Source organism: Pseudomonas sp. PVC-5-1 (genome assembly GCF_057444345.1).
Window position 1 is genome coordinate 2,761,915 of the sequence record NZ_CM172024.1, and the last position, 109,687, is coordinate 2,871,601.

Sequence of the window (109,687 nt, forward strand, 5' to 3'; positions counted from 1 at the left end):
CGAGCCGATGTCGCTGCAGCGCTACCTGGCTGCCAGCGACGTGGCGCGGGTGATCCGCGAGTCGCCGTTGCAGCGCAAGGCGTTGGAGGACGCCAATGTCGCCGAGGCGCAAGTCCGCGAGGCCAAGGCTTCGCTGCTGCCGCAATTGAACCTGGAGGCCTCCGCGCTGCGCCGGGAGATCGGTGGTCGCCCGGAAAGCGACTCGGTGATGTCGCTGCGCTTTCGCATGGACACCTTCCAGGGGCTTTCCAACTTCCGTCGGCCGACGGCTGCGCAACAGCGCCTGGAGTCGGCGCAATGGACGGCCGATGCGATGCAGCGTGACATCCGCCGGCAGCTGCAGACGCTGTTCGACAACGGTGACACGCTGCGCTGGCGGGAACAGTCGCTGAGCCAGCAGGTGACGGAGTCGGAACAGGTCGGCGAGCTGTACCGCGAGCAGTTCGAGGTCGGCCGGCGCGACGTGATCGACTTGCTCAACGTGCAGCGCGAACGTTTCGAGGCCGAGCGACAATTGATCAATCTGCACATCGAGCGCAAGCGCATCGAGTACCGGGCGGCCGCGCAAGTCGGGCTGTTGGGGGCATTACTGGAGAATCGGTTGAATCATGGAAGTTGAACAATCCCCGGATAATGTCGTGACCCTGAACCACGACGACCCGCTGCGCCAGGGCCTGCTGCTGCTGTGCCGGCAACTGGGCCGGCCGCTGGGCGACGCCGAGCTGGTCGACGGCCTGGCGCTGGAGCACGGACGCCTGCCGCTGCGCCTGGTCGCCCGCGCCCTGCGTCGCGCCGACATCACTGCCAGGGTCGCGGAGCTGCCGTTGCGGCAGATGGACGCCTACCTGCTGCCGGCCCTGCTGTTGCTCGACGATGGCCGCAGCCTACTGCTGGTTGGCATCGAGGGTGAGCAGTACGAGGTGCTGGTGCCGCAGAGCGACGGCGGCCGTGAGTGCATGGCGCTGCCCGCTCTGGAGGCGCTTTACAGCGGCACGGCGGTGTTCGCCAAGTGCCGCTATCGCCCCGATGGGCGGGTGGGCGACTACGCCAGCGGCCTGCCGGAGCACTGGTTCTTCGGGCCGCTCAAGCGGCTCTGGCGCTCTTATGCGGAAGTCACGGCGGCGGCCCTGGTGGCCAACGTCCTGGCCGTCGCCTCAGCGCTGTTCGCCATGCAGGTTTACGACCGCGTGGTGCCCAACGCAGCCTTCGATACCCTGTGGATACTCGCCAGCGGCGTGGTCCTGGCAATCATCGTCGACGGGGTATTGCGGATCCTTCGCGGGCACCTGCTGAACGTACTTGGCAAGCGCCTGGACCTGCAATTGTCGAGCCTGCTGTTCTCACGTGTGCTGAGCACCCGGATCGCCGCCAAACCGGCGTCGATGGGGGCGTTCAGCACCCAGGTGCGTGAGTTCGAGTCGGTCCGCGAGTTCTTCACCTCGTCCAGTGCCGCGCTGATCAGCGACCTGCCGTTCGTGGTGATCTTCCTGTTGATCATCGCCGTGATCGGTGGCCATGTGGTCTGGGTTCCGCTGGTGGCCTGCGTGTTGATGCTGCTGCCGGGGTTGCTGACCCAGCGCCTGCTGGGGCACCTGTCGCGGCAGAACCTGCGCGAGGGGGCGATGAAGAACAGCGTGCTGCTGGAAGCCTTCGAACACCTGGAGACGGTCAAGGCCGCGCGTGCCGAAGGCCGCTGCCAACAGCAGTGGGAGACGCTCACCGGGGAACTGGCCGGTACTGCGATGAAGACCCATGCCCTGGCTTCGACCCTCAGCTACTCGGCCAGTATCGTCCAGCAGCTGTGCTATGTCGGGGTGGTGGTGTTCGGCGTCTACCGGATAAGCGACGGGGCGATGACCGTCGGTGCCCTGGTGGCTTGTTCGATCCTTGCCTCGCGGGCCATCGCACCCTTGTCCCAGGCTGCCGCCATCCTCGGCCGCTGGCAGCACACCAAGGTGGCCCTGGAGGGCCTCGACCAGTTGATGTCGGCCGAGCAGGAGCGTCCCGTCGGCAAGCGCTTCGTGCACCGCGAGCGGCTCCACGGGCATTACCGCCTCGAGGCGCTGCGCCTGGCCCACGGCGACAGCCCGCCGGTGGTCGACGTACAGGCGCTGAGCATCCAGGCCGGCGAGCGGGTGGCGCTGCTCGGCGGCAACGGTGCCGGCAAGTCGACCCTGCTGCGGCTGCTCAGTGGCCTGCTCGACGCGCAATCCGGCCGGCTGTTGCTGGACGACATCGCCCTGAGCCAGATCGACCCGGCCGACCGCCAGCGCGGCATCGGCTACTTGCCACAGGACGTGGCGCTGTTCCACGGCAGCCTACGCGAAAACCTCAACCTGGCGAACGCTGCGTTGGGCGACGAGGAATTGCTGGACGCCCTCGATGGCGTGGGGCTGGGCACTTTCGTACGCGCCCACCCGCTGGGCCTGGACATGCCGATCCAGGGCAACGCCAGCCTCTCCGGCGGCCAGCGTCAGGCGGTCGGGTTGGCCCGGGTACTGCTACAGGACCCGCCGATCCTGTTGCTCGACGAGCCGACCGCGGCCTTTGACCAAAACAGCGAGAAACAGGTTATCGACTACCTGCAGAAGTGGCTTGGCCGGCGCACCTTGATCATCACCACCCACAAGAAAAGCGTGCTGGCGCTGGTGGACCGTGCGGTGGTGCTGCGCAACGGCCAGGTGATCATGGACGGCCCGCTGAACCAGGTGGTGCTGGGCAACCAGGTGCAGGCGCCGCAGGTCGCCGAAGGAGCTGGCCATGGCAACTGAAAAAAATTCAGTAGTGTTGCGCCGGCAACTGGCCGACCCCTTGCTGGCGACCACTCACCCGGTCTATCGCCCGCTGCTCTGGACCCTGCTCGGCAGCGTCGTGCTGTTCGTCGCCTGGGCCGCCTGGGCAGAGCTCGATGAGGTGACGCGCGGTGACGGGCGCGTGGTGCCGTTCAGCCGCATCCAGAAGATCCAGAGCCTGGAAGGGGGCATTCTCGACCGTCTGCTGGTGCAGGAGGGCGACCTGGTAGAGGTTGGCCAGCCGCTGTTGCGCCTCGACGAGACGCGCTTTCTCACCAATTTCCAGGAGTCGGCCAACCAGGCCGGCGTGCTGCGGGCGGCCATCGCCCGGCTGGACGCCGAGGTGCTGGGCAAGGCGGCCATCGAATTTCCCCCGGATATCGACCCGCAGGGGCCGCTGGCGCGTTCCGAGCGGGAGCTGTTCAAGTCGCGGCGGGACAAGCTGCTCGAAGGTAGCCAGGCGATCCAGAGGCAGATCAGCCTGGCCCAGAGCCAGCTCGACCTGGTCCGCCCGCTGGTGGCCAAGCGTGCGGTGAGCCAGATGGAGGCGCTGCGGCTGAGCCAGGACATCGCTACCCTCAACGGCAAGCTGACCGAGCTGAAGAGTAGCTACTTCCAGGATGCCTATACCGAACGCTCACAGCGCAAGGCCGACCTCAGTGCCCTGGAGCCGATCGTCCAGCAGCGCCAGGATCAACTGCGCCGTACCGGGATCGTTTCGCCGGTGCGTGGGCGGGTGAACACCGTGCTGATCAACACCCGTGGCGGGGTGATCCAGCCCGGCGAAGCGATCATGGAAGTGATCCCGGTGGAGGACCGCCTGCTGGTCGAGGCCAGGATCAAGCCGCGCGACGTGGCCTTCCTGGTGCCGGGCATGCCGGCCAAGGTGAAGATCACTGCCTACGACTTCAGCATCTATGGCGACCTCAAGGGCACCCTGGAGCAGATCAGTGCCGACACCATCGAGGAGGACACGCCCCATGGCAAGGAGTCGTACTACCAGGTGCTGATCCGCACTGACGGCAGCCAGCTCAAGCGCGGCGAGGAGGTGCTGCCGATCATCCCCGGCATGGTTGCCGAGGTGGATATCCTCAGCGGCAAGCGCAGCGTGCTCAATTATTTGCTGCGCCCGCTGATCAAGGCCCGTCTGTACTGAGCTGGAGCGTCAGGGCATCAGTACGGATGCCAGCAGCTTGATTGCCGACGTGCGGTGATGGCCGGCACTGTAGGCCAGCACTATGTCGCGGCAGTACCTTGGTTCTTCGCTCAGAATCCGGGCGTTTGGCGATTGCTCCAGCAATGACGGCCATTGCGGTACCAAGGAAACGCCTTGCCCCAGCGACACCAGCAGGCTGATGGCCTCGAGCGCATCCAGGTCGCAAGCCACGCTTGGCGCGAGACCCAGATCGTCCAGATAGCGCTGGGTTATCAGGCCGCCCCAGGAATCGACGGCATATCGGATATAGGGCCCGGTGGCCAGCATTGCCTGCGCTTCAGCCCGGGAGGCTGTGGCAGGTGCCAACAAGCACAGCGGTTCGCTGCGCAACGTGAGCATTCTCAACGATTTTGCTGTCTTGAAGGGTGGCGTAACCAGAATTGCCGCATCCAGTTCCTGATTGATCAGCTTGTCATGGAGCAATTTGGAGTCACCGGGCGTGATGGTGAGCTTGAGGTTGGGCGCGGAGGATGACAACTGCTCCAGTGCTGCCGGTACAAGGCCGGTGAGTGCAGTTGATATGGCGCCAATGCGCAGTTCCCCGGTCAGCGTGTCGGTGTTCAGGTCATTCCTGAGCTGACTGGCATGTTCGACAATGCAACGTATACGTGGCATCAATACCAGCAGCTTGTCTGTCGGCCTGATCGCATGGGCCTGTCTATTGAAGAGTGCACAGCCCAAGTGTTTCTCCATATTGCGAATACGCAAACTTATTGCGGCGGCTGAAACATTTGCTTTCTTTGCCGCACCCGCAATGGAGCCGCATTCGACAACGGATATGAGGCTTTCCAGATTTTGAATGTCCATAAGTAATGCTTATGCTCAGGCCAAGTGTCAGTTGGTGTACATGGATGCCGGGCGGTGTGAGGATAGTGGCTCCGTTCGAGGAGTACCATCATGTTGACACCCTTTCATGTTGCTTATCATGTCAGCGATCTGGATGTGGCAAGAAAATTCTATAAAGAAGTTCTTGGTTGCGTCGAGGGACGTAGCACTGAGACCTGGGTAGACTTCGAGTTTTTTGGTCACCAAATATCTCTGCATGTGGGCAAGCCCTTTGAAACCAGCCGCACTGGCAAGGTCGGCCCGCACCTTGTATTGATGCCTCATATCGGAGTGATATTGCCTCTGGAGCGATGGCAGGCCTTGGCTAAGCGCCTTGAAATTCTGGGCGTGCAGTTCGAAATCCCGCCGGTTGTTCGTTTTGAGGGTGAGCCTGGCGAACAAAGGACAATGTTTTTCCTGGATCCCAGTGGTAACCCGATCGAGATCAAGGGGTTCAAGAACTTTCGTGCAATCTTTGCTTCCTAGTGTTTTATAAAAACAGAGATCAATCCCGTGAGAATAAAAATAAATCTAATCACGCAAATTGCAATTGGTCTGGCTGTCGGTATATGCGTTGGCCTGCTATTGAATCATTTTCCAGATTACAAGGGCTGGTGGATCGAGCAAGTGCTGCAACCGGCGGGTGATGCGTTCATAAAACTGATGAAAATGATCATCGTGCCGCTGGTGTTTTCCTGCATGGTGGTAGGCATAGCCGGCTCCGGCAAGCGCGCCCTGGGGCGGGTGGGAACAAAGAGCCTTGTCTATTTCTTTGCCGTGACCGGGGTCGCAATCATTTTCGGCTTGTTGGTCGGTAACGTGCTCCAGCCAGGCGCCGGTGCGGGGTTCGCCGTTACACCGGCGAGTGGGGCAGTGCCTCCTGTGCAAAATGCTTCGGCAGGGCTCGGCAAGGTACTGTTGGGCATCATTCCTGATAATGTAGTGGCGGCAATGGCGGAGGCTAAGCTGTTATCGGTACTGTTCTTCGCAATCTTGTTCGGGGTGGCACTGTCTACGCTGGATGAACCCAGGAAACAGCCGTTGGTTGCAGTGCTGCAGACGGTAGTGGATACCATGTTCAAGGTCACTCATATGGTCATGGCCTACTCACCGATCGGCATCTTTGCCCTGATAGCTGTCACGGTGTCGACCTTCGGGATTGATTCACTGCTGCCGTTGGCAAAACTGATAGCCATTACTTATGTTGCGGTACTGTTCTTTGCAATTGTCGTGCTGGGCCTTGTTGCCAGGGCTGTTGGCGAGAATATCTTCGAGATCATCAAGGCCTTCAAGGGTGAACTGATACTGGCGTTCAGCAGCGCGAGTTCTGCCACCGTCATGCCGCAATTGATGGCCAAGACCGAAGCACGGGGTGTACCGCGTACGATCACTTCGCTGGTGATCCCGTTGGGCTATTCATTCAACCTGGATGGCGCGTCGCTGTTTGCGGGCCTGGGTACGCTGTTTATCGCGCAGGCCTACAATATTGAACTGGCCTTGGCAGACCAGGTCATGCTGGTATTCATCATGGTATTGACGTCCAAAGGCGCTGCTGGAGTGCCCGGGTTCATGTTTGTCATTCTCACCGCAACCCTGACGGCGGCAGGTTTGCCTTTGGAAGGCGTGGCCTTGATTGCAGGGGTATATCGATTGATGGACATGCCCGTTACGGCATTGAACGTACTCGGCAATGCGCTGGCGCCGATCGTGGTCGCAAAATGGGAAAGCCGCGCTGGAACATTACCGGCTGATGTCGTGGTTATGGAGCAATCATCTCGATAGCAGATGGGCAGGCTCGTTCAGCCAGGCGTTTGGAACGGGAATTGCTGCATCCCTGAAAACCTGCTCATTTGGGGATACGGCCATGTTTCCAGAAGATCTGTACTTCATGTTTTTCTACGCCGTTGCCGTGTTGGCTCTCGATGTGGCAGCCATCATGCTCTATCGGAGTGCCAAGCCCTGACCCGGGTTTGGGGACTTCCACCCTGAACCGGGTTTTGGTCTACAGTGCTGGGACGTCTTCCGTGTAAGGAAACAGCTATGGCAAAGCGTCGATGGGCAGTTATCGCTACCTCGATTGCGCTGGCAGTGGGGCCGGCGCTCACTTATGCCGACCCGGGTAATGGTAAAGGGCAGGGCCACGGCAAGGACAAGGGGCAGCATGGTCAAGGTCACGGGGGCTCGTATGGTGGGCCGTCGATAAACCGTGGCGATGTGCTTGGCATTCTTGACGGGCACCGCAGCTACTGGAGCGCAGGGCCGGCGCTGCCCCCGGGCATTCAGAAGAACCTGGCCCGTGGCAAACCACTGCCGCCGGGTATCGCCAAGAAGCTGGATGGCAGGCTGCTGGGGCAGTTGCCTCATTACGATGGCTATGAATGGATGCAGGCGGGTGCGGACCTGATCCTGGTGGCAGTTGCTACGGGGATCATCTACGAGGTGTTGAACGGCGCACTGGATTGACGTCAGGCGCAGGTGTCAGCGAGCGCCGTCAATTGTAGGAGCGGCCTTGTGTCGCGATGGGCTGCAAAGCAGCCCCCGGCAGGCGACGCGGTGGTTGGCACCGGCTGCGCCGGTGTTCGCGGGTAAACCCGCTCCCACAGTTACAGCGCATGCTTTCGGCAGGTGGGGTCCTTGTGGGAGCGGGCATGCCCGCGAAGCAGGCGACGCGGTGGCAGGCACCGGCTACGCCGGTGTTCGCGGGCGCGCCCGCTCCCACAGGTATGGCGCATTCTTTCGGCTGATGGGGTCCCTGTGGGAGCGGGTTCACCCGCGAAGCAGGCGACGCGGTGGCTGATACCGGCTACGCCAGTGTTCTCGATAGCGCCCGTTCCTCCAAAATCAGGAGTTTTCCTGCACGTTCAGTACTGAACCCTTATCGTCCGTCGCCAGCAAGCCGCTGGAGTGCGTGCCTTCAGTTTGCAGTTCGGCGAGTGGCACATCTGTAGTACGGAAAATACTGCGACCTTGTTCACCAACCTTCAGAGAGATCAGTTTTCCATTCTGATAGAAGAATTGCATTCTGTTGGTGTTCTTTTGCATGGTTAGTGCTCCGAAGGCTATTGGCAGATGCACTTTCCCAGCCTTCACTCACCCAGGCCACTGGCAGAAATATCAGTTGCGGCCTGTGCGAGACTTTGGTTGATTGGTAAGCCATTACAACCCCCGATAGAATGCAGCGTATCCTTGATGGCTAATCGCAAATGTCTATGTTTCGTATCTTTCTCTTCGCCGTGCTGGTCACCGGTGTTGCCGGCTGCGCAACCCCTGGCAAACCCACTGCCAGCAAACTGACTCACAAATCGCCTCAGCAATACGCCGCTTGCGTACTACCCAAATGGCAAGCACTGGCGCCTCAAGCCACGCAGAAATCGATCGCCCACGGCTATCGGCTGACGGCACCCAGCCCCGTGGCATCCGATGATGTGCTGGACGTAGTCGATTCCCACGAGGGCAGCCGCGCGACCTTCTACAAGGGCAGCTTCCTGTCTGGCGACAAATTGCGCCAGGCAGCCAGGGAATGCCTGGACTGACTCAGTAACCCGATCCGCTAGAGCCGCCCATGCTGGGCAGGCGGGCCCTGCGCTGAGCATTGCTCCACTCGGCGCAGGTCATGAAAGCGGTATTGTCCACTTTGCCGGTGCCATCGAAACTTACGCTGTAGGGCTGCCGGTTGTCGGCCTTGGTCAGCATGTAGTCGAAACAGGTGCCGGGCACCACGGTGCGTTCGGTCTCGGCATCGGGCTTGCCGCCTACCTGCATGACTTGGTCTCTGCTCATGCCGTTGGTGACTTTCGCCACCAGCGGCTGGTCGTGGTACAGCGCGGAGTTGGACGAGCAAGCAGAAAGCGCTGCCAGTGCAAGGATCAGCGCTTGAAAGGGTTTGTTCATGGCAGTGCTCCGGTAGAGGACGCCGATGAAGGCAGGTGCTCCCAGCGCGAATGTGCGACCCCTGGCTCTGCGATCACACCATCAATCCGCTCGGCTTTTCATCATACGCCTGTACTGCCGCACCCGCAGTAGCGTGCAGCCTTGCTCCAGCAACAAGGCGCGCAAGGGCGACGCATGCGCCTTGGGCCGGCTGCCGGCCGCCAGGCGGCGCATCTGCAATTTCACCAGGGCCATGTAGGCCAGCGCGGCAAAGGCCTTGCGCTTCCAGCGAATGGGCTGCAGTTCGGCGGTTGCCGTCGGCTCGCCGTTCTGCCAGCGCCGGGGCAGGGCAGGCTCGACTGCCAACGCCGTGGCAATCCCCGCCATGGCCACACCGCTGGCCAGCACCTGCTCGACTACCGGCAACCGCCGGATACCGCCGGTGACCATCACCGGCATCTTCGCGATGGCGGCGATTTCCCGGGCAAACTCCAGGAAGTAGGCCTCGCGAGCCAGGGTGCGCCCATCGCGGGCATCACCCTGCATCGCCGGTGCCTCATAGCTGCCGCCCGACAGCTCCACCAGGTCCACCGGCAATTCATTCAGCCACAGCACTACCTGGCGCGCATCCGCCGGTTCGAAACCGCCGCGCTGGAAATCCGCCGAATTCAGTTTCACTGCCACGGCGAAACCGGGCGAAACCACTTCGCGCACGGCCTTGACCACCTCCAGCAGCAACCGCGCGCGATTTTCCAGGCTGCCACCCCAGCGATCCTGGCGCTGGTTGCTCAGTGGCGAAAGAAACTGGCTGAGCAGGTAACCGTGGGCAGCGTGGATCTGTACGCCACTGAAACCAGCTTCTTCAGCCAGCGCCGCAGTGCGGGCGAAGCGCTGGATCAACGCGCCGATCTCGGCTTCGTCCAGTGCCTTGGGCAAGGGGAACAGCTTGGACAAACCGCCCATGTCCAGAGCAATGGCCGAAGGCGCCACGGTGGGCTGGCCGAGGTTGGCCTGCATCTGCCGGCCCGGGTGGTTGATCTGCATCCAGAACTGCGCGCCGTGGGCGCGGCCGATGCGCGCCCAGTCGCGAAAACGTTGCAGTGGCTGGCTGGCATCGAGCATCACGCCACCCGGGCCGGTCATGGCGCCAGGGTCGACCATCACGTTACCGGTCAGCAACAGCCCGGCACCGCCCTCGGCCCAAGCCTGGTAAAGGCGCAGCAGCTGGTCGGAAGGGGTCTGGTCCGGGTTGGCCAGGTTTTCCTCCATCGCCGCCTTGGCGATGCGGTTGGGGATGACACTGCCATTGGGCAGGTGCAGGGGCTGGAACGGCGTCATGGCGATCTCCGCAAAGGGTTGCCACGCATCGGTTTTTGCGCGCGTGGGCTAGGTTCGGGAGAAGGCTAAGGTTAAAGTCAGCTTTAAGGTCAAGAGGGGAATGCTGCCGCAATGAAAATTGGTGAACTGGCGCGACGCACGGGGCTTAGTGCATCGCGTATCCGCTTTTACGAAGCCAGCGGACTGATTACTGCGCGGCGCCTGGGAAATGGTTATCGGGATTACCCGGAGCAGGTGGTGCGGGCGCTGGAGATCATCACCTGCGGCCAGCAGGCCGGGTTCAGCCTGGAAGAAATGCGCAAACTCACCGATGCCTCCGGGGCTGCGGCGGGTGGGCATGATCTATTGCTGGGCAGCCTCAAGCGCAAGGTGGCGGAGATCGAAGCGATGCAGCAGCGGCTGGCGCACAACCGCGCGCAGTTGCTGGCGGTTATTGCAGGCATGGAAGACAAGCCGCAGGGGATGGATTGCGAGGAGAATGCCCAGCGCCTGATTGCCGGTTGGCAGCAGGGCGAGGCCACGAACACGTAACCCCCTGTAGGAGCGGCCTTGTGTCGCGAAAGGGCCGCAAAGCGGCCCCGGCAATTTGAGTGTTGACGCTGAAATCTCGGGGGCGCTACGCACCCCTTTCGCGACACAAGGCCGCTCCCACAGGGATCGAGCAAGGCTATTGCTTGCGCAGTCAGCCTGCATCACCGCGCTTGTTCATCTGCTCGCACCGCACCTGCGCATCCGACCTGCTTGGATAGCTGGGCTTGAGCCGCTCCTTCGCTTGGTTGTCGTAAATGTCGAACCCCCCACAAACGGTAGCGGCGTAATAGCGGCTACCCACGCGGAACGACTCCTTTTCGATCGGCACAGCGGGAACGATAACGAATCTTGGTTGCATTTTTCGTGCCTCCCCAGGCAGAGACTTAAGTATTAGTCTGGCCATGGATAACCATCAAGGATACTCATGAATAAAACCTCGTTTTGTTGAACGGCAGGTCGACGCCCGTCCTGTCATCAAATGAAAACCCGCTGTCGTCCGATGCGAAGCACCCCGCACACCAAGGGCATACAGTCCAATTACCCAGAACTGACGCCATGCGTCCAGATCGATGATTGGAGAGACAAGCATGTCCAAAGTCGTACGTTTCCATCAGACCGGTGGCCCCGAGGTGCTGCGCTACGAGGACGCCGAGGTCGGCGAGCCCGGCCCGGGGCAGGTGCGCTTGCGCCAGGTGGCTGTGGGCCTGAACTACGCCGATACCTATTTCCGCAACGGCACCTACCCGATCCCGCTGCCCAACGGCATCGGCGTGGAAGCGGCCGGCGTGGTCGAGGCGCTGGGTGAGGGTGTGACCCAGGTGGCGGTCGGTGACCGGGTCACCTACACCGGTTTCCTCAACACCCTGGGCGCCTACTGCACCGAGCGCCTGATCCCCGCGGCCGCGCTGATCAAGCTGCCGGATACCATCGCCTTCGAAACCGCCGCCGCCATGACCATGCGCGGCCTGACCTCGGCCTATCTGCTGCGTCGGCTGCATGACTTCAAACCCGGCGACAGCGTGCTGCTGCATGCCGCTGCTGGCGGGGTCGGCCTGATCGTCGCGCAGTGGGCGCAGCTGCTGGGGCTTAACGTGATCGGCACGGTGTCCACCGAGGCCAAGGCCGAAGTGGCGCGCGCCCATGGCTGCAACCACGTCATCAACTACAGCGTCGAGGACGTTGCCACGCGCGTGCGTGAGCTGACCGACGGGGTGGGGGTGAACGTGGTGTTCGACAGCGTTGGCAAGAACACCTTCATGGGCTCGCTCGATTCGCTCAAGCGCCGCGGCCTGATGGTTTGCGTCGGCACGGCGTCAGGCACCATCCCGCCGTTCGACCCGCAGTTGCTGGCGATCAAGGGCTCGCTGCAGCTCACCCGCCCGGCACTGGCCGACTTCATCGCCGACCCGGCGGAAAAGGCTGACCTGGCCGGTGAGCTGTTCGATCACGTCGGCAGCGGGCGCATCCGTATCGAGATCAACCAGCACTACGCACTGCAGGATGCCGTCCAGGCCCACCGTGACCTGGAAGCGCGCAAGACCACCGGCTCGTCGATCTTCGTCATCTGAAGAGGGCAACAGCATGCACATCGAACAACTGACCTGCGCGATCGGTGCCGAGGTAAGTGGGGTCAACCTGGCCGACGCGATCCACGACGACGACCTGTTCGCCCAGCTTCGCGCGCAGTTGCTCCGGCACCGTGTGCTGTTCCTGCGCGACCAGCACTTCAGCCGCGCCGAACATGTAGCGTTCGCCCGCCGCTTCGGTGACCTGGAGGACCACCCGGTGGCCGGCAGCGACCCGGAGCATCCGGGCCTGGTACAGATCTACAAGCGCCCGGACCAGCCCAACGACCGCTATGAAAATGCCTGGCACACCGACGCCACCTGGCGCGAGGCCCCGCCGATGGGCTGTGTGCTGCGCTGCATCGAATGCCCGCCCGTGGGCGGCGACACGATGTGGGCGAACATGGTGCTGGCCTATGAAAACCTGCCAGGCGATGTGAAGGCCAAGATCGAAGGCCTGCGCGCCCGCCACAGCATCGAGGCGAGCTTTGGCGCCGCCATGCCGCTGGAAAAGCGCCTGGCGCTGAAGGCGCAGTTCCCCGATGCCGAGCACCCGGTGGTGCGCACCCACCCGGAAACCGGCGAGCAGGTGCTGTTCGTCAACGCCTTCACCACCCATTTCAGCAACTACCACACCCCGCAGCGGGTGCGCTTCGGCCAGGACGCCAACCCCGGCGCCAGCGACCTGCTGCGCTACCTCATCAGCCAGGCCTACCTGCCGGAGTACCAGGTGCGCTGGCGCTGGAAGCCCAACAGCGTGGCGATCTGGGACAACCGCAGCACACAGCATTACGCCGTCATGGACTACCCGCCGTGCCATCGCAAGATGGAGCGCGCCGGGATCAAGGGCAGCCCCACGTTCTGAGTTCGTCGCCGTCGCTGGCGGCAACCGCACAATAACAATAGCGAGGACTACAGCATGCAATTCTTCGACGATTCGTTGCACCCGGAAAACATGGAAAAGGTGGTGATCACCGTGGCCCCCTATGGCCCGGAGTGGATGCCCGAAGACTTCCCTGAAGACATTCCCCTGACCATGGACGAGCAGGTGCAGAAGGCTGTCGACTGCTACGAGGCAGGTGCCACCGTACTGCACCTGCACGTGCGCGAACTGGACGGCAAGGGCTCCAAGCGCCTGTCCAAGTTCAACGAGCTGATCGCCGGGGTGCGCGAAGCGGTGCCGGACATGATCATCCAGGTTGGCGGATCGATTTCCTTCGCCCCGGAAAGCGAGGGCGAGGCGGCCAAGTGGCTGTCGGACGACACCCGGCACATGCTCGCCGAGCTGACGCCGCGCCCCGACCAGGTGACCGTGGCCATCAACACCACGCAGATGAACATCATGGAGTTGCTGTACCCCGAGTACCTGGAAGGCACCTCGCTGGCCAGCCCGGCGATTCATGCCGCCTACAGCGAAATGACCGTGCCGGCCGGCCCGGCCTGGGTCCGCGAGCACCTGCGCCGCCTGCAGGCCAGCAACATCCAGCCGCATTTCCAGCTGACCGGCATGCATGCCCTGGAGACGCTCGAGCGCATCGTGCGTCGCGGTGACTACATGGGCCCGCTGAACCTGACCTGGATCGGCATCGGCGGCGGTTTCGACGGCCCCAACCCGTTCAACTTCTTCAACTTCATCCACCGCGCGCCGGACGGCTGCACCCTGACCGCCGAATCGTTGCTGAAGAACGTGCTGCCGTTCAACACCATGGCCCTGGCCATGGGCTTGCACCCACGCTGCGGTAACGAAGACACCATCATCGACCAGCATGGCAAGCGCTTCACCTCGGTGCAGCAGATCCAGCAGACCGTGCGTGTGGCCCATGAGCTGGGCCGCGAGATTGCCAGCGGCAAGGAAGCACGCGCCATCTACCGCATCGGGCAGCAGTACGACAGCATCGAGCAGACCCTCGAGGCCAACGGCATGGCGCCGAATCGCCAGCCGGGTGTGAAGGGCGTGCCGCAGCGCGGCTGATGCTGGTACGGCAGGCCTGGCCTCTTCGCGGGCATGCCCGCTCCCACAGGTGCGGCATTGGCCCAAAGGTCGACGCAGTCCCTGTGGGAGCGGGCGAGCCCGCGAAGAGGCCCGCAAAAGCAACATGAATGTTGGCTGTAGTCCATAACAACAAGAACAACCTCACGCCCCGCACCCAAGGAGGCAACATGGCCACCTATCTCGCCAGTGCCGAAGATTCCGGCACCGACACCGCCCACAGCGTCCCTCGGCGTTATGCCTGGGTGGTCTTCGCCCTGACCTTTGGCCTGTTGATCTCCGACTACATGTCGCGCCAGGTGCTCAATGCGGTTTTCCCGCTGCTCAAGGGCGAATGGGCATTGAGCGACAGCCAGCTCGGCCTGCTCAGCGGTATCGTCGCGCTGATGGTCGGCCTGCTGACCTTCCCGCTGTCGCTGCTGGCCGACCGCTTCGGCCGGGTGCGCAGCCTGGTGCTGATGGCAGTACTGTGGAGCCTGGCCACCCTCGGCTGCGCCCTGGCGGAAAACTACCCGCAAATGTTCGTCGCGCGGTTTCTGGTGGGGGTGGGCGAGGCTGCCTACGGCAGTGTCGGCATCGCCGTGGTGGTCGCCGTGTTCCCCCGCGATATGCGCTCGACCCTGGCCGGGACGTTCATGGCCGGTGGCATGTTCGGCTCGGTGCTGGGCATGGCCCTGGGCGGTGTACTGGCCCAGCACCTGGGCTGGCGCTGGGCATTCGCCGGCATGGCGCTGTTCGGCCTGGTGCTGGCGATGCTGTACCCGCTGATCGTCAAGGAGGCACGTATTGCGCCTCGATGCGCGCAGCACTTGCAAGGCAGGGCCGGCCGCCCGCTGCGCACCCTGTACAGCAGCCGTTCGGTCATCGCGGCCTACGTCGGCAGCGGGCTGCAGCTGTTCGTCGGCGGCACCGTGATCGTGTGGATGCCCAGCTACCTGAACCGCTATTACGCCATGGGCACCGACCGCGCCGGGGCGATTGCCGCAGTCATCGTGCTGTGCAGCGGTATCGGCATGATCCTCTGCGCCATGCTCTGCGACCGCCTCGGGCGGCAGCGCCCGGACCGCAAGATCAGCCTTGCCATCGCCTACTGCCTGGGCAGTTGCGCGCTGTTGTCCATCGCCTTCGCACTACCGGCCGGCACCGCCCAACTGGTACTGATCTGCCTGGGCATGATGATCGCCGCCGGCACCAACGGCCCGTCCAGTGCCATGGTCGCCAACCTCACCCACGCCTCGGTGCACGGCACCGCGTTTGCCACCCTGACCCTGGCCAACAACCTGTTGGGCCTGGCGACCGGGCCGCTGATCACCGGGCGCGTTTCCGACCTGATCGGCTTGCATGCCGCCTTCCAGCTGGTACCGCTGATGAGCATCGGCGCGGCGGCAGTGTTTTTCCTTGCCAAACGTCATTACCACCGCGACATGGAGCGTCTGCATGCACTGGCAGGCGACGCTGCCGCACCCCGGGAGTTGAAACCGTGAAACAGCTGTTGTCCGTCGAAGTGTTCTTCGATTTCGTCTGCCCCTGGTGCCTGATTGGCCAGCGACACCTGCAGGCCGCGCTCTTGCACTTGCAGCGCGAACAGCCGCAAGTGCAGGTACAACTGCAATGGCGAGGTGTGCAGTTGTTGCCTGGCTTGCCAGCCAGTGGCGTGCCGTTCCATGCCTTCTATCTGCAACGCCTGGGCAGCGAGGAAGCGGTACGTGAGCGCCAGGCCCAGGTGCGCGCCGCTGCCCGCGTGGTGGGCGAGGACATCGACTTCTCGCGTATTCGCCGCATGCCCAACACCGGCAATGCCCATCGGCTGCTGCAACGTGCTGCTCAGTTGCTCCAAGCAGGGCAACTGGAAGCCTTGCTGGCACAGCTGTTCATCGCCTATTTCCACCAGGGGCGCGACCTGGGGGATAGCCGCACCTTGCTCGACATCGCCCAATGTTGCGGGCTGGAAACCGTGCAGGTTGTCGACTGCCTGCGTGACGACGGCAGCCCGTTCCTCGATGGGGCAGGGCGCGCCGGCAGTGCAGTGCCTCGTTTTCGTTTCAATCAAGGGCCGCTCATTGCTGGTGCGCAGCCTGCCGAGGTGCTGTATGCGGCCATGACCGAAGCGCTGCAAGAGGTCGAGAGGGCATGACCCGGCGCATTGCATTGGCCCCCCATCAGGTGCCGGAACGTGACGGCCGTGTGCTGTTGGCCTGCGAAGGGCGCAGCGTGGCGCTGTTCAACGTTGCCGACTCGCTCTATGCCATTGACGACAGCTGCCCGCACCAGGGCGCGTCGTTGTGTGGCGGCCGGCTGGAAGGCCGTGTCATCCAGTGCTGCGCGCATGGCCTGCGCTTTGACCTGGCCAGCGGCTACCTGGTCAATTCCAGGGCCTTGAAGGTTGCCAGCTACCCGGTCGAGCAGCAGGGCGGGCAGGTTTACATCGTGTTTGACTGTGAGGAAGCGGGGCAATGAATACACTGGCACTTGGCGCTACCCATCAGCGTATCCGCACCCTCGCCCCGGGGGTGGTGGTCAGCCTTATCGTCGGTGCGGCCGCCAGTTTCCTCAGTGAGCATTACGCGGCGCCGGTCATGCTGTTTGCCTTGTTACTGGGGATGGCGCTGAACTTTCTCGCGGTCGATGGCCCCTGCAAAGCCGGTATCGAATTTACCGCCCGCACGGTACTGCGCCTGGGCGTGGCGTTACTTGGCATGCGCATCACCCTGGACCAGATCGCCAGCCTGGGCTGGAAGCCCGTGGCCCTGGTCGTGACCCTGGTGGTGGTGACCATCCTGGTTTCGGTGGTGGTGGCCAAGGCGCTGGGTTTTTCACGGCTGTTTGGCATGCTCACCGGCGGTGCCACGGCCATTTGCGGTGCCTCGGCGGCGCTGGCGCTGGCAGCTGCCTTGCCCCAGCACCCGCGCAAGGAGCATGCAACGCTGTTTACCGTGATCGGCGTGTCGGCGCTGTCGACCCTGGCGATGATCCTGTACCCGATGATTGCCCAGTGGCTGCACCTGTCCCCAGCCCAGGCTGGGGTGTTCCTCGGTGCGACCATCCACGACGTGGCGCAGGTGGTGGGCGCGGGCTACAGCATGTCTACCGAGACCGGCGACATCGCCACCGTGGTCAAGCTGATGCGGGTGGCCATGCTGTTGCCGGTCATTGTCTGCGCGGCCATGATCACCCGGCGCCAGGGCCTCGAAGCAGGCGGGCAGCGGCCGCCCTTGTTGCCATGGTTCGCGGTCGGCTTCCTGCTGCTGGCGTGCGTCAACAGCACAGGCTGGGTACCCGCCGCGGTGCAAGGCGGTATCAACGACCTGTCGCGCGGCTGCCTGGTGGTGGCGATCAGTGCCCTGGGCATGAAAACCCAACTCAAGGCGCTGGCCTCGGTCGGGGTGAAACCCATTGCGCTGATGGTGGGGGAGAGCGTGTTTCTTGTGCTTTTGGTGCTGGCGTTGATGCACTGGGGCCTCTAGAAAGTGACCGTAGGTGACAACACTCCGCGGCGCCTGCTTCGCGGGCATGCCCGCTCCCACAGGGCTCGCGCTGGGTCGAGGGTTTGTAACATACCTGTTCTGGCCTCATCGCCGGCAAGCCAGCTCCCACAGGGATAGCGCATGGCTTGAGGTCAATACGGTCGAGGTGGGAGCTGGCTTGCCGGCGATGGGCTGCATGGCAGCCCCAATGGGTCAGCCCGCTGTGCCCGCCAACTGGCCGGCGGCATGCCGAACTGGGCGATAAACCAGCGGGTGAACGAACTGGGCATCGAATAACCCAGCATGTCGGCGATACGCCCCAGCGAATAGCCGGGGTTTTCCAGGTAGCGCATCACCAGGTCACGGCGCACGCTGTTGATCAGGTCCTTGAAGGTCAACCCGCTTTCTTCCAGGCGCCGCTGCAGGGTGCGCACGTTCATGCCCTGGGTCTGTGCCACCTGTTCGATGGTGGCGCGGCCCATGGGCAGCAGCAGGTAGATGGTCTTGCGCAACTCCAGCTCCAGGGACGGCGTGCCGCCCGCCGGCAGGCTGTCCAGATAGCGCTGCGCCAGGCGCGCCATGGCCTCGTTGGCCTGCGGGCTGGCGCTGTCGAGGTCGGCGGCCGGGCAGACAATACCGTTGAACTCGCTGCCGAACACCAGCGTGCAGCCGAAAATGCGCCGGTGGGTGGCCAGGTCGGCGGGAGGCGCGTGGGTGAAGTTGGCGCTGATCGGGTGCCAATGCGCACCTAGCAGCGCCGCGCACAGGCGCATCATCACGCCGATCGCCAGCTCGGTGGCCTGGCGGCTGCAGGGCGCGCGTTCGTTGATCACCTCCTCACGGATGACCACGGTCTTGCCGGCTTCCTCGATATGAATGGCCAGGGCGTCATTGAGCAAGTGACGGTACTGCACGATCACCTGCAGCGCATCACGCAGGGTGCGTTGGTGGCTGAGCAGCAGGCTGATTTCGCCGAAGTCCGACAGTTGCCGCAACTCGGCCATGCGCAGGCCGAAGCTTTCGCAGCGGGTGGCGCTGGCGGAGGCTTCCAGCAAAGCGATGACGCTGGCAACCGGAATACGCCGATTGGGGTCTTCGAGCAACGCGGCGCTGAGGCCAACCTGTGCCAACAGCGCATGGGGATTGAGGCCCAGGTGGCGGGACACCTCAAGGTAATTGGTCAAGCTGGCGGCACGGACTAGGGCAGGCATCTTTGGTTGTTTTCCATGCGGTTTCTTGTTGTTGGGTATGCCGACATGCGTTTTGTGTTTTATAGCCTGCGTGTCATGAATTGAAAAGCAAAGCCCCGTCATGGCCATTGTCATCAAATGAAAAGCCCCTGACGCCCAATGTGAAGCACCCGGTGGGTGGGCTGTTTACTGTGAACCTCAAGAGCTACACCGCACACGAGGTTCACCGTGGAAAAACTGCAAACCACCGCCACCGTGCTGATCGTCCCCGGCCTGCGCGACCATGTTGCCGAACACTGGCAGACCCTGCTCGCAGGCCGCCTGGCCAAGGTGCGCAGCGTGCCGCCGCTGCAGGTCGACGGCCTGAGCTGCACAGCCCGGGTCGAGGCGATCCAGCGCGAGCTGGACCAGATCGAGGGTGAAGTGATTCTGGTGGCGCACAGCGCTGGCGTGCTGATGGTCGCCCACTGGGCGGCGCGCTACCGGCGGCCGATCAAGGGTGCATTGCTGGCGGCGCCGCCCGACCTGAACGCGCCATGGCCGGCCCACTACCCAAGCCCAGCCAGCCTGGCCGAGCACGGCTGGTCGCCATTGCCCCAGGCGCCGCTGCCGTTCCCCAGCATTGTCGCGGCCAGCAGCAACGACCACCTGGCCAGCTTTGCCGCAGCCAGCGCCCTGGCCCATGGCTGGGGTAGCGAACTGGTCGCACTGGGGGCCGTCGGCCACCTCAACCCGGCCTCCGGCTTCGGCCCCTGGCCGCAGGCCGAGGCCTTCATCCAGCGACTGGACCAGCCCAACCTGCAATAGCGCATGGACGCCCCAGCCACGCTCGCAAAAGACGGGCGGCGAAAAAAAACAATAACAATACGTGGAGCCATCGTAATGCCAGAACACCGCATTTACCGTGCTGTGAAACCACAGCGCTGCCTGCTTGCCTGCGCCATCGGCCTGCTCACGCTGCCCGCCGCCCAGGCGTTCGAAGTCGATACCGGTAATGAAAACTGGGCCGTGCGCTTCGACAACACCGTCAAGTACAACTACGGCGTACGCACCGAAAGCGCCGACAAGCGCATGCTGGGCACGCCCAACAGCAACGACGGTGACTACAACTTCCGCAAGGCCGGCACCAACATCACCAACCGGGTCGACCTGCTGACCGAACTGGATGTGGTCTACCAAGGCAACACCGGCTTCCGCGTCAGCACCGCCAGCTGGTACGACAAGGCCTATGACAACACCGGCTCCAACAGCAACCCGTTCGTCAACGGCAACGGTGACCAGTCCGGCATCAACCCCAGCCTCAATGGCCTGCCTGGCACTGGTGTGCCGCTGGGCAGCCCGCACCTGAGCAACTACGCCCAGCGTTACTACAGCGGCCCGTCCGGTGAAGTGCTGGATGCCTTCGTGTTCTTCAGCCGTGAAGTCGGCGAGGCCTCGCAGGTCAGCGCCAAGTTGGGCCAGCACAACCTGTTCTGGGGTGAAACCCTGCTCAACCCGGTGCACTCGTTGAGCTACGGCCAGTCGGGCCTGGACCTGGCCAAGCTGGCCGCCTCGCCGGGCACCGAGGCCAAGGAGCTGTTCGTGCCGCGCAACCAGCTGTCGACCTCGTTCCTGGTCAATTCCGAACTGACCCTGGGCGCCCAGTACTTCTTCGACTGGGACGCCGCCCGCCTGCCCGAAGCCGGTACCTACTATGGCGGCTCGGACGTGGTAGGCGAGGGCGCCCAAAGCTTCCTGCTCGGCCACACCGGCACCCCCGGGCTGATCCCGGTGCGCGGTGCGCTGACCACCATCCGCCGTGGCCATGACCTGAACCCGGGCAAGAGCGGCGACTGGGGCATCATGGCCAAGTGGTCGCCCGAGTGGCTGGGCGGCACTCTCGGTTTCTACTACCGCAAGACCTCCGAGATCCTCCCGCAGGCCTGGCTCGACGCGCGCGGCATGACCGTCGCCAACGGCCCGTTCGGCAACCCGCCGGGCAGCCGCCAAGGTGCAGTCGGCAACCTGTACAACTCGCTGCAAAGCACTACCTACCAGTTCGCCTACTCCGACGACATCGACATCTATGGCCTGAGCCTGTCCAAGGATGTGGGTGGCATCAGTGTCGGCAGCGACCTGAACATCCGCCACAACATGCCGCTGGCGAGCATCCCGGCAATCGTCAGCGCCCCCGGCCAGGGTGGCCTGGGCGGCGGCTTCGGCCTGCTGCCGGCACGCCTGCCCAGCAGCGGGGTGATCTACGACGTACCCAAGGATGGCGACGGCCTGAGCGCCACCGGCGACACCCTGCACTGGACCTTGAACGGCCTGATGACCATTGGCGATACGCCGCTGTTCGATTCGGCAACCCTGCTTGGCGAGCTGTTCTACAGCAACCTGCTCAAGCTCGATAGCCACAACGAGGCCTTGTACAAGGGCAAGAGCAGTTACCGCGGCATCGACAAGGCCACCCGCGACAACTGGGGCATCGCGGTCAACTTCACCCCCACCTGGTACCAGGTGCTGCCGGGCATGGACCTGAGCATGCCGCTGTCGGTCAACGTCGGCCTCGACGGCGTGTCGCCGGTGCAAGGCGGCGGCGCCGAGAACACTGGCAACTATGCGGTGGGTGTGAGCGCCGCGATCTACAACCAGTACTTCGTCGACCTCAAGTACGTCGACAGTTTCGGTGAGACCAAGGCCTGCAAGGACGGCCAGACCGACGGCAGCACCCCCAACGCCCTGGACGGCGAACAGGATTACACCTGCTACGGCGGCGGCTACGCCTCCTTCTCCGGCGGTGGTGCCACCACCGAGGACCGTGGCGCCCTTTACCTGACCGTCAAGACGACCTTCTGAGTCATGTTTCCTACAGCCTACACAGGAAGACAACCATCATGAATTTCGTACGTACCCTGCTGGCCTCGTGCCTGTCGCTGGCCGCCCTGAATGCTGCCCAGGCCGCCGTTTCCACTGACCAGGCCGCGCGCCTGGGCACCAGCCTGACCGCCATCGGCGCGGAAAAGGCCGGCAATGCCGATGGCTCCATCCCGGCCTACCAGGGCGGCCTGCTGACGCCGCCAGCCAGCTACCAGAGCGGCGCCAGCATGCGCCCCGACCCGTTCGCCAGCGACAAGCCGCTGCTGGTCATCGATGGCAAGAACGCCGAGCAGTACAAGGGCCAGCTGACTGCCACCACCCTGGAACTGCTCAAGCGCTACCCCAGCTACCGCGTCGATGTATACCCGACCCACCGTAGCGTGGCGCTGCCGCAAGCGGTACTGGACAACACCCGCAAGAACGCCACTGCCGCCAACAGCAAGGAGGGCGGCACGGCGGTGGACAACGTGCTGCCGGGTATCCCGTTCCCCATTCCGCAGAACGGCGCCGAGGCCATGTGGAACTTCCTGCTGCGCTATCAGGGCGTGAGCATGACTGCCAAGTACGACTCTTGGAACGTCGACGCTGCCGGCAAGCCATCGCTGTCGACCACCGGCCAGGCCAATATCAGCTACCCGATCTACGAGGACATGACCAAGCCGATCGGTGCCAAGGACACCTACTACCAGATGAAACTGGTGTACACCGGGCCCGCACGCCGTGCCGGCGAAGCGATGATGCTGCGTGATGCCGCCAACCCGCTGGTGCAGCCACGCAGCGCCTGGCAGTACCTGCCGGGCCAGCGCCGGGTCAAGCTGGCACCGAACCTCGCCTACGACACGCCCAACCCGGGCACTTCGGGTTCGGGTACCTACGATGACGTGTTCGTCTTCAACGGTGCGCTGGACCGCTACGACTGGACCCTGGTCGGCAAGCAGGAAATGTACGTGCCGTACAACACCTACCAGCTGACCTACAACACCGACGTCAAGCAGGTGATCACCCCCAATCACCTGGCGCCACAGTTCGTGCGTTGGGAGAAGCACCGGGTGTGGGTGGTGGAAGGCAAGCTCAAGGACGGTGCGCGCCATATCTATCACAAGCGCCGCTTCTACCTCGACGAAGACAGCTGGATCGCCCTGGCCTCGGACCAGTACGACGCCCGTGGCCAGCTGTACCGCGGCTCGTTCGCCTTCCTCACCCAGAGCTATGACAAGCAGACCCCGGACGCCACGCCGTTCATGATCTACGACCTGATCGGCGGCACCTATAACCTCAATGGCGTGGTCGGTGCCTACGGCGGCATCCGCTATATCGACCCACTGTCGAAAACCCAGTGGTCGCCCGAGTCGCTGGCCGGCAACGGCATTCGCTGAACGCACGGAGCAGAGGTGGCAATGTCTGTCTTCAAACGATGCAGCGTGGTAGTTCTGGCTTTGGCCGCGCTGCAGGGCGCGGCCCAGGCTGCGCCCTTCACCGATGTGCTGGACCTGCCCGCCAGGCCCAGCGCCCTGGTCGCCAGCAGCGCCTTGCGCGATGTCACCCTGGCCGGCCAGCGCCTGGTCGCGGTGGGCCCGCGAGGGCACATCCTGTACTCCGACGATCACGGCGCGCACTGGCAGCAGGCCCAGGTGCCGGTCAGCGCCGACCTGAATGCCGTGAGCTTCGCCACGCCCGAACAGGGCTGGGCGGTTGGCCACGATGGCGTGGTGCTGCACAGCCGCGATGGCGGCGTGCACTGGCAGAAGCAGCTGGATGGCCGGGCACTGGCCGAACAACTGCCCGGCACGGGTAGCGACAATGCCTTGCTCGACGTGTGGTTCAGCGATGCCCGCAATGGCTATGCGGTCGGCGTGTTCAACCTGCTGTTGCGCACCGTTGATGGCGGCGAGCACTGGCAGCCCTGGCTCGACCACAGCGACAACCCGCAAGGCCTGCACCTGACCAGCCTGGCCGCGGTGGGTGACGAGCTGTACATCACCGGCGAGCAAGGCCTGCTGCTGAAGCAGGACGGTGAGCGCTTCAGCCGTGTCGAGACACCCTACGCCGGCACACTGTTCGGTGCTGTCGGCAAGCCTGGCGTACTGCTGGTCTACGGCCTGCGTGGGCATGCCTACCGCAGCACCGATGGCGGCCGGCAGTGGCAACCGGTCAGCACGGGTGTGAACACCAGCCTCACCGCCGCCGGTGTCGACCGTGACGGCCAGCTATGGCTGGCCAGCCAGGCTGGCGACCTGCTGCTCAGCCGGGATGATGGCGCCAGCTTCAGCCCGGTGCCGCAAAGCGCCCGTGGCCCGGTGACCGCGCTCGCCACCGACACCGGCAACGGCCTGGTACTGGTCGGCGAGCGGGGCGTGCGCAACCAGCCCGGTAACCCCACGCTGCACCCATAACAAGAGAAGACCCTGATGGCCGCTACCCGCCAAGACACCCTGCCGGTAATCCGCAACCTCGACGATTTCGACCCACGCTCGGGCAATTGCCTGGAGCGCCTGGTGTTCAACCATCGCCTGCCGTTCCTGCTGTGCATGCTATTGGCGACCCTGGTGCTGGGCTACATGGCGCTGACCCGCCTGGAGCTGCGCCCCAGTTTCGACAAGATGCTGCCGCAGAGCCACCCCTACATCCAGAACTACCTGGAAAACCGCCCATCACTGCGTGGCCTGGGCAACGCGGTGCGGGTGGTGGTGGAGAACACCCAGGGCGACATCTTCGACCCGGGCTACCTGCAGACCCTGCGCCACATCAACGACGAGCTGTTCCTCAGCCAGGGCGTGGACCGGGCCTGGGTGAAATCGCTGTGGAGCCCGGCAGTGCGCTGGACCGAGGTGACCGAGGAGGGCTTCCAGGGTGGCCCGGTGATGCCCGACGGCTACCAGGGCGCTGCGGGTGACATCGAGCAGCTGCGGCAGAACATCGAGCGCGCCAACATTGTCGGCAGCCTGGTGGCGCGCGACTTCAAATCGAGCATGCTGGTCGTGCCGCTGCTCGACCAGGATTCGGCTACCGGCAAAGGCCTCGACTACCACGCCTTCTCGCAGAAGCTCGAACAACTGCGCAGCCAGTACCAGGCCAGCGGCCAGTACCGCATCCATGTGATCGGCTTCGCCAAGCTGATGGGCGACCTGATCGACGGGCTGATCCAGGTGATGGCGTTCTTCGCCCTGGCGGTGCTGACCAGCCTGCTGATCATCTACTGCTACACCCGTTGCGTGCGCAGCACCCTGCTGGTGGTGCTGTGTTCGCTGACTGCGGTGGTGTGGCAGCTGGGCATCGTCGCCTGGCTGGGCTACGCCATCGATCCTTATTCGATCCTGGTGCCATTCCTGATCTTTGCCATCGGCGTATCCCACGCGGCGCAGAAGATGAACGGCATCCTTCAGGACATCGGCCGTGGCACCCACCGTCAGGTGGCAGCGCGCTATACCTTCCGCCGCCTGTTCGTGGCCGGGGTGACTGCATTGCTGGCCGATGCGGTGGGCTTTGCCGTGCTGATGCTGATCGACATCCCGGTGATCCAGGACCTGGCCATCACCGCCAGCATCGGCGTGGCGGTGCTTATCTTCACCTCGCTGCTGCTGATGCCGGTGGCGCTGTCTTATGTTGGTGTTGGCCGCAAGGCTGCCGAGCGGGCCCTGCATATCGACGCCCGCGCAGCCCAGCACCGAGGTTTCGGCCGGCTGTGGGACCTGCTCGACCGCTTCACCGAACGCAAATGGGCCAGCGTCGCACTGCTGGTGGCGCTGGCCCTGGGCGCCCTTGGCATCTGGGGCAGCCTGCAACTGAAAATCGGCGACCTCGACAGCGGTGCCCCCGAACTGCGCGCCGACTCCCGCTACAACCTCGACAACGCCTACATCACCCAGCACTACGCGCTGTCCAGCGACACCTTCGCGGTCATGGTCAAGACCGCGCCGGAAGGCTGCCTGCAATACCAGACGCTGGTGCTTGCCGACCGCCTGGCCTGGGAGCTGCAGCAATTGCCGGGTGTGCAGACCACCGTGTCGCTGGCCAATGCCGTGCGCCAGATCACCGCTGGCACCTATGAAGGCAACCCGCGCCTGAACAGCCTGCAGCGCAACCAGGACGTGCTCAACTACGCCGCCCAGCAGGCTTCGGTCAACGCCCCCGAGTTGTTCAACAACGACTGCTCGCTGATGCCGGTAATCGCCTACCTCAAGGACCACCGTGCCGATACCCTGGCCCAGGTGGCCGCCGTGGCCGAGCGTTTTGCCCAGGCCAACAGCAGCGCCGAACAGCAGTTCCTGCTGGCCGCCGGCAGCGCCGGCATCGAGGCCGCCACCAACGTGGTGGTCCGCGAGGCCAACCACCGCATGCTGTTGCTGGTGTACCTGGCGGTCACGCTGTTCTGCCTGTTCACCTTCCGTAGCTGGCGCGCGACGCTGGTGGCGATCCTGCCGCTGATGCTCACCTCGGTGCTGTGCGAAGCGCTGATGGTAGCCATGGGCATTGGCGTCAAGGTCGCCACCTTGCCGGTGATCGCCCTGGGCGTAGGTATTGGCGTGGACTACGCGCTGTACCTGCTCAGCGTGCAACTGCACTACCAGCGCGCCGGGTTGAGCCTGGCCCAGGCCTACCAGAAAGCCGTGGCCTTCACCGGCCGGGTGGTCGGGCTGGTCGGCATTACCCTGGCGGCCGGTGTGGTCGGCTGGGCCTGGTCGCCGATCAAGTTCCAGGCCGACATGGGCCTGCTGCTGACCTTCATGTTCCTGTGGAACATGCTCGGTGCGCTGGTGTTGATCCCCGCGTTGTCGCATTTCCTCCTGCGTGGCCAGGCCGCCCCGGCGCCTGCCGAGGCCCCGGCCACGTCGCTTCCGCAAACCCAAGAAACCGAGTGTTCGCCTCATGTCTGATTACCTTCCGCCACTGCGCGACATGGATTTTCTGTTCAACGAAGTGTTCGACATCCCGGCCTGGTGGGCGCAAACGCCCGCGCTGGCCGAGCAGGTCGATGGCGACACAGCCCGGGCCGTGCTCGAACAGGCCGGCCGGCTGATTGCCGAGGTGGTGGCGCCGCTCAACCGCAGTGGCGACGAGCAGGGTTGCCGCTGGGAGGCGGGCCAGGTACACACCCCCGATGGCTTCGCAGATGCCTACCGGGCATTTGCCGCGGATGGCTGGGTGGGTGTGGCCGGTGCCCCGGAATATGGGGGCATGGGCATGCCGAAAGTGATCGGTGCCCAGCTCGAAGAAATGCTCAATGCCGCCAACCTGTCGTTCGGCCTGTACCCGATGCTGACCGCCGGGGCCTGCCTGGCGCTGCTCAACCATGCCAGCGAACCGTTGAAGGCGCTGTACCTGCCGCCCATGTACCAAGGGCGCTGGACCGGTTCGATGTGCCTGACCGAGCCGCACGCTGGCACCGACCTGGGCCTGATTCGCACCCGCGCCGAGCCGGTTGCCGATGGCCGCTACCGCATCAGCGGGACCAAGATCTTCATCACTGGCGGTGAGCAGGACCTGACCGAGAACATCATCCACCTGGTGCTGGCGCGGCTGCCGGATGCGCCCGCCGGGCCCAAGGGCATCTCGCTGTTCCTGGTGCCCAAGGTGCTGGTTGACGCCGACGGCGTGCTGGGCGAGGCCAATGCGGTGAGTTGCGGGTCGATCGAGCACAAGATGGGCATCAAGGCCTCGGCCACCTGCGTGATGAACTTCGACGGTGCAATCGGCTATCTGGTCGGCGAACCGAACAAGGGCCTCAACGCGATGTTCACCATGATGAACTACGAGCGCCTTGGTGTAGGAATCCAGGGCCTGGCCCTGGGCGAACGCTCCTACCAGGGCGCCATTGCCTATGCCCGTGATCGCCAGCAGGGCCGTGCGCCGACGGGTGCCGAAGCGCCGGGGCAAGCCGCTGACCCGATCGTCGTCCACCCGGATGTGCGGCGCATGCTGCTGACCATGAAAGCGCTGAACGAAGGCGGGCGGGCCTTCTCTACCTATGTGGCACTGCAGCTGGACCTGGCCAAATACAGCGAGGCCCCGGTCGCACGCGCCCAGGCCGAGGCCAAGGTGGCATTGCTCACGCCAGTGGCCAAGGCCTTCCTCACCGACATGGGACTGGAAACCACCGTGCACGGTCAGCAGGTGCTGGGCGGTCATGGCTATATCCGCGAATGGGGCCAGGAGCAGTTGATCCGCGACTGCCGCATCACCCAGATCTACGAAGGCACCAATGGCATCCAGGCCCTCGACCTGGTGGGGCGTAAACTGTTTGCCGATGGCGGCCAGGCCTATCGATGCGTGTCCGACGAAATTACTGCCTTTGTCGAGACGCTGCCCGCGGCGTGCGCCGAGTTCGGCGCGCCGCTGCTGGCTGCCGTGCGCAACCTCGACGAGCTGACCGCCTGGTTGCTCGATCGGGCCCAGGGCAACCCGCGTGAGCTGGGCGCGGCGGCGGTGGAGTACCTGCAGGTGTTTGGCTACACCTTCTACGCCTACCTGTGGGCACGCATGGCCGTGGTTTGCCAGTGTCACGCGGCTCCCGAGCCGTTCCACCTGAGCAAGCTGGGTACCGCGCGTTTCTACTTTGCCCGCCTGCTGCCACGCATTCATTCGCTGACCGCCAGTGTAAGGGCCGGTAGCGACAGCCTGTACCTGCTCGAGGCCGGGCAACTGTGAAGGCCGCCGACATGATCACCACTCGCATCATGCCTGCAGCAGAGCAGGCCTACGCCTATCCGCTGCTGATCAAGCGCCTGCTGCTGTCGGGCGTGCGCTACCAGCCCAACCAGGAAATCGTCTACGCCGACAAGCTGCGCTACACCTACACTACGCTGCTTGAACGCATTCAGCGGCTGGCCAATGTGCTGACCGCCGCCGGGGTCAAGCCTGGCGACACCGTGGCCTTGCTCGACTGGGACAGCCATCGGGCCCTTGAATGCTTCTTCGCCGTACCGATGCTGGGTGCGGTGCTGCACACGGTAAACGTACGGCTGTCCACCGAGCAGGTGCGCTACACCATGAACCATGCCGAGGACCGCCTGGTACTGGTGCATGACGACTTCCTGCCGTTGATGGCGCAACTGCGCGATGACTTGCCGACGGTCGAGGGTTTCATTCGCCTCGGCGAAGGCGGCCCGGCAACGCAAGATGTGCCGTTGCTGGGTGAGTACGAAGCGCTGCTGGCGGCTGCCGAGCCACAGTTCGACTTCGCCGATTTCGACGAGCACTCGCTGGCCACGCTGTTCTACACCAGCGGTACCACCGGCAACCCCAAGGGCGTGTACTTCAGCCACCGGCAACTGGTGCTGCATACCCTGGTCGAGCAGGGCACCCTGGCTGCCTGCGGCGAGGTGCCGCTGCTGCGCAGCGGCGACGTGTACATGCCCATTACGCCGATGTTCCATGTGCATGCCTGGGGCGTGCCCTATGTGGCCACGGCACTGGGCATCAAGCAGGTCTACCCGGGGCGCTACGAGCCCAACCGCCTAGTGCGCTTGTACCGTGACGAGGGCGTGACGTTCTCCCATTGCGTGCCCACGGTGCTGCAGATGATGCTCGACAGCGAGGAAGGGCGCCGCGCCGACCTGACCGGTTGGAAGATGCTGCTGGGCGGCAGCGCCCTGACCCTGGGCCTGGCGCAGCGTGCCAGCGAGCGCGGCATCAGCGTGCATTGTGGCTACGGCATGTCGGAAAGCTGCCCGCTGCTCAGCATCACCCACCTGAGCGCCGAGCTGCTGGCACTGCCCATGGCGCAACAGTTGCCGCTGCGTATCGATGCCGGCGTGCCGATTGCCCTGGTGGACCTGCGCATCGTCGACGCTGAAGGCATTGATGTGCCCCGCGACGGAGAAAGCCTGGGTGAAATCGTGGTGCGTGCACCGTGGCTGACCCAGGGCTATCTGCACGAACCGGAGCAGGGTGCCGCGTTGTGGCTGGGGGGCTGGATGCATACTGGCGACCTGGCCTGCATCGACCCTGCGGGTGTGGTGCGCATTCGTGACCGGATCAAGGATGTGATCAAGACCGGAGGCGAGTGGGTCAGCTCGGTGGCGCTGGAAAACCTGATCAGCCAGCACCCGGCTGTCGCTTCGGTGGCAGTGATCGGCATCCCGGACCCGCAGTGGGGTGAACAACCCTTGGCCTTGGTGGTCCGTTGTGACGGCATGCAATTCGACCAGGCGGCATTGGCAGGGCATCTGCAGCCGTTTGTCGACAGCGGGCACCTGAACAAATGGGCGATACCGCGGCAGTTGCGTTGCGTGGAGGAGATCCCCAAGACCAGCGTTGGCAAAATCGACAAGAAGCGGATTCGGCAGGCATTTCTCTGAATGCAGGCAGGGCCCGGCTGGTGGGGGCCCTGTGGGAGCGGGCATGCCCGCGAAGCAGGCGACGCCGTGGATGGCACCGGCTGCGCCGGTGTTCGCGGGCGCGCCCGCTCCCACAGGTATGGCGCATTCCTTCAGCTGGTGGGGTCCCTGTGGGAGCGGGCATGCCCGCGAAGCAGGCGACGCGGTGGATGGCACCGGCTGCGCCGGTGTTCGCGGGCGCGCCCGCTCCTACAGGTACGGCGCATTCCTTCAGCTGGTGGGGCCCCTGTGGGAGCGGGCATGCCCGCGAAGCAGGCGACGCGGAGGATGGCACCGGCTACGCCGGTGTTCGCGGGCGCGCCCGCTCCTACAGGTACGGCGCATTCCTTCAGCTGGTGGGGCCCCTGTGGGAGCGGGTTCACCCGCGAAGCAGGCGACGCGGTGGAGGGCACTCTGGACCGGGCAATATGCCGACGCCGATGTTCCGCTTGCGTGATTGCCTGAGCAAGAAAGCGGATGTAGGCAGAACTGGGGATGCGTACAGTAGGTTGATCGCAACCTGGCAGGAGCCTGCTTATGTCCAGCGCATTCACCTTCATGCAGTCGCCCGTCGGCACCTTGACCCTGGTAGCCCGTGGCGAGTGCCTGGCAGCCGTACTCTGGGAAGAGGAGCGGGAAAACCGCGTGCGCCTTGGCGCCCTGCACCGCGATGACCAGTGCCCGGTACTGCTGGAAACCGCCCGCCAGCTCGGCGAGTACTTTGCCGGCAAACGCCAGCGCTTCGAACTGGCGCTGGATTTTGCCGGCACCGAATTCCAGCGACAGGTGTGGGCCGCGCTGTTGGCGATACCGTTCGGTGAAACCCGCAGCTACAGCGACATCGCCCGGCAGATCGGCAACCCCAGCGCGGTGCGTGCGGTAGGCGCCGCCAATGGCCGCAACCCGATTTCGATCATCGCCCCGTGTCATCGGGTAATCGGTGCTTCTGGCAGCCTGACCGGCTTTGCCGGTGGCCTCGCGGCAAAGCAGTATCTGCTGGCGCTGGAAGGCCGGTAAAGCCTGGCACTGGACCTTTAGGTGTCAGCAGAACCAGCTGGCGGCCAGGCAGACCAGTAGGGCCAACGCCGAGCCGGCCATCAGGGTGTACTGCCGATGGGCCCGGCGCGCATGGGGCTTGACTGCACGCAGATACTCGCCGGGTGTCGGCGCATCAGGCCGGTGGCGCAAGCCCTCGGCTATATCGGCCAGTTGCCCATGGATGAGCAGCCCCGTCAGGTAATAGGTACAGGCGTAGCTCAGCAACGCCAGGAACAGATAGATCATGACGGGTGCGGGGCCAAGGGCACCGCCATGGCACTGGCGCTGGCGGTGTCCAGCACGATCAGCCCTTCGCTGTGGTCGTCCAGGCTGGCCAGCAAGCGCCCCTGGCTGTCCCACGCCGCCGAGCCGCCAGCGCCGATGAAGGTGTCGGCCGGCCCCACGCAGTTGGCCAGCAACACTGCCATGGCCAGCTCTCGAGCTACCTCGGAGTAGTGCAGGTAACCCTCGCGAATGCCCTTGGCAGTTTTCGCCACACTGACCAGATACAGGTCGGCGCCGTGTTCCCGCGCGGCTACCGCATGCGCCATGAACATCGATTCGTAGCAGATCGCAGGCGCTACCCGGTGCGCGCCCACCTGCAGCAGCAAGGCTTGATCGCCTGGGGTGAACCAGGGCAGTTCATCATCATGCAGGCGCCGCTTGGCATAGGCCTGGCGCGGTACACCGGGGCTGAGAATTGGCATGCCGATACGAATGCCATCAGGGGTCGGCAGTGGCAGGCCCGCTGCGACAGTGATACCAAACCGGTCGCAGGCTGCCTGCAGCGGGTCCAGCCGTGCCGAACTGACTGGCAGGGCGGCCTGGCGCGCGAGGGTTGGCTCATAGCCGGTCAGCGACAGTTCGGGAAATACCACCAGTTCGGCACCAAGGGCCGCGGCCTGTTCGATGCAGGCCAGGTGGCGTTCGAGGTTGGCTTGCACATCGCCCTTGAGCGATGCCAGTTGCACGGCGCACAACTTCATGAAAAACCCTTCCCTGGTACAGGTTGAAGGGCCGAGCATACTACCGGCACCAACGCCTGTACCAATGAAGGGATTTTCAGGATGCCGGGTGGACGGCGAAACGCTGGCGGAACCAGTCGTCGAGCATGGCCTTTTCGGCATACAGGCGGTCGCTGCTGCTCGTGACCCGGCCCGGGCGGCTGAGGTACATCTTGTCGCTGACCCTTTCCTGCGCCTGCTGGTCGGGTTTGCCCGGTTGGCTGAGGGTGTAGCTGAGGTCGATGGTCGGCCAGGTGATTTCGCGCATGAAGCGTACATCGTAGGCCTGGCTGTGCCAGGGCTCGAAACGCCCGGCCAGGTCGATGTCGCGAATGTCGATGACCAGTTGCTGGCCAGGTTGCAGGTAGCGTTGGCCAAGCTTCTGCAGGTACTGGGTCAGGGTTTTCATCACATAGGCGTCGGCGCCACGCTCGTACCCGTGGCTGTCAAGGCTGGCATCGCGGAATTTTTCCGGATGGTCGAAACGTACCTCGACCTGCGCGGCCGGGGCACCTTGTGCCATGCTGTCCAGTGACAGCGCAATGAGCACGGCACACGCGAGGGCGGTACGCATGATGCACCTCCGGGGCAGATTGTGTGTGCCTCCATTTTACCCCTGGCATGGCGGCACCAGCAGAGGAAGATTGTAATGGCACGGTTTCGGCGTCTGATTGCCAACCTGCGGGGGCGTGACCTGGCGGTGGGCGATATCCATGGTCACTTCCAGCGCCTGCAGCAATGCCTGGATGGGGTGGGGTTCGATCCGGCCGTGGACCGCCTGTTCAGCGTGGGGGACCTGGTCGACCGTGGCCCGGACAGCGAGGCGGCGCTGGATTGGCTGGCGCAGCCCTGGTTCCATGCCGTGCAGGGTAATCATGAGGCCCTGGCGATTACCCGCGTGCGCGGCGGGCGGCTCGATCTGGACATGTACCGCGCCGCCGGGGGTGGCTGGTTTCTGGACCTGCCGAGGGCTCGGCAGTTACGTTTCGTCGAGCGCTTCGAGCAGCTGCCGATCGCGATAGAGGTTGAAAGTGCGGCCGGCCTGGTAGGCCTGCTGCATGCCGACAGCCCGTACGCCGACTGGACGGTGTTGAGGACCTGGCTGGAACTGGATGACGACCCGCAGGTACGGGAGGTGTGCCAATGGTCGCGGCGGCGCCTGAAGGTAGGCGATACCGCGCCCGTGCAGGGCCTGCGTGCCTTGTTGGTGGGCCACACACCGGTGCTGGAGGCCAAGCTGCTTGGCAACGTCTGGCACCTGGACACTGGCGGCTGGGCCAGTGGCCATTTCACCTTGATGGACATGCGGACCCTGCAACTGGTCAGCCCCAGGCCAGGTGAAACAACAGTGCCGTAGCCAATAGCACCAGCATGGCCCCGGAGGCCCGTTCCAGCCAGGGCAGGCTGCGGGCGAAGCGCCGCAGCAATAGCGGGTTGCCGATGGCCACGGCAATCAGCAAGTCCCACAGCAGCACGATGCTGAACATCCACAGGGCACAGGTTGCCTTCCAGGCAATGCTGGCGTTGGCGACCAAGCTGACCAGGCTGGCATAGAACAGCGCATTCTTGGGGTTGAGGATGCCGGACAGGAACCCCATGCCCAATCCACGCCACCACCCTTGGGCGGTCTGCTTGCCAGCGACTGTGCCCAGGCTGGTTTGCCCGGCATGGCGCAGGAACAGGGTGCCGATGTACATCAGGTAGCCGGCGCCGGCCAGTTGCAGGGCGGTGAACAGCAGGCTGCCTTCTTGCAGCACCGACAAGCCGGTGAAAGCCATGGCGATGAACACGCCATTGGCCAGGGCGATACCCAGGCAGGCGCCGCTCGCGACGCGCCAGCCGGCGTTGACCGAAGTGCGTGCGACCAGGAAGAAGTCCGGGCCGGGAGAGAGCAGGGCGAGGAAGTGGGCAAGGGCGATGATCAGGAACTGTTGCATTGGGGTGTGGCTGCTCTGGCGGAAAAGCCTGACTCTGCCCCTCAGCGCAAATGCCGTATTGAACAATATTGCAGGCCCCTGTAGGAGCGGCCTTGTGTCGCGAAAGGGCTGCGCAGCAGCCCCGGCAATCTGTGCGGCGGAGCTGAAAACCTGGGGCCGCTTCGCGCCCCATCGCGACACAAGGCCGCTCCTACAGAGACCGCGCGGGCCTTCAGTCTCCCCGATACTGCCCCGGTGTCACCCCCACATGGGCCTTGAACACCCGCTGGAAATGGCTTTGGTCGGCAAAACCGAGCCGATAGGCCACCTCCGCCAGGGCCTGCCCTTCACCCAACAATTGCCGCCCACGGTTGACCCGGGCATTGAGCAGGTAGGCATGCGGCGTAAACCCGGTGGCCGCGCGAAATGCGCGAATCAACTGGTAGCGCCCAAGCCCGGCCTCCCGCGCGAGTACCGCCAGGCTCAACTGTGCCGGGTCCTGGCCTTCGATATGCGCAATCAGCCCACTCAACGCGGTCGCCCCCAGGGCCGGTGCCGGTGCCAGCGGCGCGTGCCTGGCAAAATCCAGGTCACCCAGAAAGGCAATCAGCGCGGCATCCTTCTCACTATTGCTGGCGCTGGAAAACAGCAAACTGTTCAGTTCGCAGAACTGCCGATATACCTCCGGCTCCTGGCAGATACGTGCCGGCTCGCCGGGCCCGGCACCATCCAGCCCGGACTCCAGGTGCAGCTGTGCCAGCCAGTCGGCATCCACATGCAGCATCTGGTAGCTCCACGCTTGCCCGGGTTCGGGGTTGCAGGCATGTACCCGGCGGGCCGGGACCAGCACCAGAGTGCCAGGCGTCAGGCGTTGCTGGCCGTTGCCGGCACCGGTGAAATGACTGTGGCCGGCATCCACCACACCGATGGAAAACGTTGGGTGGCTGTGTGGCTTGTAGCAGGCGCGGCTATGGCAGGCGCGGCGGCTTTCGACATGCGGCAGGGCCGGGTCGCGCCACAGCGCGGCATGGGAACGGGGCATCACAGGGTCCTCGATATGCCAGGCAGCTTATCAGGCGCCGTGCACCCATACAGTTTTTTCCACTGGCTGTAACTTGACCACCAGGCCAGCTACGCGCCGAAATAGGCGCCTGTTGCCAAAGGAAAACGATAATGGACCTTTCAAGCCTGCTGCTTTTCATCCCCGCCTGTTTCGCCCTGAACATGGCGCCGGGGCCGAACAACCTGCTGTCGCTGCATAATGCCAGCCGTTACGGCCTGCGTACGGCCTGCGTGGCCGGTGGCGGGCGCATCGTCGCCTTCAGCGGCATGATCGCCCTGGCGGCGATGGGCCTGGCAGTGGTGCTGCACACCAGCGAATACCTGTTCCTGGCCATCAAGTTGGCGGGGGCGGCCTACTTGTTCTATATCGCCTGGCAACTGTGGCGGGCACCGGTGGGCGAGGCCGCGGTTGCAGGTGATCAGCCGCACGGCACTTGGCGTCTGATACGCCAGGAGTTCTGGATGGCTGCTGGTAATCCGAAGGCTATCCTGATCTTCACCGCGTTCCTGCCGCAGTTCGTTTCGGTCGGCAGTACCACTCCGGTGAGCGAGCAGTTCCTTTGGTTGGGTGCGTTGTTCCTGTTGCTGGAATGGGCCGCCATCGCCATCTACGCCGGCCTGGGGGCGTACATGCAGCGCTGGTTCAGCCAGCCCGGCCCACGCCGGCTGTTCAACCGGGTCAGCGCCTCATTGCTGGGCTGCGCCGGCCTCGGGCTGCTGGCTGCGCGGCGCTAGAACTGCCAGCGCAGGCCCAGGTTCACGCCGCTGGCTTCCTGCTGGCGGCTGTCCAGGTTGGCGGTGTACTGCATGCCGCCATGCAGGCTCAGCGCTTCGTTGACCTGCGTTACCACGCCGCTTTCAAGTTGCACCGAGGTATAGCGGTAATCGGTCTTGATCTTGTCGACGCCATCGAAGGTCAAGGTATCGCGGCCACCGTCGCCGTGCCACAGGTTGACTTGCGCATAGGGTTGCAACAGGCGGTCGCTGCTGCCTTTGAAGGCCCCCTCGAGCCGAACCCCCAGTCGGCCGGTCAGCTCGGCCTGGGCGTCGTGGCTGATGTGGGAGACGCTATCGCTGGCGCTGTCGAGCGAGACTTTTTGCGCGATCACCTGAGCCTGCGGCTCCAGTACCCAGCGTTCGGACAGGGCGATGGGATAGCCGGATTCCAGTGATGCGGTCCAGGCGTGGCCGTCGATGTTCAGCTTGTCACCACGGTCCGAACGCGCCCGGCCATCCAGGTTGGTGTACTGCAGCACGGCGTCGAGGTAGCCACCTTGCGGTCCGACCAGCGTCCAGTAGGCGCCGACGCTGTCGCCATCAAGCTCCAGGTCACCGACGCTGCGGTTCTCCACGGCGAGGGCGAAGCCTTTGACGTCGGCGTCCAGACGGCTATGGCTGACGTAGATACCGATGTGCTGGCGATAACCGCTGTCGCCAACCTTGGCATACAGGTCCTGGCCCACCTTGAAGCCGTACAGGTCGCCATCCAGGCTCGGGCTGACCGTGCCGCTCCATTGCTGACGTAGCGCGCCGCCATAGGCCTGGCCCCAACTGGCAGGCAGGGCGCCGTCACCCTGCAGCAGCTGCTGGTCGCCCTGACGCTGGTGGAACGTGCCCAAGGCCAGGCGGGCGATGATCGCGGCGCCCCGTGGCGCTGCGGCGTACAGCGGGACTTCAGGCCGGTACAGCGGCAGGCTCTCGCCTTGGATCGGGGCAGGCAGCTCGACCTGGCCGGGCGCTGGAGCGGCGATAGGTGGCGTGGCAGCCGGGGCGATCACTGGTGGCTCGCCGGGTTGCGACGGCTGGCCGGGTTCCGGGACAGGGGCCGGCGCGGGCGCTGCGACCAGACTCGAGCGCAGGTACCAGCTGTTTTCACTGCCAGCGGTTACACCACCTTTGAACAGCCGGTAGTCGTAGGCGCCAACAGACAGCGTTTGTGTCTGTACAAAGGCGGTGGCGCCGCTGGTGGCGCCGTCACGGGCCTCGACGACCTGAATACCGTTTTGCGCCGTCGCCGCGCCAGCGCCGTTGAGGTTGTTGATGAGCAGCTGGGTAGAGCCGCCAATCGCACCACGGCTGACCACCAGGCGATCGGAGGCGGCGCCGTCGCCGGCCAGCACGCTGTTCAGGCGCAGGGTACCGTTGTGGCCGGCGTAGTCGCCCTGGACGGTCAGCCGGCCCTGGGCGTCATTACCGCTGCCCAGATCGATAGTGCCCGCGTTGTTCAGCGCAACGCTCTGGTCCGGGCCAAAGGCACCGATTACACCTTGGCGTGACATGACGGTACTGCTGGCGTCGATGGTGAAGCTGCCGGTGGTGCTGTTGGTATCCCCCAGAACTAGCGTGTCATCGAGTGCGAGCTGGCTGCCGTTGTTCAACGCCATGCGCTCCCAGTTGACATAACGGGCGCCGCCAACTGCCCGGCTGGCGTCAAAGGTCAGGCTATCGTTACCCTCACCGCCGTCCAGGGCAATGGCCAGCACCTCGGGTTTCAGCCGTTTGAGCAGTGCCGCGTCATCACCCGGTCCCGCATCGACTTGCCCACCGATGCGGCCACCGTCCCAGGTGAAGCGGTCATTGCCAGTGCTTAGCAGCACATCGCCGCCAACCTGGCCGCCATGCACCAGCACCCAGTCATCGCCACCGCTGACGCTGATATTGCCGCCGATGCTGCCGTCAAAGATTTCCACGTAATCCTTGTCAAAGGCAGTGATCAGGTTCCTGTCGACACTGCCGCCGCGCATGATGAAGGTGTTCTGGTCCAGGCGCATATTGACGTTGCCGATGCGCCCGGCGTCCATTTCGGCATAGTCGCCGCTATCAAATGTGCCCTTGATCCAGCCGCCTTTCATATGAAAGGTGTCCAGGCCATCGCCCTGGTTGAGGTTGCCCTCGATGACGCCATCGCTCATGACGAAGTCGTCGATGCCTGAGCCTTGGTTGACGTTGCCGCCGATGCTGCCGGAGGCCATGTCGATACCGTCCCTGCCCGCACCGAAGGTGACATTGTCGGTAACCGCGCCGCTACCGTCTGCAGGGAACACCAGGCGGTTGTCGCCGCCGGTATCCACCAGCGAGGGCGCGTTACCGCTGTCACAGGTGTAAGTATCGTTACCCGGGCTGGGTGTGAAGGCGCAAGCTGCTTGTGCGGCGGGCATGGCCATGCCCAACAGGGGTAGCGAGCCCAGGGTCAGCATCAGGCGTAGACGCATCAGGAAAGCCTCCATTCTCCAGGAAGTCCTGCGCGTCACACGTGGCCCGCAGGGTTACCGGGGTTGTATAGAGGAGTGCGTCATGGCCACAACTGGCAAAAATGTCAGGTGGCAAAGGGCTACTTGGATTAGTCGCGGTAGAACGTCTGCACCAGGTGGTAGCCGAACTTGCTCTTGATCGGCCCGTGCACCACGCGCAGGGGCTTCTTGAAGATCACCTGGTCGATGGCGCCGACCATCTGCCCCGGGCGGATTTCACCCAGGTCGCCGCCACGCTTGCCCGAAGGGCAGGTGGAGAACTTTTTTGCGAGCACGTCGAAAGCCTCGCCATTGGCGATGCGCTGCTTGAGCTTTTCGGCTTCGTCAGCGGTCTTGACCAGGATGTGGCGGGCTTGGGCTTTCATGGGGTACCTGTGCTTCTGGGGCGGAAAAAGTGGGCATTATGCCTCATAGTTTTGTGCTGAGGCGATTACGCGTCCCTTGTAGGAGCGGCCTTGTGTCGCGATGGGGCGCGAAGCGGCCCCGGCAACCTGTGCTGCGAAGCTGAAAACCTGGGGCCGCTTCGCGCCCCATCGCGACACAAGGCCGCTCCTACAGGGACGGTGACAAGGGTCAGGTTTGCAACTCCTCGCGATCCCGGAACTGCTCCAGCGCCTCGGGGTTGGCCAGGGCGTCGGTGTTCTTCACCGGCAAGCCATGCACCACATTGCGTATCGCCAACTCCACCAGCTTGCCGCTGATGGTACGCGGGATGTCATTGACCTGGGCGATCACCGCCGGTACATGACGGGGCGTGGTGTACTGGCGGATCACCTGGCGGATGTACTGGCGCAGGGCCTCATCCAGCTGCAGGCCGTCACGCAGGCGAACGAACAGCACCACCCGCACATCGCCTTGCCAGTCCTGGCCGATGGCCACGCTTTCCAGCACCTGCTCGACCTTTTCCACCTGGCGGTAGATCTCCGCCGTGCCAATGCGCACGCCACCGGGGTTGAGCACGGCATCGGAGCGGCCATGAATCACCAGCCCGCCGTCGGCACGCTGTTCGGCGTAGTCGCCCTGGGCCCACACCCCCGGGAACTGGCTGAAGTAGGCGTCGTGATAGCGGCTGCCGTCCGTGTCCTTCCAGAACCCCAGCGGCATGGACGGGAAGTTGCGCGTGCACACCAGCTCGCCTTTTTCGCCCAGCACCGGCTGGCCATGCTCGTTCCACACCTCCACCGCCATGCCCAGGCCCTTGCACTGGATCTCGCCACGGCGCACTGGAAGGGTCGGGTTGCCCAGCACGAAGCAAGAGACGATATCGGTACCGCCGGACATCGACGCCAGGCACAGGTCGGCCTTGATCTTGCGGTACACGTAGTCGTAGCTGTGTGGCGACAGTGGCGAGCCGGTGGACAGTAGCAGGCGCAAGCGCGCCAGGCGGTGGCTTGCCGCAGGCTCCAGGCCCGCCTGCTCCAGTGCCGCCAGGTACTTGGCGCTGGTACCGAAGGCCTGGATATCCTCGGCGTCGATCAGGTCCAGCAGCCGCTCGGGGCCGGGATGGAAGGGCGAGCCGTCATACAGCACCAGCGTGGCGCCCACCGCCAGGCCGCTGACCAGCCAGTTCCACATCATCCAGCCGCAGGTGGTGTAGTAGAACAGTACGTCATCGGCTTTCAGGTCATTGTGCAGGCCATGTTCCTTCAGGTGCTGCAACAACACGCCGCCAGCGCGGTGGACGATGCACTTGGGTACGCCGGTGGTGCCGCTGGAATACAGGATGTACAGCGGGTGATCGAAGGGCAGCGGGGTGAAGCGGGGCTCGCCGCCGGGCTGATAGAACTCGTCCCACAGGCTGACATTGGCGGCCTGGAATTCATCGACACGCGTTCCGCTGCGGGTGTGGGGTACCACGATCAACTGTTCCAGCCCGGGCAGCTGCGCGCACACCTGGTTGACCTTGTCCACCTGGTCGATGGCCTTGCCTGCGTACTGGTACCCGGCGCAGGCGATCAGCAGCTTGGGCTCGATCTGACCGAAGCGGTCGATGATGCCGTGCACGCCAAACTCGGGCGAGGAGCTGGACCACACCGCACCGAGGCTGGTGCAGGCAAGCATGGCGACCAGTGTCTGCCAGGTATTGGGCATGATGGCGGCTACGCGGTCGCCGGGGACGATGCCGGTGGCCTTCAAGGCTGTTTGCAGGCCGGCCACCTGGGCGGCCAGCTGGGCATGGGTGAACAGCTGACGCTGGCCGTCTTCGCGCACGGCGACCAGGGCCGGGCGGTCGTCACGGCGGCGCAGCAGGTGTTCGGCGAAGTTGAGGGTGGCGTTGGCGAACCACTGGGCATCGGGCATCTGCGGCCCTTCGCTGAGCACCTGGCTCGGCGGGGTATGCCAGTGAACGTGAAAATAGTCGGCAAGGGTTTGCCAGAAGGCAGGGCGCTGCTCGATGCTCCAGCGGTGCAGCGCCTGATAGTCGTCGAGTTGCAGGTTGTAGCGCAGGTTGACCCGGCGGCGGAAGGCATCCATCCGGCTGGCCTCGATCTGCGCCGTGGAGGGGCGCCAGAGCACATCGTTCATGCCGAACCTCCTGTTGCCTGCAAGGGCCCCATCGCCGGCAAGCCAGCTCCCACAGGAACCTCACAGGTCTTGAGTGCAGTGACCAACCTGTGGGAGCCGGCTTGCCGGCGATGAAGGCACCATCAAGGCCAAAGGCTTGCGTTTTACTCTACTTTAGCCTTTTGCACGTCCTGCGACGCGGTCCAGACGCGGTAGCGCACTTCGACGTCCTTGGGCACATACACCACCACCGGCAGCTTGCTGTTGTAGCGCAGCATGAAGCCTTCACCGACCACTGGCACGAAGGTCTCGGTCTTCTTGCCATCGGGGCAGGCCATCAGTGTGCTGGCCGGGCCGCTGACCTTGTCCAGGCGGTAGTAGCTGTAGCCCCAGCCTTCCAGGGTGCGTTCCTCCAGGCTGCCGCCCAGGCGCTGACGATTGCAGTCCACCTTCAGGGTCTTGCCGGCGAGGATTTCCAGTTGATAGGCCGACTCATCAGCCTGGGCCGGCAGGTGGATGACCTGCCGGGTGAAGCCTTTTTCCGCCTCGGGGTAGGGCGCGACGTCCTTCAGGCTGGCTGCCATCGCGGGTGCGGCGGCAGCCAGGGTCAGGGCCAGAATCGCGGTCATCGGGGTTGGGCGCATAGGGCCTCCTTGCAGATAAACGAATGCAAGACCGCCGCCAGGCCCAGGCCGCCCGTCACTGGGCCAACCAGCCACCATCGACGTTCCAGGCGGCACCGCGAACCTGGCTACCGGCCTCGCTGCACAGGAATAGTACCAGCTCACCCAGGTGCTCGGGGGTGACGAAGGCCAGCGATGGCTGTTTTTCTGCCAGCAGATCGTGCTGCGCTTGCAGCGGATCGCCACCGTTGGCGGCACGATCGTCGATCTGCTTTTGCACCAGCGGGGTCAACACCCAGCCAGGGCAAATGGCGTTGCAGGTGACGTTGCTGGTGGCGGTTTCCAGGCCCACCACCTTGGTCAGGCCGACCACGCCGTGCTTGGCCGCCACATAGGCCGCCTTGCCGGTAGAGCCGACCAGGCCGTGCACGGAAGCGATGTTGATGATGCGCCCCCAATTGCGCGTGCGCATGCCAGGCAGGGCCAGTCGCGTAGCGTGGAACACGGCCGACAGGTTGAGGGCGATGATCTTGTCCCAGCTTTCCAGCGGGAACTGTTCCACTGGCGCCACGTGCTGGATACCGGCGTTGTTGACCAGGATGTCGACGTCGCCGAACTCGCGCGCGGCCACGGCGAACAGCGCTTCGATCTGGGCCACGTCCGAGAGGTCGGCCGGGTGATGGACTACCTTCACCCCGTGCCGGGCGATCTCCGCCAGCGCCGGTGCAGGGTCGCCGAAGCCGTTGAGCACGATGTTGGCGCCTGCGCGGGCCAGCACCTGGGCAATGCCCAGGCCGATGCCGCTGGTGGAACCGGTGACGAGAGCGGTCTTGCCTTTGAGGGTCATGCAAAGCTCCTTAGACGATGCCGGTGGCGTAGAACGTGGCGATGACCACGAACACCGCCAGGGTCTTGATCAGGGTAATACCGAAAATGTCCTTGTAGGCCTCGCGGTGGGTCAGCCCGGTCACGGCCAGCAGGGTGATGACCGCACCGTTGTGCGGCAGGGTGTCCATGCCACCGCTGGCCATGGCGGCCACGCGGTGCAGTACTTCGAGCGGGATGTTGGCGGCATTGGCGGCGGCGATGAAGGTGTCGCCCATGGCCGCCAGGGCGATGCTCATGCCGCCCGAGGCAGAGCCGGTGATGCCGGCCAGCAAGGTCACGGTAATCGCTTCGTTGACCAGTGGGTTGGGGATGCCGCGCAGGGCGTCGGCCAATACCAGGAAGCCCGGCAGCGAGGCGATCACCGCGCCAAAGCCGTATTCCGAGGCGGTGTTCATGGCCGCCAGCAAGGCGCCGCCCACGGCGCTTTTGGTGCCTTCGGCCAGGCGGGTGCGGATGGCGCCGAAGGCACACACCAGCACCATCAGGATGCCCACCAGCAACGCCGCCTGCACTGCCCAGATGGCCGTGAGCTTGGCCACATCGCTTTGCACCGGTGCGCTCATGCCGGGCAGTTGCAGGCTGTGACTTGGGCCGTACCACTGCGGGATCCAGTGGGTGAACAGCAGGTTCATCACCCCCACCAGCAGCAGCGGCGACAGGGCCAGCCAAGGGTTGGGCAGCGCCAGGTCGGCTGCGGTTTCCGGTTCGTTACGCAAATCGCTGCCATAGCCTTCACCGGCGCGCTGGGCCTTGTTGCGCTGGCGCTGCAAGTAGGCCATGCCGGCGCAGAACACGAACAGTGTGCCGATCAGGCCCAGCCATGGCGCTGCCCAGGCGGTGGTGTTGAAGAAGGTGCTGGGGATGATGTTCTGGATCTGCGGGGTGCCGGGCAGGGCATCCATGGTGAACGAGAACGCGCCCAGGGCGATGGTTGCCGGGATCAGGCGCTTGGGGATATTGCTCTGGCGGAACATCTCGGCGGCGAACGGGTACACCGCGAACACCACCACGAACAGCGAAACGCCGCCATAGGTGAGCAGCGCGCAGACCAGCACGATCACCAGCATCGCCTGGCGGGTGCCGAGCACGCGGATGGCGGCGGCGACGATCGAGCGCGAGAAACCGGACAGCTCGATCAGCTTGCCGAACACGGCGCCCAGCAGGAACACCGGGAAGTAGAGCTTGATGAAGCCGACCATTTTCTCCATGAACACCCCGGTGAATGCGGGGGCCACGGCGGACGGGTCGGTGAGCAGTACCGCACCGAGGGCGGCGATGGGGGCGAAGAGGATTACGCTGTAGCCGCGGTAGGCAGCCAGCATCAGCAGGGCCAGAGCGGCTAGGGCGATGAGCACGGTCATCGGGTGGATCTCCTGGGTGAGTCTTGTTTTTATCGGTGAGCAGGAGATAGCGGGAATCGTGCCAGTTTTTAACTCATTGATTTATATGGGTATTTTGTTTTCCTCTGAATTTTTGTCTCTATCTTGAGATTTTGGGGCCGCTTTGCGGCCCATCGCGACACAAGGCCGCTCCTACATGTGCACCGCGATCTCCTGTAGGAGCGGCCTTGTGTCGCGATCGAGGGCAAAGCCCTCGCGACAGTCTCGAAATGGAAACAAAAGTCTCCACTCAGAGACCGAGCGCTACCATCTTCTTATACAGCGTTGACCGCCCCAGTCCTAACGCCGACGCAGCTTCCGGCACATTTCCCCCATGTTCGGCCAGTGCCCCAACAATCAGCTCGCGCTCAAATGCCTCACAGGCCTCACGGTAAGTCTGCCGCATAGGTTCACCCGCCACCGGGCTCAACGGCCCCAATGCCGCCCGAAGATCCGCCACCCCCAGCCGCGGCTGATCCGCCAGCAGCGTGGCCCGCTCCAGCACATTGCGCAGCTCGCGAATGTTCCCCGGCCATGCATGCCGCGCCAGTAGCTGCTGCGCTTCGGCCTCCAGCTCATACTGGCTGCCCAGTTCGCCCAGGATGGCCTCGCACAGCGCCGGCAGGTCCTCCAGCCGTTGCCGCAGTGGTGGCACCTCGATCGGCAGCACATTCAGCCGGTAATACAGATCGGCGCGGAATGCCCCGCGGGCGATGGCGGCCTGCAGGTCGATGGAAGTGGCGGCAATGATGCGCACATCACTGCGCAGCATCTGGTTCGAGCCTACCGGCTCGTATTCCTTTTCCTGCAACACCCGCAGCAGCTTGCTCTGCAGGGCCAGCGGCATGTCGCCGATCTCGTCGAGGAACAGCGTGCCGCCTTCGGCCAGTTGCAGCTTGCCGCTGCGGCCCTTGCGGTCGGCGCCGGTAAAGGCGCCGGGGGCGGTACCGAAGAATTCGGCTTCCAGCAGCGTCTCGGGGATCGCCGCACTGTTGATGCTGACAAACGCCTTGTGCGCCCGCGCCGACGCCGCATGGATGGCATGGGCCAGCAGTTCCTTGCCGGTGCCGGTTTCGCCCAGCAGCAACACCGGCGAATCACTGCTTGCGCCACGCCGGGCGCGGCGCTTGGCCTCCAGGCTGGCGGCGCTGCTGCCGACGAACTGGGCGAAGCTGTACTTGGCCTGGCGGGCGCGCAATTGCGAGCGGGTCGAGGCCAGTTCCTGCTGCATGCTGGAGTAGCGTTTGAGCAGGGGTGACAGGCTGCGCAACTCATCGAACAGGGCAAAGCCGATGGCACCGATTAGCGCGCCCTGGTCGTCGTGGATGGGCAGGCGCATAACCACCAGCGGCTCGTTCGGGGTGTCGAGCATGTCCAGCAGGATTGGCCGGCCATTATTCACCACCTCGCGCATCAGGCTGCCTGGGATCACCGCCTCGCACGGTTGGCCGATGGCGCTGGCGGCGTCGGCCAGGCCAAAGCGCCGGGCGTAGCGCTCGTTCATCCAGACGATGCGCGCCTGGCGGTCGACGATTACCGTGCCTTCGCTGGACTGTTCGATGATTTCGAACAGCGAGCGGATCGCCAGTTGTCGTACCTGGGGGTAGTCCTTGAGGCTGTCGCTGTCGTGCATGGGTAGAAATCCTGAAATCTGTGTAAGCAGGGCTGGCCTCTTCGCGGGTAAACCCGCTCCTACAGGGTCACCACAAACCTTGAGGCGGGTTTACCCGCGAATGGGCCAGACCTGAAAACCTATCCCCTGGGGTCGAACGCCTCGCGCAAGGCATCCCCGATAAACACCAGCAGCGACAGGATCACCGCCAGCGCAAAGAACGCGGTAAAGCCCAGCCACGGCGCCTCCAGGTGCTGTTTGCCCTGGGTCACCAGCTCTCCCAGCGAAGCGCTCCCGGCCGGCATGCCGAACCCGAGAAAATCCAGTGCAGTCAGGGTGGTGATCGCCCCGGTCAGCATGAACGGCACATAGGTCAGCGTCGCGTTCATGGCATTGGGCAGGATGTGCCGCAGCATTACCTGGCTGTCTGGCAACCCCAACGCTCGGGCGGCCTTGACGTACTCCAGGTTGCGACCGCGCAGGAACTCTGCGCGCACCACGTCGACCAGGGTCAGCCAGGAGAACAGCGCCATGATCCCCAGCAGCCACCAGAAGTCCGGCTCGACGAACCCGCTGAGGATGATCAGCAGGTACAGCACCGGCAACCCCGACCACACCTCCAGCAGGCGCTGGCCGACCAGGTCGACCCAACCACCGTGGTAGCCCTGCAGGGCTCCGGCCGCCACCCCGATCAGCACGCTGACCACGGTCAGGGCGAAGGCGAACAGCAAGGATACCCGCGTGCCATACAGCACCCTGGCCAGCACGTCGCGGCCCTGGTCGTCGGTACCCAGCCAGTTGCTCGCGCTTGGCGGGCTGGGCGTGGGCACTTGCAGGTCGTAGTTTGGGGTATCGGCGCTGAACGGGATGGGGGCGAACAGCATCCAGCCACCTTGCTGCTCGATCAACTGGCGTACATAGGCGCTGCGGTAGTCTGGCTGGAACGGCAGCTGGCCGCCGAACTGCTGCTCGGTGTAACGCTTGAGCGCCGGCACGTACAGGTCGCCCTTGTAGCCCAGCAGCAGCGGTTTGTCGTTGGCCACCAGCTCGGCGCACAGGCTCAGCAGCAAAAGGGCGGTGAACAGCCACAGCGAAACCCAGCCCAGGCGGTTACGGCGAAAGCGTTGCAGGCGGCGACGCGAAATCGGCGAAAGCATCAGCGCGCCCTCGTGTCGAAGTCGATACGCGGGTCGAGCAGGGTGTACGACAGGTCACCGATCAGGCGGATCAGCAGGCCCGCCAGGGTGAAGATGAACAGCGTGCCGAACACCACCGGGTAATCGCGCGACACGGCCGCTTCGTAACTCATGCGGCCAAGGCCATCGAGCGAGAAGATCACCTCGATCAGCAACGAGCCGGCGAAAAACACCGTGATCAACGCCTGCGGCAACCCCGCCACCACCAACAGCATGGCATTGCGCAGCACGTGGCCATACAGCACCCGGCGTTCGCTCAGGCCCTTGGCGCGGGCGGTAACCACGTATTGCCGGGAAATCTCGTCGAGGAAGGCGTTCTTGGTCAGCAGCGTCAGGGTGGCGAAGCCGCCGATCACCAGGGCGCCGACCGGCAGCACCAGGTGCCAGAAGTAGTCGGCGACCTTGCCCAGCAGGCTGAGCTCGTCGAAGTTGTCCGAGACCAGGCCGCGCACCGGGAACCAGCTCAGCGAGGTGCCGCCGGCGAACAGCACGATCAGCAACAGGGCGAACAGGAACGAGGGCAGGGCATAGCCGACCACGATCAGTGCACTGCTCCAGGCATCGAAGCGGCTGCCATGGCGCACCGCCTTGCGGATGCCCAGCGGGATCGACACCAGGTAGGTGATCAGCGTGGCCCAGAAGCCCAGCGACAGGGTTACCGGCAACTTGTCGAGGATCAGGTCGGTGACCTTGGCGCCGCGGAAGAAGCTGTTGCCGAAGTCCAGCCGGGCGTACTGGCCCAGCATCAGCCACAGGCGCTCGGGGGCGGACTTGTCGAAGCCGTACTGGCGTTTGATCTCCTCGATCAGTTTCGGGTCCAGGCCACGGGTGGCACGTGACTCGCCGTGCACCACCTCGGCCCGGGCACCGGGAGCGCCACCGCCGATACCTTGCAGGCGTGCCACTGCCTGCTCCACCGGGCCTCCCGGTGCGGCCTGGACGATCAGGAAGTTGACCAGCAGGATCGCCAGCAGGGTCGGGACGATCAGCAGCAGGCGGCGCAGTATGTAGGTGGTCATGGCGAGGATTTCCGGCGTTCGGCCATTTGTGCGTTGGTCAGCGCGGCAGGGCTGACTTCCCACCAGGTGTCCAGGCCTTCGTCATAGGCAGCCTGGACCTTGGGCAGGCCGAAGCGGTTCCACCAGACAGTGGAACTGCCCGGTGGGTAGTAGTTGGGGATCCAGTAGTAGTTCCATTGCAGCACCCGGTCCAGGGCATGGGCGTGGTACAGCATGTCGGCCTGGGTGTCGGCGCGCACCAGGCCGTCGATCAGGCGGTCCACGGCAGGGTCCTGCAGCACCATCAGGTTGTTCGACCCAGGGTCGTGGGCCGCTGCCGAGCCGAAATAGTTGTACAGCTCGGCGCCAGGCGACAGGGTGACCGGGTAGCCGGTGACGATCATGTCGTAGTCACGTGCCATCAGGCGGTTGACGTACTGGGCCGAATCGACGTTGCGGATGTCCAGGGTCACGCCAATCTGGGCCAGGTTGCGCTTCCACGGGAGCAGCAGGCGCTCCATGCCTGCCTGGCCGTTGAGGAAGGTGAACGCCAACGGCGTGCCCTGGCTGTTCACCAGGCGGTCGCCTTCGGGGCGCCAGCCGGCTTGTTCGAGCAGCGCCAGTGCCTGCAGCTGCTGCTTGCGGATTATCCCCGAACCATCGGTGACCGGGGCGGTGAACACGGTGCTGAAGACTTCGTCCGGCACCTTGCCGCGCAATGGTTCGAGCAGTTTCAACTCGCCGGCATCCGGCAGTTGGCGGGCGGCCAGCGGGGTATTGGAGAACACGCTCTGCTGGCGGATGTACATGTTGCGCATCATCTGCCGGTTGCTCCACTCGTAGTCCCACAGCATGCCCAGCGCCTGGCGCACGCGACGGTCCTTGAACTGCGGCCGGTCGAGGTTGAACACAAAGCCTTGGGCCACTTGCGGTTTGGCCGGGCCCAGGTGGGCGCGCTGCAGGCGGCCGTCGTCCAGTTGCGCGCCGTTGTAGCCCAGGGTGTAGGCGGTGGCGGAGAATTCGCGGTTGTAGTCGTAGCCGCCGCCTTTGAGCACCTGCCGCGCCACTTCGGTATCACCGAAGTACTCGATGCGCAGCTTGTCGAAATTGTAGCGGCCACGGCTGACCGGCAGATCGCGCGCCCACCAGTTGGCATCGCGCTGGAAGGTGATGCTGCGGCCGTTGTCGATGCGCCCGATACGGTACGGCCCGCTGCCGACCGGCTTGTCGAAGCCGGCGCCGTTGGCAAAATCGCGCTGCTGCCAGTCGTGTTCGGGCAGAACCGGCAGGCTGGCGAGGTCCAGTGGCAGGGTGCGGCCGTGGTCAGGCTTGAAGTCGAAGCGCACGCTGTGTGGGCTTTCCACCACGACGGTGGCAACATCGGCGAACTGGGTGCGATACCTCAGGCTGCCCTTGCTCATCAGCAGCTCGAAGGTAAAGCGTACGTCCTCGGCGCGCACCGGCTTGCCGTCGGCGAAGGTGGCACGCGGGTCGATCTCGAACCGCAGCCAGGCATCCTCCGGGCCGCGCTCCATGCGCCGGGCGATCAGGCCGTAGACGGTGTAGGGTTCATCGAACGAGCGCACGGCCAGTGGCGCGTACAGCAGGCCATCGACCTCGCTGACACCGATGCCTTTGTCGATGTACGGCAGGATATGGTCGAACTGGCCAATCTCGATGGCCGAGCGGCGCAGGATGCCGCCTTTGGGGGCGTCGGGGTTGACGTAGTCGAAATGCTGGAAGCTGGCGCTGTAACGGGGGGCTTCGCCGTAGACGGTGAGGGCGTGGGTGGAGGCGGCGTGGGCGTTGAAAGCCAGGCAAAGCAGGAACAGGCACCACAATCTCTGTGGGAGCGGCGGTGCGCCGCTGCGACGTGCCCGCGAATGCGTCAGATCAGGCAGCCTCGTTGTACGGGCTGACGCATTCGCGGGCATGCCCGCTCCCACAGGGGATCTCATCACCTGAACAGGTGAATCAGTCCTGGCGGCTGGTCACTTCCAGCAGGTGGTAGCCGAACTGGGTCTTCACCGGGCCTTGCACGGTATTGATCGGGGCGCTGAACACCACGGTGTCGAACTCCTTGACCATCTGGCCCGGGCCGAACGAGCCCAGGTCACCGCCCTGGCGGCTGGACGGGCAGGTGGAGTTGGCTTTGGCGATTTCAGCGAAGTCGGCGCCTGCTTCGATCTGGGCTTTCAGTTCGTTGCATTTATCGATGCTGCTGACCAGGATGTGGCGGGCGGTTGCACGGGCCATGGGTACTGCTCCTTGGGGTAAAAAAGGCAAGCCTAGCGCACTTGTCCAGGGTATGTCTCGCCAGGCTTGCGTCCCGCTGCCTAGAGTTTTTGTGCCGCCTCGCGCAACAGGGTTTCGGTCGAGGCCCAACCCAGGCAACCGTCGGTGATCGACACGCCGTATTTCAGCGCGCCCTTGCCCAGCGCCTGGCAGCCGTCGAACAGGTGCCCTTCGATCATCACGCCGACGATCGAGCGGTCGCCGGCCAGGCGCTGCGCCAGCACATCGTTGAAAACCGCCGGCTGACGCGCCGGGTCCTTGCCGCTGTTAGCATGGCTGCAATCGACCATGATCCGCGCCTGCAACCCGGCCTTGGCCAGCGCCTGGCGGGCCATGGCGATGCTGTTGGCGTCGAAGTTCGGGCCCTTGTGGCCGCCGCGCAGCACCAGGTGGGTGTCCGGGTTGCCCAAGGTCTCGATGATGGCCGGGTAGCCCTGCGCATCCATGCCGAAGTGGCGGTGCGAGTGGGCGGCACTGCGCATGGCGTCGCTGGCGATGGCGATGCCGCCGTCGGTGCCGTTCTTGAAACCGACCGGTAGCTCCAGGCCACTGACCATTTCGCGGTGGATCTGCGACTCGGTGGTGCGCGCGCCAATCGCGGCCCAGGCCAGAAGGTCATCGAAGTAGCCGGCGGCCATTGGCTGCAGCAGTTCGGTGGCAACCGGCAGGCCGCGTTCGATCATGTTCAGCATCAGCCCGCGGGACAGGGCGATGCCGGCGTGCATGTCGTCGCTGCCATCGAGGTGCGGGTCGTAGGCCAGGCCCTTCCAGCCGACCGTGGTGCGGGGTTTTTCGACGTAGGCGCGCATCACCAGCAGCAGCTTGTCGTCGACTTCGCGGCTGAGGGCGGCCAGGCGGTCGGCGTATTCCAGGGCCGAGCGCGGGTCGTGGATCGAGCACGGGCCAACGATCACCAGCAGGCGCTGGTCGCGGCCTTCGAGGATGTCGCGGATGGCCTGGCGGTGGGCATGGACTTGCTGGGTAAGTTCGCTGGACAGCGGCATTTGCTGCTTGAGCAGGTGCGGGCTGGGCAGGCGCTGGCTGACGGTGGTGTTGGCTGCTTGCGGCTGGGTCAGGGCGAGGCTGGAAGCGTGCATGGCGTTTTTTCCCTGGGCGGACGGCGGATTCTGGCCCGCGTCGTCGGCCCTATCGAGGTGTTCGACAAATCGTTGAATTCGTATTGGCTGCTGCATTGCCACCTGTGGAAGACCGAACGGAGGCGGCAGGCTGGCCCGAACGGGATTGGCTAAATCGCCAGGCGTAGGTGTTTGCGTAGTAATAAGTGGCGTAGTTCATGAATCTGTCCTCAATGTGAATCGGTGTTGTTCAAAGGCCTGAAAAGCAAAACCCCCGGTCGGGGAGCCGACCGGGGGTTTGAGTATTCTCATGTTCGGCGGCCCCTCGAAGGTGGGCGCCGTGTGGGTATCGGCGCCTAGTGGCTAAACCAATACCCAAAGTAATAGCTGGCAGGTGCGACGCAGCCGGCAACGGCCAGCACAGGGCGCAGGGTGCGACCGGTGTGGTTGGCGTGGTTGCGGGTGTGTTTCGGCATGTTGCTCTCCAGTGAATGAGCCCGAGCTTACTTCAGTTCGGCCGGGCCATTCAATGGATAAATGCTATGGGGGTGATCAATTGTTTTTGTACCGCCCGGTTCAATGGCCATAGCGCCCGACCAGGCTCTGCGCCCCTAGCGCGTGGCCTTGCAGCAGTTGCAGCAGGCCGCTGCGGTCCAGGCCTTCGGGCAGGGTACCCAGTGGCAGGTCGGTGGCGATCAGCGTCAGCGCGTAGTGGTGCGGGTTGTCGCCGGCGGGTGGGCAGGGGCCGCGGTAGCTGAGCGTGCCCCGCGAGTTGCGCCCCACGGTCACGCCTTGCCCGGTCAGCCCGGCGACGCCTTCCTTCAGCCCATCCTGGGCCGGGTCGATGTTGTAGGCGATCCAGTGGACCACGCCAATACCCTTGCCGCCGTCCGGATCGAACATGATCAGTGCCAGCGACTGAGTGCCTGCGGGGAGGTTGTCCCAGCTCAGTTGCGGGGTGCGCTCTTCGCCAGCACCACAGGCCGGGTCCGGGCCAACCTGCTGCAAGGCGATCACGCCGCCATCGGTGAACGACGATGAGCTGATCGACAGCGCGCCCTGGCTGCCAGCGACGGCCAAAGCGCTGCAAGGCAGCAGGGCGGCGAGCAGCCAGGGTTTGAGGTTCATGGTGAATCCTTGGCAGGGCGTTCCGGCGCAGTGTAGCCCAGGCCGGCCTCAATGGCTGTCCTGGTCCTCGGCGGTGCCACCGGTGTGCCCGGCGCCGGAGCCGGTTGCTTCGCCGGTGCTGTTCGAGCCGCCAGCGGCGCCGTCGGCGGCATCGCTGTTGCTGCCAGTGTCGCTGCTGTCATTGGTTTTGCTGCTGCCTGGGCTGTTGACGCTGCTGTCTTCACCGGCGGTCTTGCCACCGTACTGGTCGGTTTGCGGGCGGCTGTCGGTATCTGTGTCGGTGGCTGCGAAGCTGGTGCCAGTGACGCTGACCAGGGCGAGGGCAAGGCACAGTGAAAGTGGGCGAATGCGGATCATGGAACCTCTCCTTTACGGATGATCTGTCATTCGTTGGGCTGGGGGTGGGGAGTGGGGTGCCGTCTGGGCGACGGATGGTCATTGTTGCGGGCTGCTGTGCAGCCCGCTCAATTGCAAGGGGGCCGCGCAGGCCCCGAGGAAGGCGATCAGCGGCAGTTGCCCGCCTTGCGATAACCCGCCGCCTGCGCCTCACCCTCTGTGGCGAAGGTGACCTGGTTCTTCGCGGTAACCTGGGTATAGCCCGGGCAACCAACGGAAAGGTGATAGACATGGCTGTTGCGGTTGCCAAGCACCGCTCCCACCGACCCGGCACTGGCCAGGCTCGGCTTGGATTCGGGCTTGGCGGCCTTTTCCGGCACCGCTTGCACCACGCCACTGCCGACCGGCTTGTAGTTGGCGGTCCATTTGCGTTCCCCGGTCACGAAGGGGTTGGCATGCCCCATGATCGCGGCAATGCGCCGGTCACGCTCTTTCTCCCAGGCCGATACCGGGTGCTGTTTGTCCCAGGCCATCAGCAACTGCTGCTGTTGGCGCGACATGCTCAGCTTGTAACGGTCGTACATGTAGAAGGTGGTGCGGGCGACCAGGCCTTTCACTTCGTCGCGTGGTTCGGCAGCACGCTGCACGAAGTCCACCTTGGTGGTGCACTGCCCGTATTGCCCTGCATTGCCAGCAACCATGCCGTAGTTGAAATTGCTGCGATCACCGTTTACCTCGCCCACTGCCGGGTACAGGTTGAACAGGTCGGCCTCCATGGCGCGGAACACCGGGTCGTCATCCACGCAATGCTCGCGGCCGCCATTCTTCCAGCATTGGCGCTGGTTGCCGAAGGTGTAGGCCGGCACGATGTGTTCCCATTCGGTGCGTTCGGCGCGGTTCTGCTGCTTGCGGGTCTGGTAGCCGCACGAGGCGGCATCGATACGCCCGCCAGACTTGCCCACCCAAGCCCATTTGCAACCGCAGTACAGGTCGCCCATGGCACTGCTGGCCTGGTCCATGTACACCTTCTGCTTGGCCACCACCTTGGCCTCGGTGAAGGTCGCCGGCGGGCTGGCCAGGGCAGGGAGGGTGAAGGAAAACAGTAAGGATACGGCGTAAAGCAGTGATTTCATGGGAAAACATATTTCAGGTTGGGGCATGCATTGTAATCATTTCCTTGGGGCTGGCCAGCTCGCTGATCCACACCAGTGGGCGGCGCGGGTCGTCGCTGCCCATGAAAATTTCAGGCATTGTGCGGTCTCTGTGGGAGCTGGCTTGCCGGCGATGGGCTGCATGGCAGCCCCGTTCACGCTATCTGTCAGGCCTCAACCTTAGTGCCCACCCTTCATCCGCCGTGCCACCAGGTAGATCCCCAGCCCGACCAGCGCCGTAGCCGCGCCGATGTACCCGGTGCTGGTCCAGCCCATACCTGCGGTAATCGCCATGCCACCCAGCCACGGCCCCAGCGCATTGGCCAGGTTGAACGCCGCATGGTTGGACGCCGCCGCTAGGCTTGGCGCTTCATGGGCAATGTCCATCAGGCGGATCTGCAACGGCGCCGCCAGGGCAATCATGGTGCCGACCAGGCCAATGCCCAGCAGCAGGCTCCACAGCGCCTGGGCGGCAAAGCTGAAGAACAGCAGCACGGCAATCGACCACACCAGCACCAGCCCGACGGCGCGGAACTGCAGGCGGTCGAACAGCTTGCCACCGGCGATGTTGCCGACGATGCCGCCGACGCCGAATGCCGCCAGGCCGAATGGAATCCACTGCGGCGACACCTGGGTCACCTGCAACATGGTCGGCGCCAGGTAGCTGAACACACAGAACATGCCGGCAAAGCCGATCGAGGCGATGCCCAGCGCCATCCACACTTGCGGCAGGGTGAAGGCTTGCAGTTCCTTGCGCGGGTCGCTGCGCACTTCATCGTGGCGCTGGGGCACGAAGCGCCAGACCAGGGCGATGGTGCACAGGGCGATCACGCCGACCAGCACGAACGCCGAGCGCCAGCCGAAGTACTGGCCCAGCAAGGTGGCAACCGGGTTGCCGAGCAACATGGCCACGGTCAGCCCCATCATCACCCGGGCCACGGCCCCCGCACGCTGGTCCTTGGCCACCATGCTCGATGCCACTACCGCCGCGATGCCGAAGTAGGCACCGTGGGGCAGGCCGCTGATGAAGCGGAAGGCGACCAGGCCGCCGAACGAGGGGGCGAATGCGGTAGCCAGGTTGCCAAGGGCATACAGCGCCATCAACAACAGCAGCATGTGCTTGCGCAACAGCCGGGCACCGATGATCGCCAGTGTCGGGGCGCCAACCATCACCCCCAGCGCATAGGCGCTGATGGCATGGCCCACCTGGGGCTCGCTCAATTGCAGATTGCTGGCGATATCGGGCATCAGCCCCATGATGGCGAACTCGCCGGTGCCAATGGCAAAGCTGCCCAGTGCCATGGCAGCTTCCATCTTCGCGACGGTACTTTTGCTAGAGAGAGGGGGTAATTCCTGAACTGACATCTGGATCCTTGTTGAAACATGCTGAAACGTTCAAGGCGGGATCATAGTCAATCCGTGCTGGTGACGTCGAGGAAGCTGGCCAGCTTCCTGAACCTGCGGCATAAGCAGCACCTGTGGGAGCGGGCATGCCCGCGAAGAATCCAGCGCGGAGGATGGCACCGGCTGCGCCGGTGTTCGCGGGCACGCCCGCTCCCACAGCAGATCTGCGTAATGACTGTGGCAGCGGAGCAGGGTGGAGTCAGCGCTCCAGGTAATGAGTCTGCGCGGCAAAATCGATGAAGCGCTTGCTGGCCAGCGACAGGTATTCCCCCGAGCGCCAGCACAAGCGGAAGCTCATCTGCTGCGCTGGCTGGAACGGTACGCCGACGATGCCCGGTGTGCGCTGTTGCACCGAGCGCAGCAGGGTCGCCACGCCCATGTTGTCCAGCGCGGCCTGTACCACCAGCGATACGAAGTTGCTTTGCAGCGCTACCCGGTAGGTGATGCCATGTTCGGCAAAGAACGCATCCAGCAGGTGACGTTGCACGAAGGTGCGGTCGAACACCACCATGTCGGTATTGCGCAGGTCCTCGGCTGTGAGGAAGGCCTTGCCAGCATAGGGATGGTCAGGGTGCATGCACGCCAGCATCTCATCGCTGCCCAAGAGGATCGATTCCTTGTCGGGCGGCACGCGCCGGGACTCCAGCAGCGCCAGGTCGATTTCCCGTTGTTCCAGGCGATGGCCAATGTCCTCGGCACTGCCTTCGAACACGGTCATGCCAATACCCGGGTACAGCTGGCGGAAGGCGTTCATCAGGCCGGGTACATAGTGCAGGCCGAACATCGGCGGGATTCCCAGGCGCACTTCGCCGCGCTTCAGGTCGGCCATGTCACGCAGTTCTTGCCGCGCCACATCCATTTCGCGAAGGGCCGATGCGATACGTGGCAGGAAGCGTTCGCCCTCGGCTGTCAGGATGACTTTGCGCGTGGTGCGGTTGAACAGAGTGACGCCCAGTTCTTCTTCCAGGCGGGTAACGGCCATGCTAAGTGCCGGCTGGGCGATATGCAGGTGCTGCGCGGCTTTGGTGAAGCTGCCTTGGCGCACGATCTCGACGCAGCAGCGCAATGCCTTGAGGTTCATTGAGGGGGGGTACCGTTCATAACAAACTGTGATGCCAAGCATCATAACAATATATTTATTATTATTAACCAGAGGGCCTACGATGCGCGCCACTGAGACATCCTGCAACATCTCAGTCACGCAGCTTAATAAATCTGCAATCCCACAAAGATTTTGAGGTAGTACCCCAAATGGCCAAGGCCGCCGATGTCGTTGTGCAATGCCTGGAAAACGAAGGTGTCGAGTATGTGTTCGGCATTCCTGGTGAGGAAAACCTCGACCTGCTCGAATCCCTGCGCAAGTCGAAGATCAAGCTGGTACTTACCCGTCACGAGCAGTCCGCAGGTTTCATGGCTGCCACCTATGGTCGCCTGACCGGCAAGACCGGCGTCAGCCTGTCGACCCTCGGCCCTGGCGCCACCAACCTGGTCACCGCCAGCGCCTACGCCTACCTGGGCGGCATGCCGATGATGATGATCACCGGCCAGAAGCCGATCAAGAAGTCCAAGCAGGGCCGTTTCCAGATCATCGATGTGTGCGGCATGATGGACCCCATCACCAAGTACACCCACCAGTTCGCCTCCGCCGACAACATCCCTTCGCGCATGCGCGAAGCCTTCCGCCTGGCCGAAGAAGAAAAGCCGGGTGCCGTGCACCTGGAACTGCCGGAAGACATTGCCGCCGAGCAGACCGACGCACTGCCGATCCCGCCAAGCCTGCACCGCCGCCCGTTGGCCGAGCACGTGGCGATCGACGCAGCCGTACAAAAGCTGCTGAACGCCCGTAACCCGATCCTGGTGATCGGCGCCGGTGCCAACCGCAAGATGACCGCCAAGGTCCTCAAGCAGCTGATCGACAAGACTGGCATCCCGTTCATCACCACCCAGATGGGTAAAGGTGTGGTCGACGAGCGCCACCCGCGCTTCCTGGGCAACGCCGCACTGTCGTCGGGTGACTTCGTGCACCGCGCCGTCGAAGCCGCCGACCTGATCGTCAACATCGGCCACGACGTGATCGAGAAGCCGCCGTTCTTCATGGTCCGTGGCGGCACCGAGGTCATCCACATCAACTTCCGCTCCGCCGAAGTCGATGCCGTGTACTTCCCGCAGGTTGAAGTGATCGGCGACATCGCCAACGCCGTATGGCAGATCAGCGAAGCGCTGAACGACACTTCGCACTGGGACTTCACCCGCCTGATGGCGATCCGTGAAGCCAACGAAGCACAGATCGCCGAAGGTGCTGACGACAACCGCTTCCCGGTCTACCCGCAGCGCATGGTCGCCGACATCCGTCGCGTGCTGCCGTCCGAAGGTATCGTTGCCCTGGACAACGGCATCTACAAGATCTGGTTCGCTCGTAACTACAAGGCGCACAAGCCGAACACCGTGCTGTTGGACAACGCCCTGGCAACCATGGGAGCCGGCCTGCCATCGGCCATGGCCGCGCACCTGGTGCACCCGGACCGCCCGGTGATCTCGGTTTGTGGCGACGGCGGCTTCATGATGAACAGCCAGGAGCTGGAAACTGCGGTACGCCTGGGCATGCACATCACCGTGGTGATCCTGCGTGACGACGGCTACGGCATGATCCGCTGGAAGCAGGCGAACATGGGCTTCACCGATTTTGGCCTGGACTACGGCAACCCGGACTTCGTCAAGTACGCCGAAGCCTACGGTGCCAACGGCCACCGCGTGGAAAGCGCCGAAGGCCTGCTGCCGCTGCTCGAGCACTGCATCAAGACCCCGGGCGTGCACGTGATCGACTGCCCGGTCGATTACAGCGAGAACGACCGCATCCTCAACAGCGAGCTCCGTGAGCGCGCGCTGGCCGTGTAAGGCCTGACAGGATCGGCGCCACCTCAAGGCGGGCGCCGAACCTGTGTAGGAGCGGCCTTGTGTCGCGATGGGCCGCAAAGCGGCCCCCCGGATTTCAGCATCAACGCAACAATCGCCGGGGCTGCCATGCAGCCCATCGCGACGCTAGGCCGCTACTACACGGCTAGCTACCTGCCTCAGAATCCGCAACCGCAAACACCGGCGCCGCCGGTGCCATCCAGAGCATCGCTCAAAGCGCCGTATCGACCAGAGTGGACAGCTCAGGCTTCCTCGAAGTGCATCTCCGGGGGCTTGCGCTTGAAACCACGGGTAATCACCGTCAGGTAGAGCACGCCGAGGCAGAGCCAGCCTGCCCCCAGGTAGATCGCCAGGTGATCAAGACTTGCCATCAGCCACAACGTGGATGCAAAGCCCACCAGGGGGAACGCGAGATACATCAGTAGCGCGTTCGCACCACGCTGCTGCATGGCGACCCAGTAGTGGAAGATCACCGCCAGGTTGACCAGGCTGAAGGCGAGGAATGCACCGAAGTTGATGAACGAGGTGGAGGTCGTCACGTCCATGCGCAAGGCAAGCAGGGCGACCACCCCGCACAGGATGATGCTGGGCACCGGCGTGCTGAAGCGTTCGCTCAACCTTCCGAAGAATGACCTGGGCAGCACTCCGTCACGCCCCATCGCATACAGCAGCCGGGAGGCGCTGGCCTGTGCCGACAGGCCAGAAGTGAACTGGCCGACGATCAGCCCCAGCAGGAAGATGCTGACGAAGATGTCGCCACCGATGTTCTGGGCGATTTCATAAGCCGCCGCGTCGGCGTTGGCAAAGTCGGTGGACGGGTGAGCGAGCTGAACGAAGTAGCTGCAGGCGATGAACAGCCCGCCACCGATCAGGGTGATCAGCAGGATGGCTTTCGGGATGTTCTTGCGTGGTTCCTTGGTTTCTTCGGTCAGGGTGCTGACCGCGTCGAAGCCCAGGAATGAATAGCAGGCAATCGCCGCACCGCTCATGATCAGCGGCAACTGGGTGCCTTCCTTGTAGAACGGCTCGAGTGTCCACAGCGGTACCGTGGGGTCGCCCCAGACATAGTGCACCGCCAGTGCAACGAACGCCGCCAGCACCAGCAGCTGAATGAACATCAACAGGCCATTGACGGTCTTGGCCAGCCGCAGGCCGATCACATTGATCGTTGTGGTGATGCCGATGAATGCCAACACCCAAATGGCTTGTGGCACGCCCGGGAACGCCGAGTGCAGATAGGCCGCGCCAATGAGCCAGATCGCCATGGGCAGGAACAGGTAGTCGAGCAACACCGCCCAACCGGTGATGAAGCCCAGCTGCGGGCTGATCGATTTGCGCACGTAGGTATAGGCGGACCCGGCGACCGGGAAGGCGCGCGCCATGTGGCCGTAGCTCAAGGCGGTAAAGAGCATGGCGATGGCTGCAGCGAGGTAGGCTGCGGGTACCTTTCCTCCCGTCGTCTCGGCCAGGATGCCGAATGTGCCCAGGACGATGATGGGGGTCATGTAGGCGATGCCGAAAAGCACCACCGAGCCCAGCGAAAGCGTTCGCTTGAGTGTGGCCATTACTGCTTGCTCCAGCTTGTGATTGTTATTCAGAGTCGAACACGCTGCCGTCCCTGGCGGCCTTGCATTCCAGTAATAGAGCCTGGAAGGGTGGAATTTTCAGGAGGGGATGATCAGTTCGCGAAGGCCGTTGGCGTGCTCGACCTGTTCACCCGGCAGCTGGATGCGGCGCTGGGCGATGTAGGTGTAATCGCGCCGTGACTGCTGCAGTTGGTCCATGGCCAGCTCGACGGTTATCCGGCACTCGCCACGGCCGGCTTCGCACAGCAACTGGCCGTACGGGTCGACGACGGCACTGCCGCCGGCGAAGACCAGGCCGCCATCACCATCACCCACGCGGTTGACCATGACCGCGAAGGCCTGGTTTTCCATGGCGCGTGCGGTGATGGCGGTTCTGTGGGTGGGCCCGTACGGGTCCATGTTGCCGTTGGTGACGATGATCAGTTCTGCGCCCAGCTGCCCCAGGGCACGGGCGGTTTCCGGGAACTCGATGTCGAAGCAGATCAGCAGGCCGACACGGATGCCTTTGAACAGGGCTGTCGCAAAACGGTCGCCAGGGGTGAAAACCCCGCAGTCCGATGCCCAAAGGTGGGTCTTGCGATAGGTGAGCGCTACGCCTTCAGGCGTGACCAGCACGGTGGTGTTGTAGAAACGACCGTCGTCTGCGGCTTCGGCCATCCCGACGACCACGGCAACATTCTGCGCTTGTGCGGCCTGTTGGACTGCCGTGATGCTCGGGCCATCCAGTGGCTCGGCGATGCGGCCGATATTTTCTTCGGTTGGGAAGCCCATCAGCTGGGTTTCCGGAAAGACCAGCAGATCGGTATCGGCGCCGCAGTTGCCGATCGCCTTGATGGTGCGCTGCAGGTTGTACGCGGTATCGCCATCGCGACCGGCCAGTTGGACAAGCTCTACCTTCATTTCCAATCCTCGACTAACAGCTTCGACCGCCACGCCGTGGCGACATGGGGTGTAAAAAACGATCCCGGTACAGGTTCGCTCAGCGTAAGCTAGCCCGGATTATGGGGTGGTCATCATGGCGGGGGGTATTACGCCCACGTGGTAACCCAACAGGGGTAGAGGATGAATTTTACGCTGCACGACATCGCCTGGCACCGATCGGTAGGCCAATTGATCGAAACCCTTGACAAGGACCACTTCTGGACAGCCTTGGTGCGGTTGCTGAACGAGTACGTTGCCTGCGACAGCTGGGTTGCGCTGCTGTTTTCCGCAGGGCGCCCGCAGGTGTTCGCCGAGTGCCCCAGTGCAGACGGCAACCCTGACCCGCTGTTCCAGGACTACCTGAAGGGCTTGTACCTGCTGGACCCTTTCTACGTGGCCAGCCGAGAGGCTGCGGTGTCCGGCCTGGTGCGCCTGGCGGATGTGGCCCCTGAGTGTTTCGAGCAGACGGACTACTACCAGCGCTATTTCCGGCTTACGTGGTTGCCGATGAAATTCAGTTCAACGTGCAGCTGGATGCGCAGCGCACGCTGTGCCTGTCGTTGGGTAGCAAGCGCCGGTTCAGCATCGAACAGGTCACCCTGCTGGAACTGTTGCGGCCATGGGTCACTGCGCTGATGCGCCAGCGGATGACGTTCGAGCGGGAGTTGCTGGAAGAGGCCACCAAACCTGCACCGCACTGGCAAAGCCGCATGGAGGACAGGGTCGAGCAGATGGAGTCGCCGCTGACCGGGCGTGAGCTGGAGGTGGGGCGGCTGATGCTGAGCGGGTGTTCCAGCAAAGAAATTGCGCGCAAGCTTGAAATCTCGGTGGAGACAGTGAAAGTGCACCGCAAGCATATGTACAGCAAGTTGGGTATCAAATCGCAGTCGGAGCTTTTTTCGCTGTTTCTTCAGGCCCAGCTGGGTTGATTCCGGCCAACTGCATGTCCCCTCAGATGGGACTGCACATGACTTGTTGCCTTGGCAGGGATTCTGTGGGAGCGGGTTTACCCGCGAACACCGGCATAGCCGGTGCCATCCACCGCGTCGCCTGCTTCGCGGGCATGCCCGCTCCCACAAGGACCGTGCTGGCACCCAGGCCTGCGCTGCATCTTCAGATTCGACTGGTAATGAAAAAATGACCCGCCCGCTGTTTGTTTCCATCGATGGGCCCAAGGGCACCGGCAAGACCACGCTTCTGGAGGCGGTTACCAAGGCCTTGCGGGCTGACAACAAGAAAGTGATCCGGCTTTGCGAGAAAAAAAGCGACCCCTACCGGGGGGAAACCATGGCCCTTGTCAATCAACTGGTCAGAAACCCCTCCCGGGACCTGGAATTGAGGGTATGCGAGCGCTTCGCCGAAAGCCGTGCCTGGATTTCACGACACGTGCTGCCCAGGCAGCCAGTAGACAGCATCATCCTGATCGATCGCTGGTACCCGTCTGATGCCGCATTTCGCCGCAGCGTGGCGTTCGACGAAATCCTGCGCCTGAACCTCGAGCGAAATGTGCAAGTGCCCGATTTGCATGTCGGCGTTGTCACGGCCCCTGATACCTCATGGGCAAGGGCCGCGGCACGAACGCGCGGATTGGGCAGTACGGTGATCCATAGCCTGGACGAGCAGGTTGCCTGTACCGAGGCGTTCGAGCGTGCGGTTGCGGAACACGGCTGGGTATTGTGCCGTAATGAAGGGGCCATCGAGGATGCAACGCGGCAGATAGTGGCCGAGATCGATGGCGTGCTTCGACCACGTCATCGACCGCAGTGCGATCAGTGCTGAAACAACAGCAAGTACTGGTTACTGCTTCATGGGCATATCCATCATCGACGACTGCTGATCCATCATCTTCATCATCATGTCCATCATTCCGTCGCCCATACCCATGCCACCCTTGGGTCCCGACATTCCCATGCCCGAACCCATGCAGCCCGCAGCATGTTGCTGGTGCAGCATGGCCATGCTCTCCTTCATTGTCTTCATGCCCTCGCGCATGGCGGCCTGGCGCTCGGCAGGGGTCTTCGCGGCTGCGGCTTTGTCATGAGCAACCTGCATCTTGTGCATTTGCTCGCTCATCGCCTTGTGCATGGGCGACTCGGAAGTTGTACTGGCGGCTGGGGCGCTGGTGGAGGCGTCGCCAGCCTGATTTTTGGCTTCGGCATGCGCCATGAGTGCACTACCGGCCAGAACAACAGCAAGAACCAACTTCAATTGCGTTTGCATGGCGAACTCCACTTTTATGGATATATACGACGTGCCTCAAGGCCGTGGTATGCCTGGATGATTGCAGTCTAGGCGGCCATCTGGTCGCGAATTTGACCTGCATCAAACAAGTGCAGCTTCATGCACTTTGAATAGGCTGGCTAATCTCATTGAAATTGTCGGCATAGGGGTCGTGTTATTCTTCAACTTTCTTACTGAACCGTTAATTGTTCTCTTGTTCCTGTTCCGGGAGAAATACGATGGCAATTGATTGGCTGGCCTTTACACCATGGTCCGCGCTGGCTGGTGGGGTGTTGATCGGGCTGGGGGCTGGGCTGTTCGCGGTGGTGAATGGCCGTATTGCAGGAATCAGTGGTTTGCTCGGTTCGATGCTGCAGCCAGGCGGGGAAGGGCGCAGAGAAAAGCTTGCCTTTCTTTTGGGGCTGCTGGCAGCCCCGTTGCTTTGGGGGATATTTGCCACGCTGCCGTCAGCCCGTTTCACCACGGCTTCCTGGACACTCATCGCGGCGGGCCTTCTGGTAGGGCTGGGGACGCGCTATGGCAGCGGTTGTACCAGCGGCCACGGCGTCTGTGGCCTGTCGCGCCTGTCACCCCGTTCGGCGGTGGCAACGCTGTGCTTCATGGCTACCGGTTTTGCCACGGTGTATGTGGTCCGCCATCTCGTACAAGGGGCCTGAAATGCCGGTGTTCAGTGGTTTCATCGCCGGGCTGCTGTTCGGCGTGGGGTTGTTGCTGGCAGGCATGGCCGACCCCGCCAAGGTGCTCGGCTTTCTCGACATCGCAGGGCAATGGGACCCTTCGCTGGCGCTAGTGATGATCGGGGCGATTGCCGCAGCATGGATACCGATGCGCTGGGCGAGCGGTCATCCAACGGCCCTGCTGGGTGGGGCGATGCAATTGCCTGGCCGACGTGATGTGGACCGCCGCCTTATCGGCGGCAGCCTGGTATTCGGCATTGGCTGGGGGCTTGCGGGCATCTGCCCGGGGCCGGCCCTGGTGCTGCTGCCTGCAGGGTACTGGCAGGCCTGGCTGTTCGTCGCTGCGATGCTGGTTGGCATGGGGTTGTTCCAGTGGCTTGAGGCGCGTCGTGGTAGCTGACATCCAGCTTTCCAGGCCAGCCCGCTGTATGTACGCACCTTGGTGGATGCTGCATCATGCCTGGCCATTTACCGCCCCACGGAGACAACGATGATCAAGACCGGCGATACACTGCCCGACGTAACGCTTTACCAGTACAGCAACGGCGAGGGCGGCTGTGCGATCGGCCCGAACGCGTTTTCCCTGCACGAGCGCTGCAAGCAGAAAAAAGTGGTGATCTTCGGCTTGCCAGGTGCCTTCACGCCTACCTGTTCGCAGCGGCACGTACCGGGCTACGTGGCCGCGGCCCAGGACCTGTTCGCTGCCGGGGTTGCCGAAATTCTCTGTGTTTCGGTCAATGATGCATTCGTCATGAATGCCTGGGGCGCGAGCCTGCAGGTGGGCGAGGCGGTCAGGATGATTGGCGATGGCAATGGTGAATTCAGCGAGGCGCTGGGCCTGATCCAGGACCTATCGGCACGCGGCATGGGTCGGCGTTCGCAACGCTATGCCATGTTGGTCGACGACTTGGTGGTCAGGCACATTGCGGTCGAAGCACCCGGCAAGTTCGAGTGCAGCGACGCTGCGAGCATGTTGGCTGTTTGTAAGCTCTGAAGGCATACACAGTTACTGTGGGAGCGGGCGCGCCCGCGAAACGGCCAACGCGGTGCGTGGCACCGGCTGCGCCGGTGTTCGCGGGCACGCCCGCTCCCACAGGGAATGTGACTCGCTCTCGAATATCGTTCCCTGCGCGACAGCGCAGCTCGAAGGGCTGGGCAATTGGCCCATCAACCTCTACTCGCCGCCTCACGCCGGGATGGCTTCAACTGAACCCCCTCCCAACGGGCAATCACCAGTGGTGCGATTGCATTGCCTAGCACGTTCAGCGTGGTAGTCCCGCTTTCAATCACTCGGAAGATGCCTGCCACCAGCGCCACAGCATCGAGGGGAAGCCCGGCAGATGCCAGCGTGGCCGAGAGGATGATGATTGCGAAGCCTGGAACACCGGCTGCGCCCTTGGAGGTGAGCACCATGGTCACGACCAGCAGTATTTGTTGGGACAGTGTGAGGTCTATACCGTAAAGCTGGGCGATGAAGATCGTCGCGACCCCCAGGAAAATCGACGCCCCATCCAGGTTGAACGCATACCCGACCGGTACTACGAAGCTGACGATACGTCTGGGAACACCATAGTGTTCAAGCTTCTCCATCAGCTGTGGCATTACCGCCGCGGATGCCGCACTCGAGCACGCCAGGATCAACTCGTCCTTGAAATAGCGGACAAGCTTCGACAGGTTCTCGCCGATCAACAGGCAGATACCGCCAAGTACGATCAGAGCGAAGAGGATCAGTGCCAGGTAAACGACCCCGATCAACTTCATCAATGGCAGCAGGGAGGCGAAGCCGAAGGTTGCCACGGTGGAACCGATCATGCCGAACACCCCAATGGGCGCGTATGCCATGACATAGTTCACCAGCTTGAACATTGCGTCGGCGGTGCCCTGGAGTGTCGCTACGACTGGGGCACTCTTTTCGCGCGGCAAGGCGTTCAGGGCCATACCGAATAGTACCGCGAAGAACAGGATGGAAAGCAACTTGCCTTCGGACAGCGACTGGAAGAGGTTGTCCGGCACAATGTTCTGCAGGATCAGCAAAGCGCCTTTTGCAGGTTCCGATTTAATGCTCGCAGCGCCTCCCGCCATGCCGGCGATCACCGTACCTGAACCAGGCCCCAGAAGATTGGCCAGCACGAGCCCGACAATGATTGCCAAGGTGGTGATTGCGAAAAAGTAGCCAAGGGACTTGACCCCCATACGGCCAAACGACTTGTTGTCGCCACCCCCTGCAATGCCGAGCACCATGCAGCAGAAGACGATGGGCACGACAATCATCTTCATCATCTTGATGAAGATGTCACCCAGGGGTTTGAGCACTTCACTGCTGACCCATTGTTGATGTTCCGGGTGTGTATTCAAGAACCAGCCAACGCTGATGCCGAGCAATAAGCCGATAAGGATCTGCCAGACCAGTGGGACTTTTTTCATGACGCCAGCCTGTTTTTATTGATTTAAGGTGTGCTGCGCTGTTGGCAGTAATTGAAGGCGTGAGCGACGCGCTCACGCCCGGGAGCACGCGGGCAAACAACGCTATTTGGCGAAGATCTGTCCCATGTCCTTGAACGCTTTGAACTCCAGCGCGTTACCACACGGGTCGAAGAGGAACATGGTGGCTTGCTCGCCCACCTGGCCTTTGAAGCGGATGTAGGGCTCGATGACGAATTCGGTACCCAGGTCGGTCAGGCGCTTGGCAAGCGCTTCCCACTCGTCCCACTGCAGAATCACGCCAAAGTGAGGGGCTGGCACATTGTGTCCATCTACCGGGTTGCTAAGTGCATGTTCCTGGTAGGGCATCTTGGGATGTTCGTGGATGACCAGTTGATGGCCATAGAAGTTGAAGTCGACCCATTGGGCTGCGGAACGTCCTTCTTCAAGGTTGAACACCTCGCCGTAGAACTTGCGAGCCGCGGGAATATCGTAAACCGGAATGGCGAGATGGAAGGGGGACAGGCTCATCAGAAACTCCTTGAGGGCTATGGGTAACGACCTGTGAAGTAACAGGTTGTCGATGGGGTGGGTGGCTTGTTTCTTGTGCTTGCCGATTCTAGGAGTGGCCAAGTGATAAAAAAATCAATATATTTTTCTTGAAAACACAAAGGAAATTTATGAATGATCCGCGAGCTCAAGACCCTGATTGCCGTGGCCCGGGAGGGCACGTTCGCTGCGGCCGGGCTCAAGGTGAACCTGACCCAGGCGGCCGTAAGCGCGCAGATGCAGAGGCTGGAGGCCGAACTGGGGTATGAGATCTTTGAACGCAAAGGCCGCAACGCCCAGCTGAACAGGCGCGGGCAGCAGACTCTGGAGCAGGCCCAGGAACTCGTCAGGCTTTACAACAGCCTGGGTTCCGGTGCACAGGGTGTGGCGCCTACCGTGCAGGTCGAGGTCGGCGCTATCGCGTCGGTACAGAGGTCACTGCTGCCACAAGCACTGGCGCAGTTTCATGGTGCCCGGCCTGAATGTCGCACGCGGATCATCCCTGGCCTGTCGCTGGAGCTGCTGAGTGCGGTAGATGCCCGGGAAATCGACATTGCCGTGATCATCAGGCCGCCGTTCGAATTGCAAAGCGATCTGCACTGGACAACGTTGGCAAGCGAGCCTTACAGGCTGATCGTTCCAGCCGGGCTCGCGGATGCAGAGTGGGGCGAAATGCTTTCGACCCAACCCTTCATTCGCTACGATCGCTCGTCATTTGGTGGGCGCCAGGTCGACCGCTTCCTTCGACAATTTCATTTCAATACCAGAGACGTGTGCGAACTGGACGAACTGGATGCCATCACCGAACTGGTCGGGAAGGGTGTGGGGGTAGCGTTGGTACCACAAACAGTCAGCCGGGACGCCTGGCCTGCCTCCGTGCGCGCCTATGATCTTGGCGCCCACACGTTCCATCGCGACATTGGCCTGGTTCACCCTGCAAACGTTGCCTTGAGCGTGCAGGTTACGCTCTTGGTCCAGCTGATTGTCGAGGCGGCTGTTCAATGCCACTGACAACCTGAACCGGCGCCCCCGGTTCAGGTTTGGCACGCCAGCGACGGCTACGCGGCAAAGTCGGTAGAGAGCGACAGGTCCCGCCACTGGGCCAGCTCTTGCTCTACCGCGCTGTTCTTGGCCTCGATGCGCGCGACGGCATCGCTGCCCAGCGCCAGGCGCAGTGGCGGGTTCGCTGCATTGACCAGGGCCAGCAGGGCTTCGGCCAGCTTCGCAGGGTTGCCGGGCTGGGCATGGTTGGCCGCCTCGGCGTGGTGGCGCATGACGCCGACGGTGGCTGCGTAGTCAGGCAGCTCCAGGGCTGTCTTCACCAGCGATTGGTCATCCAGGAAGTCGGTACGGAAGAAGCCCGGCTCGACCACGGTCACCTTGATCCCCAAGGGGGCCAGCTCCTGATGCATCGCTTCGCTGATGCCTTCGACCGCGAACTTGGTCGAACCGTACACCCCCCAGCCCATGTAGGCCTGGTAGCCGCCGAGCGACGAGATGTTGATCACGTGGCCGCTGCGTTGGCGACGCATGTGGGGCAGTACGGCGCGGGTTACGTTGAGCAGCCCGAAAACGTTGGTGGCGAACAGCCGTTCGGTTTCGCTGGCGCTGGTTTCTTCTACCGCGCCGAGCACGCCATAACCGGCATTGTTGACCAGCACGTCGATTTGCCCGAAATGCTTGATGCCAGCAGCGACCGCCGCATGGGCGTCCTCTTCGCGGGTCACATCCAGGCGCACGGCCAACAGGTTCGGGTGCCGGCCAAGGCGAGCCTCGATGTCTTCCGGGTTACGCGCCGTTGCGATGACGGCGTCACCCGCTGCCAGGGCCTGTTCGGCGATCAGGGTGCCGAAACCGCGGGAAGCGCCAGTAATAAGCCAGGTACGCATGTCAACTCCTCCTGTATCCGACCCTGCACCATGCGGGCCTTCTCGATGAGTTGAGCGAACTTTAAAATCTGCGGATTGCTGTGATAATCCCATGAATATTACATAGGCCTTTGAGTAGCTTTCAGTAATGAAGCCAACCAGCACCGCCGATCTGTCCCTGTTCCTGTGCATTGCCCGCCACCTGAACTTCAGCCGCGCGGCAGTCGAACTGGGCCTTACGCCCTCGGCCCTGAGCCATGCGCTGCGGGCTCTGGAAACCCGTCTTGATGTTCGCCTGTTCAACCGCACCACGCGCAGTGTGGCGCTTACCGAGGCCGGGGAGCGTCTTTACCAGAGGCTGCAACCGGCCTTTCGGGACATCGCCGACGCGCTGGAGGACCTCAACAACTTCCGCGACAAACCGTCAGGCAACCTGCGTATCACTGCCGGGCGCGCCGCAGTAGAGCTCGCGCTACTGCCACTGGCCAATCGCTTTCTGCTGGCGTATCCGGAGATACGCCTGGAAATCGTCAGTGACGATGCGCTGGTGGACATGGTGGGCACCGGCTTTGACGCTGGCGTGCGCCTGGGGGAGCGACTCCAGGCGGACATGGTTTCGCTGCCCATCGGCCCTTACCTTCGTTCGGTGGTGGTAGCGGCGCCCGCGTTTTTCGATCGATATCCTGTTCCACAGCACCCGCAAGACTTGAAGCAACTACCTTGCATCGGGCACCGCTTCCCTGGTGGCGCACTTTATCGATGGGAGTTCGAGCGCGGGGGTGTGCAACTGGAGGTCGATGTCCAGGGGCCCTTGGTATTGGGTGACGTCAGCCTGATGCTGGCGCCTGCCTTGCAAGGGCTCGGCCTGGCCTATGTGTTCGAAGACATGGCCAAGGAGCACCTGGAGCGTGGCCATCTGCAGCAGGTGCTGGAGGACTGGTGTCACTACTACCCGGGGCTGTATCTGTACTACCCGAGCCGCCGCCAGGTGCCTGCGGCGTTAAGGGCCTTCATCGAGTTCGTACGGGAGCAGCGCTAGCGTGAGCGTGGCTTTTGGAGGCAGGCAGGTAGGGAAGGGCTAAACTGGCGCCAGTTCCAGACGTTTCGCTTTGCCGTCGCTGCCTGCATACCCAGGAGGTAACTCATGGCTTCTGCACCTGAAAGGCTCTTTTTCGAGGACTTGCAAGTAGGTGAGTCCTTCATGAGCGGCTCGTATGAAATGACCCAGGAGCGGATCCTGAGTTTCGCCTCGGAGTTCGACCCCCAGCCATTCCATACGGACCCCGATGCTGCACAAGAAACCTTTTTTGCTGGGCTGGCTGCTAGCGGCTGGCATACCTGCGCAGTCACGATGCGGTTGTTGGTAGAGAGTGTTCCAGTGGCTGGAGGGCTCATCGGCGCCGGCAGCGAAATCAGCTGGCCAAGGGCCGTGCGACCAGGTGACCTGTTGCGAGTGACCACAACCATAAGGGAGCTTGCCGCGTCGAAGTCCAAGCCTGACCGGGGCTTCGCTGTCCTTGAGAGCATCACGCTCAATCAGGACGATGCCGTATGCCAAACCACGGTTTCAAGGGTATTGGTGTTTCGCCGGGCAGATGCGTAAGGCCCCGAACTGTCCACATCATTCAATGCTCATGGGCATGCGAGTGAACGGTCAGGGCACCCGGCACCTTGGTCCGTTCGAGCCCGCCGTGGTCCAGCCACCGAAGCGTCTGCTCATAGGCCCGCTCCAGCAACGACTCGGTCTGGTCGAAGTTGAATACCGAGACATCGACCGGGCACAAGGGCGGAACGATATGCAGGCTGGTGAGCGTGCGGAAGTGTTCGATGTCACTCACAAGCTGGCGCATGCTCTCGGTTCTGCTCAGGCCCCGCCAGAATTCGGCGAGAGTCTCGACACCCTGAGCGTTGGGCCTTGCTGCAAAGTAGGCACCGTTGATGGCGCCTACCGAGGCGCCAACCACCATGTCGAACTGGACTTCGGCTTCGACCAGGGCCCGCAGCATCCCCACCTGGACCGCACCCAGACTGCCGCCGCCAGCGAACACGATTGCGGTTTGCGTAGGCATGATTGCTGTCTCTGCGCAGACGTGTGTCGACTGAGTGTAGTTGGCAGGGGAGGTACGTCTGGATCCAGGCACGCCCCGTCTTTTGTTCGCCTGGATGTCTGGCGTCCACTTCCCTTGATTGCTCAGCCCAGTCTGCGGATGGCAGCCCTCCCTGATTCCTGAGCCGGTCGTCGTCGCTGCTGAACGGCTGCACTCAAGCCAGGATCAATCGAGCTGAGTCGCCCGATTTCATTCAGCCAGCAGGAGTTACAGCGATGGCCCAGTACCTGTACCTGATCAGCTACATCCTCGACAACCAACCCGGCACCTGCGAATTGCGCAGCGACCAGGAGGACCTGAGCCGCGAAGCAGCGCGCGATTACCTCCAAGGCCTGCACCGCAACGAAGCGTCATCTTTCACTGACGTGCAGGTGCAACGTCTGGAGCACGACCATGAGCCAGGCACGTCACCGGGGCATTATCAGCAACCATGAAAAGGTGAGGGCTGGCAGATGAAAAGAAGAGGTGAAACCTATAGAAAGTGGTGCGACCCGATCCTGCACCATCAAACCCATGAGGAAACGCTCGGAACCGGCACTTGCCTGGAAGTGCAGACGCGCTTGTCACGCACAGGCGCCACGCAGTTGTTCATTGGTGTCTATCGCACCGACGGTTCGGTGCTGTGCGAACGGATCTATGACCAACGCGCGGGGGAAACCATGAGGCGTGCGTTGCTGTGGGGTGTGGGATATGCCCGACGCGTCGCGGGTGAGGGCGAGGCGTTGCGTGGCGAACCGGCAGGTAGCTGATGATTTATCTCGGTTGCGCTGGCTGGAGCCTGTCGAGCCGTTACGCCGAGGCATTTGCGCAGCCCGGCAGCCACCTGCAACGCTACGCCACCCGCTTCAATGCAGTGGAAATCAACAGTTCCTTCTACCGGCCCCATCGCCCGGAAACCTATGCCCGTTGGGCTGCGTCCGTACCTGAGCATTTCCGCTTTGCGGTGAAGGTGCCCAAGGCCATCAGCCATGAGCAGCGGCTCTGCGGGTGCGAGGACGCGCTGGACAGGTTTCTTGCTCAATGCGGTCAGTTGGGCGACCGCCTGGGTTGCCTGCTGGTACAACTGCCGCCATCGCTTGGCCATGACCCCCAGCATGCGCGACGTTTCTTCGAAAGCCTGCGGCAACGGTATGACGGGCCGGTAGCGCTGGAGCCCAGGCACGCCAGCTGGCAATCGGCGCAACCGATGCTGGTCGATTTGCGCATCGCCCAGGTTGCCGCGAGCCCGTCGCGCTTCGTTACCGATGCGCATCCGGGAGGTTGGCCGGGGCTGGTCTACTGGCGCCTGCATGGCGAACCGAGGATCTACCACAGCGAGTATTCCGACGAATATCTGCAGCGTCTGGCTGAACGCTTGCCGCACAGCCTTGCCGCCGGAGTGCCCACCTGGTGCATTTTCGATAACACCGCCTCCGGCGCTGCGATAGCCAATGCACTGGCTTTGGAGCGGCATTTGCGCTGAGGAAGTGATGGAAGCATGGCGATGGAAAAGAGCGATGACCAATCAGTCAAAATTAATGAATCTTTTTACACGTCGCTCGCTCCATTAGTCTGAATTGGTGAAGGAGAGTGCAATGGCTGGACAGCAGTTGTATGTGATCGAGTACGAGCTTCATGGGGAATTTCGCACCTTCATCATCCGGCTCGAGCGTATGGACAACGCCGAAGCCTGGCACTGGGCAAGTTGCGATGCCGGCGTGGGTATCATTCCACGGTTCGGCCAGCACAAGATCAAGAAGGTCAGCCGGCCAATGGCTGAGCGCTACGGCATCGGCAATGTGCGCTGGCGGGTATCGGGCGACGGGCCGGAGTTCGTCGCACCGACCATTGATGTGAAGAAGTTTTCCAATAGCGGTACCGGCAATACCTGAAGCTTGTTGAGCGCAAGCCTGCCTGAAGTCTTCAGGCAGGCTTGCGCTCATGGGTTCGTTTCCCAAGTTTCGAGGCACCATCACTCTCACTTTCAGGAGCCAGTACGTGCCGCAAATCATCACTCCAGGCACCCCTGAACACGAGATCAGCGAGCGGAACGCCCGCATGTTCGGCTCGCCAAAGGAACGCCTGGATTTCTACCGCCGTGAAATCCAGTACGAGACCAGCATCCTTGCCAACCGCACTGACGCCTATCTAGCTGCCCAGTCGTTTCTGGTGATCGCCTTCGTGTCGTCAATGAGTAACCTCAACCAGAGCTGGGGCGAGATGTTCACGCTGGTGGTTCCCCCGTTTCTCGCATTGCTGGGCGTGTTGAGTTCACTCAATGCCTGGCCGGGCATTCGCGCGGCCTACAAGATCATCGAGCACTGGCAATTGAAACAGAGCCACCTTCTGCGCAGCGAGCCATTGATGGGCCTGGCATATGACGAATCGCCACTGTTCAGCGAGGCGGAAACCTCCCTGGCCGGGCACCGCAAGTCGTTGTTATTTTCGCTGCGTACGCCTTGGATATTCCTGGTCTTCTGGATGATTCTCGGTATTTACGCGGTCTTCATCCAGCTGGCGTGAGCGGCGCGGCTGCACCCCGAGACAACGCGGTACTCCAATCGTTGTCGACGCTGATTACCGCCACCTTCAAAGCCTTTGCTCCGGTACCAATAACCAGGTTTGATTGCGCCATTTTCTTTGGGTCTCCAGACAAGTGTCATAGATCACAAACGCTGAACTCCTGCAGCCCCACCTGCGTCCCTCGAATGAATGCCCCAGTAAAGACGGCATCCACCCAACAATCAGCTTCGAGGGCGAAACGATGGACAAGACTAATCAAAGCTCGACGTCTCCACCCGGTAGCACCCAGGAACATGCCTTGATCGATGACGCCGGTGCGCTGCTTGGCGAGGCCAGGCACAAAGGCAGCGAGCAGTTCGAACACTACCGCGATAACGCAGCCGATCAGCTTGATTCGCTCGAGGAAGGTGCGCGTTCGGCGGCAGCTGCGCTGCAAGGCAAGGACAGTCTCGGGCTGTCGCAGTACCTGAACCAGGCAGCAGAGTGCGTGGGTGAGTTCGCCGAACAGGTACGCCATGAAAGTGCCGAAAGCCTGCTGCAGCGTGGTGCTCAGTTGGCCAGGAGCAACCCGGCGCTATTCCTGGCCGGTAGCGTCGCCATCGGGTTTGCCGTATCGCGTTTCATGCGAGCCAGCAGCAGCCATGAGTCCACCACCCCTGCGTCGTCCGGTGATTGGCAACAGTCCCGCCCCGCGCAGCCAGTGCCTGATCGTGGTAGCGACGTATCCACCCGTGAACCTTTCACCCCAGTCGACCCAGTCGGTCCTGGTGCAGGCACGCCGGTCAGTGGCAGCCCGTTCGAGCGCGATCCACTCAAAGGAGGTGAATGATGAACAAAGAACCCTTGCATACCACCCCGAGCTTGCACACGGCGGAAGACGACGCCGTCGGTGTTGGCGGTTTGTTGCGCCATCTGATGCGGGAAGTACCGGACCTGTTCACCAAGGAGCTGGCGCTGGCCAAGGCAGAGCTGCAGCAGAACCTCGCCACCCTCAAGGCCGGCACGGCTGCGTTGGCAGCGGGTGCGATCGTGATGCTGGCGGGCTTCGTCATCCTGTTGCTGGCGGCAGTCTACGCCTTGGCGATGGTGCTCGAACCCTGGCTGGCAGCCCTGATCGTGGGCGCGGTCACCTTGGTAATCGGGTTCATCATGTTGCAGTCGGGCAAGAAACGGTTCGAACCCACGCATCTGGCCCCTGACCGTACCTTGCATGCCATGCAGCAGGACAAGGACACGCTGAAGAGGAAACTGCCATGACCACTTCCTTCGAACATGAAGCGCACAAAGACCCTGACTTGCTCGAGCAGGAAATCAACGCCAAGCGCGAGCACATCAGCGATCTGGTGGACGCCCTCGAACAGCGCCTGAGCCCGGGCCAGATGGTCGACCGGGTCCTGGCCTATGCCAAGGGCAATGGCGGCGAGTTCTTCGAGAACCTTGGCACCACCCTCAAGAACAACCCCGTACCCGCAACCCTGACGGTATTGGGCCTGGCCTGGCTGGGCCTGAACCAGAACCGCCCCTTCAACCCCGGGCCTGCACACCATGGGCCTGGGCTGGGCGAAAAACTCGGCGACGCGGTGGACACGGTGAAGGGCGCTTTCGCGCAGGCGGGGGAGGCAGTGCACGACGCCAGCCAGAAGGTGCGCATGAAAGCCCATGACATGCGCGATCGGGCCAGCGACTTTGGCAGCGGCGCCCGCGACTCCGTGGGGGCTTCCGCGGATACCCTGCGCCATTCGGCACACAAGGCCGCAGATCAGGCCACGGCACTGAAGGGCCAGTTCGATCACCTGCTGCAGGAGCAACCTCTGGTATTGGCCGCTTTGGGCATAGCACTGGGTGCGGCATTGGGGGCCGCATTACCCACTACCCGCAAGGAAGACCAGCTGATGGGCGCCAGCAGTGATCGTTTGAGCGACACACTCAAGGCCAAGGGCCGCGAAGTGAAGGCGTCGGTCGAAGAGTCGTTCGACAAGGTGGGTGGTAAAGCGTCTACACAGGCCGAGCGCAAGGCTGCAGACTCCGACCTTTCCTCAGGGTTGGGCTTCAATTCCTGATCCCGTGGGATGTGCGTCGCCGGCCCCTCTGCCTGCGCAGAGGGCTGGCGGCTCATCACGAAGGTTGTATAGGCCCAGGCTGGGAATGGCTGCGCAATATCGCTACGCTTTGGCCCACGCGCCAGGTCAAGAATTCGCCACAGTGAAGAAAACAGTTCGGTTTGATGATCTTCAGGTCTTCGTCACAACAGCCTTTGCCGGCAGCTTCTCGGCAGCGGCCAGGTTGTTGGATATTTCACCGGCCTTGGCCAGCGGGGCTGTCCAGCGACTGGAAAGCAGCCTGGGTGCCAGGTTGTTCGTGCGCTCCACGAGGCGTTTGCGGCTCTCGGATGATGGCGAGCGATATCTGCCCCATGCCCGTCAGGCCTTGGACGCACTGGACGCCGGTGAGGTGGCGCTGACCGAAGGGCGAGATGAGATCGCGGGTACACTTCGCCTGTCCATCCCTTCGGATATTGGCAGGAATCTGCTGCTGCCCTGGCTCGACGATTTCCAGCGGTTGAACCCCAAGGTGACGCTGCAACTGCGGGTCAGCGATCAGGTGGCCGACCTTGTCGGCCAGCAACTGGATGCGAGTATCAGGTATGGGCAACTGGCAGACTCCAGCCTCGTTTCACTGATGCTCGCCCCAGGGAATCGCAGAACGGTCTGCGCCTCACCTCAATACTTGGCACGACATGGGGCGCCAGACGCTCTGGAAGACCTGGGCAGGCATAATTGCCTGCGCTATGTGATGGGCGAGCAGACTTACGAGCGATGGAGTTTCCATTTGCCCGATGGAATCAAGACCGTCCAGGTTACAGGCGACCGCTTGAGCGATGACGCCGATGTCGTTCGGCGCTGGGGCGTTGAAGGATTGGGGATCGTTTACAAATCCAGGCTGGACGTTCTGGCGGATATACGCGCTGGGCGGCTGGTCGAGTTGTTTCCTTGGGATTACGGCCAACCTGCGCCGTTGCAACTGGTGTGCGCTCATCGAACCTCGCTCACACCTGCCGTGCAGGTGCTCAGAGCGTTTCTGGCGGAGCGTTTCGAGCAGCTCATCGGTGCTGATGGATAAGCTGACGGGGCTCATGGCCCCGCCTTGGTTACCTTGACTGGATGAATGCTCAGAAGCCTTCCAGGACAATCTTGCCTTTTGCCTTGCCGCTTTCGATCAGGGCATGGGCGCGTTTGAGGTTGCTGGCATTGATGCTGCCGAAGTGCTCGCCAACGGTGGTCTTGATGACCCCTTCGTCGACCAGCGTCGAGACTTTTTCCAGCAGATGGTGCTGCTTGATCATGTCCTCGGTCTGGTACAGCGAGCGTGTGAACATCAGCTCCCAGTGCACCGACAGCGATTTGCGCTTGAACGGCACGACATCAAGATGCTCAGGGTCATCGATCAGCGCGAGCTTGCCCTGTGGGCGCAGGACTTCGACGATCTGCGCGAGGTACGCATCGGTGTGAGTCAGGCTGATCACGTAATCCACTGGGTTGAGCTGGAGTTGCTCCAGTTGCAGGGCAAAGGATGCCGAATGGTCGATGACGTGATGTGCCCCGAGTTCGCTGACCCAGGCCTGGGTTTCAGGCCGTGACGCGGTACCGATCACCTTGAGCTGGGTACGCTTGCGTGCAAGCTGTACCAGGATCGAACCAACCCCGCCGCCGGCACCGATGATCAGCAGGCTCTTGCCAGCGCCGCCATTTTCCTCAACACCCAGGCGGTCGAACAGCAGCTCCCAGGCGGTGATGGACGTCAGCGGCAAGGCTGCGGCACTGGCATTGTCCAGAGTACGAGGCTTGTGCCCGACGATGCGTTCGTCGACCAGGTGAAACTCGCTGTAAGTGCCCGGGCGGTCGATCGCGCCGGCGTAGAACACTTCGTCGCCAGGCTGGAACAACGACACCTCGGCGCCGACCTCGCGAACGACGCCCACGGCATCCCATCCCAACACCTGGGGATGGGCGCCGCCGCGGCTGGCTCTGACCTTGGTATCGACCGGGTTTACTGCGATAGCTTTGACTTCCACCAACAGGTCCCTCGCGCCGGGCGTGGGTTTGGGCAGTTCGTGCTCGTACAACGATCGGGAATCCTGGATCGGGAGGCCGGGGGTGTCGTAGACGATTGCTTTCATTGGGATGTGACCTTTCAGGTAAACAGTGGTAACAGGCTAATCGTGTCGCCCTCCCTGAAAAACCGGGCAATTGCCGGAACACTTTCCGCATTTCGCTGAAAATCGGCTAGCTGCCTTGTGGTGGAACGCTGCCAACAGACTGCGCAACGTTGTCGGGACTCGGGAATTGGGTTCAGGCAACAGGGATCGGGTTCTCAACCAGCGCCAGGTTGAACTGGTGAATCAGTTCGTGTTCGTTCAGGCCCTGGTTGGCTCGCAGCGGGACGACACGATCCACCAGGACTTCCGTGGTTGCGGATTCGAGCTTGACCAAGGTTTCCTGGATAAAATCATCCAGCGGCATGGCGCGCTCATCACCGCTCTTGTGAATCAGATCGGTGTCCACCCAAGGTGGCGCAATTTCCAGTACCTTGACGCTGGTGTCACGCAGGCTGAACCGCTGCGACAGTGAGTAGGAGTGGATGGCGGCCTTGGTCGCCGAATACAAAGCGGTGGCCGCCAGCGGCAGGTAGGCCAGAACCGAACTGTTGTTGATGATGCAAGCATCCGGTTGGCGCTTGAGGTGCTCGACGAAGGCTGCGCTGACGCGCACCGGGCCGAGCAGGTTGGTCTGCAGCAGGCTCACTGCTTGTTCGTCGTCGAAGTCCCCGGAAGCCGGATTGTCGAACGGCATGACGCCGGCATTGTTGATGATCACGTTCAATGCAGGATGGCGGCGGATCACATCCTGGGCCACCTCCTTGATCTGCTGCGGATCATTGATGTCCAGGCGCACTGTATCGATCCCCGGGTTGGCCTGGGCGATTTCATCCAACAGTGCCTGACGGCGCCCCGCAACGATCACTTTATTACCACGTTGGTGGAATGCCTCGGCCAGGGCGCGGCCGATGCCTGAGGTACCGCCGGTAATGAAAATGGTGTTTGCGCTAAGTTTCATGATCCGTCTCCTTGCATTGTTCAGTTGGCGTTGTAGCGAGGGGCAAGCTGATTGCTGGACAGCTGGCCGAACAGGGCTTGCCGGCTGGCCTCGTAGCGTTCGAAGGACTTCAGGTCATGCATCGAGGGGATAGAGATCAGTACCTCGTCGTCAAAGTCCTGCAGGGCACCGTCCACCAGGTCCTGGGCCGACATCACGATACCCGGATCAAGGTTTTCGACCGGCAAGCCGCCGATCTGCCAGAAGTCGGTGGCGGTGGCTCCTGGCAGCACTGCCTGGATCCTTATGCCTTTGTCCGCAAGCTCCTTGTGCAGGGACTGGGTAAAGGCGGTGACATACGCCTTGCTGCCACCGTACACACCATTGAGCAGCTCCGGCGCCAGGCTGACAACGGACGAGATGTTGATCACGGCGCCTTGCGCACGGGCGACAAATCCGGGGATGGTCGCGTAGGTGAGGCGGGTGAGGGCGGTGACGTTGAGGGTGATCATTTCAGCCATGCGCTCGACATCACTTTCCAGCAGGCTGGTGTGGGTGCCTATGCCTGCGTTGTTCACCAGCAGGCTGATACTGGCGTCCTCGCGCAATTTGCGTTCTACCTTGGCCAGGTCATCTGTGTTTGCCAGGTCTGCCGGAAACACCTCCACGTTCTGCCGGGTTTCTGTAGTCAGCCGGCTGGCCAACGTATTGAGGCGCTCCCGGTTGCGAGCCACCAGCACCAGGTCGTAACCCCGACGCGCCAAGCGTTCTGCGTAGATCGCGCCGATGCCGGTAGAGGCGCCAGTGATGAGGGCAGTGCCTTTGAATTGCTGCTTCATGGTCATGCTCCGTTGTTGGATGTGGAGCCCATGATGCAGAAGGTCGCCTTTGTCTTAAACGACACATATGGTACGTTTTCAGGACATCCAATGTGGAGCTCCAACCATGCACCGGGTCGGCTATCTCATCACCGAAGGTTTCCAGATCATGTCGCTGGCGACGCAGGCCGTGTTCGAGTTCGCGAACATTGTCGCGGGCGAAACGGTTTACAAGATCCAGAATTTTTCCATCGGCGGCGGCACGGTGCGTTCTTCCCTGGGCATGTACATGGACACGCTGCCGTTGGGCGCTCCTGGTCTGGCTGATACCTGGATGATCACGGGAACCCTGACGCCGCTGACTCCGCCAGGCGAGGAAGTGCTGGCCAGCGTCAGAGGCTTTGTCGATGGCGCTCGACGCACGGCCGGTCTGTGTACCGGCTGTTTCGTGTTGGCCCAGGCAGGCGTGCTGGACAACCGGCGGGCCACGACACATTGGGCCTATGCGAAAAAGTTGCGTGAACTGCACCCGAAGATCGAAGTGGAAGAAGACCGAATCTTCATTGTGGACGGGCAGATCTGGACGTCCGCCGGGATGACCGCCGCCCTGGACATGGCACTGGGTATGGTGGAAAAAGACCTGGGAACCGAGATGGCCAGGTCAGTGGCACGCAAGCTGGTGATGCATCAGCGCCGCTCCGGTGGGCAATCGCAGCATTCCGAGTTGCTGGCGCTTTCGCCGAAGTCTGATCGGATACAAAACGCCCTGGATTACGCACGCAAGCATTTGAGCCGTCCATTGAGTGTCGAAGAGCTCGCCGAGTCCGTGCATTTGAGCCCCCGACAATTTACCCGCGTATTCACTGCCGAGACAGGTCAATCACCTGCCAAGGCTGTGGAAAGCCTGCGCCTTGAGGCTGCCCGCCTGATGATCGAGCAGAGTCGCCACAGCCTGGATGTGGTGGCGAAGGAAACCGGGTTCAGGGACCGTCGGCACATGCGGGAGGTGTTCATTCGTGGTTTTGGTGTCCCGCCTCAAGCCGTGCGAAGAGATGCCCGGCGGGTCATATTGGTTGAATGACAACGGACCCAGCCCGATGGATGTGCGCTTTCTGGCTCTGATCCACTACACAGGAAGCAGGTGCTCTCGTTCAAGCAACTCGATGTTGGACGGCTTCACCCGAACTTCGTGAAGCTCTGGCGCGGTGAACCAGCGGCACTCGACTATCTCGTGATCTGCAGCAGGCTTTGCTCCCGCTTCAACAGGCAGCTGATAGAGGTAGTGCTCCTCACCTGCGAGCACGTAATGGTTGAGGAATCGAGCACCATTGAAGGGTAGGCAAGTTTCCTCCATCAGCTCGCGCTGCGCTGTATCCAGGTGATGCTCGCCTGGGTCAATCTTCCCGCCTGGCAACGCCCATTCAGCGCCTTGCTTGCGCACGAAAAGGATGCGTCCTGCCTGCAGGCAAATGACCGTCGAGTGTCGTTCTCTGGCGTTGTTCATCATGCCCCTCCCGTACCATGGAGGTGGCATCAGGGCAGCAATCACCCTGATGCCCGCTGCTGATTATCAGCGCTCTTTATCCCACTGCTGCTGATCATCTGCCTGGTTTTGCTGACCACCCATGCGGTCCTTGTCTTGCAGGTTCTGGTTCTGCTTGTCGGTCGTACCCTGGCCGCCCTGGCTGCCCGTATCACGGGAACGTTCCCAGTCCTTGTTCATCTTGTCCTCAGGTTTTTGGCCGGATTGGCTGCCACCTTGCTGCTGACCGGGCATCCGCCCCCCCGAACCTTGGCCGCCTTGCTGGCCAGGTCCGGCAGTATTGTTGCCCATGCCGGTGTCAGCATTGCCCTGGTTGCCACCTTTGTCTTGATTGTTTGCCATGATCGCTTACCTCGGGTCAAACACAGGAAGGTCTGTGTGTACTGTTATGACCGAGGCCCGTTCGCGCGGTATTCAAGGAATATTTGGCTAGCTGACTAAACGCATGAATTTCAGGGGTACGAGATTTTGGTGTGTGGGCAGGAAGGTGCCTGAAGGGCAGCGCCATCTGCGAAACCCTGTTCGGGGCGATCGGAGATCGCCCCTTTTGCGGTTCAGGGGCGGTCCTTGAGGGTTTCGAAGGCTTTGACGCTTTTGATCAGGCTTTTGTTGCTGGCGGAACCGGCACTGTTGAACAGGAAAGAGAAATCCGAGGCCAATGACGGGCTGCCGGCAATCGTCGCGTACTGATGGCACTGGTTGCAGTTATCACCCTGCACGTAGGTCTCCATGGTGGTGTTGGCCACCGGCACGTTGCCCTGGCTGATGAACGGCCCGTACGACAGCGGCACTTGCGCGTTGGCGCCCGGTTCCGGGCTGGGCGGATTGGGGGCGAGGGTCCAGAGTACGTTGATCAGCTTGTAGTACTGGAACACCGACTTGCCTTGGCTGTGCTGCGCGAAGTTGGCTTGTACCGCGCTGTTGAGGGCTTGCAGGTCGCCGGGCACGGGGTGTTCGCGGGTGGTCTGTACCGGCTGGTCGCGTGGGAAGAGATCGGTGCAGTCCTTGTCGGGATGCGTTTGCTTGCACTGGATACGGGCTTGGTTTGGTGTGCACTCGGGGCCGTTGCCACAGTCAGGGTTGTTGAAGGCAAACCCGTTTGGCGGGGTTTGTTGCGGCGGAACCTGGGCCGGTTCGGGCACGTTGTCCACCTGCTCGAAGGTGGTCCAGATGAAGTTGGGCGAAGCCTGGGTCTTGTTGATGATATGCAGGCCCACCAGCCCCACCACCTCCTGGGTGCACTCCAGCGTGTCGGGGCGTTTGAGCCAGGCCACGGTAGTCAGGTAGCGCCCGAACAGCTCGGGTTTGCCGGTCAGCACCCGCCAGGCGGCCTTGAGTTCGATCGCGCCCAGTTGCTCCTGTGGCACTGGGGAGGTTGGCAGTGAACGCATCGGTTCACCGATGGGCAGCGACAGGCCCTCCGGTGTCTGGCCGTCGAGGTTTCGCGCGACCTTCAATTGGTTGGCGGCGTCGTAGAGCCCCTTGTCGACGATGTAGTCGAACTCGGCCTTGCCCACCTTGCGTTCAAAAAACACCAGTTTGCCCGCCTGGTCCGTCAGCCAGCCGCCGGACGCTTCCATGACCGGGTCGGGAATGGAGGCAAGTGTCCCGGTCGACAGGTGGAAACCGTGCAAGGCATTGATCGCGCCTTCGGAGGTGGCGTTCATGAACTTGCGCGCGCCCACCTTGAGTGTCTTGAGGCTACCTTGGGTGCTGCAGTCGGACGGTACCAGGGTTTGCACGCCCCAGCCGGTGGGCGTGGGGGCGCCGGGCAGGAAGATGTCGTTGGCGTCCTTGTAGCTGGCCCATACCGGGGCCACGCTCATGGGTTGACCCGGTGTGGAGGGGACCCCGAACTGCGCCAGCGTGCTTTGCATGTCGGGTTCGCCCGCCAGACTGGCGGTGGCCGGCCAACCGGGGTTCACCGGCCAGTTCAAGGCAATGAACAACTGCCAGCCAAAGCAGTTCATGAACGCTTGGCTGGTGGCATTGAAGTTGTTGACCGGCAGGAATCCCCCGCTGGCCGGGTTGAACACCAATTGCTGCTGTACACAGGTATCGGCGTCCGACAGCGTGGCCGCCGTGGCGGGTTGCGGGGTCGACAGGCACAGTAGAATGCCGCACAGCAGCGACAGAAGACTCAAGCGTGACCTGGACATCATTGCGCTCCTTGCAAGCTGTGAAGCCGCACCCGAAGGTGCGGCAATAGAGGGGCGTAAGTGGGGTGACTGGCGTGGCTCAGGCGCCAGGCACCAGCGCCAGGCCAGATTCCCAAGGGTGGTCTGTCGCGCTCACGTTCACATCTTCACCCGGGTTGAGGGCACGCAATGCCACCAGGCCGGGTGCTGCGGAGGGGCTGACCGTGATGGTCAGAATGTAGGCCTGGGTGCCGCCCGAGTTGGTCTGGCCGGGAATGGCCGATGCGTCGGGCAGGTACTGGGTGACCTGCGCCGTCACCCCAGGGTTGGAGAATTGCACCCTGGCATTCTGCGCCGTGGTAGTCGGGTCGGCACCTTGCACCACCAGCACGAACTGGTTGCTGCTACCCGGTGCAAGCCAGGCGGGCAGGTCGGTGGGGGATTGCCCGTAGAACAGGTCCAGCGGCAGCAGTTGCACTGGCCAGGGTTGCAGGCCGGCCACCCGGTCCTGCACGCATGGGAATGCTTGGGGCGTGGCGCTGAGCGGCTTGACGGTGACGCTCAGGCCGACCAACAGTTGTTGGGCGATGACCCACACATAGTTGACCTTCTGGTTGTTGATGGTGATGTCATTGATCGAGAAACCAGCGCTTTCCGGCACCTCGAACACCGCCTGCAGGATCTGGTCGGAACCGTTGGCAGCCGACTTGGCCGTACCGCGCGTGATGCGCCAGTACTGGCTCACGTCCTGGCCTTGCGGGCCCTTCCAGGCGCTGAAATCGGTGGGCTGCTGCAAGTACAGGCCAATGGGGTTGGTCAGCGACAGTCGGTTGTTCACCGCCGTGGTATTGGCCATGAAACCGATGTGCGGATCAGAGTTGCGATAGTTTTGCCCGTACTGCGCGCAGCAGATCAACGACTGGGCGTTCTGGCTGCTGCTCACCGGGCGCAGGATGGTGGCGGCGGCGGCCAGGTACACCTCGGCGCTGAGGGTATTGGGGCCGGAGGTCAGGTGCATTGCACCGCCGTACTGGCCGGGCACACAGGCCGTTCCGGCGTTCCATTTGTTGACGGTGTCATAGGCCGGCTTGCCGGTGGTGGGGTCGATGACCGGGTCGCCGGCTTTGCCGGTCGGGCAGTCGACGGTGTAGCGCAGGTACAGGTCTTCGAGTTGCACGTTCGGGTCGATGTAGTCGCGGTACAGCCCCAGTACTGCGTTCGGGTCGATGCGCCACATGGTCAGGAAGTACGCGGGGTTTTCGCAGGTGAAGGTGATCTTGCGCATGTTGCCGTTGGCATCGCGTACGATCGACCACTCGCAGTACTCGTCGAGCCAGCCCCGAGGCCCGGAAGGCGAGAACGCCGTGTATTTGCCGTTCCAGTCGATGCTCGGGCAGCGCTTGGCCGGCAGTTGCAGCACGGTACCTTGTTTGTTGGGGTCGTAGAGCATGTAGAGGGTGTTGTCGAGGGTGATCTGGCCGTGGTCGGTCAACTCCATCACCTGGTCCAGGGTCATGGCCTTGCCACCCAGCTGGGGAATGACCGCCGCACCGTTGTTGTAGAAGAACGTCCAGAGCCGGTTGGGGAAGGGCGCCCAGGTGATCGCCGGGGCGGTCACGTCGCCGAAACCTTCCACCAGCGGGTTGTAGTAACCCGAGCGGGGGGCGTCGTTCAGGCCCGACCAGGGGTTGCCGATGATCGACGATTCGGTCCAGCCGGTGAGGTTGTTGTTCCAGTCGGTTTCAAACTGCGGCAACTGGTCTTCCAGGCCCAGCTTGTTGTAGTCCTTGGGGGCTTGGCCGGCGGGAGAGGTGAACTGCTTGAAGGGCGTGCTCATGTCGGTTCTCCTGATGTGCGTGAGGTGGAAGCAGAGCAGCAGCCGGCGACCGGGGGCGGGCCGGCGAGGGTCTGGCGCGGGTCGTCCCACACCAGTTGGGCGATGAAACCGGGCAAGGTCATGTATTCGTCAGGCGTCAGCACGCGGCCGCTGTCGAGGTGGGTCACCACCAGCGACAACTGCACCGCGTCGCCGCGGCCAAGGCCCAGCGCAGCAGCGTTGCGGGCCGCATTCAGTGCGCGGGATACGCCGTGGGTGATGCACCGGCCCTTGTCGTCCACCAGCCCCATGCCGATACGGCTGAAGCGCCCCACGTAATGGGGGTTGTCAGCGCTGACGTGCTGCGTGGCAGCGTCGGGCTGGTCGAGAAAGACATCGATCAGATAGGTGTCATGGGTGCAGCGCACATGATCGAACACCACCCACGGCCCGGGCCCTGCGGCGTTGCCCGCGGCAGGCCCGGCTGTTGCGCTGTGCTTGCAGCAGGCGCCGGTGGACGTCTTGGGCGCGCCGAATTGTGGGGCCACCGGCACGCCGTAGTCGTAGCCGATGTGCCGGCTGTCCTGGGCCATGTCGCCGATGGTGGTGTAGCGCCAGGCGTCGGCGCTGGTGAAGGTGAGCTGCGTGGCGTCGTGGCCGGAGAACGGCTGGAGCAGGCACTGCGTGGTGAATTGCGCCCCGGGGTTGGCCCTGATCCATACCTCGAGCATGCGGTCGATATTGGCGTGGTAGGAGCAGAACACCGGGTCGAAGGCGGTGTAGGCGTTGTCGGCCATGTCGCCGCCGATCCAGCCGTGATAGTTGTCGTGGGGTTGCTCGTAGAGGCCGTCGAAGTTGAGGGCACGATTGGGGTACAGGCTGTCCTTCTGGGGCGGGTCGAACACCGGGATGTTGGCCCACGGATAACCGGGCACACCTTGTGGTTGGCTGAAGGTGGTGAACTTCAGGGCATCTACCACCTGTTGCTGGAAAATCCGGCTCATGCCGAACAAACGGGTGCGCTCCGAACGCGAGTCGTCACCGTGGGTGTAGAACAACCGGTCGCGTTGCACATACCGGCAGTCCACCCCTTTGACCGCACCGTTGGCGCACACTTTCGAACAACCATCCTTCGCGGCCGCGTAGCACAGGGGGTTGGGCCGGGTTTCGCCGGTGTGGGGGTGCACATAGGTTTCATCGAGAAAAGCCTGGGGCAGGCCGGCCTGTGGGCTGCCGTCGACGCTGGCGTCTTCGGCCATCCAGTCCCAATAGGGAATGGCACAGTCGATCAGTTGTTCCAGGTACAACAGGTAGGCCCGGTGCCAGAGGGCAAACGCCTCCTGATAATGCAGGCACCAGTTGGTGTGGATGTAGGCGTAACGTTGCCAGGGCGAACCACTGTCGGGGTCGCCCACCTGCATCACATCGTCCAGGCGGGCGCGGTACAGGTTCAGCTCCTCAAAGGTCAGGGCGCGGATGTCCTTTCTCACCCGCCTGACCGATTGGGGCAGGTCTGGTGGCGGGATGCGTTCGGCCAGATCGAAGGGGGAATCGGCGTCCAGGCGCCAGCCCTGGTTGACCCACAACCTGAAGGTTTCCAGCGCATCGATCGGCCAGAACTGTTGCTGGTCGAGGGTCAGCGGCATGTTGCGCGAGGCCAGGTGCTGGTAGATGGTTTCTGACCAGGTTTTGACCGAGCCCGGGTCGTCCAGGTAGACGAAATAGGCGTTCATGCACCCGGTCCAGGAGGCTGCCACGGCCGCGCGCTGCGCAGCGGGAATCCAGTAGGGCGCGGTAAAAAGGCCGTGGATGTCCGCGGTCCATGTCGGTTTCGCGATGATCATAAGGTCCCTCTCATGCGCCCCGCAGGCCATATTCGGCCGGGCTGCTAAGCTCAGTTGATGGTAAAGAGCTGGCGCGCAGGGAATCGTGCAAATTGGCGCGTCCTTGCGGCGGATTCATTGCAGTTTTTCAGGGAAGACACGTGAAAAATGACAGACGCCATGGATCTGAAGATTCTGGGAAAGCTGCAAAAGGATTGCAGCCAGAATCTGGAGTTGCTCAGCGACAGCGTCGGGCTGTCTTCCACCAGTTGCTACCGGCGTATCAGGCGCCTGGAGAGCGCAGGCATCATCAAGGCCAAGGTCGCGATACTGGACGAGCGCAAGCTTGGCATTCAGGTGACTGCCTTCTTTCTGGTGAAGCTGGACCGCGACAGCAACGACATCGACCGCAAGATGCAGCACATCCTGGCCAGCCACCCGGAGATTCAGGATTGTTACCTGATGACGGGCGAGTTCGATTTCGTGATGGTTGCCAAGTTTCGCGATGCCACCGAGTACACCGACTATATCTACCGGTTTCTCGACACTTACCGGGATATTCCGATTCGCACTTATTCCTCTACGCTGGTGGTGCGTACGGTGAAGAAATCGTATGAATTGCCGCTGGGAGGGGGGCTGCAGCAGGCTGTCGATGCCTGACAAAGCCAGCGCGGTGCATGGCACCTGGCTGCGACTTTCACCATGAGGGTAGGGCGGCAATCAACCTTGAACCGCTCGTGATACTCAGCATTTATTCATAGGTAGATTGCTGCCGTTGCGTCGGAAGAGTACGGATGTGCTCCTTGACTGAGCAAAGGCTCAGTTTGAATGGACGCTTGTCGCTGCCAAGCCTGCGGCGACATTCCCTCGGCCTTCACGAATGTGCGGCAAAAGTGGGACTGATCACAGAAACCGCACTCCAGTGCGATCTCAGCGAGCATCATTCCCGAGCCCCCCAGTAGTTCCTTGCTTTTGCGCAACCGTTGTTCACGCATCCACTGCTGCGGGGGCACGTGCAGGGTATCCCTGAACATTCGTGTGAAATGGCTACGGGACAGCGAGCAGGCTTGGGCGAGTTCCGTAACAGTTATGCCGGTGTCCAGGTTCTCCAGCATCAACCTCTTGGCAGTCGTGACCTGCCAGGGCTTGAGGAGCCCGGTCGTTTTCAGTGCGACAGTCGCCAGCACAGTGCAGTGATCGCTGTTCATACAAATCCATTAATCAATGAAGTGGGCACGCACGTTTCGAGTGGGCAGAGCAGGCCACTGCAGCCTCGGGCGGGCTACGGTCAGACAGCGGCAGCAACCGGGGCAAGGGTTGGGCCGTGTTGAACGCGCTCTGGTGCTTTGTGCACCATGGTGTAGGCATAGTCGACACCCATGCCGTAGGCGCCGGAGTGTTCTTTCACCAGTTCCATGACGGCATCGTAGGTGTCGCGGTTTTTCCAGTCGCGTTGCCACTCCAGCAGCACTTGTTGCCAGGTCACCGGAACCACGCCTGCCTGAATCATGCGCTGCATGGCGTAATCGTGGGCTTCCCTGGTGGTGCCACCGGAGGCGTCGGCAACCATGTAGATTTCATAGCCGGCATCGTTCATCGCCGACAGCGCGAAGGTGGTGTTGCACACCTCCGTCCACAGGCCGGAAACGATGATCTTGTTGCGCCCGTTTTTCTTCAGCGCGTCACGCACCTTCTGGTCATCCCAGGAGTTCATGGAGGTTCGCTCCAGCAGCGGAGCGTCGGGGAAGACGGCGAGCAGTTCGGGGTAGGTGTGCCCAGAGAAGCTTTCAGTCTCGACCGTCGTGATGGTGGTGGGCACATTGAAGATCCTGGCTGCCTTGGCCAGGCCCACGGTGTTGTTCTTCAGCGTCTGGCGGTCGATGCTCTGAACGCCGAAGGCCATCTGTGGCTGCTGATCGATGAAGATCAGTTGGCTGTTGAATGGGGTCAGTACTTCAGTTTTCGGATTGTTCATTTGTGTTCCCTGTCAGCTGGATGATGGTCATCGCACAAGTCACGGCGCCTGCTTTTCGCAGGCTGTGCTGAGGCACTGGATGACGTCCTCAGTGATGCCCGTTGCTTGAGTCCGAGAACAAGATAGCCAATCGCAGAGCGAAGCGGTGGCGCACCTTTGCGCTCTCAAAGGCGCATTAATGCGCCCTTCGTTTGTTCATCCTGTTGCTAGTATTCGCACGCAAACGCGGATCTACCTGATCCGGTTTACGCCAGGAGAAAGCGATGGCAGCTTCACAACCACTCAACAAACAAACCGCCTATTGGGGCGTCCCGTGGGAGAATTCTTACGGGTATCCGCAGGCCCGGCGGGTAGGGAACGAGATCTACGTATCGGGCCAGTTCAATCATGACGAAGAAGGCAACCTGGTCGCGCCGGCCCCCTTGGATCGTGACGGCAGGCCCTGTGATTTCTCTTCGATGGGGGATCAGATGCGCGCCGCCTACGACAATATTGCCAAGCTGCTCGCGCTGTATGGAGCGACGCTTGAAGATGTCGTGGAAGAGACGCTGTACGTGCTGGACATGGACGCGGCCTTTGCCGTGGTCGGCAAGGTGCGCAAGGCCGCCTACGGCACGGAACGGCCTCAATGCGCCAGCAACATCATCGGCGTATCGAGGCTTGCCCAGCGCCCACAGCTGATCGAAATCGCCTGCAAAGCGGTACTTGGCTCACGCGCTGAGTGACTTGCACTCCCGGTTTCGCTCTATGTGACCGGGAGTACCAGTTGGCCCTCGATCAACGGCTTCTGGTTGGCAACGGCAGCTGCACAGAACGTCATGAACGCTTTGACCCGCCACGATTTGCGGATGTCCTGGTGCGTCAGCAGCCACAGCTCATCCTGCAGCTCCGGCACCACCGGGCCGACGCGTTCTAGCCCAGGCGTGATATCACCCAACATGCAGGGCAAAAAACCCACCCCCAGGCCTGCCGCGATTGCAGCACTTGCCGCTGCAACCGAATCGGTGCGGTACGAGATGCACTCGGCTGCGACCCTGTCTTCGACATAGCTCGTTGCCTTGAGCCCGCGTAGCGCTGCGGAATAGGAAACCCATGCCTGGCCTTCAGTGAACAGAGGAGTAGGCGTTGTATGGTTGCTGCTGCCGTAGGGAGCCCAGGCGATTGTGGCCAGTTTGCGGCCCACCAGGCTTTCGGCGGGTTTCCTGGTCGCTCGAACCGCAATATCCGATTCGTCTCGCGCAAGGCTCAGTGATTCGTTGCCCACCAGCACCTCGATCGTGATGCCTTCATTGAGGGCCTTGAAGTCCGCGATGATGGGGGTGAGGAAGTAAAGAAGCAGTGAGTCGCTGGTGGTGATACGAAGCTTTCCGAGTGGCCCCTGGCCGGCACGTGAGACACGCCGCGTCACGCTGACAATGTCCAGCTCCACGCGCTCGGCGAGGGCACGTAATTCCGCGCCCTCGATTGTTAGCAAATAGCCTGATTTGCGGTGATCGAACAAAGCTACGCCAAGTGTTTTTTCGACCTGGGAGACCCTGCGGGAGACGGTGGACACGTTGATGCCGAGCTTCTTGGCTGTGGCAGCGCGATTGCCACACTCACTGAGCGTTTTGATGATCCGCAGGTCGTCCCAGGAGAGCTGGTTGGCAGCCTCGCCCACGTTCCATTTCACGTCCTTGGGGGTAGCCGGGCTAATTGGGACATTTCCAGGTAACGACTTCACGAAATCCGTTCCAGATCAGATTGCGACGATCATACGAGAAGGGGCTGCGTGAACCAAGTATCAGCATGAAGGCGAAGGAGGGGGCTTCGGTCGTCCCTTCATGCACACTCAACACTTGTCGGCGTTATCCTGTCTGTTGAGCCGAGAGTCTTTGGGGAATTACTCATGCGCAAGTTGACACTGTTGTTGGCGATCGCTGCATTTGCTGGTTGCCAGGCGCCGATGCCAACTGCCAACCCACAGATGGCTTGGGTTGATCTCTCGACGCCATTCCCGAATGACCGTGTGCTGTTGGCCGAACGCCTGGATAAACAACGCCTGCGCGACGGGCGCTTCTTTGAGGTCAGCCCCGGCAGCCATGAATTGGTCGTCAGGTTCGACTACGAAGTAAATGGTGGCGGTGGCATCAGCCTGATGGGAGGTACCACGGTAAGGCAATGCTACCTGACCATCGACTATGAGCATTTCAAGGCTGGGCAGCGCTACGTGCTCGAGGCCCGCTCCATGGCCATGACGCCAGAGGCGAGGCTTTATGATGCGAAGGGAGAGATTGTGGCAGAGGTTAGGGAATTCTATTGCCTGATGTGATGATGAATCGTTCGTTGTTCATTGATTACAACTAGCCTCGAAAAATCAGATTTTTTCGCTTTCTTGTAGGGCATTTCCCAAAGATACTGTTGCCGCCTATTTTCCGTTGCGGGTGCCCTGGCAGGGCTCTAGTCTGGGCCTGTCACTGCTCATCAGTGACACGGCTTTGACAGGCCGTAACGGTTTAAGCATTCGGCTTTCCCTTTATGGTGGCTGTGCGTGGGGCACGCTTGCGTGCGCCGGAACTTGCTTATTCCGCCGGTCTGTCAACCTACGTACAGCTGCCACCCTTCTGTTTGACAGCAGTCAGGTGGCGCACTCATAAAGGTAATAAGCAATTGACTACTGACGAATCGAACGAGAAAACCACCGTAGGCAAGACCACGTTCTACCAAGGTGAAAACCAGACCCATCCGTTGTTTCGCATCGAAGCCGGCATTCCTTGCAAGAGCGCTCGGGAGCAGTCTTCGGAATTGATGGGGTACGTGCGGGAACTGACGATTGTCGGGTTGATGGATGAAAAGCCGATGATGATCTGGGCCGCGCATTACCTTAGCGCGTTGGCCAAGGCGCTTATGGACGATGCCGAACTGGGTATGATGCGCTGACTTCATTCCACCCGCGGCGGTACGCGAAACGCGGCCGCCATTCACAATGGCGGAGTGGGGTGCCTCGATCATTGTGGTTGAGGTCAACCCTATTTTGTTCTGTGGGTGAGCGGCGAAGGCTGTGATAATGGAGGGGAATTACAAGGGCCATGCCATGCTGACCATCTCCAATAATCTGCATCTGCCAGATGCCGACATCGAACTGACCTACATCCGCGCGCAAGGCGCAGGTGGGCAGAATGTCAACAAGGTGTCCAGCGCCGTGCACCTGCGCTTTGACATTCCCGCCTCGTCGCTGCCCGAGTTTTACAAGGAGAGGCTGTTGGCGCTGCGTGACAGTCGCATCACCGGTGAAGGCGTGTTGATCATCAAGGCACAACAATACCGCACACAGGAGCAGAACCGTGCTGACGCACTGGCGCGCCTTGCCGAGTTGATCATCACTGCCGGCAAGACCGAGAAAAAACGCCGTCCCACCAAGCCGACCCTCGGCTCGAAGACCCGTCGCCTCGAAGGAAAAGCCAGACGCAGCACTGTCAAGGCGGGTCGAGGCAAGGTGGAGTTCTAAGTTCTGCACAAAATGAGATGTCTCAAGCCAGTGAGATCCTGGCGGCGTGGTTTTGCGAGCTTGTGGAAGCGTGGGGCTTGATAGACGAATGGGGACAGAATACGGACGGGCACTTCCAAATACGTCATTTAACATAATACTCATTATGCGCTAGTCTATATTTGGTCACCGGACCACGAGTGAGGCACTTTGGGACCAGGGAAAGCTCCCTGGTCTAGATAATCCGTCCTGATCCATCGCCCGCTTCGCCGACTTTGTGCTGGATGCGTTAGCCTTGCCTTTTGACTGTTGGCTACCGCGACTTGGACATCAGGCCAGCCATTTGCACCTGTACCCTGAGTGCTTGAAAGAAACCTGGTACGGTCACCCTCGACCTTGTTTACCAAGACAAATCCGGCGCATGCATGACCACACTGACGACTAGCGCCTGTCAGCCAGCGCCATTGAGTTTGCCACGCTGCCCATCGCCGGCACCCAACTCCCGGTCGATCGGTTAACGCGGTCAATTGTAGGAGCGGCCTTGTGTCGCGATGGGCTGCAAGGCAGCCCCAGCAATTCATGCGTCTGCTTTGAAACCTTGGGGGCTGCTGCGCAGTCCATCGCGACGCAAGGCCGCTCCTGCAAGGGCCCGCAGGATTGAGAAGACAGTTGTTTACATCTCACGCAGACCTCAAACCACGAACCATCCCTGTAGGTGCTGGCCTGCAAGCGATGTGACCAATACAAGCGACAAAGGATACATGAGGACCGCGCGATACCTGAGGGCCAGGCATCCCCCCCATTTGCCATGCTTTATATGCAAATCAGGTATAACTACACTAAATGAGTATTTAGCGTAGTTATATAGAACCCGCCTCTGCACCAAAATCCTCAAACAAGCCCGCCAAAACGCCTGTAAAAGCCTTCATTCACATCCGGCAACGGCCCATCAGCCGTCTCCAGCGCTGCATTCAGCCATTCTTCCGCCTTGGCAAACACCAGCCGATAGAGGTTACGGCACAACTGTCGCGCGGCCCTTCCCTCCCAATCCCCAGGCAGCAGCTCGTCCGGCAGTTGCGGGTCGCGCAGCAGCAGCCGGCGGTATTCGTGAATCAGCAGCGTACGCGCCAGGAAGCAATCCTGCGCATCAAGTTGTTGCTGCTCTTTCAAACCTTGCCATAGCGGCCTGAACAGCTGGATGAACTCGCTGTACTGCTGCCCCAGTTCGTCGATGCGCCAGCTTTCCCGCACCTGGGCACGCATGGCCTTGGATGCCAGCACTTCCTGGGTGTGGGTTTCGAAGACGATGCTGTCGTCGCTCGCCTCCAGGTCACGCAAGGTGGCGGCCAGGTCGGCGCGGTCTGCCCGTGGGCAGCCCAGCAGGTTCGGCGCCATGGTCCCGAAGCCCTGCCACTCCAACTCTTCACGCAAAGCCTTGCGCTTGCCGGCCTCCAGTTGCGAGAGCAAAACCAGTGTCCAGGCACCGTCCCAGGCTGGCTGGCTGGGGCTGTAGACCCGCTTGAAGGCCTTCTCGAAACGCCGGCGGCCGGTACCTGTCAGGCTGTAGTAGCTGCGGCGGCCAACCTTTTCGGCAGTGAGCCAGCCTTCCTTGGTAAGGCGGAAGATCGATGTGCGGATCAGGCGCTCGTTGATGCCGATCGGTTCCAGCAGGTTGATCAGGCTACCCAGCCAGACGGTTCCGCCGTGGGGCTCGATGGCGTCGCCGTACAAAGTGATGATCAGGGAACTGGCGCGGATCGGCGTCTGTTCCTGGAAGCGGGTGATCAGGTTGTTCAGTGGGGCGAGATTGCTCATGGGCGAACTGTGCGCGGTTAAAGCACCGACTATACCTGCGCGGCGGGCCGCCTGACCATTGCGTGACGCTGCCAGGCACATGCCGATGCCTGGCCTTTGGGTCTGACGCCAGTGTCTTCCATGCGTGGGCGCTCGGGCTCGACCTCGGTCAGTGGCGGGCATTCGACCATGCTGTTCATGCAGCGTTGCGCCAGGTGCTGATACTCCGCCGTGCCACGTTGCTTCCAGGCCAGTTCCTGTTCGGTCAGTGGGCGCTTGACCTGAGCTGGCGAGCCCATCACCAGGCTTTGTGCCGCACATTCGAAACCCGCCTTGACGAATGCCGTGGCCGCGACGATGCAGCGCGGTGCCACATGGGCACCATCCATCAGCACCGCGTTCATGCCGATCAGGGCGTCTTCGCCCACGCGACAGCCGTGCAGCACGGCGCCATGCCCGACATGTCCGTTGCGTTCGACCACCGTATCGCCACCCGGGAAGCCATGCATCACGCAGGTGTCCTGCAGGTTGGCGCCCTCCTCCAGCACGATACGGCCGAAATCCCCCCTCAGTGATGCCAGCGGGCCGACGTAGCAACGAGGGCCGACGATGACATCACCAATCAGCACGGCGCTGGGGTGCACGTAGGCTGTCGGATGAACCACGGGCGTCAGGCCGTCCAGTCGATAGCAAGGCATGGCAAAGCTCCTGAAATGATTTCAAATACGCCTTGATCTTGTATCACAATCTTGTGGTGCGTCAATCGGCATGGTCGTGTATCGCTTTTGCTGGGGTCATCGCGCTCCAATAAATTCAGCTATATGCGTTGATTACAAAGTGATGAAACGATTCATCCTGACAAAGCCCTTTGCTTAGGCAGTTGTCACCACCGCAAAAGAGATACATGAAACAATTTTGAATGTTGCATTGTTGTATCGCATAATGCATATACTGGTTCCACCTGGACGTGATCCCCGCATCACGCCCCTGCAAACAATTCCAAGAAATGCCGGCCCCACGATGTGCCGTGCGTGCAGCCAGAGGAACCCGACATGCCGCGATATCTCGATGTGCAGGCGCCTGAACACGGCGTCCAGCTCATTACCCTGCAACGGCCCGAGGCGCTCAACGCCCTGTGCACCGAGCTACTGGCAGAGCTGGCCGCTGCGCTGGAAGCGGCCGGGCAAGACGAACAGACCCGCGCGGTGGTCATCACCGGCAGCCGCAAGGCATTCGCCGCTGGCGCCGATATCCGCGAGATGGCCGAGCGCGACCTGGTCGGCATCCTCAACGACCCCCGGGTGGCCCACTGGCAAAGCATCGCCGCCTTCGCCAAGCCACTGATCGCCGCCGTCAACGGCTACGCCTTGGGTGGCGGCTGCGAACTGGTGATGTGTGCCGACATCGTCATCGCCGGCAGCGACGCCCGTTTCGGCCAGCCGGAAATCAACCTCGGCATCATCCCCGGTGCCGGTGGCACCCAACGCCTGCTGCGGGCAGTAGGCAAGCCGCTGGCCATGCAAATGGTGCTGACCGGTGAAGCCATCACCGCCCCTCATGCATTGCAGGCCGGGCTGGTCAGCGAAATCACCCAGCCGGAACTCACCGTAGAACGCGCCCTGCACATCGCCCGCAGCATCGCCGCCAAGGCCCCGCTGGCAGTGCGCCTGGCCAAGGAAGCGTTGCTCAAGGCCAGCGATACCGACCTGGCCAGCGGCCTGCGTTTCGAACGCCATGCCTTCACCTTGCTGGCCGGCACCGCCGACCGCGACGAAGGTATCCGTGCCTTCCAGGAAAAACGCCAGGCCCGCTTCCAGGGCCGCTGATCATCTTTCCCTCGACTGACGGAGCGAGTCTGTCATGACTTTCCAGCACATCCTGTTTTCCATCGAGGACGGCGTCGCCCTCCTCTCTTTGAATCGCCCCGAGCAGCTAAACAGCTTCAATACCGCCATGCACCTGGAAGTGCGCGAGGCGCTCAAGCAAGTACGCCAGAGCAGCGAAGCCCGGGTGTTGTTGCTGACTGCCGAAGGCCGGGGTTTCTGCGCCGGCCAGGACCTGTCCGATCGCAACGTCGCCCCGGGCGCCGAGATGCCGGACCTGGGCGAATCGATCGACAAGTTCTACAACCCGCTGGTGCGCACCCTGCGCGACCTGCCGCTGCCGGTGATGTGTGCGGTGAACGGCGTGGCTGCAGGCGCCGGTGCCAACATCCCGCTGGCCTGCGACCTGGTGCTGGCCGCCCGCTCGGCCAGTTTCATCCAGGCCTTCTGCAAGATCGGCCTGGTACCCGACTCCGGCGGCACCTGGCTGCTGCCGCGCCTGGTCGGCATGGCACGGGCCAAGGCTCTGGCCATGCTGGGCGAGCGCCTGGGCGCCGAACAGGCTCAGCAATGGGGGCTGATCCACCGCGTGGTGGACGATGCCGCGCTGCGCGACGAAGCCCTCACCCTCGCCCGCCAGCTCGCCACCCAGCCCACTTACGGCCTGGCCCTGATCAAGCGCAGCCTCAACGCCAGTTTCGACAACGGTTTCGATGAACAGCTGGAGCTGGAGCGCGACCTGCAGCGCCTGGCCGGGCGCAGCGAGGACTATCGCGAAGGCGTGAGTGCCTTCATGAACAAGCGCACGCCGGCATTCAAGGGGCGTTGATCATGAGCGTACTCGCAAGCAATACCCAGGTGGCGGTGATCGGTGCAGGCGCCATGGGCGCAGGCATCGCCCAGGTTGCGGCCCAGGCCGGCCACCCTGTAAAGCTCTACGACAACCGCCCGGGCGCTGCCGCCCAGGCGGTGGCCGGCATAGACCGGCAACTTGCCCGCCTGGTGGAAAAAGGCAAGTTGCAGGCTACCGATCGGGAAGCCATCAGCGCCCGGCTGTGCCCGGTAGACGCCCTCGAAGCCCTGGCCGATGCTCGCCTGGTGATCGAGGCCATCGTCGAGAACCTGCAGGTCAAGCAGGCGCTGTTCAGCCAGCTGGAAGCCTTGTGCGCCACCGACTGCATCCTCGCCAGCAACACTTCGTCGCTGTCCATCACCAGCCTCGCCGCCGGGCTGCAACGCCCGCACCAGGTGGTTGGCATGCACTTCTTCAACCCGGCGCCGCTGATGGCCCTGGTCGAAGTGGTCTCGGGCCTGGCCACCGCCCCGGCCGTTGCCGCGTGCATTCATGCCACCGCCCAGGCCTGGGGCAAGCAGCCGGTGCACACGCGCTCCACGCCGGGCTTCATCGTCAACCGCGTGGCGCGGCCGTTCTACGCCGAAAGCCTGCGCCTGCTGCAGGAAGGCGCAGCCGATTGCGCCAGCCTCGATGCGCTGCTGCGTGATGCCGGTGGTTTCCGCATGGGCGCGTTCGAACTCACCGACCTGATCGGCCACGACGTCAATTACGCCGTCACCTGTTCGGTCTTCGATGCGTTCTATGGCGACTTCCGCTTCCAGCCTTCGCTGGTGCAAAAAGAACTGGTGGACGCGGGCCGACTCGGGCGCAAGACCGGCCAAGGCTTCTATAGCTATGCCGAGGGCGCCGAACGCCCGCAGCCAGCCGAACTGCATAGCCCCGCCATAGTCGATGCCTGCGTCGTCGAAGGCGACCTGGGGGTGATGCAGCCGCTGGCCGAACGCCTGCGCCAAAGCGGCGTCGCCGTGACCCAACGCGCCGGCAGCGGCCTGATCCAGGTGGGCGATGCCACCCTGGCGCTGTCCGATGGCCGCCTGGCCAGCCAGCGCGCCCGGGAAGACGGCCTGCGCAACCTGGTACTGGTCGACCTGGCCCTGGACTACACCACCGCCACCCGCCTCGCCATCAGCTGGTCGGCCGACACCAGCGACAACGCTCGAGACCAGGCGGTGGCCTTGCTGCGGCGTGCCGGCCTGAAGGTAACGGCGGTCGCCGACCTGCCCGGCCTGGTGGTGCTGCGTACCGTGGCGATGCTCGCCAACGAGGCCGCCGATGCCGTGCTGCAAGGTGTCGGCAGCGCCGCCGACATCGACCTGGCCATGCGCGCCGGCGTCAACTACCCCTGCGGCCCGCTGGCCTGGGCCGCGAACCTCGGCATCCCCCACACCCTGCGCGTGCTCGACAACCTGCAGCGCAGCTACGGCGAGAGCCGCTACCGCCCTTCCCTGCTGTTACGCCGCTGCGAAGCCAAAGGAGGCACCCTGCATGACTGAAGTCGAACTGGCACAAGCCTGTGCCGAGGCCATGTACGCCCGCGACCAGGCCACCCAGGGCCTGGGCATCCGCCTGCTGGAAGCCGGCCCGGGCCAGGCGTGCCTGCGCATGCCGGTACGCGCCGACATGATTCAGGGGCATGGCACCTGCCATGGCGGCTTCCTGTTCGCCCTGGCCGACTCGGCATTTGCCTTCGCCTGCAACAGTCACGACCAGGCCACCGTCGCCCTGGGCTGCAGCATCGACTATCTGGCCCCGGCGCTGCGCGATGACGTGCTTACCGCTCGCGCCAGCGAGGTCAGCCGCAAGGGCCGCACCGGCCTGTACCACGTCCGCATCGAGAACCAGCGCGGTGAGCTGGTGGCGATGTTCCATGGCAAATCCTACAAAGTGCGCGGCACCGTGCTGGCGCAGGAGACGCAAGATGACTGAACACACCCAAGCCGATGCCTTGATCATCGACGCCGTGCGCACCCCCATCGGCCGATATGCCGGCGCCTTGAGCGGCGTGCGCGCCGATGACCTGGCCGCCATCCCGCTCAAGGCCCTGATCCAGCGCCACCCCGAACTGGACTGGAAAGCCATCGACGACGTCATCCTCGGCTGCGCCAACCAGGCTGGCGAGGACAACCGCAACGTCGCGCACATGGCCAGCTTGCTGGCCGGGTTGCCGATCGAAGTGCCGGGCACCACCATCAACCGCCTGTGTGGCTCCGGCCTGGATGCCATCGGCAATGCAGCCCGCGCCCTGCGCTGCGGCGAAGCCGGGCTGATGCTGGCCGGCGGCGTGGAGTCGATGTCACGCGCGCCGTTCGTCATGGGCAAGGCGGAGCAGGCGTTCGGCCGTGCGGCCGAACTGTTCGACACCACCATCGGCTGGCGTTTCGTCAACCCGCTGATGAAGGCGGCCTTCGGCACCGACTCGATGCCGGAAACGGCCGAGAACGTTGCGCAGCAGTTTGGTATTTCCCGCGCCGACCAGGACGCCTTTGCCCTGCGTAGCCAGCACAAGGCCGCTGCCGCCCAGGCACGCGGGCGCCTGGCACGGGAAATCGTGCCGGTCGAGATCCCGCAGCGCAAAGGCCCGGCCAAAGTGGTCGAGCACGACGAACATCCCCGCGGCGACACCACCCTCGAGCAACTGGCCAGGCTGGGTACCCCGTTCCGTGAGGGCGGTAGCGTCACCGCTGGCAATGCTTCCGGGGTCAATGATGGCGCTTGCGCCCTGCTGCTCGCCAGTAGCGCCGCCGCTCGCCGCCATGGCCTGAAGGCTCGCGGCCGCATCGTCGGCATGGCGGTGGCCGGGGTCGAACCACGGCTGATGGGCATCGGCCCGGTACCGGCTACCCGCAAGGTGCTGGAGCTTACCGGGTTGTCGCTGGCCGACATGGACGTCATCGAGCTCAACGAGGCCTTTGCCGCCCAGGGCCTCGCGGTACTGCGCGAGCTCGGCCTGGCCGACGACGACGCGCGGGTCAACCGCAACGGCGGTGCCATCGCCCTGGGCCACCCGTTGGGCATGAGCGGTGCACGCCTGGTCACCACCGCGTTGCACGAGCTGGAAGAAACCGCCGGACGCTACGCCCTGTGCACCATGTGCATCGGCGTTGGCCAAGGCATCGCGATGGTCATCGAACGCCTCTGAGCGGCTCAGACCATCGGCTTGTTACCGAACCGAACGCAGCCGTATATGCTGCTTCCATGACACTCACCACGCGGCCTGCAACCGGTACCGCGCGGCGTACAAGAACAATTCGAGTGAAGCCATGAACATGTACCATGATGCCGATCGTGCCCTGCTGGACCCGATGGAAACCGCCAGTGTCGACGCCCTGCGCCAGCACCAGCTGGAGCGCCTGCGCTGGAGCCTGCAGCACGCCTACGACAACGTACCGCTGTACCGCCAGCGCTTTGCCGAGTGCGGTGCCCACCCCGACGACCTCAAGTGCCTGGAAGACCTGGCGAAGTTCCCCTTCACCGGCAAGAACGACCTGCGCGACAACTACCCCTACGGCATGTTCGCCGTGCCCCAGCAAGAGGTGGTGCGCCTGCACGCCTCCAGTGGCACCACCGGCAAGCCGACGGTGGTGGGCTACACCCAGAACGACATCGACACCTGGGCCAATGTGGTCGCCCGCTCGATCCGTGCCGCGGGTGGGCGCAAGGGCGACAAGGTGCATGTCTCCTACGGCTACGGCCTGTTCACCGGCGGGCTTGGCGCGCATTACGGTGCCGAGCGCCTGGGCTGCACGGTGATCCCCATGTCCGGTGGCCAGACCGAGAAGCAGGTGCAGCTGATTCGCGACTTCCAGCCCGACATCATCATGGTCACCCCCTCCTACATGCTCAACCTGGCCGACGAGATCGAGCGCCAGGGCATCGACCCGCAAGACCTCAAGCTGCGCCTGGGCATATTCGGCGCCGAGCCGTGGACCGACGAGCTGCGCCGCTCGATCGAGCAAAGGCTGGGCATCGATGCCCTCGACATTTATGGCCTGTCGGAAATCATGGGACCTGGTGTGGCGATGGAGTGCCTCGAAACCAAGGATGGCCCGACCATCTGGGAGGACCATTTCTACCCCGAGATCATCGACCCGGTCACCGGTGCGGTGCTACCGGACGGCCAACTGGGCGAACTGGTGTTCACCTCGCTGAGCAAGGAAGCGCTGCCCATGGTGCGCTACCGCACCCGCGACCTCACTCGCCTGCTGCCCGGTACCGCCAGGCCCATGCGGCGGATCGGCAAGATCACCGGCCGCAGCGATGACATGCTGATCATTCGCGGGGTCAACGTGTTCCCGACCCAGATCGAGGAACAGGTGCTAAAAATAAAACAGCTTTCCGAGCTTTATGAGATTCATCTGTATCGCAATGGCAATCTCGACAGTGTCGAGGTGCATGTGGAACTGCGTGCGGAGTGCCAGCACCTTGATGAAGGCCAGCGCAAGCTGTTGACCGGGGAGCTGACCAAGCAGATCAAGACCTATATCGGCATCAGCACCCAGGTGCGCCTGCAGCCCTGCGGCATGCTCAAGCGTTCCGAGGGCAAGGCCTGCCACGTGTTCGACAAACGGTTGGCCAGCTGATTCATTCGGCTGCCTTTTCGGCCCCGGCATCGTCCGGGGCTTTTTTTGCCTGGGAGATTGCTGGGGGCGCTTTGCGCCCCTTTCGCGACGCAAGGCCGCTCCTACAGGGGAACGCAATCTTCTGTAGGAGCGGCCTTGTGTCGCGAAAGGGCTGCACAGCAGCCCCCTTGGCCCGCAAAGCGATACACAAATCTTATTCGATACACATAAAACTGTTTGACGTTATGTTTTGTATCGCTTACAAATGACTCATGCCTTAGCAGGAGTCGGAACACATGTACGCACAGCTAGTGGAAACCGGAGTCAAGCGCGTCAAGTCGCTGGAAGAGATGTCGCCCGAGGAGCGCAACTTCCAGGAAAAGATCGACGCCGAAATCAAGATCGAAGCCAAGAACTGGATGCCCGAGGCCTATCGCCAGACCCTGATCCGGCAGATCTCCCAGCACGCCCACTCGGAAATCGTCGGCATGCTGCCCGAAGGCAACTGGGTCACCCGTGCCCCCAGCCTCAAGCGCAAGCTGCAGCTGATGGCCAAGATCCAGGACGAAGCCGGCCACGGCCTGTACCTGTACAGCGCCATGGAAACCCTGGGCGCCGACCGTGACGAAGAAATCGCCAAGCTGCACAGCGGCAAGGCCAAGTACTCGAGCATCTTCAACTACCCCACCCTCAGCTGGGCCGACATGGGCGCAGTGGGCTGGCTGGTGGACGGCGCCGCCATCGTCAACCAGGTGGTGCTGCAGCGCACCTCCTATGGCCCGTATTCGCGCGCGATGATCCGCATCTGCAAGGAAGAGAGCTTCCACCAGCGCCAGGGCTACGAAATCCTCCTGACCATGATGCGCCACGGCACCCAGGCCCAGCGGGACATGGTCCAGGACGCGATCAACCGCCTGTGGTGGCCGGCACTGATGATGTTCGGCCCCAGCGACGAGCACTCCCCCAACAGCGCCCAGTCCATGGCCTGGAAGATCAAGCGCCAGACCAACGATGAACTGCGCCAGCGCTTCATCGACCAGACCGTGCCGCAACTCGAGCTACTCGGCTGCACCGCCCCCGACCCCGAACTGAAGTGGAATGCCGAGCGCGGTCACTACGACTTCGGCGAAATCCAGTGGGACGAGTTCTACGAAGTGATCAAGGGCAATGGCCCATGCAACCAGGAACGTGTCGCCACCCGGCGCAAGGCCATCGAGGACGGCGCCTGGGTGCGCGAGGCCGCCGTGGCCTACGCGCGCAAGCAACAGAACAAGAACGCCGCCTGAGCGGCGATTGATGCGGAGATCGAAAATGTCTGTCTGGACCCTCTACGAAGTGTTCGTGCGCAGCAAGCACGGCCTTAACCACAAGCATGTCGGCAGCGTGCACGCCGCCGATGCCGCCATGGCCATCGAAAACGCCCGCGAGCTGTACACCCGCCGCAGCGAAGGCGTCAGCCTGTGGGTGGTGCCCTCGGCACTGATCACCGCCTCTTCCCCGGACGAGAAAGACCCGCTGTTCGCCCCGGCGGACGACAAGGTCTACCGCCATGCCAGCTTCTACGAACTGCCCGACGAAGTCGGACACATGTGAGGTTGGCCATGCATAAAGAAACCCTTGTCCCCTACCTGCTGCTGCTCGGCGACAGTGCCCTGGTGCAGGGCCAGCGCCTCTGCGAATGGTGTGGCCGCGCCCCTGCCATCGAAGAAGAGCTGGCCCTGATGAACGTCGGTCTCGACCTGGTAGGCCAGGCGCGCAACTGGCTGGAATACGCCGCCGAGCTGCTCGATGATGGCCGTGACGCCGACGCCCTGGCCTTCCGCCGTGACGAGCGCGCCTATCGCAACCTGTTGCTGGTCGAGCAGCCCAACGGCGATTTCGCCGTGACCATGACCAAGCAGTTCTTCTATGACGCCTGGCATTTCGCCGTGCTTCAGGGTCTGGTCGGCTCGAACGACGAGCGTATCGCCGGTATCGCCGCCAAGGCCCTGAAGGAAGTCACCTACCACCTGCGCCGCTCCAGCGAGTGGGTGCAACGCCTGGGTGGTGGCACCGAAGAAAGCCGCCAACGCATGCTCGCGGCCATCCCGGCACTGTGGCGCTTCACCGTCGAACTGGCCGCCGGTAGCGACAATGAAGTGCACCTGGCGCAAGCGGGTATCGCCGCCGACCCCGCTGCCGTCGGCGCGGCCTGGCTCAAGCAGGTTGGCGAGACCTTCGCTTCGGTCGAACTGCCGTTGCCCAAGGCCGCCAGCCACTTCTTCCTGGACGGCCGCAAAGGCCTGCACACCGAGCACCTGGGCCTGCTGCTGGCCGAGATGCAGTTCCTGCCAAGGGCGTACCCCGATGCAACCTGGTGAGCTGATTGCCGGCGACCGTGGCGCCCGCGCGCCACGCGGCGATGACCTGGCCCGGGCCTGGGCGGTACTGGCCCAGGTCATGGACCCGGAAGTGCCCGTGGTCAGCGTGGTCGACCTGGGCATCGTGCGCGACCTCGGCTGGCGCGCCGGGCACCTGCACCTGGTCGTCACGCCGACCTACTCCGGCTGCCCTGCCACCGAGGTGATCGAAGGGGATATCCGCCAGGCGCTGGAGCAGGCCGGCTTCCCCGCGCCGCTGCTTGAGCGCCGGCTGACCCCGGCCTGGAGCACCGACTGGATCAGCGAACTGGGCCGCGAGCGCCTGCGCGCCTACGGCATCGCCCCGCCACAGGGCAGCGCCAGCAAACGCAGCCTGCTCGGCGAGGCGCCGCAGGTGTGCTGCCCGCAGTGCGGAAGCGCCCATACCGAATTGCTCAGCCAGTTCGGTTCCACGGCTTGCAAGGCGCTTTACCGCTGCCGCGAGTGCCTGGAGCCGTTCGACTATTTCAAATGCATTTGAGCCGTGGAGAACGCCATGAGCCAGTTTCACAGCCTGACCATCAAGCAAGTGCGCAACGAGACCCGCGATGCGGTGTCGATTGCCTTCGACGTGCCCGAGCACCTGCAGGCGCAGTTCCGTTTCACCCAGGGCCAGTACCTGGTCATGCGCACCCAACTGGATAACGAAGAAGTCCGCCGTTCCTATTCCATCTGCAGCGCCGTGCAGGATGGCGAACTGCGTGTGGCGGTGAAGCGCGTGCCAGGCGGGCGCTTCTCGGCATTTGCCAACGACGTGCTCAAGGCAGGCCAGCAACTGGAAGTGATGCCGCCGTCGGGAAGCTTCTTCGTGCCACTGGAGCCGGCCCGCCAGGGCAACTACCTGGGCGTGGCTGCCGGCAGCGGCATCACGCCGATCCTGTCGATCATCGCCACTACCCTGGCCAGCGAGCCGCACAGCCGCTTCACCCTGCTGTACGGCAACCGCTCCAGCTCTGGCGCACTGTTCCGCGACAAGCTGGAAGACCTGAAGAACCGTTACCTCGACCGCCTGAACCTGATTTTCGTGTTCAGCCGCGAGCAGCAGGATGTCGACCTGTACAACGGCCGCATCGATGCCGACAAGTGCGGCCAGTTGTTCTCGCGCTGGATGGACGTTGCCAACCTGGACGCTGCATTCATCTGCGGCCCACAGGCGATGACCGAGACGGTGCGCGACAGCCTGCAGGCCAATGGCCTGGCCAAGGACCGTATCCATTTCGAGCTGTTCGCAGCCGCCGGCAGCGAAGCCCGTCGTGAAGCCCGCGAGGCGGCGCGCCAGGTGGACTCGGCGCTCAGCCACATCACCGTGATCAGCGACGGCCGCGCCCTCACCTTCGACCTGCCACGCAACACCCAGAACGTGCTGGACGCCGGCAACGCCATCGGCGCCGAACTGCCCTACTCCTGCAAGGCCGGCGTGTGCTCGACCTGCAAGTGCCGGGTAATCGAGGGCGAAGTGGAGATGGACAGCAACCATGCCCTGGAGGATTACGAAGTGGCGGCCGGGTATGTGCTGTCGTGCCAGACCTACCCGGTGAGCGACAAGGTGGTGCTCGATTTCGACCAGCTCTGAGACCGCGTCGCCTGCTTCGCGGGCGCGCCCGCTCCCACAGGGATAGCACAAGTCTCAAGCACACCGCCGCACCTGTGGGAGCGGGCATGCCCGCGAAGAGGCCCTAAGCAACACCGCAACACCCGCGTGACCTCAACAAAACAATTACAACACCCAGAGATCGCAACCCATGACACCCGAACGCATCGAAAGCATCGCCAACCACCCCGACTTCCAGCACCTGGTGCAGCGCAAACGCCGCCTCAACGGCAGCCTGACCCTGGCCATGCTGGTGATCTACTACGGCTTCGTCCTGCTGGTGGCGTTTTCCCCCAGCACCCTCGGCCAGTCCCTCAGCGGTGGCGTGACCACCGTTGGCATGCTGGTGGGCGTGCTGATGGTACTGCTGTCCTTCGCCTTGACCGGCATCTACGTGCACCGCGCCAACAACGTGCTCGACCCGCTCAACGACAAGGTCAAGCAGGAGTGCGCACAATGAACTGGACTGCCATCTCGATGTTCATGGTGTTCGTCTGCTTCACCCTGCTGGTCACCCGCTGGGCTGCCATGCGCACGCGCTCGGCCAGCGATTTCTACACTGCCGGCGGGGGCCTGACCGGCATGCAGAACGGCTTGGCGATCGCCGGCGACATGATCAGCGCCGCCTCGTTCCTGGGCATTTCGGCAATGATGTTCATGAACGGCTATGACGGCCTGCTGTATGCCCTGGGCGTACTGGCCGGCTGGCCGATCATCCTGTTCCTGATCGCCGAGCGCCTGCGCAACCTGGGCAAGTACACCTTCGCCGACGTGGTCAGCTACCGCCTGGCGCAAACCCCGGTGCGCCTGACCTCGGCCTTCGGCACCCTGGTGGTGGCGCTGATGTACCTGGTGGCACAGATGGTCGGTGCCGGCAAGCTGATCGAACTGCTGTTCGGCATCAGCTACCTGTACGCGGTGATGCTGGTCGGTGTGCTGATGGTCGCCTACGTCACCTTCGGCGGCATGCTCGCCACCACCTGGGTGCAGATCATCAAGGCGGTGATGCTGCTGTCGGGCACCAGCTTCATGGCCTTCATGGTGCTCAAGCATTTCGGCTTCAGCACCGAGGCAATGTTCGCCAGCGCCGTGGCCGTGCATGCCAAGGGCCAGGCGATCATGGCCCCGGGCGGCTTGCTGTCCAACCCGGTGGACGCCATTTCCCTGGGCCTGGGCATGATGTTCGGTACCGCCGGCCTGCCGCATATCCTGATGCGCTTCTTCACCGTCAGCGATGCCAAGGAAGCGCGCAAGAGCGTGTTCTATGCCACCGGGTTCATCGGCTACTTCTACCTGCTGCTGATCGTCATCGGCTTCGGCGCCATCGTCATGGTCGGCACCGAGCCGTCCTACCGTGACGCCACCGGCGCGATCATCGGCGGCGGCAACATGGTCGCCGTCCACCTGGCCCAGGCCGTGGGTGGCAACCTGTTCCTCGGTTTCATCTCCGCCGTGGCCTTCGCCACCATCCTGGCAGTGGTCGCGGGCCTGGCGCTGTCCGGTGCATCGGCGGTTTCGCACGACCTGTATGCCTGCGTTGTGCGCCAGGGCAAAGCTAGCGAGCAGGAGGAAATGCGCGTGTCGCGTATCGCCACGCTGCTGATCGGCCTGCTGGCGGTAATCCTCGGCCTGATGTTCGAGTCGCAGAACATCGCCTTCCTCTCTGGCCTGGTGCTGGCCGTGGCCGCCTCGGTCAACTTCCCGGTGCTGCTGCTTTCGATGTTCTGGAAAGGCCTGACCACCCGCGGCGCGGTGTGCGGCAGCATGGCCGGCCTGGTTTCGGCGGTGCTGCTGGTGGTGCTGGGCCCGGCGGTGTGGGTCAACGTGCTGCATCACGAGAAGGCGCTGTTCCCCTACAGCAATCCGGCGCTGTTCTCCATGAGCCTGGCCTTCCTCGGCGCCTGGGTGTTCTCGGTCACTGACAGCTCCGAACGCGCCAGCCAGGAACGTGGCCGCTACCTGGCCCAGTTCATCCGTTCCATGACCGGAATCGGCGCCGCCGGCGCCAGCAAGCACTGACTCTCAGGGAAGAACAACCATGTCGGGTAAAACAACAACAATGAACCGCACGCACTTCATTTCGGCCGCCTGGCTGGCGACCCTCGCCCTGCCGATGCCGGCGATGGCAGACTTCATCGGCGACAGCCACGCCCGGTTGGAGCTGCGCAACCATTACCTCAACCGCGATTTCCGCCAAAGCAATGCACCACAGGCCAAGGCCGAGGAATGGGGGCAGGGCTTTACTGCCAAGCTGGAGTCGGGCTTCACCGAAGGCCCGGTCGGCTTTGGTGTCGACGCCATGGGCCAACTGGGCATCAAGCTCGACTCCAGCCGCGACCGGCGCAATACCGGCCTGCTGCCTTTCGGCCCGAACAGCCATGAACCGGTCGACGACTACAGCGAACTGGGCCTGACCGGCAAGGTGCGGGTGGCCAAGAGCACCCTGCGCCTGGGGACCTTGCAACCGATCCTGCCGGTGGTGGTGTACAACGACACCCGCCTGCTGGCCTCCACCTTCCAGGGTGGCCTGCTCACCAGCCAGGACCTGGCCGGCCTGACCTTCAACGCCGGCCGCCTGACCAAGGCCAACCTGCGTGATTCCTCGGGCCGCGACGACATCGGCTACGGCGCCGCCAGCAGCGACCACCTGGACTTCGGCGGCGGCAGCTACGCCATCACCCCGCAAACCAGCGTCAGTTACTACTACGCCAAGCTCGAGGACATCTACCGCCAGCAGTTCGTCGGCCTGATCGATACCCGCCCGCTGGGCGAAGGCCTGAGCCTGCGCACCGACCTGCGCTACTTCGACAGCCGCAACGACGGCGCCGAGCGTGCCGGCAACATCGACAACCGCAACTTCAACGCCATGTTCACCCTCGGCGTACGGGCCCACAAGTTCACCGCCGCCTGGCAGCAGATGTCCGGCGACAGTGCCTTCCCGTTCGTGAACGGCGGCGACCCGTTCACCGTCAACCTGGTCACCTACAACACCTTCACCCGCGCCGGGCTGGACTCATGGCAGGTGCGCTACGACTACGACTTCGTCGCCATGGGCATCCCCGGCCTGAGCTTCATGACCCGCTACACCGATGGCCGCCACGCCGAAACCGCCACCGTCAGCAACGGCCGTGAGCGTGAGCGCGACACCGACATCACCTATGTCATCCAGAGCGGCCCGTTCAAGGACGTCAGCCTGCGCTGGCGCAACGTCACCTTCCGTTCCGGCAATGGCCTGACCAACGCCGTGGACGAAAACCGCCTGATCATCGGCTACACCGTGGCGCTGTGGTAACAGCGCCCCCTCTACATTGGAGAACAGCATGTCTGCCGCCCCTACCCTGCAAAGCTTCATCGCCGGCCGCTGGCTTGGCCAGCACGGCGCCCAGGCCCTGCGTAGCGCCCTGGATGGCCACGTTTTGGCCTACAGCCACGAAGAGCGCCCGGATTTCGCCGAGGCCGTGGACTTTGCCCGCGCCCGTGGCCTGGCCACGCTGATGGCCATGGACTTCCAGCAACGCGCTGCCCGCCTGAAGGCACTGGCGCTGTACCTGGCCGAGCGCAAGGAGCAGCTTTACGCCCTGTCCCACCACAGCGGTGCTACCCGTGCCGACAGCTGGATCGACATCGAAGGCGGCAACGCCACGCTGTTCTCCTATGCGGGCATCGGCAGCCGTGAGCTGCCGTCGGGCAACCTGGTGCACGAAGGCCCGGCCATCCCGCTGGGCAAACAGGGCCATTTCGCCGGCAGCCACATCCTGGTGCCGCGCGCCGGCGTGGCAGTGCACATCAACGCCTTCAACTTCCCCATCTGGGGCATGCTGGAGAAGTTCGCCCCGACCTTCCTGGCCGGCATGCCGTGCATCGTCAAGCCGGCGACCTCGACCAGCTACCTGACCGAGGCCGTGGTGCGCCTGATGAATGCATCCGGGCTGTTGCCCGAAGGCAGCCTGCAACTGGTGATCGGCAGCACCGGCGACCTGCTCGACCGCCTGCAAGGCCAGGACGTGGTGACCTTCACCGGTTCCGCCGACACCGCCGCCAAGTTGCGCGTCACGCCGAACCTGGTGCGCAACTCGGTGCCGTTCACCGCCGAAGCCGATTCGCTGAACTGCGCCATCCTCGGCCCGGACGTGACCCCGGACAGCGAAGAGTTCGACCTGTATATCAAAGAGGTGGTCCGCGAAATGACCACCAAGGCCGGCCAGAAATGCACCGCCATCCGCCGCGCCATCGTACCGGCCAGGCACATCGACGCGGTTGCCACGCGCCTGCGCGAGCGGCTGGCCAAGGTGGTTGTCGGTGACCCGTCGCTGGAAGGTGTGCGCATGGGCGCCCTGGCCTCCCACGACCAGCAGCACGATGTGGCCGAGCGCGTGCGCAGCCTGCTGCAGAGCTGCGAGCAGCTGTTCGGCGCCAGCGATGGCTTTGCGCCGCGTGGCGAGGGCGTAGCCGAGGGCGCGTTCTTTGCTCCGACCTTGCTGCAGGCCCGTGACCCCCATGCCGAAGGCGGTGCCCACGATATCGAAGCGTTCGGCCCGGTCAGCACGCTGATGGCCTATGACGACCTCGATGAAGCCCTGGCGCTGGCTGCGCGGGGCAAAGGCAGCCTGGTGGCGACCCTGGTCACCGCCGACCGCAGCGTGGCAGCCAAGGCCATTCCAGTGGCTGCCGCTTGGCACGGCCGCTTGCTGGTACTCGACAGCGAGGCGGCCAAGGAATCCACCGGGCATGGCTCGCCATTGCCGCAACTCAAGCACGGCGGCCCGGGCCGCGCTGGTGGTGGTGAAGAGCTGGGTGGCCTGCGTGCCGTCAAGCATTACCTGCAGCGTGCCGCAGTACAGGGTTCGCCGAGCATGCTTACGGCGGTAACCGGTGAATACGTGCGCGGTGGCGAAGTGATCGAAACCGAAGTACACCCGTTCCGCCGCTATTTCGAGCAACTGCGCATCGGCGAGTCGCTGCTCACCCACCGGCGCACCGTGACCGAAGCCGACCTGGTCAACTTCGGCTGCCTGTCGGGCGACCATTTCTACATGCACTTCGACGAGATCGCCGCCAAGCAATCGCAGTTCGGCAAGCGCATCGCCCACGGCTACTTCGTGTTGTCGGCAGCGGCCGGGCTGTTCGTCTCGCCAGGTGAAGGCCCGGTACTGGCCAACTACGGCCTGGATACCCTGCGCTTCATCAACCCGGTGGGCATCGGCGACACCATCCAGGCACGCCTGACCTGCAAACGCAAGATCGACCAGGGCAAGACCAGCCCGCTGGGCCAGCCCCAGGGCGTGGTGGCGTGGGATGTGGAGGTGACCAACCAGCTGGGTGAGCTGGTCGCCAGCTACGACATTCTCACCCTCGTGCTGAAGAAGCCCTGACAGTACCGTTGGTCAGGG

Annotated in this window: 110 protein-coding genes and 2 pseudogenes (1 of these 112 cut by a window edge); 64 read left to right on the plus strand and 48 right to left on the minus strand. The window is 63.0% G+C overall.

The features are described 5' to 3' along the window. The 3 genes in view from AC2T3R_RS12555 to AC2T3R_RS12565 are tightly spaced (each overlapping or abutting the next) and all read left to right on the plus strand, a layout consistent with a single transcriptional unit that may run on beyond the window. Positions 1–619, plus strand: the 3' end of a protein-coding gene (locus tag AC2T3R_RS12555) for a TolC family protein (protein WP_410952519.1). The gene continues 653 nt to the left of window position 1, outside the view; only the last 619 of its 1,272 coding nucleotides appear in the window; its start codon lies off the left edge, out of view; its stop codon occupies positions 617–619. Beyond that, positions 609–2,771: a type I secretion system permease/ATPase gene (locus tag AC2T3R_RS12560; RefSeq protein ID WP_486745225.1), complete on the plus strand. Its 2,163-nt coding sequence runs from the start codon at positions 609–611 to the stop codon at positions 2,769–2,771. The genes AC2T3R_RS12555 and AC2T3R_RS12560 overlap by 11 nt, the downstream gene beginning before the upstream one ends. After that, the gene (locus tag AC2T3R_RS12565; RefSeq protein WP_207837229.1) at positions 2,761–3,948 is read left to right on the plus strand and encodes a beta-barrel domain-containing protein; all 1,188 of its coding nucleotides are present in this window, start codon (positions 2,761–2,763) and stop codon (positions 3,946–3,948) included. Before AC2T3R_RS12560 ends, AC2T3R_RS12565 begins: the two co-directional genes overlap by 11 nt. A gap of 9 nt (positions 3,949–3,957) precedes the next feature. Here AC2T3R_RS12565 and AC2T3R_RS12570 read toward each other — a convergent pair whose 3' ends face one another. After that, entirely contained in the window at positions 3,958–4,815 is an 858-nt protein-coding gene (locus AC2T3R_RS12570; protein WP_486745226.1) for a LysR family transcriptional regulator, read from the minus strand. Between the two features lie 90 nt (positions 4,816–4,905). Here AC2T3R_RS12570 and AC2T3R_RS12575 point away from each other — a divergent pair, with 90 nt between their 5' ends. The 3 genes from AC2T3R_RS12575 to AC2T3R_RS12585 all read left to right on the plus strand — a co-directional run bounded on the left by AC2T3R_RS12575 (position 4,906) and on the right by AC2T3R_RS12585 (position 7,296). Beyond that, complete coding sequence (locus tag AC2T3R_RS12575; RefSeq protein WP_023660900.1) at positions 4,906–5,319, plus strand: VOC family protein; 414 nt, start codon at positions 4,906–4,908, stop codon at positions 5,317–5,319. Between the two features lie 27 nt (positions 5,320–5,346). Continuing rightward, on the plus strand, positions 5,347–6,615 hold the full coding sequence (locus AC2T3R_RS12580) for a cation:dicarboxylate symporter family transporter (RefSeq protein WP_410952515.1): 1,269 nt from the start codon (positions 5,347–5,349) through the stop codon (positions 6,613–6,615). Positions 6,616–6,873: 258 nt separating this feature from the next. After that, on the plus strand, positions 6,874–7,296 hold the full coding sequence (locus AC2T3R_RS12585; protein ID WP_013972524.1) for an anti-virulence regulator CigR family protein: 423 nt from the start codon (positions 6,874–6,876) through the stop codon (positions 7,294–7,296). Between the two features lie 378 nt (positions 7,297–7,674). Here the strand turns inward: AC2T3R_RS12585 and AC2T3R_RS12590 are convergent, their stop codons facing one another. Further along, positions 7,675–7,875, minus strand: a complete 201-nt coding sequence (locus AC2T3R_RS12590; RefSeq protein WP_410952514.1) for a hypothetical protein — start codon at positions 7,873–7,875, stop codon at positions 7,675–7,677. Positions 7,876–8,036: 161 nt separating this feature from the next. On the opposite strand from AC2T3R_RS12590, the gene AC2T3R_RS12595 reads away from it, so the two are divergent. Beyond that, complete coding sequence (locus AC2T3R_RS12595; protein WP_038409613.1) at positions 8,037–8,366, plus strand: hypothetical protein; 330 nt, start codon at positions 8,037–8,039, stop codon at positions 8,364–8,366. A 1-nt stretch (position 8,367) separates the two neighbouring features. Here the strand turns inward: AC2T3R_RS12595 and osmE are convergent, their stop codons facing one another. Both osmE and AC2T3R_RS12605 read right to left on the minus strand, forming a co-directional pair. After that, positions 8,368–8,724, minus strand: a complete 357-nt coding sequence (osmE, locus tag AC2T3R_RS12600; protein WP_410952512.1) for an osmotically-inducible lipoprotein OsmE — start codon at positions 8,722–8,724, stop codon at positions 8,368–8,370. An 81-nt stretch (positions 8,725–8,805) separates the two neighbouring features. Continuing rightward, a complete protein-coding gene (locus AC2T3R_RS12605) occupies positions 8,806–10,041 on the minus strand; it encodes an NADH:flavin oxidoreductase/NADH oxidase family protein (RefSeq protein WP_402909529.1) in 1,236 nt (411 codons plus the stop codon). 111 nt (positions 10,042–10,152) lie between these two features. Here AC2T3R_RS12605 and AC2T3R_RS12610 point away from each other — a divergent pair, with 111 nt between their 5' ends. Then, on the plus strand, positions 10,153–10,572 hold the full coding sequence (locus tag AC2T3R_RS12610; protein ID WP_085591134.1) for a MerR family transcriptional regulator: 420 nt from the start codon (positions 10,153–10,155) through the stop codon (positions 10,570–10,572). Between the two features lie 151 nt (positions 10,573–10,723). On the opposite strand, the gene AC2T3R_RS12615 is transcribed toward AC2T3R_RS12610, so the two are convergent. Continuing rightward, positions 10,724–10,930 (minus strand): hypothetical protein, encoded by a 207-nt coding sequence (locus AC2T3R_RS12615; protein WP_410952511.1) that lies wholly within the window; start codon positions 10,928–10,930, stop codon positions 10,724–10,726. 229 nt (positions 10,931–11,159) lie between these two features. Here AC2T3R_RS12615 and AC2T3R_RS12620 point away from each other — a divergent pair, with 229 nt between their 5' ends. The 7 genes from AC2T3R_RS12620 to AC2T3R_RS12650 all read left to right on the plus strand — a co-directional run bounded on the left by AC2T3R_RS12620 (position 11,160) and on the right by AC2T3R_RS12650 (position 17,591). After that, on the plus strand, positions 11,160–12,140 hold the full coding sequence (locus AC2T3R_RS12620; protein ID WP_013972529.1) for a quinone oxidoreductase family protein: 981 nt from the start codon (positions 11,160–11,162) through the stop codon (positions 12,138–12,140). Between the two features lie 13 nt (positions 12,141–12,153). Beyond that, complete coding sequence (locus AC2T3R_RS12625) at positions 12,154–13,002, plus strand: TauD/TfdA dioxygenase family protein (RefSeq protein ID WP_013972530.1); 849 nt, start codon at positions 12,154–12,156, stop codon at positions 13,000–13,002. A gap of 54 nt (positions 13,003–13,056) precedes the next feature. After that, entirely contained in the window at positions 13,057–14,109 is a 1,053-nt protein-coding gene (locus AC2T3R_RS12630) for a beta-keto acid cleavage family enzyme (RefSeq protein ID WP_075045141.1), read from the plus strand. Between the two features lie 188 nt (positions 14,110–14,297). Beyond that, positions 14,298–15,611 carry an MFS transporter gene (locus AC2T3R_RS12635; protein ID WP_486745227.1) on the plus strand — a complete coding sequence of 438 codons (1,314 nt, stop codon included), beginning with the start codon at positions 14,298–14,300 and terminating at the stop codon, positions 15,609–15,611. Then, positions 15,608–16,261: a DsbA family oxidoreductase gene (locus tag AC2T3R_RS12640; RefSeq protein WP_196184321.1), complete on the plus strand. Its 654-nt coding sequence runs from the start codon at positions 15,608–15,610 to the stop codon at positions 16,259–16,261. Before AC2T3R_RS12635 ends, AC2T3R_RS12640 begins: the two co-directional genes overlap by 4 nt. Further along, positions 16,258–16,584: a Rieske (2Fe-2S) protein gene (locus AC2T3R_RS12645; protein ID WP_039613496.1), complete on the plus strand. Its 327-nt coding sequence runs from the start codon at positions 16,258–16,260 to the stop codon at positions 16,582–16,584. Before AC2T3R_RS12640 ends, AC2T3R_RS12645 begins: the two co-directional genes overlap by 4 nt. Beyond that, entirely contained in the window at positions 16,581–17,591 is a 1,011-nt protein-coding gene (locus AC2T3R_RS12650) for a YeiH family protein (RefSeq protein ID WP_023660908.1), read from the plus strand. Before AC2T3R_RS12645 ends, AC2T3R_RS12650 begins: the two co-directional genes overlap by 4 nt. A gap of 152 nt (positions 17,592–17,743) precedes the next feature. On the opposite strand, the gene AC2T3R_RS12655 is transcribed toward AC2T3R_RS12650, so the two are convergent. Then, on the minus strand, positions 17,744–18,802 hold the full coding sequence (locus AC2T3R_RS12655) for an AraC family transcriptional regulator (protein WP_024087051.1): 1,059 nt from the start codon (positions 18,800–18,802) through the stop codon (positions 17,744–17,746). A 207-nt stretch (positions 18,803–19,009) separates the two neighbouring features. On the opposite strand from AC2T3R_RS12655, the gene AC2T3R_RS12660 reads away from it, so the two are divergent. From AC2T3R_RS12660 to AC2T3R_RS12695, 8 genes are all read left to right on the plus strand, one after another. Further along, the gene (locus AC2T3R_RS12660) at positions 19,010–19,588 is read left to right on the plus strand and encodes an RBBP9/YdeN family alpha/beta hydrolase (RefSeq protein ID WP_486745228.1); all 579 of its coding nucleotides are present in this window, start codon (positions 19,010–19,012) and stop codon (positions 19,586–19,588) included. Between the two features lie 75 nt (positions 19,589–19,663). After that, positions 19,664–21,619 (plus strand): DUF1302 domain-containing protein, encoded by a 1,956-nt coding sequence (locus tag AC2T3R_RS12665; RefSeq protein ID WP_025338999.1) that lies wholly within the window; start codon positions 19,664–19,666, stop codon positions 21,617–21,619. Between the two features lie 38 nt (positions 21,620–21,657). Further along, positions 21,658–23,016 carry a DUF1329 domain-containing protein gene (locus AC2T3R_RS12670; RefSeq protein ID WP_039613492.1) on the plus strand — a complete coding sequence of 453 codons (1,359 nt, stop codon included), beginning with the start codon at positions 21,658–21,660 and terminating at the stop codon, positions 23,014–23,016. A 21-nt stretch (positions 23,017–23,037) separates the two neighbouring features. Then, entirely contained in the window at positions 23,038–24,033 is a 996-nt protein-coding gene (locus AC2T3R_RS12675) for a WD40/YVTN/BNR-like repeat-containing protein (RefSeq protein ID WP_061551457.1), read from the plus strand. A 15-nt stretch (positions 24,034–24,048) separates the two neighbouring features. After that, complete coding sequence (locus AC2T3R_RS12680) at positions 24,049–26,514, plus strand: efflux RND transporter permease subunit (protein WP_013972541.1); 2,466 nt, start codon at positions 24,049–24,051, stop codon at positions 26,512–26,514. Then, entirely contained in the window at positions 26,507–28,285 is a 1,779-nt protein-coding gene (locus tag AC2T3R_RS12685; protein ID WP_486745229.1) for an acyl-CoA dehydrogenase C-terminal domain-containing protein, read from the plus strand. The genes AC2T3R_RS12680 and AC2T3R_RS12685 overlap by 8 nt, the downstream gene beginning before the upstream one ends. A gap of 11 nt (positions 28,286–28,296) precedes the next feature. Then, positions 28,297–29,937 (plus strand): fatty acid--CoA ligase, encoded by a 1,641-nt coding sequence (locus AC2T3R_RS12690; protein WP_367245702.1) that lies wholly within the window; start codon positions 28,297–28,299, stop codon positions 29,935–29,937. Positions 29,938–30,492: 555 nt separating this feature from the next. Beyond that, positions 30,493–30,972: a methylated-DNA--[protein]-cysteine S-methyltransferase gene (locus AC2T3R_RS12695; protein WP_486745230.1), complete on the plus strand. Its 480-nt coding sequence runs from the start codon at positions 30,493–30,495 to the stop codon at positions 30,970–30,972. Between the two features lie 24 nt (positions 30,973–30,996). Here the strand turns inward: AC2T3R_RS12695 and AC2T3R_RS12700 are convergent, their stop codons facing one another. The 3 genes from AC2T3R_RS12700 to AC2T3R_RS12710 all read right to left on the minus strand — a co-directional run bounded on the left by AC2T3R_RS12700 (position 30,997) and on the right by AC2T3R_RS12710 (position 32,571). Beyond that, positions 30,997–31,239, minus strand: coding sequence for a hypothetical protein (locus tag AC2T3R_RS12700; RefSeq protein ID WP_003258792.1), 243 nt, complete (start codon positions 31,237–31,239; stop codon positions 30,997–30,999). Beyond that, positions 31,236–31,979 (minus strand): carbon-nitrogen hydrolase family protein, encoded by a 744-nt coding sequence (locus AC2T3R_RS12705; protein ID WP_486745231.1) that lies wholly within the window; start codon positions 31,977–31,979, stop codon positions 31,236–31,238. Before AC2T3R_RS12705 ends, AC2T3R_RS12700 begins: the two co-directional genes overlap by 4 nt. 76 nt (positions 31,980–32,055) lie before the next feature. Next, positions 32,056–32,571 (minus strand): DUF3016 domain-containing protein, encoded by a 516-nt coding sequence (locus AC2T3R_RS12710; RefSeq protein WP_182329277.1) that lies wholly within the window; start codon positions 32,569–32,571, stop codon positions 32,056–32,058. A 75-nt stretch (positions 32,572–32,646) separates the two neighbouring features. Between AC2T3R_RS12710 and AC2T3R_RS12715 the strand changes: the two genes are divergently transcribed. Continuing rightward, positions 32,647–33,354: a metallophosphoesterase gene (locus tag AC2T3R_RS12715; RefSeq protein WP_013972547.1), complete on the plus strand. Its 708-nt coding sequence runs from the start codon at positions 32,647–32,649 to the stop codon at positions 33,352–33,354. Here the strand turns inward: AC2T3R_RS12715 and AC2T3R_RS12720 are convergent. Continuing rightward, entirely contained in the window at positions 33,320–33,934 is a 615-nt protein-coding gene (locus AC2T3R_RS12720; RefSeq protein WP_486745232.1) for a LysE family translocator, read from the minus strand. The two genes, AC2T3R_RS12715 and AC2T3R_RS12720, sit on opposite strands and share 35 nt — an antisense overlap. Before the next feature lie 211 nt (positions 33,935–34,145). Further along, entirely contained in the window at positions 34,146–34,955 is an 810-nt protein-coding gene (locus AC2T3R_RS12725) for an AraC family transcriptional regulator (RefSeq protein ID WP_486745233.1), read from the minus strand. Positions 34,956–35,086: 131 nt separating this feature from the next. On the opposite strand from AC2T3R_RS12725, the gene AC2T3R_RS12730 reads away from it, so the two are divergent. Then, complete coding sequence (locus AC2T3R_RS12730; RefSeq protein WP_182329280.1) at positions 35,087–35,710, plus strand: LysE family translocator; 624 nt, start codon at positions 35,087–35,089, stop codon at positions 35,708–35,710. Here the strand turns inward: AC2T3R_RS12730 and AC2T3R_RS12735 are convergent. From AC2T3R_RS12735 to AC2T3R_RS12815, 17 genes are all read right to left on the minus strand, one after another. Then, on the minus strand, positions 35,707–38,202 hold the full coding sequence (locus AC2T3R_RS12735) for an autotransporter family protein (protein ID WP_486745234.1): 2,496 nt from the start codon (positions 38,200–38,202) through the stop codon (positions 35,707–35,709). The genes AC2T3R_RS12730 and AC2T3R_RS12735 overlap by 4 nt on opposite strands. Before the next feature lie 113 nt (positions 38,203–38,315). After that, positions 38,316–38,591, minus strand: coding sequence for a peptidylprolyl isomerase (locus tag AC2T3R_RS12740; RefSeq protein WP_013972552.1), 276 nt, complete (start codon positions 38,589–38,591; stop codon positions 38,316–38,318). A gap of 208 nt (positions 38,592–38,799) precedes the next feature. After that, the gene (locus AC2T3R_RS12745) at positions 38,800–40,752 is read right to left on the minus strand and encodes an acetoacetate--CoA ligase (protein WP_486745235.1); all 1,953 of its coding nucleotides are present in this window, start codon (positions 40,750–40,752) and stop codon (positions 38,800–38,802) included. Between the two features lie 143 nt (positions 40,753–40,895). Further along, positions 40,896–41,375 carry a serine protease inhibitor ecotin gene (gene eco, locus AC2T3R_RS12750; protein WP_486745236.1) on the minus strand — a complete coding sequence of 160 codons (480 nt, stop codon included), beginning with the start codon at positions 41,373–41,375 and terminating at the stop codon, positions 40,896–40,898. Positions 41,376–41,430: 55 nt separating this feature from the next. Beyond that, positions 41,431–42,201: a 3-hydroxybutyrate dehydrogenase gene (hbdH, locus tag AC2T3R_RS12755; RefSeq protein ID WP_023660865.1), complete on the minus strand. Its 771-nt coding sequence runs from the start codon at positions 42,199–42,201 to the stop codon at positions 41,431–41,433. Positions 42,202–42,211: 10 nt separating this feature from the next. After that, positions 42,212–43,603, minus strand: a complete 1,392-nt coding sequence (locus AC2T3R_RS12760; RefSeq protein WP_023660864.1) for a GntP family permease — start codon at positions 43,601–43,603, stop codon at positions 42,212–42,214. Between the two features lie 268 nt (positions 43,604–43,871). Continuing rightward, complete coding sequence (locus AC2T3R_RS12765; RefSeq protein ID WP_015270254.1) at positions 43,872–45,254, minus strand: sigma-54 interaction domain-containing protein; 1,383 nt, start codon at positions 45,252–45,254, stop codon at positions 43,872–43,874. A 119-nt stretch (positions 45,255–45,373) separates the two neighbouring features. Beyond that, the gene (locus AC2T3R_RS12770; protein ID WP_367069660.1) at positions 45,374–46,390 is read right to left on the minus strand and encodes an ABC transporter permease; all 1,017 of its coding nucleotides are present in this window, start codon (positions 46,388–46,390) and stop codon (positions 45,374–45,376) included. Further along, positions 46,390–47,448 (minus strand): microcin C ABC transporter permease YejB, encoded by a 1,059-nt coding sequence (locus AC2T3R_RS12775; RefSeq protein WP_123084157.1) that lies wholly within the window; start codon positions 47,446–47,448, stop codon positions 46,390–46,392. The genes AC2T3R_RS12770 and AC2T3R_RS12775 overlap by 1 nt, the downstream gene beginning before the upstream one ends. Further along, positions 47,445–49,388, minus strand: a complete 1,944-nt coding sequence (locus AC2T3R_RS12780) for an extracellular solute-binding protein (RefSeq protein WP_486745237.1) — start codon at positions 49,386–49,388, stop codon at positions 47,445–47,447. The genes AC2T3R_RS12775 and AC2T3R_RS12780 overlap by 4 nt, the downstream gene beginning before the upstream one ends. Before the next feature lie 13 nt (positions 49,389–49,401). Next, a complete protein-coding gene (locus AC2T3R_RS12785) occupies positions 49,402–49,683 on the minus strand; it encodes a peptidylprolyl isomerase (RefSeq protein ID WP_015270259.1) in 282 nt (93 codons plus the stop codon). A gap of 80 nt (positions 49,684–49,763) precedes the next feature. Further along, a complete protein-coding gene (locus AC2T3R_RS12790; RefSeq protein WP_486745238.1) occupies positions 49,764–50,819 on the minus strand; it encodes a 3-deoxy-7-phosphoheptulonate synthase in 1,056 nt (351 codons plus the stop codon). 555 nt (positions 50,820–51,374) lie between these two features. Continuing rightward, a complete protein-coding gene (locus AC2T3R_RS12795) occupies positions 51,375–51,926 on the minus strand; it encodes a YbhB/YbcL family Raf kinase inhibitor-like protein (protein ID WP_013972562.1) in 552 nt (183 codons plus the stop codon). Positions 51,927–51,974: 48 nt separating this feature from the next. Next, positions 51,975–52,283, minus strand: coding sequence for a hypothetical protein (locus tag AC2T3R_RS12800; RefSeq protein ID WP_410952453.1), 309 nt, complete (start codon positions 52,281–52,283; stop codon positions 51,975–51,977). A gap of 146 nt (positions 52,284–52,429) precedes the next feature. Next, complete coding sequence (locus AC2T3R_RS12805; protein ID WP_023660860.1) at positions 52,430–53,395, minus strand: endonuclease; 966 nt, start codon at positions 53,393–53,395, stop codon at positions 52,430–52,432. Between the two features lie 198 nt (positions 53,396–53,593). Continuing rightward, the gene (locus AC2T3R_RS12810) at positions 53,594–54,778 is read right to left on the minus strand and encodes an MFS transporter (RefSeq protein WP_043935602.1); all 1,185 of its coding nucleotides are present in this window, start codon (positions 54,776–54,778) and stop codon (positions 53,594–53,596) included. A 238-nt stretch (positions 54,779–55,016) separates the two neighbouring features. Continuing rightward, positions 55,017–55,898: a LysR family transcriptional regulator gene (locus tag AC2T3R_RS12815; RefSeq protein ID WP_013972566.1), complete on the minus strand. Its 882-nt coding sequence runs from the start codon at positions 55,896–55,898 to the stop codon at positions 55,017–55,019. Positions 55,899–56,068: 170 nt separating this feature from the next. Here AC2T3R_RS12815 and AC2T3R_RS12820 point away from each other — a divergent pair, with 170 nt between their 5' ends. After that, a complete protein-coding gene (locus tag AC2T3R_RS12820) occupies positions 56,069–57,712 on the plus strand; it encodes an acetolactate synthase large subunit (RefSeq protein WP_013972567.1) in 1,644 nt (547 codons plus the stop codon). Between the two features lie 260 nt (positions 57,713–57,972). Here the strand turns inward: AC2T3R_RS12820 and AC2T3R_RS12825 are convergent, their stop codons facing one another. Together AC2T3R_RS12825 and AC2T3R_RS12830 are read right to left on the minus strand one after the other, a co-directional pair. Beyond that, a complete protein-coding gene (locus AC2T3R_RS12825; protein WP_486745239.1) occupies positions 57,973–59,295 on the minus strand; it encodes an APC family permease in 1,323 nt (440 codons plus the stop codon). A 99-nt stretch (positions 59,296–59,394) separates the two neighbouring features. Then, a complete protein-coding gene (locus AC2T3R_RS12830; RefSeq protein WP_015270267.1) occupies positions 59,395–60,216 on the minus strand; it encodes a carbon-nitrogen hydrolase family protein in 822 nt (273 codons plus the stop codon). Between the two features lie 162 nt (positions 60,217–60,378). Here AC2T3R_RS12830 and AC2T3R_RS12835 point away from each other — a divergent pair. Then, a pseudogene (locus AC2T3R_RS12835) lies at positions 60,379–61,166 on the plus strand (helix-turn-helix transcriptional regulator). A gap of 208 nt (positions 61,167–61,374) precedes the next feature. Beyond that, positions 61,375–62,016 carry a dTMP kinase gene (locus tag AC2T3R_RS12840; protein WP_410952450.1) on the plus strand — a complete coding sequence of 214 codons (642 nt, stop codon included), beginning with the start codon at positions 61,375–61,377 and terminating at the stop codon, positions 62,014–62,016. Positions 62,017–62,034: 18 nt separating this feature from the next. On the opposite strand, the gene AC2T3R_RS12845 is transcribed toward AC2T3R_RS12840, so the two are convergent. Then, positions 62,035–62,457, minus strand: a complete 423-nt coding sequence (locus AC2T3R_RS12845) for a hypothetical protein (protein WP_410952449.1) — start codon at positions 62,455–62,457, stop codon at positions 62,035–62,037. Positions 62,458–62,696: 239 nt separating this feature from the next. Here AC2T3R_RS12845 and AC2T3R_RS12850 point away from each other — a divergent pair, with 239 nt between their 5' ends. From AC2T3R_RS12850 to AC2T3R_RS12860, 3 genes are all read left to right on the plus strand, one after another. Further along, the gene (locus AC2T3R_RS12850) at positions 62,697–63,134 is read left to right on the plus strand and encodes a YeeE/YedE family protein (protein WP_486745240.1); all 438 of its coding nucleotides are present in this window, start codon (positions 62,697–62,699) and stop codon (positions 63,132–63,134) included. Position 63,135: 1 nt separating this feature from the next. Continuing rightward, positions 63,136–63,555 (plus strand): DUF6691 family protein, encoded by a 420-nt coding sequence (locus tag AC2T3R_RS12855; RefSeq protein WP_024087109.1) that lies wholly within the window; start codon positions 63,136–63,138, stop codon positions 63,553–63,555. Between the two features lie 90 nt (positions 63,556–63,645). Next, positions 63,646–64,149, plus strand: coding sequence for a peroxiredoxin (locus AC2T3R_RS12860; RefSeq protein WP_182329288.1), 504 nt, complete (start codon positions 63,646–63,648; stop codon positions 64,147–64,149). A 173-nt stretch (positions 64,150–64,322) separates the two neighbouring features. On the opposite strand, the gene AC2T3R_RS12865 is transcribed toward AC2T3R_RS12860, so the two are convergent. Together AC2T3R_RS12865 and AC2T3R_RS12870 are read right to left on the minus strand one after the other, a co-directional pair. Next, positions 64,323–65,579, minus strand: coding sequence for a cation:dicarboxylate symporter family transporter (locus AC2T3R_RS12865; protein WP_486745241.1), 1,257 nt, complete (start codon positions 65,577–65,579; stop codon positions 64,323–64,325). A 102-nt stretch (positions 65,580–65,681) separates the two neighbouring features. After that, positions 65,682–66,107 (minus strand): VOC family protein, encoded by a 426-nt coding sequence (locus tag AC2T3R_RS12870; RefSeq protein WP_410952446.1) that lies wholly within the window; start codon positions 66,105–66,107, stop codon positions 65,682–65,684. 153 nt (positions 66,108–66,260) lie between these two features. Here AC2T3R_RS12870 and AC2T3R_RS12875 point away from each other — a divergent pair, with 153 nt between their 5' ends. Beyond that, a complete protein-coding gene (locus AC2T3R_RS12875; RefSeq protein ID WP_486745242.1) occupies positions 66,261–67,136 on the plus strand; it encodes a LysR family transcriptional regulator in 876 nt (291 codons plus the stop codon). A gap of 47 nt (positions 67,137–67,183) precedes the next feature. Here AC2T3R_RS12875 and AC2T3R_RS12880 read toward each other — a convergent pair whose 3' ends face one another. Next, complete coding sequence (locus AC2T3R_RS12880) at positions 67,184–68,014, minus strand: oxidoreductase (protein ID WP_410952444.1); 831 nt, start codon at positions 68,012–68,014, stop codon at positions 67,184–67,186. Between the two features lie 127 nt (positions 68,015–68,141). Between AC2T3R_RS12880 and AC2T3R_RS12885 the strand changes: the two genes are divergently transcribed. Both AC2T3R_RS12885 and AC2T3R_RS12890 read left to right on the plus strand, forming a co-directional pair. Continuing rightward, positions 68,142–69,032, plus strand: a complete 891-nt coding sequence (locus AC2T3R_RS12885; RefSeq protein ID WP_486745243.1) for a LysR family transcriptional regulator — start codon at positions 68,142–68,144, stop codon at positions 69,030–69,032. 105 nt (positions 69,033–69,137) lie between these two features. Then, positions 69,138–69,596: a MaoC family dehydratase gene (locus AC2T3R_RS12890; RefSeq protein WP_039613420.1), complete on the plus strand. Its 459-nt coding sequence runs from the start codon at positions 69,138–69,140 to the stop codon at positions 69,594–69,596. Between the two features lie 22 nt (positions 69,597–69,618). Here the strand turns inward: AC2T3R_RS12890 and AC2T3R_RS12895 are convergent, their stop codons facing one another. Beyond that, entirely contained in the window at positions 69,619–70,062 is a 444-nt protein-coding gene (locus AC2T3R_RS12895) for a patatin-like phospholipase family protein (protein ID WP_410952443.1), read from the minus strand. A gap of 254 nt (positions 70,063–70,316) precedes the next feature. On the opposite strand from AC2T3R_RS12895, the gene AC2T3R_RS12900 reads away from it, so the two are divergent. The 9 genes from AC2T3R_RS12900 to AC2T3R_RS12940 all read left to right on the plus strand — a co-directional run bounded on the left by AC2T3R_RS12900 (position 70,317) and on the right by AC2T3R_RS12940 (position 75,723). Beyond that, a complete protein-coding gene (locus AC2T3R_RS12900) occupies positions 70,317–70,535 on the plus strand; it encodes a hypothetical protein (RefSeq protein ID WP_013972583.1) in 219 nt (72 codons plus the stop codon). An 18-nt stretch (positions 70,536–70,553) separates the two neighbouring features. Continuing rightward, positions 70,554–70,850 carry a hypothetical protein gene (locus AC2T3R_RS12905; RefSeq protein WP_013972584.1) on the plus strand — a complete coding sequence of 99 codons (297 nt, stop codon included), beginning with the start codon at positions 70,554–70,556 and terminating at the stop codon, positions 70,848–70,850. Further along, positions 70,850–71,563 carry a DUF72 domain-containing protein gene (locus tag AC2T3R_RS12910; RefSeq protein ID WP_486745244.1) on the plus strand — a complete coding sequence of 238 codons (714 nt, stop codon included), beginning with the start codon at positions 70,850–70,852 and terminating at the stop codon, positions 71,561–71,563. Before AC2T3R_RS12905 ends, AC2T3R_RS12910 begins: the two co-directional genes overlap by 1 nt. A 112-nt stretch (positions 71,564–71,675) precedes the next feature. Next, complete coding sequence (locus tag AC2T3R_RS12915) at positions 71,676–71,972, plus strand: DUF6555 family protein (protein WP_015270275.1); 297 nt, start codon at positions 71,676–71,678, stop codon at positions 71,970–71,972. A gap of 106 nt (positions 71,973–72,078) precedes the next feature. Next, a complete protein-coding gene (locus AC2T3R_RS12920; protein ID WP_015270276.1) occupies positions 72,079–72,603 on the plus strand; it encodes a hypothetical protein in 525 nt (174 codons plus the stop codon). A gap of 241 nt (positions 72,604–72,844) precedes the next feature. Next, positions 72,845–73,432, plus strand: coding sequence for a hypothetical protein (locus tag AC2T3R_RS12925; RefSeq protein ID WP_486745245.1), 588 nt, complete (start codon positions 72,845–72,847; stop codon positions 73,430–73,432). After that, on the plus strand, positions 73,432–73,860 hold the full coding sequence (locus tag AC2T3R_RS12930) for a phage holin family protein (RefSeq protein ID WP_486745246.1): 429 nt from the start codon (positions 73,432–73,434) through the stop codon (positions 73,858–73,860). Before AC2T3R_RS12925 ends, AC2T3R_RS12930 begins: the two co-directional genes overlap by 1 nt. Continuing rightward, complete coding sequence (locus tag AC2T3R_RS12935) at positions 73,857–74,663, plus strand: DUF3618 domain-containing protein (protein ID WP_410952440.1); 807 nt, start codon at positions 73,857–73,859, stop codon at positions 74,661–74,663. Before AC2T3R_RS12930 ends, AC2T3R_RS12935 begins: the two co-directional genes overlap by 4 nt. A gap of 85 nt (positions 74,664–74,748) precedes the next feature. Next, a complete protein-coding gene (locus tag AC2T3R_RS12940) occupies positions 74,749–75,723 on the plus strand; it encodes a LysR family transcriptional regulator (protein WP_410952439.1) in 975 nt (324 codons plus the stop codon). A gap of 49 nt (positions 75,724–75,772) precedes the next feature. On the opposite strand, the gene AC2T3R_RS12945 is transcribed toward AC2T3R_RS12940, so the two are convergent. The 3 genes from AC2T3R_RS12945 to AC2T3R_RS12955 all read right to left on the minus strand — a co-directional run bounded on the left by AC2T3R_RS12945 (position 75,773) and on the right by AC2T3R_RS12955 (position 78,535). Beyond that, a complete protein-coding gene (locus AC2T3R_RS12945; RefSeq protein ID WP_039613412.1) occupies positions 75,773–76,780 on the minus strand; it encodes a zinc-binding alcohol dehydrogenase family protein in 1,008 nt (335 codons plus the stop codon). A gap of 172 nt (positions 76,781–76,952) precedes the next feature. After that, positions 76,953–77,717 carry an SDR family oxidoreductase gene (locus tag AC2T3R_RS12950; protein WP_232881510.1) on the minus strand — a complete coding sequence of 255 codons (765 nt, stop codon included), beginning with the start codon at positions 77,715–77,717 and terminating at the stop codon, positions 76,953–76,955. 20 nt (positions 77,718–77,737) lie between these two features. Beyond that, a complete protein-coding gene (locus AC2T3R_RS12955; RefSeq protein WP_410952437.1) occupies positions 77,738–78,535 on the minus strand; it encodes an SDR family NAD(P)-dependent oxidoreductase in 798 nt (265 codons plus the stop codon). Between the two features lie 106 nt (positions 78,536–78,641). Between AC2T3R_RS12955 and AC2T3R_RS12960 the strand changes: the two genes are divergently transcribed. Continuing rightward, on the plus strand, positions 78,642–79,595 hold the full coding sequence (locus AC2T3R_RS12960) for a GlxA family transcriptional regulator (protein ID WP_054571942.1): 954 nt from the start codon (positions 78,642–78,644) through the stop codon (positions 79,593–79,595). 45 nt (positions 79,596–79,640) lie between these two features. Here AC2T3R_RS12960 and AC2T3R_RS12965 read toward each other — a convergent pair whose 3' ends face one another. From AC2T3R_RS12965 to AC2T3R_RS12985, 5 genes are all read right to left on the minus strand, one after another. Then, a complete protein-coding gene (locus AC2T3R_RS12965; RefSeq protein WP_024087115.1) occupies positions 79,641–80,018 on the minus strand; it encodes an NUDIX domain-containing protein in 378 nt (125 codons plus the stop codon). Between the two features lie 66 nt (positions 80,019–80,084). Further along, positions 80,085–80,399, minus strand: a complete 315-nt coding sequence (locus AC2T3R_RS12970; RefSeq protein ID WP_486745247.1) for a hypothetical protein — start codon at positions 80,397–80,399, stop codon at positions 80,085–80,087. Positions 80,400–80,611: 212 nt separating this feature from the next. After that, entirely contained in the window at positions 80,612–82,216 is a 1,605-nt protein-coding gene (locus tag AC2T3R_RS12975; protein WP_486745248.1) for a hypothetical protein, read from the minus strand. Positions 82,217–82,295: 79 nt separating this feature from the next. Beyond that, positions 82,296–84,032, minus strand: coding sequence for a hypothetical protein (locus AC2T3R_RS12980; protein ID WP_054571939.1), 1,737 nt, complete (start codon positions 84,030–84,032; stop codon positions 82,296–82,298). Beyond that, positions 84,029–85,855 (minus strand): tyrosinase family protein, encoded by a 1,827-nt coding sequence (locus AC2T3R_RS12985; protein WP_486745249.1) that lies wholly within the window; start codon positions 85,853–85,855, stop codon positions 84,029–84,031. The genes AC2T3R_RS12980 and AC2T3R_RS12985 overlap by 4 nt, the downstream gene beginning before the upstream one ends. 159 nt (positions 85,856–86,014) lie before the next feature. On the opposite strand from AC2T3R_RS12985, the gene AC2T3R_RS12990 reads away from it, so the two are divergent. Beyond that, positions 86,015–86,494, plus strand: a complete 480-nt coding sequence (locus tag AC2T3R_RS12990; RefSeq protein WP_003258733.1) for an Lrp/AsnC family transcriptional regulator — start codon at positions 86,015–86,017, stop codon at positions 86,492–86,494. A gap of 95 nt (positions 86,495–86,589) precedes the next feature. Here AC2T3R_RS12990 and AC2T3R_RS12995 read toward each other — a convergent pair whose 3' ends face one another. Together AC2T3R_RS12995 and AC2T3R_RS13000 are read right to left on the minus strand one after the other, a co-directional pair. Continuing rightward, the gene (locus AC2T3R_RS12995; RefSeq protein ID WP_410952435.1) at positions 86,590–87,042 is read right to left on the minus strand and encodes a helix-turn-helix domain-containing protein; all 453 of its coding nucleotides are present in this window, start codon (positions 87,040–87,042) and stop codon (positions 86,590–86,592) included. An 80-nt stretch (positions 87,043–87,122) separates the two neighbouring features. Next, a complete protein-coding gene (locus AC2T3R_RS13000) occupies positions 87,123–87,809 on the minus strand; it encodes a hydrolase (protein WP_410952434.1) in 687 nt (228 codons plus the stop codon). A gap of 263 nt (positions 87,810–88,072) precedes the next feature. Here AC2T3R_RS13000 and AC2T3R_RS13005 point away from each other — a divergent pair, with 263 nt between their 5' ends. Then, a complete protein-coding gene (locus AC2T3R_RS13005) occupies positions 88,073–88,534 on the plus strand; it encodes a Rid family hydrolase (RefSeq protein ID WP_025339175.1) in 462 nt (153 codons plus the stop codon). Positions 88,535–88,554: 20 nt separating this feature from the next. Here AC2T3R_RS13005 and AC2T3R_RS13010 read toward each other — a convergent pair whose 3' ends face one another. Continuing rightward, the gene (locus tag AC2T3R_RS13010) at positions 88,555–89,481 is read right to left on the minus strand and encodes a LysR family transcriptional regulator (protein ID WP_061305469.1); all 927 of its coding nucleotides are present in this window, start codon (positions 89,479–89,481) and stop codon (positions 88,555–88,557) included. A gap of 216 nt (positions 89,482–89,697) precedes the next feature. Between AC2T3R_RS13010 and AC2T3R_RS13015 the strand changes: the two genes are divergently transcribed. The 3 genes from AC2T3R_RS13015 (at position 89,698) to arfB (ending at position 91,296) form a co-directional block, all read left to right on the plus strand. Then, entirely contained in the window at positions 89,698–90,120 is a 423-nt protein-coding gene (locus AC2T3R_RS13015) for a PA0061/PA0062 family lipoprotein (RefSeq protein ID WP_411959511.1), read from the plus strand. Between the two features lie 338 nt (positions 90,121–90,458). Further along, positions 90,459–90,728 (plus strand): DUF3077 domain-containing protein, encoded by a 270-nt coding sequence (locus tag AC2T3R_RS13020; RefSeq protein WP_025339172.1) that lies wholly within the window; start codon positions 90,459–90,461, stop codon positions 90,726–90,728. A 154-nt stretch (positions 90,729–90,882) separates the two neighbouring features. Beyond that, a complete protein-coding gene (gene arfB / locus AC2T3R_RS13025; RefSeq protein ID WP_410952433.1) occupies positions 90,883–91,296 on the plus strand; it encodes an alternative ribosome rescue aminoacyl-tRNA hydrolase ArfB in 414 nt (137 codons plus the stop codon). 870 nt (positions 91,297–92,166) lie between these two features. Here arfB and paaX read toward each other — a convergent pair. Both paaX and paaY read right to left on the minus strand, forming a co-directional pair. Next, entirely contained in the window at positions 92,167–93,090 is a 924-nt protein-coding gene (gene paaX, locus AC2T3R_RS13030) for a phenylacetic acid degradation operon negative regulatory protein PaaX (RefSeq protein WP_015270318.1), read from the minus strand. A 29-nt stretch (positions 93,091–93,119) separates the two neighbouring features. After that, complete coding sequence (paaY, locus tag AC2T3R_RS13035) at positions 93,120–93,767, minus strand: phenylacetic acid degradation protein PaaY (RefSeq protein WP_486745250.1); 648 nt, start codon at positions 93,765–93,767, stop codon at positions 93,120–93,122. A 354-nt stretch (positions 93,768–94,121) separates the two neighbouring features. On the opposite strand from paaY, the gene paaF reads away from it, so the two are divergent. The 15 genes and pseudogenes from paaF to paaZ all read left to right on the plus strand — a co-directional run bounded on the left by paaF (position 94,122) and on the right by paaZ (position 109,669). Further along, positions 94,122–94,895 carry a 2,3-dehydroadipyl-CoA hydratase PaaF gene (paaF, locus tag AC2T3R_RS13040; RefSeq protein WP_486745251.1) on the plus strand — a complete coding sequence of 258 codons (774 nt, stop codon included), beginning with the start codon at positions 94,122–94,124 and terminating at the stop codon, positions 94,893–94,895. A gap of 34 nt (positions 94,896–94,929) precedes the next feature. Continuing rightward, on the plus strand, positions 94,930–95,721 hold the full coding sequence (gene paaG / locus AC2T3R_RS13045; RefSeq protein WP_486745252.1) for a 2-(1,2-epoxy-1,2-dihydrophenyl)acetyl-CoA isomerase PaaG: 792 nt from the start codon (positions 94,930–94,932) through the stop codon (positions 95,719–95,721). A 2-nt stretch (positions 95,722–95,723) separates the two neighbouring features. Continuing rightward, positions 95,724–97,241, plus strand: coding sequence for a 3-hydroxyacyl-CoA dehydrogenase PaaH (paaH, locus tag AC2T3R_RS13050; protein ID WP_486745253.1), 1,518 nt, complete (start codon positions 95,724–95,726; stop codon positions 97,239–97,241). Next, the gene (gene paaI, locus AC2T3R_RS13055) at positions 97,234–97,674 is read left to right on the plus strand and encodes a hydroxyphenylacetyl-CoA thioesterase PaaI (RefSeq protein ID WP_013972610.1); all 441 of its coding nucleotides are present in this window, start codon (positions 97,234–97,236) and stop codon (positions 97,672–97,674) included. Before paaH ends, paaI begins: the two co-directional genes overlap by 8 nt. Next, on the plus strand, positions 97,667–98,887 hold the full coding sequence (gene pcaF / locus AC2T3R_RS13060; protein WP_486745254.1) for a 3-oxoadipyl-CoA thiolase: 1,221 nt from the start codon (positions 97,667–97,669) through the stop codon (positions 98,885–98,887). Before paaI ends, pcaF begins: the two co-directional genes overlap by 8 nt. A gap of 121 nt (positions 98,888–99,008) precedes the next feature. Further along, positions 99,009–100,328, plus strand: coding sequence for a phenylacetate--CoA ligase PaaK (gene paaK, locus AC2T3R_RS13065; RefSeq protein WP_486745255.1), 1,320 nt, complete (start codon positions 99,009–99,011; stop codon positions 100,326–100,328). A gap of 275 nt (positions 100,329–100,603) precedes the next feature. Continuing rightward, positions 100,604–101,593: a 1,2-phenylacetyl-CoA epoxidase subunit PaaA gene (gene paaA, locus AC2T3R_RS13070; protein ID WP_015270325.1), complete on the plus strand. Its 990-nt coding sequence runs from the start codon at positions 100,604–100,606 to the stop codon at positions 101,591–101,593. 25 nt (positions 101,594–101,618) lie between these two features. Continuing rightward, positions 101,619–101,900 (plus strand): 1,2-phenylacetyl-CoA epoxidase subunit PaaB, encoded by a 282-nt coding sequence (gene paaB, locus AC2T3R_RS13075; protein WP_013972614.1) that lies wholly within the window; start codon positions 101,619–101,621, stop codon positions 101,898–101,900. A gap of 8 nt (positions 101,901–101,908) precedes the next feature. Then, the gene (gene paaC / locus AC2T3R_RS13080; protein ID WP_486745256.1) at positions 101,909–102,667 is read left to right on the plus strand and encodes a 1,2-phenylacetyl-CoA epoxidase subunit PaaC; all 759 of its coding nucleotides are present in this window, start codon (positions 101,909–101,911) and stop codon (positions 102,665–102,667) included. Next, positions 102,654–103,187: a 1,2-phenylacetyl-CoA epoxidase subunit PaaD gene (paaD, locus tag AC2T3R_RS13085; RefSeq protein ID WP_410953550.1), complete on the plus strand. Its 534-nt coding sequence runs from the start codon at positions 102,654–102,656 to the stop codon at positions 103,185–103,187. Before paaC ends, paaD begins: the two co-directional genes overlap by 14 nt. A gap of 15 nt (positions 103,188–103,202) precedes the next feature. Continuing rightward, positions 103,203–104,279, plus strand: a complete 1,077-nt coding sequence (gene paaE / locus AC2T3R_RS13090; protein WP_054573566.1) for a 1,2-phenylacetyl-CoA epoxidase subunit PaaE — start codon at positions 103,203–103,205, stop codon at positions 104,277–104,279. 169 nt (positions 104,280–104,448) lie between these two features. Beyond that, positions 104,449–104,757, plus strand: a complete 309-nt coding sequence (locus AC2T3R_RS13095; protein WP_004376242.1) for a DUF485 domain-containing protein — start codon at positions 104,449–104,451, stop codon at positions 104,755–104,757. After that, positions 104,748–106,316, plus strand: a pseudogene (locus tag AC2T3R_RS13100) (cation acetate symporter); the annotation flags it as partial. The gene AC2T3R_RS13095 and the pseudogene AC2T3R_RS13100, both read left to right, overlap by 10 nt. Positions 106,317–106,356: 40 nt before the next feature. Then, positions 106,357–107,589, plus strand: a complete 1,233-nt coding sequence (locus tag AC2T3R_RS13105) for an OprD family porin (protein WP_031324467.1) — start codon at positions 106,357–106,359, stop codon at positions 107,587–107,589. Between the two features lie 28 nt (positions 107,590–107,617). After that, positions 107,618–109,669: a phenylacetic acid degradation bifunctional protein PaaZ gene (gene paaZ, locus AC2T3R_RS13110; RefSeq protein ID WP_253153151.1), complete on the plus strand. Its 2,052-nt coding sequence runs from the start codon at positions 107,618–107,620 to the stop codon at positions 109,667–109,669. Positions 109,670–109,687: the final 18 nt, after the last annotated feature.

Excerpts from the sequence above, each read along its gene's own strand:
- AC2T3R_RS12560 (WP_486745225.1), top strand. The coding sequence starts at position 609 with ATGGAAGTTGAACAATCCCCGGATAATGTCGTGACCCTGAACCACGAC.
- AC2T3R_RS12565 (WP_207837229.1), top strand. The coding sequence starts at position 2,761 with ATGGCAACTGAAAAAAATTCAGTAGTGTTGCGCCGGCAACTGGCCGAC.
- AC2T3R_RS12570 (WP_486745226.1), bottom strand. The coding sequence starts at position 4,815 with ATGGACATTCAAAATCTGGAAAGCCTCATATCCGTTGTCGAATGCGGC.
- AC2T3R_RS12575 (WP_023660900.1), top strand. The coding sequence starts at position 4,906 with ATGTTGACACCCTTTCATGTTGCTTATCATGTCAGCGATCTGGATGTG.
- AC2T3R_RS12585 (WP_013972524.1), top strand. The coding sequence starts at position 6,874 with ATGGCAAAGCGTCGATGGGCAGTTATCGCTACCTCGATTGCGCTGGCA.
- AC2T3R_RS12590 (WP_410952514.1), bottom strand. The coding sequence starts at position 7,875 with ATGCAAAAGAACACCAACAGAATGCAATTCTTCTATCAGAATGGAAAA.
- AC2T3R_RS12595 (WP_038409613.1), top strand. The coding sequence starts at position 8,037 with ATGTCTATGTTTCGTATCTTTCTCTTCGCCGTGCTGGTCACCGGTGTT.
- osmE (WP_410952512.1), bottom strand. The coding sequence starts at position 8,724 with ATGAACAAACCCTTTCAAGCGCTGATCCTTGCACTGGCAGCGCTTTCT.
- AC2T3R_RS12605 (WP_402909529.1), bottom strand. The coding sequence starts at position 10,041 with ATGACGCCGTTCCAGCCCCTGCACCTGCCCAATGGCAGTGTCATCCCC.
- AC2T3R_RS12610 (WP_085591134.1), top strand. The coding sequence starts at position 10,153 with ATGAAAATTGGTGAACTGGCGCGACGCACGGGGCTTAGTGCATCGCGT.
- AC2T3R_RS12615 (WP_410952511.1), bottom strand. The coding sequence starts at position 10,930 with ATGCAACCAAGATTCGTTATCGTTCCCGCTGTGCCGATCGAAAAGGAG.
- AC2T3R_RS12620 (WP_013972529.1), top strand. The coding sequence starts at position 11,160 with ATGTCCAAAGTCGTACGTTTCCATCAGACCGGTGGCCCCGAGGTGCTG.
- AC2T3R_RS12625 (WP_013972530.1), top strand. The coding sequence starts at position 12,154 with ATGCACATCGAACAACTGACCTGCGCGATCGGTGCCGAGGTAAGTGGG.
- AC2T3R_RS12630 (WP_075045141.1), top strand. The coding sequence starts at position 13,057 with ATGCAATTCTTCGACGATTCGTTGCACCCGGAAAACATGGAAAAGGTG.
- AC2T3R_RS12635 (WP_486745227.1), top strand. The coding sequence starts at position 14,298 with ATGGCCACCTATCTCGCCAGTGCCGAAGATTCCGGCACCGACACCGCC.
- AC2T3R_RS12645 (WP_039613496.1), top strand. The coding sequence starts at position 16,258 with ATGACCCGGCGCATTGCATTGGCCCCCCATCAGGTGCCGGAACGTGAC.
- AC2T3R_RS12650 (WP_023660908.1), top strand. The coding sequence starts at position 16,581 with ATGAATACACTGGCACTTGGCGCTACCCATCAGCGTATCCGCACCCTC.
- AC2T3R_RS12655 (WP_024087051.1), bottom strand. The coding sequence starts at position 18,802 with ATGCCTGCCCTAGTCCGTGCCGCCAGCTTGACCAATTACCTTGAGGTG.
- AC2T3R_RS12665 (WP_025338999.1), top strand. The coding sequence starts at position 19,664 with ATGCCAGAACACCGCATTTACCGTGCTGTGAAACCACAGCGCTGCCTG.
- AC2T3R_RS12670 (WP_039613492.1), top strand. The coding sequence starts at position 21,658 with ATGAATTTCGTACGTACCCTGCTGGCCTCGTGCCTGTCGCTGGCCGCC.
- AC2T3R_RS12675 (WP_061551457.1), top strand. The coding sequence starts at position 23,038 with ATGTCTGTCTTCAAACGATGCAGCGTGGTAGTTCTGGCTTTGGCCGCG.
- AC2T3R_RS12680 (WP_013972541.1), top strand. The coding sequence starts at position 24,049 with ATGGCCGCTACCCGCCAAGACACCCTGCCGGTAATCCGCAACCTCGAC.
- AC2T3R_RS12685 (WP_486745229.1), top strand. The coding sequence starts at position 26,507 with ATGTCTGATTACCTTCCGCCACTGCGCGACATGGATTTTCTGTTCAAC.
- AC2T3R_RS12690 (WP_367245702.1), top strand. The coding sequence starts at position 28,297 with ATGATCACCACTCGCATCATGCCTGCAGCAGAGCAGGCCTACGCCTAT.
- AC2T3R_RS12695 (WP_486745230.1), top strand. The coding sequence starts at position 30,493 with ATGTCCAGCGCATTCACCTTCATGCAGTCGCCCGTCGGCACCTTGACC.
- AC2T3R_RS12700 (WP_003258792.1), bottom strand. The coding sequence starts at position 31,239 with ATGATCTATCTGTTCCTGGCGTTGCTGAGCTACGCCTGTACCTATTAC.
- AC2T3R_RS12705 (WP_486745231.1), bottom strand. The coding sequence starts at position 31,979 with ATGAAGTTGTGCGCCGTGCAACTGGCATCGCTCAAGGGCGATGTGCAA.
- AC2T3R_RS12710 (WP_182329277.1), bottom strand. The coding sequence starts at position 32,571 with ATGCGTACCGCCCTCGCGTGTGCCGTGCTCATTGCGCTGTCACTGGAC.
- AC2T3R_RS12715 (WP_013972547.1), top strand. The coding sequence starts at position 32,647 with ATGGCACGGTTTCGGCGTCTGATTGCCAACCTGCGGGGGCGTGACCTG.
- AC2T3R_RS12720 (WP_486745232.1), bottom strand. The coding sequence starts at position 33,934 with ATGCAACAGTTCCTGATCATCGCCCTTGCCCACTTCCTCGCCCTGCTC.
- AC2T3R_RS12725 (WP_486745233.1), bottom strand. The coding sequence starts at position 34,955 with ATGCCCCGTTCCCATGCCGCGCTGTGGCGCGACCCGGCCCTGCCGCAT.
- AC2T3R_RS12730 (WP_182329280.1), top strand. The coding sequence starts at position 35,087 with ATGGACCTTTCAAGCCTGCTGCTTTTCATCCCCGCCTGTTTCGCCCTG.
- AC2T3R_RS12735 (WP_486745234.1), bottom strand. The coding sequence starts at position 38,202 with ATGGAGGCTTTCCTGATGCGTCTACGCCTGATGCTGACCCTGGGCTCG.
- AC2T3R_RS12740 (WP_013972552.1), bottom strand. The coding sequence starts at position 38,591 with ATGAAAGCCCAAGCCCGCCACATCCTGGTCAAGACCGCTGACGAAGCC.
- AC2T3R_RS12745 (WP_486745235.1), bottom strand. The coding sequence starts at position 40,752 with ATGAACGATGTGCTCTGGCGCCCCTCCACGGCGCAGATCGAGGCCAGC.
- eco (WP_486745236.1), bottom strand. The coding sequence starts at position 41,375 with ATGCGCCCAACCCCGATGACCGCGATTCTGGCCCTGACCCTGGCTGCC.
- hbdH (WP_023660865.1), bottom strand. The coding sequence starts at position 42,201 with ATGACCCTCAAAGGCAAGACCGCTCTCGTCACCGGTTCCACCAGCGGC.
- AC2T3R_RS12760 (WP_023660864.1), bottom strand. The coding sequence starts at position 43,603 with ATGACCGTGCTCATCGCCCTAGCCGCTCTGGCCCTGCTGATGCTGGCT.
- AC2T3R_RS12765 (WP_015270254.1), bottom strand. The coding sequence starts at position 45,254 with ATGCACGACAGCGACAGCCTCAAGGACTACCCCCAGGTACGACAACTG.
- AC2T3R_RS12770 (WP_367069660.1), bottom strand. The coding sequence starts at position 46,390 with ATGCTTTCGCCGATTTCGCGTCGCCGCCTGCAACGCTTTCGCCGTAAC.
- AC2T3R_RS12775 (WP_123084157.1), bottom strand. The coding sequence starts at position 47,448 with ATGACCACCTACATACTGCGCCGCCTGCTGCTGATCGTCCCGACCCTG.
- AC2T3R_RS12785 (WP_015270259.1), bottom strand. The coding sequence starts at position 49,683 with ATGGCCCGTGCAACCGCCCGCCACATCCTGGTCAGCAGCATCGATAAA.
- AC2T3R_RS12790 (WP_486745238.1), bottom strand. The coding sequence starts at position 50,819 with ATGCACGCTTCCAGCCTCGCCCTGACCCAGCCGCAAGCAGCCAACACC.
- AC2T3R_RS12795 (WP_013972562.1), bottom strand. The coding sequence starts at position 51,926 with ATGAACCTCAAACCCTGGCTGCTCGCCGCCCTGCTGCCTTGCAGCGCT.
- AC2T3R_RS12800 (WP_410952453.1), bottom strand. The coding sequence starts at position 52,283 with ATGATCCGCATTCGCCCACTTTCACTGTGCCTTGCCCTCGCCCTGGTC.
- AC2T3R_RS12805 (WP_023660860.1), bottom strand. The coding sequence starts at position 53,395 with ATGAAATCACTGCTTTACGCCGTATCCTTACTGTTTTCCTTCACCCTC.
- AC2T3R_RS12810 (WP_043935602.1), bottom strand. The coding sequence starts at position 54,778 with ATGTCAGTTCAGGAATTACCCCCTCTCTCTAGCAAAAGTACCGTCGCG.
- AC2T3R_RS12815 (WP_013972566.1), bottom strand. The coding sequence starts at position 55,898 with ATGAACCTCAAGGCATTGCGCTGCTGCGTCGAGATCGTGCGCCAAGGC.
- AC2T3R_RS12820 (WP_013972567.1), top strand. The coding sequence starts at position 56,069 with ATGGCCAAGGCCGCCGATGTCGTTGTGCAATGCCTGGAAAACGAAGGT.
- AC2T3R_RS12825 (WP_486745239.1), bottom strand. The coding sequence starts at position 59,295 with ATGGCCACACTCAAGCGAACGCTTTCGCTGGGCTCGGTGGTGCTTTTC.
- AC2T3R_RS12830 (WP_015270267.1), bottom strand. The coding sequence starts at position 60,216 with ATGAAGGTAGAGCTTGTCCAACTGGCCGGTCGCGATGGCGATACCGCG.
- AC2T3R_RS12840 (WP_410952450.1), top strand. The coding sequence starts at position 61,375 with ATGACCCGCCCGCTGTTTGTTTCCATCGATGGGCCCAAGGGCACCGGC.
- AC2T3R_RS12845 (WP_410952449.1), bottom strand. The coding sequence starts at position 62,457 with ATGCAAACGCAATTGAAGTTGGTTCTTGCTGTTGTTCTGGCCGGTAGT.
- AC2T3R_RS12850 (WP_486745240.1), top strand. The coding sequence starts at position 62,697 with ATGGCAATTGATTGGCTGGCCTTTACACCATGGTCCGCGCTGGCTGGT.
- AC2T3R_RS12855 (WP_024087109.1), top strand. The coding sequence starts at position 63,136 with ATGCCGGTGTTCAGTGGTTTCATCGCCGGGCTGCTGTTCGGCGTGGGG.
- AC2T3R_RS12860 (WP_182329288.1), top strand. The coding sequence starts at position 63,646 with ATGATCAAGACCGGCGATACACTGCCCGACGTAACGCTTTACCAGTAC.
- AC2T3R_RS12865 (WP_486745241.1), bottom strand. The coding sequence starts at position 65,579 with ATGAAAAAAGTCCCACTGGTCTGGCAGATCCTTATCGGCTTATTGCTC.
- AC2T3R_RS12870 (WP_410952446.1), bottom strand. The coding sequence starts at position 66,107 with ATGAGCCTGTCCCCCTTCCATCTCGCCATTCCGGTTTACGATATTCCC.
- AC2T3R_RS12875 (WP_486745242.1), top strand. The coding sequence starts at position 66,261 with ATGATCCGCGAGCTCAAGACCCTGATTGCCGTGGCCCGGGAGGGCACG.
- AC2T3R_RS12880 (WP_410952444.1), bottom strand. The coding sequence starts at position 68,014 with ATGCGTACCTGGCTTATTACTGGCGCTTCCCGCGGTTTCGGCACCCTG.
- AC2T3R_RS12885 (WP_486745243.1), top strand. The coding sequence starts at position 68,142 with ATGAAGCCAACCAGCACCGCCGATCTGTCCCTGTTCCTGTGCATTGCC.
- AC2T3R_RS12890 (WP_039613420.1), top strand. The coding sequence starts at position 69,138 with ATGGCTTCTGCACCTGAAAGGCTCTTTTTCGAGGACTTGCAAGTAGGT.
- AC2T3R_RS12895 (WP_410952443.1), bottom strand. The coding sequence starts at position 70,062 with ATGCCTACGCAAACCGCAATCGTGTTCGCTGGCGGCGGCAGTCTGGGT.
- AC2T3R_RS12900 (WP_013972583.1), top strand. The coding sequence starts at position 70,317 with ATGGCCCAGTACCTGTACCTGATCAGCTACATCCTCGACAACCAACCC.
- AC2T3R_RS12905 (WP_013972584.1), top strand. The coding sequence starts at position 70,554 with ATGAAAAGAAGAGGTGAAACCTATAGAAAGTGGTGCGACCCGATCCTG.
- AC2T3R_RS12910 (WP_486745244.1), top strand. The coding sequence starts at position 70,850 with ATGATTTATCTCGGTTGCGCTGGCTGGAGCCTGTCGAGCCGTTACGCC.
- AC2T3R_RS12915 (WP_015270275.1), top strand. The coding sequence starts at position 71,676 with ATGGCTGGACAGCAGTTGTATGTGATCGAGTACGAGCTTCATGGGGAA.
- AC2T3R_RS12925 (WP_486745245.1), top strand. The coding sequence starts at position 72,845 with ATGGACAAGACTAATCAAAGCTCGACGTCTCCACCCGGTAGCACCCAG.
- AC2T3R_RS12930 (WP_486745246.1), top strand. The coding sequence starts at position 73,432 with ATGAACAAAGAACCCTTGCATACCACCCCGAGCTTGCACACGGCGGAA.
- AC2T3R_RS12935 (WP_410952440.1), top strand. The coding sequence starts at position 73,857 with ATGACCACTTCCTTCGAACATGAAGCGCACAAAGACCCTGACTTGCTC.
- AC2T3R_RS12940 (WP_410952439.1), top strand. The coding sequence starts at position 74,749 with ATGGCTGCGCAATATCGCTACGCTTTGGCCCACGCGCCAGGTCAAGAA.
- AC2T3R_RS12945 (WP_039613412.1), bottom strand. The coding sequence starts at position 76,780 with ATGAAAGCAATCGTCTACGACACCCCCGGCCTCCCGATCCAGGATTCC.
- AC2T3R_RS12950 (WP_232881510.1), bottom strand. The coding sequence starts at position 77,717 with ATGAAACTTAGCGCAAACACCATTTTCATTACCGGCGGTACCTCAGGC.
- AC2T3R_RS12955 (WP_410952437.1), bottom strand. The coding sequence starts at position 78,535 with ATGAAGCAGCAATTCAAAGGCACTGCCCTCATCACTGGCGCCTCTACC.
- AC2T3R_RS12960 (WP_054571942.1), top strand. The coding sequence starts at position 78,642 with ATGCACCGGGTCGGCTATCTCATCACCGAAGGTTTCCAGATCATGTCG.
- AC2T3R_RS12965 (WP_024087115.1), bottom strand. The coding sequence starts at position 80,018 with ATGAACAACGCCAGAGAACGACACTCGACGGTCATTTGCCTGCAGGCA.
- AC2T3R_RS12970 (WP_486745247.1), bottom strand. The coding sequence starts at position 80,399 with ATGGCAAACAATCAAGACAAAGGTGGCAACCAGGGCAATGCTGACACC.
- AC2T3R_RS12975 (WP_486745248.1), bottom strand. The coding sequence starts at position 82,216 with ATGTCCAGGTCACGCTTGAGTCTTCTGTCGCTGCTGTGCGGCATTCTA.
- AC2T3R_RS12980 (WP_054571939.1), bottom strand. The coding sequence starts at position 84,032 with ATGAGCACGCCCTTCAAGCAGTTCACCTCTCCCGCCGGCCAAGCCCCC.
- AC2T3R_RS12985 (WP_486745249.1), bottom strand. The coding sequence starts at position 85,855 with ATGATCATCGCGAAACCGACATGGACCGCGGACATCCACGGCCTTTTT.
- AC2T3R_RS12990 (WP_003258733.1), top strand. The coding sequence starts at position 86,015 with ATGGATCTGAAGATTCTGGGAAAGCTGCAAAAGGATTGCAGCCAGAAT.
- AC2T3R_RS12995 (WP_410952435.1), bottom strand. The coding sequence starts at position 87,042 with ATGAACAGCGATCACTGCACTGTGCTGGCGACTGTCGCACTGAAAACG.
- AC2T3R_RS13000 (WP_410952434.1), bottom strand. The coding sequence starts at position 87,809 with ATGAACAATCCGAAAACTGAAGTACTGACCCCATTCAACAGCCAACTG.
- AC2T3R_RS13005 (WP_025339175.1), top strand. The coding sequence starts at position 88,073 with ATGGCAGCTTCACAACCACTCAACAAACAAACCGCCTATTGGGGCGTC.
- AC2T3R_RS13015 (WP_411959511.1), top strand. The coding sequence starts at position 89,698 with ATGCGCAAGTTGACACTGTTGTTGGCGATCGCTGCATTTGCTGGTTGC.
- arfB (WP_410952433.1), top strand. The coding sequence starts at position 90,883 with ATGCTGACCATCTCCAATAATCTGCATCTGCCAGATGCCGACATCGAA.
- paaX (WP_015270318.1), bottom strand. The coding sequence starts at position 93,090 with ATGAGCAATCTCGCCCCACTGAACAACCTGATCACCCGCTTCCAGGAA.
- paaY (WP_486745250.1), bottom strand. The coding sequence starts at position 93,767 with ATGCCTTGCTATCGACTGGACGGCCTGACGCCCGTGGTTCATCCGACA.
- paaF (WP_486745251.1), top strand. The coding sequence starts at position 94,122 with ATGCCGCGATATCTCGATGTGCAGGCGCCTGAACACGGCGTCCAGCTC.
- paaG (WP_486745252.1), top strand. The coding sequence starts at position 94,930 with ATGACTTTCCAGCACATCCTGTTTTCCATCGAGGACGGCGTCGCCCTC.
- paaH (WP_486745253.1), top strand. The coding sequence starts at position 95,724 with ATGAGCGTACTCGCAAGCAATACCCAGGTGGCGGTGATCGGTGCAGGC.
- paaI (WP_013972610.1), top strand. The coding sequence starts at position 97,234 with ATGACTGAAGTCGAACTGGCACAAGCCTGTGCCGAGGCCATGTACGCC.
- pcaF (WP_486745254.1), top strand. The coding sequence starts at position 97,667 with ATGACTGAACACACCCAAGCCGATGCCTTGATCATCGACGCCGTGCGC.
- paaK (WP_486745255.1), top strand. The coding sequence starts at position 99,009 with ATGAACATGTACCATGATGCCGATCGTGCCCTGCTGGACCCGATGGAA.
- paaA (WP_015270325.1), top strand. The coding sequence starts at position 100,604 with ATGTACGCACAGCTAGTGGAAACCGGAGTCAAGCGCGTCAAGTCGCTG.
- paaB (WP_013972614.1), top strand. The coding sequence starts at position 101,619 with ATGTCTGTCTGGACCCTCTACGAAGTGTTCGTGCGCAGCAAGCACGGC.
- paaC (WP_486745256.1), top strand. The coding sequence starts at position 101,909 with ATGCATAAAGAAACCCTTGTCCCCTACCTGCTGCTGCTCGGCGACAGT.
- paaD (WP_410953550.1), top strand. The coding sequence starts at position 102,654 with ATGCAACCTGGTGAGCTGATTGCCGGCGACCGTGGCGCCCGCGCGCCA.
- paaE (WP_054573566.1), top strand. The coding sequence starts at position 103,203 with ATGAGCCAGTTTCACAGCCTGACCATCAAGCAAGTGCGCAACGAGACC.
- AC2T3R_RS13095 (WP_004376242.1), top strand. The coding sequence starts at position 104,449 with ATGACACCCGAACGCATCGAAAGCATCGCCAACCACCCCGACTTCCAG.
- AC2T3R_RS13105 (WP_031324467.1), top strand. The coding sequence starts at position 106,357 with ATGAACCGCACGCACTTCATTTCGGCCGCCTGGCTGGCGACCCTCGCC.
- paaZ (WP_253153151.1), top strand. The coding sequence starts at position 107,618 with ATGTCTGCCGCCCCTACCCTGCAAAGCTTCATCGCCGGCCGCTGGCTT.